103 protein-coding genes, 13 tRNA genes, 2 other RNA genes and 1 pseudogene (2 of these 119 only partly in view) are annotated in these 115343 nt (G+C 63.2%); 24 read left to right on the top strand and 95 right to left on the bottom strand.

Features of this window, described 5'->3' with window-relative positions; genetic code table 11:
- The 10 genes from ACCQ06_RS06030 to ACCQ06_RS05985 form a co-directional block, all read right to left on the bottom strand.
- On the bottom strand, positions 1–1498 hold the 5' portion of the coding sequence (locus ACCQ06_RS06030) for a peptidyl-prolyl cis-trans isomerase (RefSeq protein WP_316691204.1). The gene continues 473 nt to the left of window position 1, outside the view; only the first 1498 of its 1971 coding nucleotides appear in the window; its start codon is at positions 1496–1498; its stop codon lies beyond the left edge, outside the window.
- Positions 1499–1780: 282 nt separating this feature from the next.
- Positions 1781–1857: transfer RNA gene (locus ACCQ06_RS06025), tRNA-Asp, on the bottom strand.
- A gap of 92 nt (positions 1858–1949) precedes the next feature.
- Positions 1950–2026 (bottom strand) — tRNA-Asp (locus ACCQ06_RS06020).
- A 27-nt stretch (positions 2027–2053) separates the two neighbouring features.
- Positions 2054–2128: transfer RNA gene (locus ACCQ06_RS06015), tRNA-Val, on the bottom strand.
- Positions 2129–2139: 11 nt separating this feature from the next.
- Positions 2140–2412 carry a non-specific DNA-binding protein Hbs gene (gene hbs, locus ACCQ06_RS06010; RefSeq protein ID WP_002806049.1) on the bottom strand — a complete coding sequence of 91 codons (273 nt, stop codon included), beginning with the start codon at positions 2410–2412 and terminating at the stop codon, positions 2140–2142.
- Positions 2413–2626: 214 nt separating this feature from the next.
- Entirely contained in the window at positions 2627–5098 is a 2472-nt protein-coding gene (gene lon / locus ACCQ06_RS06005) for an endopeptidase La (RefSeq protein ID WP_104617027.1), read from the bottom strand.
- A 145-nt stretch (positions 5099–5243) separates the two neighbouring features.
- Positions 5244–6530, bottom strand: a complete 1287-nt coding sequence (clpX, locus tag ACCQ06_RS06000; protein WP_046963201.1) for an ATP-dependent Clp protease ATP-binding subunit ClpX — start codon at positions 6528–6530, stop codon at positions 5244–5246.
- A 125-nt stretch (positions 6531–6655) separates the two neighbouring features.
- The gene (gene clpP / locus ACCQ06_RS05995) at positions 6656–7282 is read right to left on the bottom strand and encodes an ATP-dependent Clp endopeptidase proteolytic subunit ClpP (protein ID WP_055845978.1); all 627 of its coding nucleotides are present in this window, start codon (positions 7280–7282) and stop codon (positions 6656–6658) included.
- A 93-nt stretch (positions 7283–7375) separates the two neighbouring features.
- The gene (gene tig, locus ACCQ06_RS05990; RefSeq protein ID WP_104617042.1) at positions 7376–8668 is read right to left on the bottom strand and encodes a trigger factor; all 1293 of its coding nucleotides are present in this window, start codon (positions 8666–8668) and stop codon (positions 7376–7378) included.
- Positions 8669–8871: 203 nt separating this feature from the next.
- A tRNA-Leu gene (locus tag ACCQ06_RS05985) sits at positions 8872–8956 on the bottom strand.
- A 268-nt stretch (positions 8957–9224) separates the two neighbouring features.
- On the opposite strand from ACCQ06_RS05985, the gene ACCQ06_RS05980 reads away from it, so the two are divergent.
- Positions 9225–10493, top strand: coding sequence for a two-component system sensor histidine kinase NtrB (locus ACCQ06_RS05980; protein ID WP_316691039.1), 1269 nt, complete (start codon positions 9225–9227; stop codon positions 10491–10493).
- Positions 10494–10749: 256 nt separating this feature from the next.
- Here ACCQ06_RS05980 and ACCQ06_RS05975 read toward each other — a convergent pair.
- Positions 10750–10826: non-coding RNA, sX9 sRNA (locus tag ACCQ06_RS05975), on the bottom strand.
- A gap of 549 nt (positions 10827–11375) precedes the next feature.
- On the opposite strand from ACCQ06_RS05975, the gene ACCQ06_RS05970 reads away from it, so the two are divergent.
- The gene (locus tag ACCQ06_RS05970) at positions 11376–12638 is read left to right on the top strand and encodes an alpha/beta hydrolase family protein (protein WP_316691037.1); all 1263 of its coding nucleotides are present in this window, start codon (positions 11376–11378) and stop codon (positions 12636–12638) included.
- 264 nt (positions 12639–12902) lie between these two features.
- On the opposite strand, the gene ACCQ06_RS05965 is transcribed toward ACCQ06_RS05970, so the two are convergent.
- From ACCQ06_RS05965 to ACCQ06_RS05950, 4 genes are all read right to left on the bottom strand, one after another.
- Positions 12903–12978 (bottom strand) — tRNA-Lys (locus ACCQ06_RS05965).
- Positions 12979–13062: 84 nt separating this feature from the next.
- Positions 13063–13139, bottom strand: a tRNA-His gene (locus ACCQ06_RS05960).
- Between the two features lie 32 nt (positions 13140–13171).
- Positions 13172–13248, bottom strand: a tRNA-Arg gene (locus ACCQ06_RS05955).
- A 42-nt stretch (positions 13249–13290) separates the two neighbouring features.
- Positions 13291–13367 (bottom strand) — tRNA-Pro (locus ACCQ06_RS05950).
- Positions 13368–13517: 150 nt separating this feature from the next.
- Here ACCQ06_RS05950 and ACCQ06_RS05945 point away from each other — a divergent pair.
- Positions 13518–14279, top strand: coding sequence for a Bax inhibitor-1/YccA family protein (locus ACCQ06_RS05945; protein WP_104617030.1), 762 nt, complete (start codon positions 13518–13520; stop codon positions 14277–14279).
- Between the two features lie 150 nt (positions 14280–14429).
- Here ACCQ06_RS05945 and ACCQ06_RS05940 read toward each other — a convergent pair whose 3' ends face one another.
- From ACCQ06_RS05940 to grxC, 3 genes are all read right to left on the bottom strand, one after another.
- Positions 14430–15437, bottom strand: coding sequence for an isocitrate dehydrogenase (locus ACCQ06_RS05940; RefSeq protein WP_316691033.1), 1008 nt, complete (start codon positions 15435–15437; stop codon positions 14430–14432).
- A 328-nt stretch (positions 15438–15765) separates the two neighbouring features.
- The gene (locus ACCQ06_RS05935) at positions 15766–16161 is read right to left on the bottom strand and encodes a carboxymuconolactone decarboxylase family protein (protein ID WP_011036180.1); all 396 of its coding nucleotides are present in this window, start codon (positions 16159–16161) and stop codon (positions 15766–15768) included.
- Positions 16158–16463 (bottom strand): glutaredoxin 3, encoded by a 306-nt coding sequence (gene grxC, locus ACCQ06_RS05930; protein ID WP_316691025.1) that lies wholly within the window; start codon positions 16461–16463, stop codon positions 16158–16160. Before grxC ends, ACCQ06_RS05935 begins: the two co-directional genes overlap by 4 nt.
- A 149-nt stretch (positions 16464–16612) precedes the next feature.
- On the opposite strand from grxC, the gene ACCQ06_RS05925 reads away from it, so the two are divergent.
- The 8 genes from ACCQ06_RS05925 to lpxH all read left to right on the top strand — a co-directional run bounded on the left by ACCQ06_RS05925 (position 16613) and on the right by lpxH (position 27180).
- On the top strand, positions 16613–18259 hold the full coding sequence (locus ACCQ06_RS05925; protein ID WP_228323995.1) for a M48 family metalloprotease: 1647 nt from the start codon (positions 16613–16615) through the stop codon (positions 18257–18259).
- Positions 18260–18434: 175 nt separating this feature from the next.
- Positions 18435–19124 carry a phosphate regulon transcriptional regulator PhoB gene (gene phoB, locus ACCQ06_RS05920; protein WP_002806631.1) on the top strand — a complete coding sequence of 230 codons (690 nt, stop codon included), beginning with the start codon at positions 18435–18437 and terminating at the stop codon, positions 19122–19124.
- 76 nt (positions 19125–19200) lie between these two features.
- Positions 19201–20529, top strand: coding sequence for a phosphate regulon sensor histidine kinase PhoR (gene phoR / locus ACCQ06_RS05915; RefSeq protein WP_170068713.1), 1329 nt, complete (start codon positions 19201–19203; stop codon positions 20527–20529).
- A 103-nt stretch (positions 20530–20632) separates the two neighbouring features.
- The gene (gene ppk1, locus ACCQ06_RS05910) at positions 20633–22735 is read left to right on the top strand and encodes a polyphosphate kinase 1 (protein ID WP_104617044.1); all 2103 of its coding nucleotides are present in this window, start codon (positions 20633–20635) and stop codon (positions 22733–22735) included.
- Positions 22736–22792: 57 nt separating this feature from the next.
- Complete coding sequence (gene ppx, locus ACCQ06_RS05905; protein WP_316691015.1) at positions 22793–24319, top strand: exopolyphosphatase; 1527 nt, start codon at positions 22793–22795, stop codon at positions 24317–24319.
- 263 nt (positions 24320–24582) lie between these two features.
- Positions 24583–25719: a glycosyltransferase family 4 protein gene (locus ACCQ06_RS05900; protein ID WP_104617035.1), complete on the top strand. Its 1137-nt coding sequence runs from the start codon at positions 24583–24585 to the stop codon at positions 25717–25719.
- Positions 25700–26242: a phosphatase PAP2 family protein gene (locus tag ACCQ06_RS05895; RefSeq protein WP_104617036.1), complete on the top strand. Its 543-nt coding sequence runs from the start codon at positions 25700–25702 to the stop codon at positions 26240–26242. The genes ACCQ06_RS05900 and ACCQ06_RS05895 overlap by 20 nt, the downstream gene beginning before the upstream one ends.
- 194 nt (positions 26243–26436) lie before the next feature.
- Positions 26437–27180: a UDP-2,3-diacylglucosamine diphosphatase gene (gene lpxH / locus ACCQ06_RS05890; protein WP_104617037.1), complete on the top strand. Its 744-nt coding sequence runs from the start codon at positions 26437–26439 to the stop codon at positions 27178–27180.
- A 422-nt stretch (positions 27181–27602) separates the two neighbouring features.
- Here lpxH and ACCQ06_RS05885 read toward each other — a convergent pair whose 3' ends face one another.
- The 12 genes from ACCQ06_RS05885 to ACCQ06_RS05830 all read right to left on the bottom strand — a co-directional run bounded on the left by ACCQ06_RS05885 (position 27603) and on the right by ACCQ06_RS05830 (position 41958).
- Entirely contained in the window at positions 27603–28022 is a 420-nt protein-coding gene (locus ACCQ06_RS05885; protein ID WP_228323999.1) for a hypothetical protein, read from the bottom strand.
- Between the two features lie 148 nt (positions 28023–28170).
- Positions 28171–29424, bottom strand: a complete 1254-nt coding sequence (locus ACCQ06_RS05880) for a zinc-dependent metalloprotease (protein WP_228324000.1) — start codon at positions 29422–29424, stop codon at positions 28171–28173.
- Positions 29425–30233: 809 nt separating this feature from the next.
- Positions 30234–31157 (bottom strand): IS110 family RNA-guided transposase, encoded by a 924-nt coding sequence (locus ACCQ06_RS05875; RefSeq protein WP_316691011.1) that lies wholly within the window; start codon positions 31155–31157, stop codon positions 30234–30236.
- A 528-nt stretch (positions 31158–31685) separates the two neighbouring features.
- Positions 31686–32492 carry a ferritin-like domain-containing protein gene (locus tag ACCQ06_RS05870; protein WP_104617652.1) on the bottom strand — a complete coding sequence of 269 codons (807 nt, stop codon included), beginning with the start codon at positions 32490–32492 and terminating at the stop codon, positions 31686–31688.
- On the bottom strand, positions 32489–33046 hold the full coding sequence (locus ACCQ06_RS05865) for a hypothetical protein (protein WP_323706992.1): 558 nt from the start codon (positions 33044–33046) through the stop codon (positions 32489–32491). The genes ACCQ06_RS05870 and ACCQ06_RS05865 overlap by 4 nt, the downstream gene beginning before the upstream one ends.
- Before the next feature lie 22 nt (positions 33047–33068).
- Entirely contained in the window at positions 33069–34535 is a 1467-nt protein-coding gene (gene purF, locus ACCQ06_RS05860) for an amidophosphoribosyltransferase (protein WP_055846019.1), read from the bottom strand.
- A gap of 30 nt (positions 34536–34565) precedes the next feature.
- Positions 34566–35321 carry a CvpA family protein gene (locus ACCQ06_RS05855; protein ID WP_316692505.1) on the bottom strand — a complete coding sequence of 252 codons (756 nt, stop codon included), beginning with the start codon at positions 35319–35321 and terminating at the stop codon, positions 34566–34568.
- Between the two features lie 226 nt (positions 35322–35547).
- The gene (locus ACCQ06_RS05850) at positions 35548–36612 is read right to left on the bottom strand and encodes an SPOR domain-containing protein (protein WP_316691006.1); all 1065 of its coding nucleotides are present in this window, start codon (positions 36610–36612) and stop codon (positions 35548–35550) included.
- 67 nt (positions 36613–36679) lie between these two features.
- Positions 36680–37879 carry a bifunctional tetrahydrofolate synthase/dihydrofolate synthase gene (folC, locus tag ACCQ06_RS05845; protein ID WP_372365765.1) on the bottom strand — a complete coding sequence of 400 codons (1200 nt, stop codon included), beginning with the start codon at positions 37877–37879 and terminating at the stop codon, positions 36680–36682.
- 229 nt (positions 37880–38108) lie between these two features.
- Complete coding sequence (locus tag ACCQ06_RS05840) at positions 38109–38657, bottom strand: hypothetical protein (protein WP_316692504.1); 549 nt, start codon at positions 38655–38657, stop codon at positions 38109–38111.
- 191 nt (positions 38658–38848) lie between these two features.
- On the bottom strand, positions 38849–39493 hold the full coding sequence (locus ACCQ06_RS05835; protein WP_005993981.1) for a histidine phosphatase family protein: 645 nt from the start codon (positions 39491–39493) through the stop codon (positions 38849–38851).
- A gap of 383 nt (positions 39494–39876) precedes the next feature.
- Positions 39877–41958: a phosphocholine-specific phospholipase C gene (locus ACCQ06_RS05830; protein ID WP_316691001.1), complete on the bottom strand. Its 2082-nt coding sequence runs from the start codon at positions 41956–41958 to the stop codon at positions 39877–39879.
- 104 nt (positions 41959–42062) lie between these two features.
- Here ACCQ06_RS05830 and ACCQ06_RS05825 point away from each other — a divergent pair, with 104 nt between their 5' ends.
- Both ACCQ06_RS05825 and tdh read left to right on the top strand, forming a co-directional pair.
- Positions 42063–44477 carry a TonB-dependent receptor gene (locus ACCQ06_RS05825; protein ID WP_316690999.1) on the top strand — a complete coding sequence of 805 codons (2415 nt, stop codon included), beginning with the start codon at positions 42063–42065 and terminating at the stop codon, positions 44475–44477.
- Between the two features lie 578 nt (positions 44478–45055).
- A complete protein-coding gene (tdh, locus tag ACCQ06_RS05820; RefSeq protein ID WP_193552432.1) occupies positions 45056–46090 on the top strand; it encodes an L-threonine 3-dehydrogenase in 1035 nt (344 codons plus the stop codon).
- Positions 46091–46227: 137 nt separating this feature from the next.
- Here the strand turns inward: tdh and ACCQ06_RS05815 are convergent, their stop codons facing one another.
- The 5 genes and pseudogenes from ACCQ06_RS05815 to ACCQ06_RS05795 all read right to left on the bottom strand — a co-directional run bounded on the left by ACCQ06_RS05815 (position 46228) and on the right by ACCQ06_RS05795 (position 51185).
- On the bottom strand, positions 46228–46947 hold the full coding sequence (locus tag ACCQ06_RS05815) for a TorF family putative porin (RefSeq protein WP_316690997.1): 720 nt from the start codon (positions 46945–46947) through the stop codon (positions 46228–46230).
- A gap of 292 nt (positions 46948–47239) precedes the next feature.
- Positions 47240–48271 carry a sulfate/molybdate ABC transporter ATP-binding protein gene (locus tag ACCQ06_RS05810; RefSeq protein WP_104616978.1) on the bottom strand — a complete coding sequence of 344 codons (1032 nt, stop codon included), beginning with the start codon at positions 48269–48271 and terminating at the stop codon, positions 47240–47242.
- Positions 48272–48278: 7 nt separating this feature from the next.
- A complete protein-coding gene (gene cysW, locus ACCQ06_RS05805; protein ID WP_104616971.1) occupies positions 48279–49232 on the bottom strand; it encodes a sulfate ABC transporter permease subunit CysW in 954 nt (317 codons plus the stop codon).
- Positions 49229–50086: a sulfate ABC transporter permease subunit CysT gene (gene cysT / locus ACCQ06_RS05800; RefSeq protein WP_316690992.1), complete on the bottom strand. Its 858-nt coding sequence runs from the start codon at positions 50084–50086 to the stop codon at positions 49229–49231. Before cysT ends, cysW begins: the two co-directional genes overlap by 4 nt.
- A 2-nt stretch (positions 50087–50088) precedes the next feature.
- Positions 50089–51185 (bottom strand): annotated as a pseudogene (locus tag ACCQ06_RS05795) (sulfate ABC transporter substrate-binding protein).
- 92 nt (positions 51186–51277) lie between these two features.
- Here ACCQ06_RS05795 and kbl point away from each other — a divergent pair.
- Entirely contained in the window at positions 51278–52486 is a 1209-nt protein-coding gene (gene kbl, locus ACCQ06_RS05790; RefSeq protein ID WP_228324010.1) for a glycine C-acetyltransferase, read from the top strand.
- 2 nt (positions 52487–52488) lie between these two features.
- Positions 52489–52893, top strand: a complete 405-nt coding sequence (locus tag ACCQ06_RS05785; protein ID WP_228324011.1) for an HNH endonuclease — start codon at positions 52489–52491, stop codon at positions 52891–52893.
- Here ACCQ06_RS05785 and ACCQ06_RS05780 read toward each other — a convergent pair.
- From ACCQ06_RS05780 to ACCQ06_RS05770, 3 genes are all read right to left on the bottom strand, one after another.
- Positions 52832–53692 carry a pseudouridine synthase gene (locus ACCQ06_RS05780; RefSeq protein WP_316690990.1) on the bottom strand — a complete coding sequence of 287 codons (861 nt, stop codon included), beginning with the start codon at positions 53690–53692 and terminating at the stop codon, positions 52832–52834. The genes ACCQ06_RS05785 and ACCQ06_RS05780 overlap by 62 nt on opposite strands.
- Positions 53693–53711: 19 nt before the next feature.
- Positions 53712–54224 carry a hypothetical protein gene (locus ACCQ06_RS05775; protein WP_316690988.1) on the bottom strand — a complete coding sequence of 171 codons (513 nt, stop codon included), beginning with the start codon at positions 54222–54224 and terminating at the stop codon, positions 53712–53714.
- A gap of 201 nt (positions 54225–54425) precedes the next feature.
- Positions 54426–55523 (bottom strand): OmpA family protein, encoded by a 1098-nt coding sequence (locus ACCQ06_RS05770; protein ID WP_055846063.1) that lies wholly within the window; start codon positions 55521–55523, stop codon positions 54426–54428.
- A 412-nt stretch (positions 55524–55935) separates the two neighbouring features.
- On the opposite strand from ACCQ06_RS05770, the gene ACCQ06_RS05765 reads away from it, so the two are divergent.
- The 3 genes from ACCQ06_RS05765 to ACCQ06_RS05755 all read left to right on the top strand — a co-directional run bounded on the left by ACCQ06_RS05765 (position 55936) and on the right by ACCQ06_RS05755 (position 60767).
- On the top strand, positions 55936–56958 hold the full coding sequence (locus tag ACCQ06_RS05765) for a zinc-binding alcohol dehydrogenase family protein (RefSeq protein ID WP_228324014.1): 1023 nt from the start codon (positions 55936–55938) through the stop codon (positions 56956–56958).
- A 271-nt stretch (positions 56959–57229) separates the two neighbouring features.
- Positions 57230–59269 carry an FAD-dependent oxidoreductase gene (locus tag ACCQ06_RS05760; RefSeq protein ID WP_316690984.1) on the top strand — a complete coding sequence of 680 codons (2040 nt, stop codon included), beginning with the start codon at positions 57230–57232 and terminating at the stop codon, positions 59267–59269.
- 238 nt (positions 59270–59507) lie between these two features.
- Positions 59508–60767 carry an MFS transporter gene (locus ACCQ06_RS05755; protein WP_316690982.1) on the top strand — a complete coding sequence of 420 codons (1260 nt, stop codon included), beginning with the start codon at positions 59508–59510 and terminating at the stop codon, positions 60765–60767.
- Between the two features lie 86 nt (positions 60768–60853).
- On the opposite strand, the gene ACCQ06_RS05750 is transcribed toward ACCQ06_RS05755, so the two are convergent.
- A non-coding RNA gene (locus ACCQ06_RS05750) (sX9 sRNA) lies at positions 60854–60929 on the bottom strand.
- A gap of 954 nt (positions 60930–61883) precedes the next feature.
- On the opposite strand from ACCQ06_RS05750, the gene ACCQ06_RS05745 reads away from it, so the two are divergent.
- Together ACCQ06_RS05745 and ACCQ06_RS05740 are read left to right on the top strand one after the other, a co-directional pair.
- On the top strand, positions 61884–62345 hold the full coding sequence (locus ACCQ06_RS05745) for a cell wall hydrolase (protein ID WP_055846073.1): 462 nt from the start codon (positions 61884–61886) through the stop codon (positions 62343–62345).
- A gap of 479 nt (positions 62346–62824) precedes the next feature.
- Positions 62825–63439, top strand: a complete 615-nt coding sequence (locus ACCQ06_RS05740; RefSeq protein ID WP_316690981.1) for a glutathione binding-like protein — start codon at positions 62825–62827, stop codon at positions 63437–63439.
- Between the two features lie 202 nt (positions 63440–63641).
- Here the strand turns inward: ACCQ06_RS05740 and ACCQ06_RS05735 are convergent, their stop codons facing one another.
- Positions 63642–64628 (bottom strand): malate dehydrogenase, encoded by a 987-nt coding sequence (locus ACCQ06_RS05735; protein WP_316690979.1) that lies wholly within the window; start codon positions 64626–64628, stop codon positions 63642–63644.
- 117 nt (positions 64629–64745) lie between these two features.
- The gene (locus ACCQ06_RS05730) at positions 64746–65240 is read right to left on the bottom strand and encodes a peptidylprolyl isomerase (protein WP_010368631.1); all 495 of its coding nucleotides are present in this window, start codon (positions 65238–65240) and stop codon (positions 64746–64748) included.
- A gap of 244 nt (positions 65241–65484) precedes the next feature.
- On the opposite strand from ACCQ06_RS05730, the gene typA reads away from it, so the two are divergent.
- The 3 genes from typA to ACCQ06_RS05715 all read left to right on the top strand — a co-directional run bounded on the left by typA (position 65485) and on the right by ACCQ06_RS05715 (position 69525).
- Entirely contained in the window at positions 65485–67314 is a 1830-nt protein-coding gene (typA, locus tag ACCQ06_RS05725) for a translational GTPase TypA (protein WP_104616960.1), read from the top strand.
- Positions 67315–67335: 21 nt separating this feature from the next.
- A complete protein-coding gene (locus ACCQ06_RS05720) occupies positions 67336–67806 on the top strand; it encodes a DUF2127 domain-containing protein (protein WP_104616959.1) in 471 nt (156 codons plus the stop codon).
- A 90-nt stretch (positions 67807–67896) separates the two neighbouring features.
- Positions 67897–69525, top strand: coding sequence for an amidase (locus ACCQ06_RS05715; protein WP_316690970.1), 1629 nt, complete (start codon positions 67897–67899; stop codon positions 69523–69525).
- 178 nt (positions 69526–69703) lie between these two features.
- Here the strand turns inward: ACCQ06_RS05715 and ACCQ06_RS05710 are convergent, their stop codons facing one another.
- Complete coding sequence (locus ACCQ06_RS05710) at positions 69704–70831, bottom strand: mechanosensitive ion channel family protein (protein WP_228324019.1); 1128 nt, start codon at positions 70829–70831, stop codon at positions 69704–69706.
- Positions 70832–70916: 85 nt separating this feature from the next.
- Positions 70917–72314 carry a class II 3-deoxy-7-phosphoheptulonate synthase gene (locus ACCQ06_RS05705; protein ID WP_316690968.1) on the bottom strand — a complete coding sequence of 466 codons (1398 nt, stop codon included), beginning with the start codon at positions 72312–72314 and terminating at the stop codon, positions 70917–70919.
- A gap of 246 nt (positions 72315–72560) precedes the next feature.
- Here ACCQ06_RS05705 and ACCQ06_RS05700 point away from each other — a divergent pair, with 246 nt between their 5' ends.
- On the top strand, positions 72561–74684 hold the full coding sequence (locus ACCQ06_RS05700) for a TonB-dependent receptor (protein ID WP_316690966.1): 2124 nt from the start codon (positions 72561–72563) through the stop codon (positions 74682–74684).
- Between the two features lie 443 nt (positions 74685–75127).
- Here the strand turns inward: ACCQ06_RS05700 and ACCQ06_RS05695 are convergent, their stop codons facing one another.
- From ACCQ06_RS05695 to lolB, 52 genes are all read right to left on the bottom strand, one after another.
- Positions 75128–75646: a disulfide bond formation protein B gene (locus ACCQ06_RS05695; RefSeq protein WP_228324022.1), complete on the bottom strand. Its 519-nt coding sequence runs from the start codon at positions 75644–75646 to the stop codon at positions 75128–75130.
- Between the two features lie 683 nt (positions 75647–76329).
- Entirely contained in the window at positions 76330–76713 is a 384-nt protein-coding gene (rplQ, locus tag ACCQ06_RS05690) for a 50S ribosomal protein L17 (protein ID WP_003486665.1), read from the bottom strand.
- A 180-nt stretch (positions 76714–76893) separates the two neighbouring features.
- The gene (locus ACCQ06_RS05685) at positions 76894–77892 is read right to left on the bottom strand and encodes a DNA-directed RNA polymerase subunit alpha (RefSeq protein ID WP_104616954.1); all 999 of its coding nucleotides are present in this window, start codon (positions 77890–77892) and stop codon (positions 76894–76896) included.
- A gap of 53 nt (positions 77893–77945) precedes the next feature.
- On the bottom strand, positions 77946–78572 hold the full coding sequence (rpsD, locus tag ACCQ06_RS05680; RefSeq protein ID WP_002811641.1) for a 30S ribosomal protein S4: 627 nt from the start codon (positions 78570–78572) through the stop codon (positions 77946–77948).
- 15 nt (positions 78573–78587) lie between these two features.
- Positions 78588–78980 (bottom strand): 30S ribosomal protein S11, encoded by a 393-nt coding sequence (gene rpsK / locus ACCQ06_RS05675; protein WP_003486671.1) that lies wholly within the window; start codon positions 78978–78980, stop codon positions 78588–78590.
- 10 nt (positions 78981–78990) lie between these two features.
- Positions 78991–79347 (bottom strand): 30S ribosomal protein S13, encoded by a 357-nt coding sequence (rpsM, locus tag ACCQ06_RS05670; protein ID WP_003486672.1) that lies wholly within the window; start codon positions 79345–79347, stop codon positions 78991–78993.
- 332 nt (positions 79348–79679) lie between these two features.
- The gene (gene secY, locus ACCQ06_RS05665; protein ID WP_039412801.1) at positions 79680–81047 is read right to left on the bottom strand and encodes a preprotein translocase subunit SecY; all 1368 of its coding nucleotides are present in this window, start codon (positions 81045–81047) and stop codon (positions 79680–79682) included.
- Positions 81048–81054: 7 nt separating this feature from the next.
- Positions 81055–81498, bottom strand: coding sequence for a 50S ribosomal protein L15 (gene rplO, locus ACCQ06_RS05660; protein ID WP_012439114.1), 444 nt, complete (start codon positions 81496–81498; stop codon positions 81055–81057).
- A 4-nt stretch (positions 81499–81502) separates the two neighbouring features.
- Positions 81503–81694 (bottom strand): 50S ribosomal protein L30, encoded by a 192-nt coding sequence (gene rpmD / locus ACCQ06_RS05655; RefSeq protein ID WP_006450646.1) that lies wholly within the window; start codon positions 81692–81694, stop codon positions 81503–81505.
- Positions 81687–82229 carry a 30S ribosomal protein S5 gene (rpsE, locus tag ACCQ06_RS05650; RefSeq protein WP_003486682.1) on the bottom strand — a complete coding sequence of 181 codons (543 nt, stop codon included), beginning with the start codon at positions 82227–82229 and terminating at the stop codon, positions 81687–81689. Before rpsE ends, rpmD begins: the two co-directional genes overlap by 8 nt.
- 158 nt (positions 82230–82387) lie before the next feature.
- On the bottom strand, positions 82388–82747 hold the full coding sequence (rplR, locus tag ACCQ06_RS05645) for a 50S ribosomal protein L18 (RefSeq protein WP_082473395.1): 360 nt from the start codon (positions 82745–82747) through the stop codon (positions 82388–82390).
- Positions 82748–82835: 88 nt separating this feature from the next.
- Complete coding sequence (rplF, locus tag ACCQ06_RS05640; protein ID WP_064634201.1) at positions 82836–83363, bottom strand: 50S ribosomal protein L6; 528 nt, start codon at positions 83361–83363, stop codon at positions 82836–82838.
- Between the two features lie 15 nt (positions 83364–83378).
- Complete coding sequence (gene rpsH / locus ACCQ06_RS05635) at positions 83379–83777, bottom strand: 30S ribosomal protein S8 (protein ID WP_010371096.1); 399 nt, start codon at positions 83775–83777, stop codon at positions 83379–83381.
- Between the two features lie 204 nt (positions 83778–83981).
- Positions 83982–84287 (bottom strand): 30S ribosomal protein S14, encoded by a 306-nt coding sequence (rpsN, locus tag ACCQ06_RS05630; RefSeq protein ID WP_005917137.1) that lies wholly within the window; start codon positions 84285–84287, stop codon positions 83982–83984.
- Positions 84288–84305: 18 nt separating this feature from the next.
- Positions 84306–84848: a 50S ribosomal protein L5 gene (gene rplE, locus ACCQ06_RS05625; RefSeq protein WP_010371090.1), complete on the bottom strand. Its 543-nt coding sequence runs from the start codon at positions 84846–84848 to the stop codon at positions 84306–84308.
- Positions 84849–84859: 11 nt separating this feature from the next.
- On the bottom strand, positions 84860–85177 hold the full coding sequence (gene rplX / locus ACCQ06_RS05620; RefSeq protein ID WP_006450639.1) for a 50S ribosomal protein L24: 318 nt from the start codon (positions 85175–85177) through the stop codon (positions 84860–84862).
- 15 nt (positions 85178–85192) lie between these two features.
- Positions 85193–85561: a 50S ribosomal protein L14 gene (gene rplN, locus ACCQ06_RS05615; RefSeq protein WP_003486699.1), complete on the bottom strand. Its 369-nt coding sequence runs from the start codon at positions 85559–85561 to the stop codon at positions 85193–85195.
- A 14-nt stretch (positions 85562–85575) separates the two neighbouring features.
- Positions 85576–85845, bottom strand: coding sequence for a 30S ribosomal protein S17 (gene rpsQ / locus ACCQ06_RS05610; RefSeq protein WP_005993374.1), 270 nt, complete (start codon positions 85843–85845; stop codon positions 85576–85578).
- Between the two features lie 11 nt (positions 85846–85856).
- Positions 85857–86042 carry a 50S ribosomal protein L29 gene (rpmC, locus tag ACCQ06_RS05605; RefSeq protein ID WP_055846121.1) on the bottom strand — a complete coding sequence of 62 codons (186 nt, stop codon included), beginning with the start codon at positions 86040–86042 and terminating at the stop codon, positions 85857–85859.
- A complete protein-coding gene (gene rplP / locus ACCQ06_RS05600; RefSeq protein ID WP_003486706.1) occupies positions 86042–86455 on the bottom strand; it encodes a 50S ribosomal protein L16 in 414 nt (137 codons plus the stop codon). Before rplP ends, rpmC begins: the two co-directional genes overlap by 1 nt.
- 5 nt (positions 86456–86460) lie before the next feature.
- Positions 86461–87195, bottom strand: coding sequence for a 30S ribosomal protein S3 (rpsC, locus tag ACCQ06_RS05595; RefSeq protein WP_104616952.1), 735 nt, complete (start codon positions 87193–87195; stop codon positions 86461–86463).
- Between the two features lie 17 nt (positions 87196–87212).
- Entirely contained in the window at positions 87213–87548 is a 336-nt protein-coding gene (rplV, locus tag ACCQ06_RS05590; protein ID WP_002811686.1) for a 50S ribosomal protein L22, read from the bottom strand.
- A 12-nt stretch (positions 87549–87560) separates the two neighbouring features.
- Positions 87561–87830, bottom strand: coding sequence for a 30S ribosomal protein S19 (rpsS, locus tag ACCQ06_RS05585; RefSeq protein WP_005993369.1), 270 nt, complete (start codon positions 87828–87830; stop codon positions 87561–87563).
- Positions 87831–87836: 6 nt separating this feature from the next.
- Positions 87837–88664, bottom strand: coding sequence for a 50S ribosomal protein L2 (rplB, locus tag ACCQ06_RS05580; RefSeq protein WP_316690877.1), 828 nt, complete (start codon positions 88662–88664; stop codon positions 87837–87839).
- Positions 88665–88674: 10 nt separating this feature from the next.
- Complete coding sequence (gene rplW, locus ACCQ06_RS05575) at positions 88675–88974, bottom strand: 50S ribosomal protein L23 (RefSeq protein ID WP_002811694.1); 300 nt, start codon at positions 88972–88974, stop codon at positions 88675–88677.
- Positions 88971–89576 carry a 50S ribosomal protein L4 gene (rplD, locus tag ACCQ06_RS05570; protein WP_055846344.1) on the bottom strand — a complete coding sequence of 202 codons (606 nt, stop codon included), beginning with the start codon at positions 89574–89576 and terminating at the stop codon, positions 88971–88973. Before rplD ends, rplW begins: the two co-directional genes overlap by 4 nt.
- A 12-nt stretch (positions 89577–89588) precedes the next feature.
- Positions 89589–90239, bottom strand: coding sequence for a 50S ribosomal protein L3 (gene rplC / locus ACCQ06_RS05565; protein WP_104616951.1), 651 nt, complete (start codon positions 90237–90239; stop codon positions 89589–89591).
- An 11-nt stretch (positions 90240–90250) separates the two neighbouring features.
- Complete coding sequence (gene rpsJ, locus ACCQ06_RS05560) at positions 90251–90562, bottom strand: 30S ribosomal protein S10 (protein WP_003486723.1); 312 nt, start codon at positions 90560–90562, stop codon at positions 90251–90253.
- Positions 90563–91023: 461 nt separating this feature from the next.
- Positions 91024–92214 carry an elongation factor Tu gene (gene tuf, locus ACCQ06_RS05555; RefSeq protein WP_104617719.1) on the bottom strand — a complete coding sequence of 397 codons (1191 nt, stop codon included), beginning with the start codon at positions 92212–92214 and terminating at the stop codon, positions 91024–91026.
- 46 nt (positions 92215–92260) lie between these two features.
- Positions 92261–94378 (bottom strand): elongation factor G, encoded by a 2118-nt coding sequence (gene fusA / locus ACCQ06_RS05550; protein ID WP_104617496.1) that lies wholly within the window; start codon positions 94376–94378, stop codon positions 92261–92263.
- Positions 94379–94515: 137 nt separating this feature from the next.
- Entirely contained in the window at positions 94516–94983 is a 468-nt protein-coding gene (gene rpsG, locus ACCQ06_RS05545) for a 30S ribosomal protein S7 (RefSeq protein WP_006450629.1), read from the bottom strand.
- Between the two features lie 12 nt (positions 94984–94995).
- Positions 94996–95370: a 30S ribosomal protein S12 gene (gene rpsL, locus ACCQ06_RS05540; protein ID WP_002811712.1), complete on the bottom strand. Its 375-nt coding sequence runs from the start codon at positions 95368–95370 to the stop codon at positions 94996–94998.
- 223 nt (positions 95371–95593) lie between these two features.
- Positions 95594–99811, bottom strand: coding sequence for a DNA-directed RNA polymerase subunit beta' (gene rpoC / locus ACCQ06_RS05535; RefSeq protein WP_104617497.1), 4218 nt, complete (start codon positions 99809–99811; stop codon positions 95594–95596).
- A gap of 100 nt (positions 99812–99911) precedes the next feature.
- On the bottom strand, positions 99912–104063 hold the full coding sequence (gene rpoB, locus ACCQ06_RS05530) for a DNA-directed RNA polymerase subunit beta (protein WP_104617498.1): 4152 nt from the start codon (positions 104061–104063) through the stop codon (positions 99912–99914).
- Between the two features lie 298 nt (positions 104064–104361).
- A complete protein-coding gene (rplL, locus tag ACCQ06_RS05525) occupies positions 104362–104727 on the bottom strand; it encodes a 50S ribosomal protein L7/L12 (RefSeq protein WP_228324024.1) in 366 nt (121 codons plus the stop codon).
- A gap of 55 nt (positions 104728–104782) precedes the next feature.
- Positions 104783–105316: a 50S ribosomal protein L10 gene (gene rplJ / locus ACCQ06_RS05520; RefSeq protein ID WP_055846625.1), complete on the bottom strand. Its 534-nt coding sequence runs from the start codon at positions 105314–105316 to the stop codon at positions 104783–104785.
- Between the two features lie 547 nt (positions 105317–105863).
- Positions 105864–106562, bottom strand: a complete 699-nt coding sequence (rplA, locus tag ACCQ06_RS05515; RefSeq protein ID WP_104617500.1) for a 50S ribosomal protein L1 — start codon at positions 106560–106562, stop codon at positions 105864–105866.
- A gap of 3 nt (positions 106563–106565) precedes the next feature.
- Complete coding sequence (rplK, locus tag ACCQ06_RS05510; protein ID WP_104617501.1) at positions 106566–106994, bottom strand: 50S ribosomal protein L11; 429 nt, start codon at positions 106992–106994, stop codon at positions 106566–106568.
- 197 nt (positions 106995–107191) lie between these two features.
- Positions 107192–107749 carry a transcription termination/antitermination protein NusG gene (gene nusG, locus ACCQ06_RS05505; RefSeq protein WP_005993332.1) on the bottom strand — a complete coding sequence of 186 codons (558 nt, stop codon included), beginning with the start codon at positions 107747–107749 and terminating at the stop codon, positions 107192–107194.
- 13 nt (positions 107750–107762) lie between these two features.
- On the bottom strand, positions 107763–108173 hold the full coding sequence (secE, locus tag ACCQ06_RS05500) for a preprotein translocase subunit SecE (RefSeq protein ID WP_228324025.1): 411 nt from the start codon (positions 108171–108173) through the stop codon (positions 107763–107765).
- A 49-nt stretch (positions 108174–108222) separates the two neighbouring features.
- A tRNA-Trp gene (locus ACCQ06_RS05495) sits at positions 108223–108298 on the bottom strand.
- A 108-nt stretch (positions 108299–108406) separates the two neighbouring features.
- Complete coding sequence (tuf, locus tag ACCQ06_RS05490; protein WP_104617719.1) at positions 108407–109597, bottom strand: elongation factor Tu; 1191 nt, start codon at positions 109595–109597, stop codon at positions 108407–108409.
- Between the two features lie 47 nt (positions 109598–109644).
- Positions 109645–109720 (bottom strand) — tRNA-Thr (locus ACCQ06_RS05485).
- A 33-nt stretch (positions 109721–109753) separates the two neighbouring features.
- Positions 109754–109827, bottom strand: a tRNA-Gly gene (locus ACCQ06_RS05480).
- Between the two features lie 29 nt (positions 109828–109856).
- Positions 109857–109942, bottom strand: a tRNA-Tyr gene (locus tag ACCQ06_RS05475).
- Positions 109943–110095: 153 nt separating this feature from the next.
- Positions 110096–111187, bottom strand: coding sequence for a redox-regulated ATPase YchF (gene ychF / locus ACCQ06_RS05470; protein WP_316690783.1), 1092 nt, complete (start codon positions 111185–111187; stop codon positions 110096–110098).
- A gap of 72 nt (positions 111188–111259) precedes the next feature.
- On the bottom strand, positions 111260–111844 hold the full coding sequence (pth, locus tag ACCQ06_RS05465) for an aminoacyl-tRNA hydrolase (protein ID WP_104614988.1): 585 nt from the start codon (positions 111842–111844) through the stop codon (positions 111260–111262).
- A 50-nt stretch (positions 111845–111894) separates the two neighbouring features.
- Positions 111895–112530 carry a 50S ribosomal protein L25/general stress protein Ctc gene (locus ACCQ06_RS05460; protein ID WP_104614987.1) on the bottom strand — a complete coding sequence of 212 codons (636 nt, stop codon included), beginning with the start codon at positions 112528–112530 and terminating at the stop codon, positions 111895–111897.
- Positions 112531–112639: 109 nt separating this feature from the next.
- Complete coding sequence (locus ACCQ06_RS05455) at positions 112640–113599, bottom strand: ribose-phosphate diphosphokinase (protein WP_055851346.1); 960 nt, start codon at positions 113597–113599, stop codon at positions 112640–112642.
- Positions 113600–113757: 158 nt separating this feature from the next.
- Positions 113758–113834, bottom strand: a tRNA-Gln gene (locus ACCQ06_RS05450).
- A gap of 3 nt (positions 113835–113837) precedes the next feature.
- Positions 113838–114722: a 4-(cytidine 5'-diphospho)-2-C-methyl-D-erythritol kinase gene (gene ispE, locus ACCQ06_RS05445; RefSeq protein WP_228324027.1), complete on the bottom strand. Its 885-nt coding sequence runs from the start codon at positions 114720–114722 to the stop codon at positions 113838–113840.
- Positions 114704–115343: the 3' portion of a lipoprotein insertase outer membrane protein LolB gene (lolB, locus tag ACCQ06_RS05440; RefSeq protein ID WP_228324028.1), read on the bottom strand. It continues 14 nt past the right edge of the window; 640 of the gene's 654 nt are visible here — the last part of the coding sequence; its start codon lies off the right edge, out of view; its stop codon occupies positions 114704–114706. Before lolB ends, ispE begins: the two co-directional genes overlap by 19 nt.

Genomic DNA, 115343 nt, shown 5'->3' with positions numbered 1-115343 from the left:
TGTGGTTGGTCACGCGCAACATCACGCTGTGGTTCGGTGCGATGGTGATCGGGTCGCTCACCGTGCCGTCCTGTACCAACGTTTCGGAGAACGCCGAACGCAGTACCGCCGGATTGGCGGCAATACCGCTGGCGTTGGTGCGCGAGAACGGGCCGAGGGTCTGCACCGGCAGACCGACCTGCTTGGCCGCCGGCTCCAGCGCAGTCGGATTCTTGTAGACCTGGTCCACCAGCTTGCCGCTGATATCGGCATACGCCTTGTCGGCATCGGCCTTGAGCTGCTCGGCGGCAAGCTGGTAACGCACCTGCTCGAACGACTTGCCCTGCCCGCCCTTGACCTCACGCAGCTGGATCACGTGATAGCCGAACTCGGTCTTGATCGGCCCGACCACATCGCCGGCCTTCATCGAAAACAGCGCGTCTTCGAACGGCTTGACCATGGTGCCCTTCTCGACCCAACCCAGATCGCCACCGGCATCCTTGGAGCCCGGATCCTGCGAATTGGCCTTAGCCAGCGCAGCGAAGTCGGCACCTGGCTGCTTGGCTTCGGCAGCAAGCTTGGCCGCCTTGGCTTCGGCGGCTTTCTGCGCAGCAGCATCGCTACCGGCGCTGATCAGGATGTGCGACGCCAATCGTTGATCCGGCTCGACAAAGCGCGCCTTCTCTTCTTCATAGCGCTTGCGCAACGTCGCCTCGTCAGCTGCCGTGGCCGGCGGCATCGTGGCGGCATTGAGCTCGACGTACTCGATGCTCACGGTCTCCGGCTGACGGAAATCCTGCGTATGCGCGTCATACCATTGCTTGATCTGCGCATCGCTGACCGGCGCGGTATCGGCGGCCGGCGGCGGCAACATTGCCAACTCCACGTCGCGCGTTTCGCCCATCAGCTTGAGCAGGCGCTCAAACTCGGACTTGGTTGCAAAACCCGATTCGGCCACAGCCTGCGGGATCACCGACTGCTGCAAGCTGTCGCGCACCAGCGCATCGAACTGCGCCGGCGTGCGCGGCGGTGTGCCCTGCGCCAATGCGGCGCGGTACTGGTCGGGGCTGAACTTGCCATCGACCTGGAACGCCTGAATATTGGTGATGTAATCGCGCACCGTGGCATCGCCGATCACGATACCGGCATCTTCGGCACCCAGGCGAACCACTTGCTCGTCCACCAGCTGGTCGAGCACCTGTAGCTTGTTTTCGCGGGATTCGAAGGTGCGCGGGTCGAAGTTCTCGCCCTGACGCTGGCGCTCCTGCATGCGCGCCTGTTCGAAGCGCGCGCGGAAATCCTGCGTGCTGATTTCGTGGTGCTGCCACAGCAGCGAGATCGGCCACCAGGTCGGCGCGGATTTCCACCACGTCGGCGGCGCCTGCACCTTGGCCACATTGTTGGCGCCAATGCCGCCCAGGTAGCTGTTGTCGATGACGAACAGGAACGGAATCATCAGCAACCCCAGGATGGCGGTAGCGATCCAGCCTGACGTCTTGTCGCGAAGTTTCTGCAGCATTGGCAAATCACGGCCTGTGGGCGAGCCGCGCAGTGTAACCCGCTTGACGCCACGCACCCAGCCCAACGCCCGTTAGCCTCGGGTCAAGATGCAGCAAAGCTGCGGCGCTGCATCGGCAAAGACGGCGAGCGCGCCGCAACTACAGTCGTTATCGCGCCGCGTTACCGCCGCACCCGAACTGTGCTCCCGCCACCAAAGGCCAACGCGCCGTCCAACCGCGGAACAAGGCTTGAACAGCCAATAAAAAAGCCCCCGGCACAAGGCCGAGGGCTTCGGTATAACTGGCGGAGCGGACGGGACTCGAACCCGCGACCTCCGGCGTGACAGGCCAGCATTCTAACCAGCTGAACTACCGCTCCGCTTTAAACTTGGACATCTACCCCACTGCATTCGCTTCGCAAATGTCGTGGAGAAAACGAAGCCCCCAATTGCTCAGGGGCTTCGGTGTAACTGGCGGAGCGGACGGGACTCGAACCCGCGACCTCCGGCGTGACAGGCCAGCATTCTAACCAGCTGAACTACCGCTCCGCGCTTAAAACTTTGCCTGGTGCTTAGTGGTGGGTGCTGAGGGTTTCGAACCCCCGACCCTCTCCGTGTAAGGGAGACGCTCTACCGCTGAGCTAAGCACCCTAGCGAGTCGACTAGTTTACTGCATCCTTCAGGGCTTTACCAGCCTTGAATGCAGGATTCTTCGAAGCAGCAATCTTGATGCTATCGCCGGTCTTCGGGTTGCGGCCGGTACGCTCAGCGCGCTCGCGGACCTGGAAGGTGCCGAAGCCAACGAGGGTGACAGCGTCGCCCTTCTTCAGCGCCTTGGTGATTTCGCTCACAACCGCGTCGACAGCACGGCCAGCTTCAGCCTTGGAGATGTCAGCGGCAGCGGCAACGCCATCGATCAATTCGGTTTTATTCATTCTTGAAACTCCCTTTGCGGCAGATGCCGCGGAATCGACAATCGGCGCTCTTGCCGTTAGCGAAGAACCCGACACAAGTGGTATCGCGTGACGCATCACATTTTGCCGCGCCCACGAGTCGTGCATTTATACCAGCGCCCCCAACGGCACGCAAGCCAAAACCCAATAACGACGCGGGTTTTGGCTTGTTTCGGGACGTCTTAGACAGCGCACGTTAGTGCTTGACGCGGGTACCCGGAGTAGTGCGCGACTTGCCGCGCACGGCAACGCGCGACGCGGTCTTGCGGGCTTTTTCCTTGCCTGCCTTCTTCGGTGCCAGCGGACGCTCCAGGGCGAGATCCAGCACTTCGTCGATCCACTTGACCGGCACGATCTTCAAGTCGCGCGTGACGTTGGCCGGGATGTCGGCCAAGTCCTTGCGGTTCTCGTCCGGGATCAGCACGGTGCGAATGCCGCCACGCAGTGCCGCCAGCAATTTCTCCTTCAAGCCACCGATTGCCGACACGCGACCACGTAGCGTGATTTCGCCGGTCATCGCCACATCGGCGCGGATCGGCACCTTGGTCAATACCGATACCAACGATGTCACCATCGCGATACCTGCACTTGGGCCGTCCTTCGGTGTGGCGCCATCGGGCACGTGCACATGCACGTCCTGTTTCTGCAGGAAATCCACATCGATGCCCAGACGCTCGGCGCGCGAACGCACCACCGACAGCGCCGCCGATGCAGACTCCTTCATGACGTTACCAAGCTGACCGGTCAGGATCAGATTGCCCTTGCCCGGCACCAACGTCGATTCGACCTGCAACAACTCGCCGCCGACTTCGGTCCACGCCAGACCGGTGACCAGACCGATTTCGTTTTCTTCTTCGGCGCGGCCGAAGTCGAAGCGACGCACGCCCAGGTACTTGTCGAGATTCTTCGACCCCACCGTCACCAACGCCTTCGGCTTGCCCTTCTTGGCAACAACTTTCTTCGCAACCGGCTGCGGGCCGGCGAGTGCGATTTCCTTGACCACCTTGCGGCAGATCTTGGCGATCTCGCGCTCCAGATTACGCACGCCCGATTCACGGGTGTAGTAGCGCACGACATCCTGGATCGCATCGCTGCCGATCTCGATCTCTTCCGGCTTCAGGCCATTGGCCTTGATCTGCTTGGGCACCAGGTAACGCATCGCGATGTTGAGTTTTTCATCCTCGGTATAGCCGGGGATGCGGATCACTTCCATGCGGTCCAGCAGCGGGCCGGGGATGTTGAGCGAGTTAGAGGTGGCGACGAACATCACCTCCGACAGATCCAGATCCACTTCCAGATAATGGTCGTTGAAGGAATTGTTCTGCTCGGGATCGAGCACCTCCAGCAATGCCGACGACGGGTCGCCGCGGAAGTCCATCGACATCTTGTCGATCTCGTCCAGCAGGAACAGCGGATTCTTGCTGCCGACCTTGTTGAGGTTCTGCACCAGGCGACCCGGCATTGAGCCGACATAGGTCCGGCGATGGCCACGGATCTCGGCTTCGTCGCGGATGCCGCCCAGGCTCATGCGCACGAACTTGCGGTTGGTCGCCTTGGCGATCGACTGCCCGAGCGAGGTCTTGCCCACGCCCGGCGGGCCGACCAGGCACAGGATCGGGCCCTTCATTTGCTTCACCCGCGACTGCACTGCCAAGTACTCAAGGATGCGCTCCTTGACCTTGTCCAGACCGTAGTGATCGGCGTCCAGCGTATCTTCGGCAACCTTCAGATCCTTGCGAACCTTGGTGCGCTTCTTCCACGGCACGCCCAGCAGCCAGTCCAGATAATTGCGCACCACCGCTGCCTCGGCGGACATCGGCGACATCTGCTTGAGCTTATTGAGCTCGGCCTTGGCCTTGGTCTCGACCGGCTTGGGCATGCCGGACTCGGCGATCTTGCGCGCAAGTTCTTCCAGCTCGCCCGGCGCGTCGTCCAGGTCGCCCAGCTCCTTCTGGATCGCCTTCATCTGTTCGTTGAGGTAGTACTCGCGCTGGCTCTTTTCCATCTGCGACTTCACGCGGCCGCGAATGCGCTTTTCCAGCTGCTGGACGTCGATTTCGCCATCCACCAGCCCAACCAGCAACTCCAGGCGCTCACCGATCTCGGTGATTTCCAGCAGGCGCTGCTTGTCGGCCAGGCGCACGCCGATGTGCGCGGCGATGGTGTCGGCCAGGCGGCCCGGCTCGTCGATGCCGGCCAGGGTCTGCAACAACTCCGGCGGCAACTTGCGGTTGGTTTTGACGTACTGCTCGAACAGGGACATCAACGAGCGCGCGATCGCTTCCACTTCGCGCGGCTCACGGCCATCGCTGGCTTCCACTTCGGTGCCCTGCCCCTGCAATGCGCCGTCCAGCTCGACGACCTTGTCGACGATGACCCGCGACAGGCCCTCGACCAGCACCTTGATGGTGCCATCGGGCAGTTTGAGCAGTTGCAGCACCTGGGCCAGGGTGCCGACGGTGTACAGATCGCCGGCGGCCGGGTCGTCGGTTTCGGCCGATTTTTGCGCCACCAGCAGGATGCGCTTGTCCGCATCCATGGCCTTTTCCAGCGCGCGCATCGACTTGTCACGGCCGACGAACAGCGGAATCACCATGTGCGGAAACACCACCACGTCGCGCAGCGGCAACACTGGCAGATCGAGAACTTCTGGTTGGGACTGGGCCATGGGGCGCTCCGCAGGAATCGGGGAAATTAGGGCCTAAAAAAAGCCGATGGCCCCGTTATGGGGCCATCGGCGAGGTGTTGCAAGTAGCAGTCCGAAACCCTTTATCCGCGAGCGAGGCCAAGGCCTGGCAACGCGGATACGGAGCTCAATCGCCGGACGCAGCCTTGGCCGGGGCCGGTTGCGCCTGGTAGATCAGATACGGCTCGGATTTGTGTTCGATCACCGACTCGTCCACCACCACCTTGCTCACATTTTCCTGCGAAGGCAGCTCGTACATCGTATCCAGCAGCACCGATTCGACGATAGTGCGCAGACCACGCGCGCCGGTCTTGCGCTTGAGCGCCTTCTTGGCGATTGCAGACAACGCGTCCGGGCGGAACTCCAGTTCCACGCCTTCCATGTCGAACAGCTTCTTGAACTGCTTGGTGATGGCGTTCTTGGGCTCGGTCAGGATCTTGATCAGCGCCGGCTCGTCCAGCTCCTCGAGCGTGGCGACCACCGGCAGGCGGCCGACGAATTCGGGGATCAGACCGAACTTGATCAGATCTTCCGGCTCGACCTCTGCCAGGATCTTGCCGACTTCCTGCTTACGCTCGCTGCTCTTGACCTTGGCACCGAAGCCAATGCCGCCAGCGTCGTTGGAGCGTGCCTGGATGACCTTGTCCAGACCGGCAAACGCGCCGCCACAGATGAACAGGATATTTTTGGTATCGACCTGCAGGAATTCCTGCTGCGGATGCTTGCGACCGCCCTGCGGCGGCACCGAGGCAACCGTGCCTTCGATCAGCTTCAGCAGCGCCTGCTGCACACCTTCGCCGGACACATCGCGGGTGATCGACGGGTTCTCGCTCTTGCGCGAGATCTTGTCGATTTCATCGATATAGACGATGCCCTGCTGTGCCTTTTCGACGTCGTAGTCGCACTTCTGCAGCAGCTTCTGGATGATGTTTTCCACGTCCTCGCCGACATAGCCGGCCTCGGTCAGCGTGGTGGCATCGGCGATCGTGAACGGCACATTGAGCAGGCGCGCCAGCGTTTCGGCCAGCAGCGTCTTGCCCGAACCGGTCGGACCGACCAGCAGGATGTTGGATTTCGCCAGTTCGACGTCGTCGTTCTTGCTGCGGCTCTCGATACGCTTGTAGTGGTTGTACACCGCCACGGCAAGCGTGCGCTTGGCGCGCAGCTGCCCGATCACGTACTGATCCAGCACCTCGAGGATCTCGCGCGGCTTGGGCAGACTGGAACGGGCCGACTGCGCCTTTTCTTCGAGCTCCTCACGAATGATGTCGTTGCACAGCTCAACGCATTCATCGCAGATGAATACGCTGGGACCGGCAATCAGCTTACGGACTTCATGCTGACTCTTACCGCAGAACGAGCAGTAGAGAATCTTGTTGCTGTCGCCGGAACGACCTTGGCGGTCTTCGCTCATGCTTCTGTTACCCAGTTACCCCACCCGATGCACGGGGGTTCGATTTCGAGAATAGCACAGGGTCGGAATGAGGTTCGCCCCACCCGACCCTGCCGGATTTTCCTGCAATTTCAGCGGCCTGGCGATCAAGACGGCTGGATCGACTCTTCCGGACGACGCTCCAGCACCTGATCCACCAGGCCATAGGCCTGTGCATCGACCGCGCTCTTGAAGTTGTCGCGTTCGGTGTCGCGCGCAATGGTCTCCAACGACTGTCCGGTGTGCTTGGCGAGGATCTCGTTCAAGCGCGAACGCAGGGTCAGGATCTCGCGCGCATGGATGTCGATATCGGTCGCCTGGCCCTGGAAGCCGCCCAGCGGCTGATGGATCATCACGCGCGAGTTCGGCAGCGCATAGCGCTTGCCGGCGGCACCCGAGGCCAGCAGCAGCGCACCCATCGAGGCGGCCTGGCCGACGCAGATGGTGGCAACGTCCGGCTTGATGTATTGCATGGTGTCGTAGATCGCCATACCGGCGGTGACCACGCCACCTGGCGAATTGATGTAGATGCTGATGTCCTTTTCCGGGTTATCCGCTTCCAGGAACAGCAGCTGGGCAACGATGACGTTGGCCATATGGTCGTCGATGGGACCGACCAGGAAGATCAGACGCTCCTTCAGCAGACGCGAGTAGATGTCGTACGCACGCTCGCCACGGCTGGTCTGCTCGACCACCATGGGCACCAGGTTCAGGGCTTTGGTCACAATGCTCATCAGTCTTCCCGTTGTGGCAGCGGCCTGTGCCGATGCCCGTGTTCGACGTCCGCGCCCTCGAGACTGCAGGGCGCGGTCCTTCTTGCTAACGCATCAGACGCGAATGGCGTCCTGGAACGACAGCGGCTGCTCGGTGTGCTGGGCGCGCTCGGCGATCCAGTCGATCACCTGCTCTTCCATCACACGGCTCTGCAGCCCCCCCATCAGTTGGGGGTCGTTGCGGTACATCTCAATGACCTGTTCCGGCTCTTCGTAGGTTGAGGCGATCAGACGCAGCGTTTCGCTGACGCGCTTGGATTCAAGACGCAGCTCGTTACGGCGGGCCACTTCGCCGACCAGCAGACCGACCAGCACGCGCTTGGCGGCAGCATCCATGAACCCCTGGTACGCATCGTCCGGCACCTGACCCGGATCGCGACCGCTGCGACGCACCTGCTCGACCTGCTGGGCCAGCATCGAACGGGCTTCGTTCTCGACCAGACGCGGCGGCATCTCGACGTGCGCGTAGGCGGCGATCAGCTGCTCGCCCACTTCGCGACGCAGACGGTTCATCAGCGCGCCCTTGAGCTCGCGCTCCAGGTTGGTGCGGATATCGGCGCGGAATTGCTCGGCATCGCCGCTCTTGACGCCGAAGCTTTTGATGAACTCCTTGTCCACCACCGGCAACACCGGCTCGGACACTTCGACTGCTTTGACGTGCACCTGCACGGTCTTGCCGGCCAGCTGCGGCACGCGCCATTCGGCCGGGAAATCGACGGTCAGGGTCTTGTCTTCGCCCTTGGCCAGGCCTTCCAGGCCTTTTTCGATCTGGTCGAACATCACGCCCGAACCCAGCACGCTGCTACCGGTCTCCACGCCTTCGGCGGGCAGACGCTCGTCGCCGGCCTGCGACCAGGTTTCCAGCGCCACCAGATCGCCGACCTGCGCACCGCGCTCGACCGGGTTCCAGGTACGGCGCTGCAGACGCAGGTTTTCGATCATCTGGTCGATGTCGGCATCGGTTACCTCGGCGGTGTGGCGCACTACCGACAGCTTGGCGACATCGATATCGCCGAAGTCCGGCACCACTTCGAAGGTGGCGACGAAGTCGAAATCGCTTTCGCCTTGATCGATGCGCGGGTTGCCGGCCAGACGCAGCGAGTGCTCGCGCACGGCCGAGTCGAAGGTTTCACGCAGCAGGCCTTCCATCGCCTCGGCACGCACCTGCTGACCGAAGCGCTGCTCGATGACCTTGGTCGGCACCTTGCCGGGACGAAAGCCCTTGATGCGCGTGGTCCGCGCCAGTTCGCGCAGGCGGCCACCGACGTGGGTCTCCAGACGCTCCTGCGGCAAGGTGAAGGTCAGGCGGCGTTCCAGATTGCCGGTGGATTCGATCGATGCTTGCATGTTGACTCCTGCCACCGACAGCACAAGCGTCGGCACGAGATGGAAGAGACGGGTTGACGGATGGCGAGAATGCCGCCGAGCCTTGTAGTTTCGCCGATAACGGCGGCGGCTGCCAGCGGAACGCGCACACCGGCGTCTGCAGTGGAAAAGACTGGTTTGCCGGAGGAGCTGCGGCGGCCGGAGCACTCACGGCCGCACTGCATTGGTGCGAAAGGGGGGACTCGAACCCCCACGCCTTGCGGCGTCAGAACCTAAATCTGGTGCGTCTACCAATTCCGCCACTTTCGCGATGTTGCAGGTGCGTGTGCATTGTTGCAGGGATGCCGGCAAAGAAAAAGCACTGCGAACGAGTGGCGAGGCGGTGCGGGTGTGAGGCAGGCAGGACACGGACACCTGCCGAGTCGCAGTTCTGCAGGCCAGTGCGAACCGACCTCAACTGAACGGTTTACGCTCCCAGCCTGATCCCAGCCCTAACCTGGTCGGCGTGGTTGCGCATGACTGCGTCAATATTTGCGAAAATTCCGTTAAACCAAAGCCGAGAGAGCGCCCCGTCGCAATGAGAGACCGATACCGTCAGATCGTGGCACTGTCGCGAGACTGCATCAAAGAGATCGACCTCGACGGACGGATCACGGAGGTCAATGCCAACGGACTCACCGTCCTGGGCGCCAGTGACCCCGGGCAGCTGATTTCTCGCCGCTGGCGCGAGTTCTGGCCGGCCGAAGCCGCCGAGTTGATCGATATGGCCCTGGCGGCATCGCTGGCAGGGGCGGTGCATGAGTTCGAGGCCAGCTGCGTCAACTTCGTTGGCGTGCGCCAGACCTGGCAGGTGGTCACCAGCCCGTTGTTCGACGAGGCCGGCAAGGTCGAGGCGATCCTGGCGGTCAGCAAGAACATTTCCGACCGCCGTGCGTTGGAGGCTGCCTTCCATACGTTGGATCGCACCTTGAAGGCGGAGCGCGAGTTCTCCACGGGCGCATTGATGCTGGCGCGCACGCGCGCGGATTCGCTGTCGACCGAGTTGCACAGCCTGCGCGATCTGCGCGAGCGCATCGAAGACGATCTGGACATTGCGCGCGCCGCCCAGGGCGCTGCCGAAAAGATCTCAGAGCAGGCACAGAAGGGCGAGGCGGTTGGACAACTACTGGCAGGTGTCGTGCACGATCTGAACAACGTGCTGCAGGCCGCTACCTCGGCGATCGACCTGGTGGTTCAACGTGGGAAAATCGACGCACAGGACACCAAACTGCTCGCCGTGGCCGATGCCGCGCTTCAACATGGCTCGGTCATGGCGCAGCGGCTGGTCGGATTTTCGCGCCAGTATCCGTATAGCCCCGAACCGGTTGATCTCGCCGCACTGGCCGACCAGCTCAACCCGTTGCTTGAGCAAGTCGTCGGCGCAGACCTGCGCTTGCACGTGAACACTGCTGCGGGCGGATGCTGCGCCATGGTCGACCGGCATACGGTGGAACGCGCGATCTTGAATCTGGTCATCAACGCGCGCGACGCCTGCGCAAGCGACGGTGTCATCCGCGTGGAGACCGGTCAAACGCAGGTCGCCAAGGCCGATGCAACGCTGACCAAACCCGCTGGCGAGTTCGCCACCATCGCGGTCGCCGATGACGGGCACGGCATGGACAGCCATGTGCAGTCGCGGCTATTCGAGGCGTACTTCACCACCAAGAGCGCAGACAAGGGAGCCGGCCTGGGCCTGGCCCAGGTGTATAGCGCGGTGCGCCAGGCAGGCGGCTTTATCGAGGTGACATCGGCACCAGGCAAGGGCGCGCGCTTCCTGCTTGCGTTTCCGCGCGTGGAACAGGCGTAACACTCGGCCGGCGACTGCAGAAGCGCGCAGCTGCACGCGCGTGGCGCAGGTAAATTGACGTGAATTAATTGCTGCGGCGATTGCGCGCGGCGCTGTAACTGCAGAATTCTTTTGCAACTACCTGCAATATATAGGTAACACCCTTGACTTAATCGAGTCGAAGGGCAGTTTCGAATATCTAAGGCAGCATTTGGTAACCCGCTGATCAAGTGATGCAGCCGCATCCATTCGGCATTCGATATTTCTTACTTAGAGCGGCTAACAAAACGTAGCGAGCAGTCGTCAGGTAGGTGTGGACGGCGCGCTCAGCACCGGAGTGTACGCGTGGACCACGCCGCACCGAGCACCGGCCGCGCCCGCCTGACGGTGAGCACATTCGGTTTGTTAGCTGCCCTTAATGCACATGCAGGTTCTCCCGGCATGGAGATGTCGCGCCACCGAGCGGGAATGCACAGCCCACTGTCTGCAGCGCCGCGATAGCGAGTTACCAGTAGGGAACCATGAGTTGCGCATCGCGCTGCCGACTTCAATCGTTCTGCGAATCTACTGCGTCAAATGCCTGGTAAATGCAGAGCGGCGAATAAGCGCCTCACGCAGCGCGCGTTCGCACTCGGAGTGCGGGCTTCGTTGTTGGGAAATCCTGGGCTATCCGATAAGCACATCATCTGGCGCTGCCAACTTGCAATCGCATTATCGGCATATCGCATACCCCCACTTTTTTAAAGCCTGCTGGTCGATACGCGCCTGATTGCACGTCGTTACCGGATAGAAGACCTGCACCACCAGCAAGGAATTGCTCCTGCGGCGGGAAGTCTTCGAATCCCCGGTCGCTCTCCACGCAAGCCGTACTTTTCGGGTCGCCACATGATGAGGCAGCACACCATGGTCCAGCAACGGATTCGCAATGCGTCACACCTGTTCACGGCTATTGGGACGGCGCTCGCCTTGCTGCCGATGATCGCAATGGCATCGCCTGCGCGCGGCACCCTGCTCAACAGTAACTTCCTGAGCAGCTACACCCGCTCGGCACTTGCCGCATTGCTGCCCGACGACAAGGCCAGCGACCTTCCGACATGCGATGTTCGCGTGGCCGAGTTCACCTACGCCACGATCGGTGTCCAAGGAGAGCCGACCACCGCGTCGGGCGTTCTGCTGGTGCCGGGCGGCACACGCTGCACAGGCCCCTACCCCTTACTGAGCTGGAACCAGGGCACCCAACCCAAACGTACCGCGGAACAGGCGAAGGACATCCGCGATGCAAAGGGCGACGACCCGCTTGTGACTCGACTGGCAGGCAAGGGCTATGTGGTGGTCAGCACCGATTACCTGGGACTGGGCAAGTCGCAGTATCCGTTCCATCCTTATCTGCACGCGGCCACCGAAGCCAGTGCGAGCATCGATGCGATGCGCGCCGCACGCCAGGTTCTGGCACGTTTGCACACGCCACTGTCGGGCAAGGTCATGCTGTCGGGATATTCGCAAGGCGGGCATGCGGCGATGGCGACCCAGCGCGAGATCGAGGCGCACGACTCCAAGGAATTCAATCTGGTGGCCAGCGCGCCGATCTCCGGGCCGTATGCGCTGAGTCAGACCTTCCTGGACAGCTGGAGCGGAACCAATGCGGTTGGCGAAAGCACGTTCGGCTTGGTGCTGGTCACTTACGCGCTGGTCGGCATGCAGCATGCGTATCACAACATCTATCTCGCGCCGTCGCAGGTCTTTCAGGACCCGTGGGCGGGCAAGGTCGAGGGATACTTTCCGGGTAAGGATGAGCTGACCGATCTTACGATCGGCGACGCACTGCCGGGCATCGACAAGATCGGCAGCTATTTCCAACCGAGTTTTTACAAGGATGTACCGCGCAATCCGAACAACCCGTTCCGCAAGGATTTGGTGCGCAACGATCTGCTGGACTGGACGCCACGCACACGCACGCTGCTGTGCGGCTCGTCCAATGACGCCACCGTTCCGCTGAAGAACGCCACTACCGCCATCGACAGCTTCAGGCGACACGGCAGTATGCAGGTCTCGGTGCTGGATCTGGGAAGCGGCAACCGCGACGACAACAGCGCTCTGGAGCACCTGATCATCAAGGAGAGCTGCATGATTGCCGTGCGCCAGCAGCTGCTGGACAAGCAGCGCTAAAGACGAGCGAGCGACGCATCGTAGCGCTGCGAGATAACGACACCGCAGGCGGCGCGCGGCGCACTGCCGCCGCCTGCGGTGTCGTCACCCGGCCTATCCGAAGTGACGAGGAACGAGCGAATCGATTCGCACGTCGACGTGGCAGCAGGCGTTGCGCTAACGGCGTAGGTGGCTGGGTAGCGATACAGGCAATGCAGTGCGCCTGGACCAGGCATCGGCACAAAGAAAAACAGCCACTCAACTTTCGCTGAGTGGCTGCCTGTCTGGTGGGCCGTCAAGGATTCGAACCTTGGACCTATTGATTAAGAGTCAACTGCTCTACCAACTGAGCTAACGGCCCTGAAACTTAGTCGCGCATCTTAAGCGCTTTTTTGCTTCGTTGCAACACCCCGCGATGCGTCGGGTCAAACTTTCCTGCAATCAGTGGGGTGGCTGAGGGGACTCGAACCCCCGACATCTGGAATCACAATCCAGTACTCTAACCAGCTGAGCTACAGCCACCACTGAAAACCTACTTCCTACCGTACCGCCGATGGCGCGCCCGACAGGACTCGAACCTGTAACCGCCGGCTTAGAAGGCCGGTGCTCTATCCGGTTGAGCTACGGGCGCCCGGACCGGACTTCGCATTCCCACGCCGTCAAGAGCTCGGAATGGTCGGGGTAGAGGGATTCGAACCCCCGACATCCTGCTCCCAAAGCAGGCGCGCTACCAGACTGCGCTATACCCCGGCGGGACCTTTCCATCCCGAAGGCTGGAAAGGTCGGCTATTTTGGGAACGATTGGCCTCGCTGTCAATCACCCTGTGTAAATCGGGCGATCCGGTATCCTCATCGCAACGCTCACCTGCACGGCGAGCACCACTTTCATGGAGAACACGCATGCGTAGCGGTAACCCGGCTCTTCGGGAATCCACGTTCCTCGACCTCGGCTCCGGCTCGGTGGTCACCCGCGACGGTCAGGCGATGACCCTCAACGGCACCGTCAACAAGACTGGCCTGCTGTTGCTGATGGCCGTCGCCACCGCGGCTTTCGCCTGGTCGCAATCGATCGGCGCCGATGGCGCACCGCTGCCGGCAGCGCGCCTGTACATGATCGCCGGTGCGATTGGCGGGCTGGTGTTTGCACTGGCGACCAGCTTCAAACCGACCTGGGCACCGGTCACCGCGCCGCTGTACGCGCTGGTGGAAGGCTTTTTCCTTGGGTCGATTTCGGCGGTGTACGAGGCACGTTTCAACGGCATCGTGTTCCAGGCGGTGCTGCTGACCTTCGGCACCATGTTCGCGCTGTTGTTCGCGTATCGCAGCGGCTTGATCAAGGCCACCGAGAACTTCAAGCTGGGTGTGGTCGCGGCCACCGGCGGCATCGCGCTGGTGTACCTGGCTACCATCGTGCTGGGCTTCTTCGGTGTGCGCATTCCCTTCATCCACGACTCGGGCCTGATCGGCATCGGCTTCAGTCTGTTCGTGGTGGTGGTGGCAGCGCTGAATCTGGTGCTGGACTTCGACTTCATCGAAAGCGGCGTCGAGCAGGGTGCACCCAAGCACATGGAGTGGTACGGCGCGTTCGGCCTGATGGTGACGCTGGTGTGGCTGTACATCGAGTTTTTGCGCTTGCTGTCGAAGCTGCAGTCGCGCAATTGAGCGGGGAATCGGGAATCGGGAATCGGGATTAGGGAATCGCAATAGCGATCCCTTGGCCTGATGGTTTGACACTGACGTTAAGCAATCCGCTTCCACCAAAAAGAAAGGGCGCCTAGGCGCCCTTTCTTTTTGTGCGATCTACCCGCGCGCTCAGAGGCGGCTGGCGATGGCCCTGGCGAAGCCCATGGTGTTGCCGGTGCCGCCCAGGTCGGGGGTCAGCGAGTCCTTGGCTTCCAGCGTGGCGACGATCGCTTCGCGCAGGCGCTCGGCGTTTTGCGGCTGTCCGATGTGGTCCAGCATCTGCGCGGCGCCCAGCAGCAGTGCGCATGGATTGGCCTTGCCCTGCCCTGCGATGTCCGGCGCCGAGCCATGCACGGCCTCGAAGATCGCCGCATCCAGACCGATGTTGGCGCCCGGGGCCAGGCCCAGGCCGCCGACCAGACCGGCGCACAGGTCGGAGATGATGTCGCCGAACAGGTTGGTGGTCACGATGATGTCGAACTGTTCCGGACGCATCACCAGCTGCATGCAGGTGTTGTCGACGATCATTTCCTGGAATTCGATTTCCGGGTACTGCGTGGCGACGTCACGGGCGACTTTCAGGAACAGGCCCGAGGTCGACTTGATGATGTTGGCCTTGTGCACCGCGGTGACCTTCTTGCGGCCGGTGGCGCGCGCCAGGTCGAAGGCGTAGCGCACGATGCGCTCGGAGCCCTTGCGGGTGACGCGGGCGCCGGAGAAGGCGGTCTCGCCATCCTCGGACACGGTCTGGCCTTCGCTCAGATACGCGCCCTCGGTGTTTTCGCGCACCGTGATCAGGTCAACGCCATCGGCGAAACGCGACTTGGTGTTGGGGAACGACTTGGCCGGACGCACGTTGGCGTACAGGTCGAACTTGCGACGCATGGCCACGTTGATCGAGCTGAAGCCCTCGCCGACCGGCGTGGTCAGCGGGCTTTTCAAAGCCACCTTGTTCTTGGTGATCGAGGCCAGGGTGGACTCGGGCAGCAGATCGCCGTGCTTTTCCAGCGCGACCAGGCCAGCGTCTGCGTACTCGTAGGTCAGGCCAGCTTGCAGCGCGTCGAGCACGAACAGCGTGGCATCCATGATCTCCGGGCCAATACCGTCGCCGCGGATGACCGTGATTGTCTGCGTCATAACGTTGGGGTTCCGAACTTGAAGGGGGGAGCGCCAGCCGTCAAACCCGGCAGAGCGGCGCAAGGAGGTTTCACAGGCAATTATGCCCGATGCCGCTGACCGCGCCCAAACCGACCATCGTCTAAGGGGCTGGCAACAGGGGCAGCGGCCGCAGCGCGCGTGGCCCGGACGGGCGTCGACCCGGTGCGTGTCCTCCCAACCCCTGCAGGCTCTCCACGACACCGCGCGCGGCAGCGCGAACCAGATCCCGTGCGCCGGATGGCGCCAGGCCCCCAAACGCAGTGCGCCGCCTCGATGGGCGGCGCACCGGAACCGCAGCGGCAGTGGATCAGCCGTGGCTGTGTTCGGCCGGCGCAGGCGCGCCGCCTTCGAGCTGGTCGAGGAAATCCACCGCGCGGCGCAGATGCGGGATCACGATGGAGCCACCGACCACCAGGCCGACCGAGAAGGTCTCGAAGAACTCTTCGCGGGTGACGCCGGCCTCTTTGCATTGCGCCACGTGGTAGCTGATGCAGTCGTCGCAACGCAGCACCATCGAGGCGACCAGGCCGAGCAGCTCCTTGGTTTTCACATCCAGCGCGCCGGCCTGGTAGGTCTGGGTATCCAGCGCGAAGAAGCGCCGCACGACCTGATTGGGCTCGGCCAGGATGCGCTGGTTCATGCGCTGGCGGAAGTCGGTGAACTCGCGCAGGCGATCGGCGCTGCCGTCGTCGGAACCACTCATGCCTGACCGCCTGCGGTGGCGAACAGCGGTTCGAGTTTGCCGGCGCGGTGCATGGCCATCATGTCGTCGTAGCCGCCCACGTGGACGTCCCCGACGAAGATCTGCGGCACGCTGGTGCGTCGCGCCAGGGCGACCATCTTGTCGCGCTCGACCGGGTCCAGGTCGATCCGCACCTCGGTCCAGGTCTGGCCCTTGCTCTTGAGGAAGTTCTTGGCCGCCACGCAGTACGGGCAGATGGCGGTGGAATACAGGGTGATCTGCGGGCCGGTGGCCGCGTCCTGCCCGGTGTGGTCTTGGCTCACAGGAAACTCCGTGGTGGGTCTGAGGTCTGACACATGGTAGCGGGCGACTGGAATTTCCATGTCGTCACCGCAACACTGTGGATTAATTGCCGATTCACACCGCTGCGCTGCGCTGCCCGCATGCTCCGCGCACCACCTGGGAGTTTCACTTGCGCCTGCTTCCGCTCGCCACCGCCCTCACCCTGGCCCTCGCCATGGGCGTGGCACCTGCCCAGGAAAGTCGCCTGCCCGATATCGGCTCGTCGGCGGGCGAGCTGCTGACCCCGGCCCGTCAGGCCGAATACGGCAAGATGATGCTCGCCGAGTTGCGCAACTACGACTATGTGCTGGACGACCCGCTGATCGGCGACTGGCTGCAGACCATGGGCACCCGCCTGGGTGCCAACAGCGACCAGCCGCAGCAGCCATTTACCTTTTTCATGCTGCGCGACCGCCAGATCAATGCGTTCGCCACGCTGGGCGGCTATATCGCGGTCAATGCCGGGCTGGTGCTGACCGCCGAGCGCGAGGACGAAGTGGCCGCAGTGCTGTCGCACGAAATCGCCCACGTCACCCAGCAGCACGTGTTGCGTGGGGTGGAACGGGCGCAGCGCGACCAGATTCCGATCCTGCTCGGCATGCTGGCGGCGGTGGTGGCGGCGCAGCAGGCCGGCGGCAATTCCAAGGGCGATGCCACCATGGCCACCATCACCAGTGCGATGGGGCTGATGCAGCAACGCCAGATCGACTACACCCGCTCCAACGAATCGGAGGCCGACCGGCTGGGCATTCGCACGCTGGTGCGCAGTGGCTACGACGTGGACGCGATGGCCGGCTTCTTCGAGCGCATGTCGGTGGCGATGCGCGCCAACGAGGGCGGCTACAGCGCGCCGGACTTCCTGCAGACCCACCCGGTCACCACCACCCGCATCAGCGAGGCCAAGGCGCGCGCCGAGCAGATGAAGAAGAACACCGTGGTGTTGACCACCTCGGTGCCGGGCGGAACGCGCCAGGAGCGCGTGGACCCGGCCGACCCGTCGTTGTCGGAACCGCTCAGCCGCAATGGCAATGCGCTGCTGCCGTATGCGCTGCGGCTGCCGGTGGATGCGTTGAGCCGTGGCGGCGATCAACAGGGCTTCGACTGGGCCAAGGAGCGTCTACGCGTGCTCAGCGCGAGCACGCCCGATGCGGCCATTCGCGAATACGAAAACCTGCGCCGCAGTGCCAAACAGGGCCTGACCGATGCGCAGCGTTATGGGCTGGCGCTGGCGCAACTGCGCAACAGCGGGAGCCGGCCGAGCGAGCCGGTGGCCCAGTTGGCCGGCCTGCTGGAGACGCATCCGGACAACCTATGGCTGGCGCTGGGCCTGAGCGAAGCGCAGGCGCGCGTGGGCCAGCGCGAGGCGGCCAACGCACGCTTCGATGCGCTGCTGAAGCGGCTGCCGAACAACCGTGCAGTGGCGCTGACCTATGCCGGCGCGCTCAACGAGCAAGCCAGCAAGGAATCCGGCCAGCGCGCGCGCCAGGTGCTGGAACCCCTGCTCTACCGCAACGGCGAAGACCCGTTGCTGCAACAGACCTACGCGCGCGCCTGCGAACTCGCTGGCGACCAGCTGCGTGCCAGCGAGGCCTATGCCGAATCGGCATCGCTGAACGGGCGCCCGGAGCAGGCCCTGATCCAGCTGGAAGCACTGAAAAAGAAAGATCTGGACTATGTGACACGAGCGCGCGTGGATGCGCGTATTGCCGCAATCACGCCGACGGTGCTGGAACTGCGTCGTCAAGGCATCCGCGACCCGGATCTGTCCACGCAGTGACGGCGAGTGCGCGGATGCGTCCGCGGCAGCATGTTGTGCCCGGCTTGAACGCTTGCAGCGGCTCAGTCCGCTTCGCAAAACGGAAGTCTGGCGTGGAGCAACCCGCACCATGTCACATTAGAGTCACAAAACCGTAGTCTACTGGCGATCACCAAAGCCAGACGGTAAGCCCCGCGTGCAAAAACGCATTCTGATCGTCGATGACGAACCCGCGATCCGCGACATGGTGGCGTTCGCGCTACGCAAAGGCGAGTTCGAGCCCATCCATGCCGGCGACGCGCGCGAGGCACAGACTGCCATTGCCGACCGCGTGCCCGACCTGATCCTGCTGGACTGGATGCTGCCGGGCACCAGCGGGCTGGATCTGGCGCGGCGCTGGCGCAAGGAACAGCTGACCCGGGAGATCCCGATCATCATGCTGACTGCGCGCGGCGAAGAGAACGACCGCGTCGGCGGGCTGGAAGCCGGCGTGGACGACTACGTGGTCAAGCCGTTCTCGGCACGCGAGCTGCTGGCGCGTATCCGAGCGGTGATGCGCCGCACCCGCGAAGACGACGAAGACGGCAGCGTGGCCGTGGGCCGGCTGCGCATCGATGGCGCGGCGCACCGCGTATTTGCCGGCGATGCGCCGGTGCCGATCGGCCCGACCGAATACCGCCTGCTGCACTTCTTCATGACCCATCCGGAGCGCGTGTATACGCGCACCCAGTTGCTGGACCATGTCTGGGGCGGCAGCGTGTATGTGGAAGAGCGCACCATCGATGTGCACATCCGACGCCTGCGCAAGACGCTGGAACCGTTTGGCCTGGAAAACATGGTGCAGACCGTGCGCGGCTCGGGCTATCGTTTTTCGTCGGCAACCTAAGTACGTGCCGCACCGCAACCCGGCCGCTGTCTGGCCGGGTCGCCTGCCTACCTGACGCTTCGTGGTAACGCCTTCCATGCCCCAACATATCCGTTCCGCCTGGCTCAAGACGCTCGGCACCCTTGCGCTGTTGTTGGGCGCTGCCGTCGTGGTGGGCGTGCTGATCGGGCATGTGTGGATGGCGCTGACACTCACCGCGCTGGGGGTGCTGGCCTGGCATTACTGGCGGCTGCGCCAGGTGCTGCGCCGCCTCACCGCACGCCAGCGTGCCGAGCCTGCCGCCGGTATCGGCGCCTGGAACGAACTGGACCGGCTGCTGTATCGCAGCCAGGCCGAAATGCGTGGGCGCAAACGCCGCTTGATCGACATGCTGCGCACCTACCGTGCCGCGGCGCAGGCGCTGCCGGATGCGGTGGTGGTGGTGGATCGCAACAGCCAGCGCGTGCAGTGGTTCAACAAGGCGGCCGGCGGGCTGCTGGGCTTGCATCATCCCGGCGACATGGGCGTGTCGGTGGTGGAGCGGCTGCAGCCGTTGCCGCTTGCGCACTGGCTGGCGGCCGGTCGCAACGCCGAGCCGATGCTGGATGCCGCCTCGCCGGTGGACCCGGACCTGCGATTGAATCTGCGCCTGATCCCCTACTCCGACGACTACTGGCTGCTGGTGGCGCGCGATGTCAGCAAGCTGCTGCGTCTGGAACAGGTGCGTCGCGATTTCGTAGCCAATGTGTCGCACGAGCTGCGCACGCCGTTGACGGTGGTGCACGGCTACCTGGACATGCTCGACCCGGAGGACTTCCCGGACTCCGGCCCGATGCTGGCCGAGATGCGCAAGCAGTCGCAGCGCATGGCGCAGCTGGTCGAAGACTTGCTGACCTTGTCGCGGCTGGAATCGCAGGAAGAACTCGGCGAAGAACACGTGGCGATGGCGCCGATGCTTTCGACACTACGCCGCGAAGCCGAGGCGCACAGCCAGGGCCGGCACACGGTGGACGTGATCGATGAGGCCGGTGTGGATCTGCTCGGTTCCAACAAGGAATTGCACAGCGCGTTTTCCAACCTTGTGACCAACGCGGTGCGCTATACGCCCGGCGGCGGCACTGTGACGATCCGCTTCATGCGCGAAGGCGATGGCGCGGCGTTGGCAGTGCGCGACACCGGCTATGGCATTCCGGCCTCGCATCTGCCGCGCATTACCGAGCGCTTCTACCGCGTGTCCAGCAGCCGCTCGCGCGAGAGCGGCGGCACCGGGCTGGGGCTGTCGATCGTCAAGCACATCCTGGGGCTGCACCAGGCACGGCTGGAGATCGAGAGCGAAGTGGGACGCGGCAGCGAATTCTCTTGCCATTTCGGTGCCGCACGCGTCGTGCAGCGCGAACAGTCCCTGCCACTGTCACGCTCGGCGTGATATGTAGGGAGTGCGCGTCGACGCGCGACGCGACGCGATGCACCTGCGCAACGCACGTTGCACGCGGTAACACGCACACCAACCCGTCTTGATGACCGACTCCATGGGCCACGCCAAACAACTGCACGACGTCACACCTTCCGAGGACATCGCCACCGATCCCTTGCGTGATCCGGCGCTGTACATCAACCGGGAACTGTCGCAACTGGACTTCAATTTCCGGGTGCTGGCGCAGGCGCTGGACGAACAGGTGCCGCTGCTGGAACGGCTGCGGTTCCTGTGCATTTCGTGCACCAACCTGGACGAATTCTTCGAGATCCGCGCCGCCACCGTGCGGCATGCGCAGGAGTTCGGCCTGCCGCCGGCGCCGGACGGATTGAGCCCCACGGCCATTCTCAACGCCGTGCACGACCGTGCGGCCAAGCTGGTCGAGCAGCAGTACCACGCGTGGAACGACGTGCTGCGCCCGGCGATGGAAGAGGCCGGCGTTGCCGTGCTCGGTCGCGCGACGTGGACCTCGCGCCAGAAGCGCTGGCTGCGCGCCTACTTCCGCAACGAGATCATGCCGGTGCTGTCGCCGTTGGGCCTGGACCCGGCGCATCCGTTCCCGAAGATTCTCAACAAGACCTTGAACATCGTGGTGGTGCTGGAAGGCCAGGACGCGTTCGGGCGCGCCGGTCATCTGGCCATCGTGCGTGCGCCGCGCTCGTTGCCGCGCATCATCCAGTTGCCGGCCAGCCTGTCGCCGGAGGGTGCGCAGAGCTTTGTGTTCCTGTCCTCGGTGTTGTCGGAGTTCGTGGACGAGTTGTTCCCGGGCATGCAGGTCAAGGGCTCCTACCAGTTCCGCGTCACCCGCAATTCCGAACTGGTGGTGGACGAAGAAGAAGTCGAAAACCTGGCACTGGCGCTGCGCGACGAGCTGGTCACGCGCGGCTACCGGCCGGCGGTGCGGCTGGAGATTGCGCACGATTGTCCGGCGCCGATCATGCGCACCTTGCTGCAGAACTTCGGCTTGAACGAGAACGCGGTGTATCGCATCGTCGGGCCGGTCAATCTGAGCCGCGTCACCCAGGTCTACGACCTGGTGCAGCGCCCGGAGCTCAAGTACCCCTCGTTCAACCCGCGCACTTTGCGCGACAGCGAGGGCATCTTCCAGATCGTCAGCAAGGGCGATGTGCTGCTGCATCATCCCTTCGATGCTTTCACTGCGGTGCTGGATGTGATTCGCCAGGCAGCGGTCGACCCGAACGTGCTGGCGATCAAGCAGACGCTGTATCGCACCGGCAAGGATTCGCTGATTGTCGATGCGCTGATTCTGGCCGCGCGCAACGGCAAGGACGTCACCGTGGTGGTGGAGCTGCGCGCGCGCTTCGACGAAGAGGCCAACCTGGGCCTGGCCGACAAGCTGCAGGAAGCCGGCGTGCAGGTGGTGTATGGCGTGGTCGGTTTCAAGACCCACGCCAAGATGCTGCTGATCGTGCGGCGCGAGGGACGCAAGCTCAAACGCTATGTGCATCTGGGCACCGGCAATTACCACAGCGGTACTGCGCGGCTGTATACCGACATCAGCCTGATCACCGCCGATGCGGAGATCGGCAACGACGTGCACATGCTGTTCCAGCAGTTGTCCGGGCTTGCCCCGCGCATGAAGCTGGAGCAGTTGCTGCAGTCGCCATTTACGCTGCATGCCGGTGTGCTGAAGCGGATCGAACGCGAGACCCGCCTGGCACGCAATGGTCGCCCCGGGCGCATCATCGCCAAGATGAATGCCCTCAACGAACCGCAGGTGGTACGTGCGCTGTATTCCGCCTCGCAAGCCGGCGTGCAGATCGACCTGATCGTGCGTGGCGCCTGCACGCTGCGCCCCGGGGTGCCGGGCGTGTCCGACAACATCCGCGTGCGTTCGATCGTGGGGCGGTTCCTGGAACATAGCCGCGTGTACTGGTTCGGCAACGATGGGGCGGCCGAGTTGTACTGCGCCAGCGCCGATTGGCTGGAACGCAACCTGTTGCGCCGTGTGGAAACCTGCTTCCCGATCCTGGACCCGGATCTGGCCAAGCGCGTCTATCGCGAAGTGCTGCAGAACTATCTGGACGACAACGTCAGTGCCTGGGAACTGGATGCCGAAGGCGTGTACAACAAGCGCACCCCCGGCCCTGGCGAACCGGCCCATTCGGCGCAGATGACCTTGCTCGATCGGATCTGAGAACGCCGCGGCCGTGGCCTCTCACGTGGCCGACCGCCCATCGGCTACCATGCGGCCATGCCAACACCCTCCCCCACGATTCCGCCCCTGCGCGATGGCGATTTTCTTGCCGCCATCGACCTAGGGTCCAACAGTTTCCACATGGTCATTGCGCGCTGCCTGATGGGTCAGCTGCGCGTGGTCGACCGCCTGCGCGAAACCGTGCGCATGGCCGACGGCCTGGATGGCAAGGGCGGTCTGTCCAACGAAGCGCGCCAACGTGCGCTCGAATGTCTGGCGCGCTTTGGCCAACGCATCCGTGAAGTGCCCTCGCTACGCGTGCGCGCACTGGCGACCAATACGGTGCGTCAGCTGCGCTCGCCGCAGGCCTTTTTGATGCCGGCCGAAACAGCGCTGGGGCATGCGATCGAAGTGGTCAGCGGACGCGAGGAAGCGCGCCTGATCTATCTGGGCGTGACCCATGCGCAACCGCCCAAGCCCGATCAACGCCGGCTGGTGATCGACATCGGCGGTGGCTCGACCGAATTCATCATCGGCCGCGGGTTTCAGACCCTGGAACGCGAAAGCCTGCAGGCCGGTTGCATTGCCAGCACGCGGCGATTTTTTCCAGGCGGCAAGTTGTCGAAGAAAAAATGGAAGGATGCGCTGACCGAGATCGGCGCCGAATTCCAGCAGTTTGCCGGCCAATACAAGGCGCTGGGCTGGCATGAGGCGATCGGTTCGTCCGGCACGCACAAGGCGATCGGCGAGATCTGCGCCGCGATGAAGCTCACCAAGGGTGCGATCACCGCGCAGGCGCTACCGGCGCTGCGCGATGAGCTGCTCAAGGCCAAGCGCATCGAAGACATCCAGTTGCCCGGCCTGGCGGCCGAGCGGCGGCCGATCATCGCCGGTGGAATCCTGGTACTCGAAGCGGCCTTCCAGGCCCTGGGGCTGGAGAAGCTGATGGTCAGCAAAGCGGCGATGCGCGAAGGCATCCTGTACGACATGCTCGGCCGCGGCGGCGAGAACGATCCGCGTGACAGCTCGGTGGCCTCGCTGGTGCAGCGTTACGGCATCGATGAGGTACAGGCGCAACGCGTGGAAGCCACCGCCTGCCGTCTGTTCGACCAGGTGTGCGAATCCTGGCAGCTGGATGGCGACGATGCGCAGGTGCTGCGGCGTGCCGCACGCCTGCACGAGCTGGGTCTGATCATCGCGCACAGCCAGTACCACGTGCACGGCAGCTACATCCTGGAACATTCGGATATCGCCGGTTTTTCGCGACAGGAACAACAGGTCCTGGCAGCGCTGGTGCGTACGCATCGGCGCAACGTGCCCAAGACCGCCTTCGACGCGCTACCGGACCGGCTGCTGCTGCCCACCCGCCGCAAGGCCGCGCTGCTGCGGTTGGCGGTGCTGCTGCACCGTGCGCACGAATCGGACCCGATCCCGACACTGGAACTCACCGCCGACGACACCCGGCTGTCGTTGATCCTGTCGCAAAGCTGGATCGATTCGCGCCCGCTGCTGCGCGCCGATCTGATCGGCGAAGTCGAAAGCATGGCCGGCCTGGGCATCGCGTTCAAACCGTTTGTGGCCTGAGGCCTGCGGCCTCAGGCGGGAATTGGGAATGGGGATTCGGGAATAGTCGACCACGGGGCTCTGAGAAGTTTCTGACTGGTGGCGATTGCGCTGACGAGTGCAGCACGCTGCCTTTGCGATTTGCGATTCCCCATTCCCCATTCCCCATTCCCCATTCCCCATTCCCCATTCCCCATTCCCGGCTCCACTGTCACTGCCACGTCTTGTCGGCGCAACATCAATGCCATCGCCCTGCCGGAAGCTAGCGAAAACGGGAGAGCGGCATGCGCTACGCGATCGTTACCGAAACCTATCCCCCAGAGGTCAACGGTGTTGCGCTGACCGTCCATGGCCTGGAAACCGGCCTGCGCGCACGTGGACATCAGGTCGACGTGGTGCGTCCACGTCAGAGCAGCGACACCGGCACATCCGATGCGTTGCTGGTGCGTGGCGCTGCGCTGCCACGCTACCCGGGGCTGAAATTCGGGCTTCCAGCGACCCAGCGGCTGATCCGTCATTGGCGAACGACGCAACCGGATGCGATCTACGTGGCCACGGAAGGCCCGCTGGGCTGGTCGGCGATGCGGGCGGCACGCAGGCTGGGCATTCCGGTCGCTTCCGGCTTCCACACGCGCTTCGACGAATACCTGCCGAACTACGGTGCCGCCTGGCTGCAAGGCACCGCGCTACGCTGGATGCGACGCTTTCATAATCAGGCCGACGCCACGCTGGTGCCGACGCGCGAGCTGCAACAGTTGCTGCGCGACGACGGCTTCGAACGTGTGCAGTTGCTGGCGCGCGCGGTGGACAGCCAGCAGTTCGATCCGGGCCGTCGCGATCATGCGCTGCGTGCCGAATGGGGTATCGAAGGCGACGGCTTTGCGGCGATCTATGTAGGACGGATCGCCAACGAAAAAAATCTGCCATTGGCGGTGCAGGCGTTTCGCAAGCTGCAGCAGATCCGCCCGAAAGCGCGCTTTGTGTGGGTCGGCGATGGCCCGGCGCGCGAGAAGATCGCGCACGAGAATCCCGATTTCATCTTCTGCGGTGTGCAGCGTGGCGATGCATTGGCGCGCCACTTCGCCAGCGGCGACCTCTTCCTGTTCCCCAGCCGCAGCGAGACCTTCGGCAACGTGACTCTGGAAGCGATGGCCAGCGGCGTGGCGACGGTCGCCTTCGACTATGGTGCCGCCCGCGAATATCTGCGCAACGACCGGACCGGCGCGGCGGTAGAGACCGATGCAGACTTCATCCAGGCCGCCGTCACGCTCACTCAGGACGACGCGCTGCGCCAACGCCTGGGTGCGGCAGCGGCGCAGGCGATGAAAAAACTGCATCCGGACAATGTGGTGTCCGACTTCGATGCCTTGTTGTTGGGCATCACTGCGGCACGGGGGCGTTATGTCGTCAACGCGGCTTGAGGTCTGGCGTGGCCACGAAGCGCGCTGGTGCCGGCGCGCCAACCATTGGTGCCGCCGCCACACGGTGCGCCGCACCTTCGCCACCATCAGCCGCCTGGGCGATGGAGTGTTCTGGTACAGCCTGATGGGCCTGCTGGTGCTGCTCGACGGCATGGACGGCGTTCGCGCCTCGGCGCACATGGCGGCCACCGGCGTGCTCGCCTTGACCCTGTACAAGGCGCTCAAGCGCTGGACCCGCCGCCCGCGCCCGTATGCGGCCGATGTGCGCATCCGCGCCTGGGTGGCACCGCTGGACGAGTTCAGTTTTCCCTCCGGCCACACCTTGCACGCAGTCTCCTTCAGCATCGTGGCGCTGGCGTATTACCCATGGCTCGCACCGTTGCTGGTGCCCTTTTCGGCATGCGTGGCGCTGTCGCGCGTGGTGCTTGGGCTGCATTACCCCAGCGATGTGCTGGCCGCCACGGCGATCGGGGTGGTGCTGGCGAGTCTGTCGTTGTGGGGGCTGCCGGCGCTGATTGGGTAGCGCTGTGTCGAGGCATTGCGCTGCGCGCGCTTGCGTGGCTTCGCCCCCGTCTCCTCATCGTGATTGCGCGGCACAGAACACTCCAGGCCGACTGGCCTGCACAGGCATGTACCGCTGCGATGCGGTGATCGCCCGCTTACGCCATCGCAGTTCCCGCGCCTCGCCATCCGGCGGTCCGGCCTTACAATGGCGCGATGACGACACTGTTCATTTCCGACCTGCATCTGGATCCGGCCCGGCCGGCGATCACCGCGCTGTTTCTGGAGTTCCTGCGGACGCAGGTGCCCGGTCGCGATGCGCTGTACATCCTTGGCGATCTGTTCGAGGCCTGGATCGGCGATGACACGCCGTCCACCGCAGCAGATGAGGTGGCGGTGGCCTTGCATGCGGTGGCCGATGCCGGCGTCCCGGTCTTTTTCATGCCGGGCAACCGCGATTTCCTGGTGGGCGATGCCTATGCGCAGCGCGCAGGCTTCCGCATCCTGCCCGACCCCACCGTGATCGATCTCTACGGCCATACGACGCTGCTGATGCACGGCGACCTGTTGTGCACCGACGACACCGCCTACCAGGCGTTTCGCGCGCAGACGCGCGACCCAGCGTTTCAGGCGCAGTTTCTGGCGCAGCCGCTGGCAGCACGCGTGGCGTTCGCGCAGCAGGCGCGTGCGGCCAGCCAGGCCCGCTACGCCGAACTCAAACAGGGCGACCAGGCGCAGCTCGAAACCGTCACCGACGTGTCGCCGGCCGAGGTGGAAGCGACCTTCGTGCGGTACGGGCTGGATCGCATGATCCACGGCCATACCCATCGCCCTGCAATCCACACCCTGCAAGCCGGTGGCAACACCTGCACGCGCATCGTGCTGGGCGACTGGTACGAGCAAGGTTCGGTGCTGCGTGTGGATGCCGATGGCGTTGTGTTGGAGCAGTTGCCGCTGTAGATCCGGCGCGCGCAGCTGCAACTACGTGCCGGGATTGCGCCGCGGTGAGTCCTGACACCGCCGGTTGTGCGCGCGGCGCCGCTGTTATCCGCATCGCAGGCCAATCGTGACTCATGCTTCGCAAGCACGACAGCGTGCCACCGGATACCGGCAAGGACGTTCGGTAAGGCCAGCCAATGAAGAGCGCGCTCAAAACGACGCAGCGCGCGCGTTCTGCATTTCAATCCCAGTGTCGCAACGAGTCCACCCGGCATCGGACATATCGATGAATCGCGCTGTTGAAGGGCCACACTTGGCGACACTCATCGACAACCGATGCCGCTAGCAATAGCGCGCTTTGGTGCGGAAATCCTCAATTCTCAGCGCTCGGCGGCAACCCAACGCGGGCGCGCACTCCTGCCTGGCCAAACCACTTCAACGCGTCACTGCATGCTGCGCGCACGCTCGGCGTAGTCGACGAAATCCGCATTGACCACGTCGTACCAGAACAGCGTGCCGTCGGCCTGGACGCGGAAGCGGTCGCGCACCGGGCTGGTCTGCGGGTCGCCTGGGCAGCCGTCGCCGTGGCGTTCGTGCACGGCAAATTCAAACACGTCCGGCGATGGCGGATCGGCCGGTTCGGCCATGATGCTGATGCAGTTATCCGAGTACACCTTGTCGCTCTGCAAGCGCGTTTCGAGTACCTGCAACGCACGCGCTTCGGCAGTGTTTTCGGCGGTCGGCGCTGGCGCCGCAACTGCGGGCTTGGGTGGAGTGGCGGCGGGCTCGGCAGGTTGCTGTTTGCATCCGGCAACTGCCAGCGCGGCCAGGCACAGCAGCGCATAACGCGAGGACATGGACATGAGTGCTCCGCTGACGGGACGTGGCCGGCAAGCGCCGACGGTGCGTCTAGTCTGCGCGATCACCGCGCTCGGGTGTAGCGCGATGGCCCGACACCTGCCGGTGCCGGGCCATCGCAATCACACAGGGAATCGGCGGAAACCGCAAAGATCAGCGGAAGCCGGCGATCGTGGCCTTGGTGTTGACCAGCACGCGCTGATTGTCGGCGGTGCTGGCATTGCCCATGGGCACGCCGTTGTAGCTGATGTTGGGGTTGGACCAGTAGTTCAGCCGCGGGCAGCTGCTGCTGCAGTCGTAAGCCATGATGGTGCGCCAGCTGTTGCCGTAGCGATAACCGTGGCCGTAGGCGTATGGCGAGGTGCTCGGGTCGTTGGTGGCATCGTGGCGGGCGCTCTGCAGATGGCCGATTTCATGCGCAAAGCTGTAGTAGCCGGTGGCGCAATCCCAGTACACCGATGCGAAGGCGCTGGCGGCCGTGGAGCCGATGCCCGACGCCAAGCCGCAGTAGCTGCTGTTGTCCAGCAAGATCACGCCTACATCGGCGGTGTAGGTGTTGCGGCTGGTGTGGATGCTGTCCATGTAACCATCGTTGGTCACGCGGAAGCGCTGCAGGTCGGTGGTGAAGTTGCCGGTTTCGGTGTAGCTGGTGGTCTCGTACCGCGCCAGCTGCAAGGTGATGCCGACATTGCTGTTGATGTAGCCCTGGTTGGCTTCGGCCACCGCCAGTTGCACCAGCGACTGCATGTTGCCGCCGTAAGCGGTTACCGCCTTGTTGGTGGCCACGACCAGCACGCGGATGGTGGCCGGGCTGCCGGATGAAGCCGCCGCCGCGGTCACGCGCCCATCGCCAGGCATGTCGAACTTGGGCAGCAGGCTGTATTCGGCCGGATGCTCCTGCGGCATGCGCTGCTCGTCGACCTGCACCAGTACATGGCGGCCATCGGCCAACGGACGCAGGCGATACAGCTTGCCGGCGTAGCGGATGGTGCCGGTGACGGTATCGCCGCTGCGCACCAGGATAGCCGAGTTCAATGGGTCCACGCCGGACAAGGTGCGTGCACGGGTGCCGGCGCGCGGGCCGAGGTTGCCGTACCACACGCTGTCGCCGCCTTCCAACGCATCCACCTTGGCCTGCGTGGCGGTGATGGTCTGGCCATCCAGCTGCAATTCCAGCAGTTTTTCGCCGGCGGTCACCGCGGCGGCATCGAGCTGCACCACCTGTGCGTTGGTGGTGGACGGGGCGCTCAACAGGCGTTGCAGCGAGGGTTCTGCGGTGGCGGTTGCCGCGGCGCTGCGGCTGAGCGCCGGGCCGGTTTGGTACAGGGGCTTGCCGGCGGCGGCGGCCGACCCGGCCAGGCACATGGCGATCAGACCCACCGTGGTGCACATCGACTTCGACTTCATCGTCTCTCTCTCCTAAGACATGGAAGCAACGGGTGCGAAACACCGGGCCCCTGTCCCCGGGACGCCATTAGGGCGCCCCGTAATGTACCGAATGCAAGTTGTTGCAAAAGAAAATTACATTTCTGTGATGCTTGCCGATGACTGGATGCGATTCCGGCGCGCATGCGCAACGACGTAGCGCACAGTTCCGGTCGCAAGGGGTGTCGGCGATGTGCGCGGTGTGCTGCATCGCGGCGGTGAGGGGCAGCTGGTTCACGCAGGTGCATCGACAGACCGAGAGTCGGTAGCACATCACTGCGTGTCGATCAGCCGGGTGTCGGTGTTGTTCGGCTGGGCCTACATCACGTGGGCATGCCGGGTGCCGGGTGCGCCTTCTGCAGCCATCTGTCTCTTGTTCGCGGCGTCTTGTCAGCCGCTCTAACAGCGAGGGAGCTCTCCGCTATTTTGGGAAGCTTGGGTGCTTTGACTGTGTCGATTGCGGAGCGCTTGATCTGCGCTTTATCTGCAGGTCCCTTGCCCGCCCACCATCGCGGGACGCGCCGTGAATCCATCCCTGGAGCTCTCCCGCTGTCTTGGGAAGCTTGGGTGCTTTGACTGTGTCGATTGCGGAGCGCTTGATCTGCGTTTTATCTGCAGGGCCCTTGCCCGCCCACCATCGCGGGACACGCCGCAAGTACGTCCGTGTAGCAACTGTGTTGGTCAGGACCTCAATCCGCGACCGTTGATCGGTTTCCTTCGGGCGTGTTCATCGGTAGGTGCCGGCCGCTGGCTGGCACGCTTTTGCGGTTACTCACGGCCGCCGAGAGCGCTCAGGCGGGGTGCATGGCGGCTCTTTGATCGCGCACGCGCGCATTGAGGATGACCAGCATCTTGCGCATCACCGCCACGAGGGCGACCTTGCCTTCCTTGCCGCGTGTGCGCAGCGATCTGTAAAAATCGCGCAGACCTGGCTCGTGCCGAGCCGAGGACATCGCCGCCATATACAGCGCCTGCCGGATATCGGCTCGGCCTCCGCCGATCCCCCGTTTACCACGCATCGCGCCGCTGTCACGCGAGAGCGGGGCAACGCCAACCAATCGGGAGATTTGCTTTCCGCTGAGCGTCCCAAGCTCCGGTAACCGGGACACCAGCACGGCCAGCAGCACCGGACCGACCCCTTTGAGCGTCTTCAACGCGGCCAGGTGCGGTTGCTCGATGAGCAGCGTCTTCAGCTGCCCGGCGATCAGGTTGTCTAGCCGCGCCACGCTGCGCACAAGCTGGTTCACGTTGCCCTGCAGGATCTTTCGTAGCGCTTTTTCCGCAACCTGCAGCAACTGCTGCCTTGCTGCTTTCAGCAGTTCGACCAGTTGCCGACGGGCACGTACATGCTCGCCCAGATCGCGCTGCCAGGGTTCCAGTGGAACATACCGATGGAGTTCCATCTTCTCGGCCATGCAGGCCAACATGGCCGCGTCCAGCCGGTCAGTCTTGGCCAGTCCCAAACCGTTGGCCAGGTTGCGTGCCCGTTGTGCATTGACGCGCGCTACCGGCAGTGCGGCGTGATGCAAGGCATCCAGCGCTGCCAGCTCGTAGCCCCCGGTCGCCTCCAGCACCACCTGCCGCACCGACAGCGTCTTCAGCCAATCGACACGCTTCCGATGACCGCCTGCGGTGTTGGTGAACTGACGGGTTTGGCCTCGAAAAACCGCAACGTCCAGAAAGTGTTTGCACACATCGATCCCGATTCCGCTCATGGGAAATCTCCGCTAGGCTAAAAATGTCGAGAGCTCCCTCGCTTGCCCAGTCTTATCGTTTCGAGTGTCAGCTCGGGCAACTGTTCGGGCGAATCAAGGGAGAATCCGGCGTGGGTACCAAACTACATGGCGATCGCTGAGATCCAGGCTCTGACGGCAGCCCACGCCGGCTCTCGACACCTAAACTGCCAGATTCCGAACAGATAAGGCTCTTACGCGGCATCCATGCCGCGTAAGGTCCCGCGACGGTGAGCGGACAAGGACCAGTCGTGATGGTCGGTGTGTCTGGTTTTCAATCGAGCAATCGAACAAGGCCCTGGTGCGGTGTCTTCAGCGCTTACGGGCTCCAGAGGCGGCAGCGATGGGATTCACGGCGCGTCTTCCGATTGGTGAGGGCATTGCGACATCGACCAGCGCAGCCTGCGAAGCTCCGATGACGCCAAGCGCACGTAACGCACCACTCTGCGGCCAGTGCCCGACCAGGCATGTGTGTGTTCCACTCCACAACAGCACGATCAACCCACTGACTCAGCCGGCCTGCTCCACCAGATCGGCCAGCTCGTCTTCGTCGAAACCGGCAAGCAGCCGCGCCTGCAGATTGAACGGGCCATGCAGGTAGCCGCCGGCGTATTCGCGCAGCAACGCCTTGAAGCGTGCCCGTGGTTCGATACCGGCCTGTGCGCAATACCATCGGTACCAACGCGAGCCGGCGGCCACGTGCGCCACTTCCTCGCGCAGGATGGTCTCCAGCACCTCGGCCGTGGCGGCATCACCGAGCGAGCGCAATTTGACGATCATCGCCGGTGTCACGTCCAGGCCGCGCGCTTCCAGCACTCGCGGCACCAGTGCCATGCGCGCCAGACCGTCATGCGCGGTTTTCTCGCACATTTCCCACAAGCCGTTGTGCGCGGCAAAGTCGCCGTAGTCGTGTCCATGCGCCTGCAGGCGCGCGCGCAGCAGCATGAAGTGGCGGGATTCGTCGTCGGCCACCGCCACCCAATCGGCATAGAACGCATCGGGCAGGCCGCGGAAGCGATAGACCGCATCCCAGGCCAGGTCGATCGCATTGAGTTCGATATGCGCAATCGCATGGATGAAGGCCGCGCGCCCTTCCACCGTCCCCAGTCCACGCCGCGGCAGCTCGCGCGGATGCACCAGCACCGGTGTGGCCGGCCGGCCGGGCATGCAGATCGGCGCAGGTGCTGGAGCGGCCGCATTCATCAGCAGCCCGCCATCGCGAAACGCGGCGGCGTACTGTTGCGTCAACGCGACTTTTTGCAGCGGATCGGCAGCATCCAGGCAGGCGCGTGCGGCGTCGAACAGATCGGTGATCACGGCGCCTGCCGCACCTGTTGCTGACCCAGTGCCGCGAGCGATGCGGCACGCACCCGCTCGCAGGCGTTTGCCTTGATCCGTAACTCGCAAGCGGTGCGTTTGGCACACACAAGCGCGAACAGTCGCGTGCGATCGGCCGGTGCAGGCGCTGGCACCGATGACGACAGCGCGCCCGGGCCGCCCGCGCCAATACCGATACCGGCACCGAGCAAGCGCGCCTGGTCGCTGCGGCAATCCACCGCGCACGTCCATTCCGCCAAATCCGCTGGCGCAGCGCCTGCGGCGGCTGCCTCGCGCAGGCGCACAACAACAAGTGACTCATCCACGCGCGTGGCGCCGGCAAGATCCAGCCGTTGCGCGCCGGCAGGCGTGGCGAATACGGGGGCCAGTGCGGCCTGTTGCTGCCAGTCCAATTGCATGTCCAGTGTGGTGCGCAGCGCAACAGGCACTTGCCCGTTGCGCAGGCGCGCATCGTCCACGGTGCGGATCGGTGCAGCGCCATCGGCAGCGCAGCTCGCCAGTAGCGTCGCCATCCCGGCCGCGACTACAGCCAATAGCGCGCTGCGCCGTGACAACTCAGGCGCGGCGACGCTTCTTGGCATCGTCCGAGCGCAGTTGCTGGATGCGTTCGAAATAGCCCGGTTCGATGCCGGTGATGTACTCGCCGTTGAAGCACGAGGAATCGAACTGCTTGATGTCCGGGTTGCCTTCGCGCACCGCCACTTCCAGATCTTCCAGGTCCTGGTAGATCAGCCAGTCGCAACCCAGGAATTCCTGGATTTCCAGCTCGCTGCGGCCATGCGCGATGAGTTCTTCGGCGGCCGGCATGTCGATGCCGTAGATGTTGGGATAGCGCACCGGCGGCGCGGCCGAGGCCAGATACACCTTGCGCGCGCCGGCATCGCGCGCCATCTGCACGATCTGCCGGCTGGTGGTGCCGCGCACGATGGAATCGTCCACCAGCAGCACCACGCGGTTGCGGAATTCCAGGTGGATCGGGTTGAGCTTGCGACGTACCGATTTCTGCCGTTCGCCCTGCCCCGGCATGATGAAGGTGCGGCCCACGTAGCGATTCTTGACGAAGCCTTCGCGATATTTCACGCCGAGCACGTTGGACATTTCCAGCGCCACATCGCGCGAGGTGTCCGGGATCGGAATGATGGTGTCGATGTCGTGATCCGGGCGCAGGCGCAGGATCTTTTCGCCCAGCTTCAGGCCCATGCGCATGCGCGCCTTGTGCACCGAGATGTTGTCGATCATCGAATCGGGACGCGCGAAGTACACGTACTCGAAGATGCACGGCGCATTGATGGTCGGGGCTGCGCAGACTTCCGAGAACAGCTCGCCGCGCGCAGTGATCACCATCGCCTCGCCGGGACGCACGTCGCGCACGCGCTGGTAGCCGAGAATATCCAGCGCCGCCGATTCGGAGGACACGATGTATTCGGTGCCTTCGGCGTGCTCGCGCTTGCCCAGCACCAGCGGACGGATGCCGTGCGGGTCGCGGAACGCCACCAGGCCCAGACCCAGCACCACGCTCACCACCGCATAGCCGCCCTTGCAACGACGGTGCACGCCGGCCACCGCGCGGATCGCCGCCTCGGGAGTGAGCATGCGCTGCGCGTCCAGCTCGTAGGCGAACACGTTCAGCAGCACTTCGCTGTCCGAATCGGTGTTGATGTTGCGGCGGTCGGCTTCGAACACCTGCTGGCGCAAGGCCTCGGTGTTGATCAGGTTGCCGTTGTGGGCCAGCGCGATGCCGTAGGGCGAATTGACGTAGAACGGCTGCGCCTCGTCCATGCCTTCCGAGCCTGCGGTCGGGTAGCGGCAATGCGCGATACCGACACGGCCTTCCAGCACCGCCATCTTCTTTTCGTCGAACACATCGCGCACCAGGCCATTGGCTTTTTGCACGCGTAAGCGCGTGCCGTCGGCGGTGGCGATGCCTGCGGCGTCCTGCCCACGATGCTGCAGGACGGTCAGGCCGTCATAAAGTTGCCCGGCGACGTTCTGGTTGCCGACAATACCGACGATGCCACACATGGTGCGCGTTCTCCGCTGCGGCTTGCGCCGTTACTGTGAAGGTGGCCGTGCCTGGCCTTGGGATTCGACCCGAGCCGGGTCGCTTTCTCCGCCGCGAACCTGCGCCGGATCGATATTGGCCGGCATCGCCTGCGCCGGATCGCGTCCGTCGCTGGCGGCGTTGCCGGGTTTGCCGGGTTTACCGAGCGCCCGCGACACGGTGTCGCTCAAGCCGGACCCGGACAGCATTTTGCCCAGGTCGGTATTATCGCCTGTCGAAGGCAACTTCCCCAACTCCGTGGGCAAGTTGCCGAGTTCCATGGATGGCATGTCCATCGATGGCATGCGCCAGGCCGGCAGTTGCGCTCGCATCCAGCCGGCGCCGGGCTGCAGGATCGGCAACAGCACCGATTGCCGCCACGCCGGCTCACGCGGCAACGGCGTAAACCCCATCAGCAGCACCAACACGCTGGCCAGAAACCCGCCACGCACCACGCCCAGACCGAACCCGAGCATGCGGTCGGTCCCGCCGAGCTTGACCGCATCCACGCCGGCGCGAATGACCATGCCGATCACCGCCACGCTGATCAGCACACCGACAAACACCATGGCATAGCCACCGAACGATTCAGTGGCCGACGGATGCTTGCCATCGGCCAGCCAGCGCGCCGCCGAGCCGCCAAACAAAAACGTGGCCCAGCCCGCCAGCAACCACGACAAGGTGCCGACCACGATCGCGACAAAGCCGCGTAGCAAGCCCAACAGCGCCGACACCAGAATGATGACGCCCAATACCATGTCGATCATTGGCGAGGTCTCCGCGCGGCGCATGCGCCGGTCCAACGTGGCTTGCTGGTCATTGCCTTCCCCTCCGTGGGCGTGAGGCTGTCGAAATTGCGGGTGTGGCCGAAAGACGCCAGCGCCGATCATCCGCCACTGCGACGCCTACAACATGTGGACGGGACGCGTGGCTCACACCGATTCGCACTGCTGTCGCGCTCGCTGCGTGGCGGCGCGACGCGTTGCGCTCATCTCAAGGATGCGGACGCACCATGCCGGAAATGCCGACCTTGGCCGCAACCTGTGCGCGCAACTGCTCGGCATCGCCACGATTGGCGACCGGGCCGACGCGCACGCGGTTAAGCGCGCCCTTGTCGGTACGGACCTGCTCGACAAAGGCGCTGAAGCCGGCAGCGCGCACGCGGTCGCGCAGGGCATTGGCGTCTTCGGCGCGGCCGAACGCGCCCAGCTGCACGGCAAACCCGACGCCACTCGCGGCAGGCGCCGCCGGCGCGGTGGGTGCGGCGGCAACGGGCTTCGCAGGCTCGGGCTTGGCCGGTTCTACCTTGGCGACTTCCGGCTTGGGCGGTGCCGGTTTGGGCGCTTCGGCCGGCTTGGGAGCAGCGGCGACCGGCTTGGCCGGCTCCGGCGGCAGGCTTTCGATCTTGGGCGCGGCAGGCGCGCTGGCAGCGGCCACGCTGCTGCTGGGTTTTGCGGCCGACGTGGGCGTTGGCGTCGCAACCGGCGCCGGTGCGGCGGCATTGGCGTCCAGCGTCACCACCTGCGCATTGACGTCGCCGCGCACCTTCACTGCCTGCAGCCTGGCCGACTCGGCCTGGGCCTGATCGGCATACGGGCCCACGCGCACGCGCCAGGCGGGGCGGCCATTGATCTGGGTCTTCTCGCTGAAGCCGGGCAGCTGCGCCTGCTTGAGCCGCGCGATCACCGCATCGGCGTCGGCGCTGGTGGCATACGCACCAAAATTCACTGCGTAGTTGCCGGCCGCCACGTCCGGCGCAGACGGCGCGCTGCTGGGGTTCGCCAGGTCGGCTGCGTCCGGGTTGTCTTGCACCGCCGCAGGAGCGCTGGGGGCACCAGCCATGCCCAGCGCACCACCCGCCGGCGCATTGCCAGGGGTGACCAGCGGCAATTCGCGGGTTTCGAACTCGCCATTGCCGGGCGCGGCAGGCGCCTCCAGCGGCACATCGGCGACGCCGCTGGACGGCGCAGGGCCCTTGACCAGCATCGGCAGGAAGATCACGGCAAGCGCCACCAGAACGATGGCGCCAATCAGTCGCTGTTTCAGAGCAGTGTCCACAGTAAAGAGAGCTACAGGCGTGGCGGGGTGCCGCGGCGATTATAAGGCCGGCGCCACCTCGCCGACCCTAGTGGGCTGAACGAAGTGCGTTCAGCGCGTCGGCAACGGTATGAAACGAGCCAAACACCAATACGCGGTCGCCCGGGTTGGCCATGGCGAGCACCGCATGCACGGCGCTGGCGACGGAGTCATGGCATGGCGCCTGCGCAGCACTCGTGCCTTGCAGGCGGTGCCGCAGAGCCTGTGCAGACTGGCCACGCGCACCCTGCAACCCGGCCAATGCCCACTGATCGACCTGCGCAGCCACCGCCTCCACCACCGCCGAGACGTCCTTGTCTGCCAGCGCCGCGTAGATCGCATGCGTGGCGCCAGCAATCGGCTGCGCGCCGAGCGCCTGCGCCAGCGCGCGCGCGGCCTGCGGGTTGTGCCCCACATCCAGCAACACTTCCACCCCGGCGACGTCGCTGCGCTGCAGGCGCCCCGCCACCTGGGCATCGGCGATGCCCCGCGCCCAGGCAGTCTGCGGCAGCTCCACCTGCAAGGCCTGCAGCGCGGCGATGGCGGCGGCGGCATTGGCCAGTTGCACGGGGGCCTGCAATGCCGGCATCGGCAGCTCCAGGTGCACCGCTACATCGCGCCAGCGCCAATGCTGTGCGTCGATCGGCTCGAAGAAATAATCGCTGCCGGCGCGGATCGCGTTGGCACCAAGTTGGTAGGCGCGACGCAGCACGCTGGAGGGCGGGTCGATCTCGCCCAGCACCACCGGCTTCCACGCGCGGATGATGCCCGCCTTCTCGGCGCCGATCGCCTCGCGGTCCTCGCCTAGCCAGTCGGTGTGGTCGATATCCACGGTGGTGATTACCGCCACATCCGAATCGATGAGGTTGACCGCATCCAGGCGCCCACCCAGGCCGATTTCCAGCACCGCCAGGTCAAGTTCGGACCGCTGAAACAGCCACAGCGCCGCCAACGTGCCGTATTCGAAATAGGTCAGCGGCGTCGTGCCACGCGCCGCCTCCACTGCCGCAAAGGCGGCGACCAATTGCGCATCGTCTGCTTCATGTCCCTCGATGCGCACACGCTCGTTGTAACGCAGCAGATGCGGCGACGTGTAAGCGCCCACCTTCCACCCAGCGGCGCGGCCGATCGCCTCGACAAAAGCCACCGTCGAGCCCTTGCCGTTGGTGCCGCCCACAACGATGACATGCTTGGCCGGCGCCTCGATCTGCAGCCGCGCAGCCACCTCGCGCACGCGCTCCAGCCCCATCGCAATGCTGCTGGGGTGTTGCTGCTCGATGTAGGCGAGCCAGTCGGTGAGTGTGGTGGGAGTGGTCACGGGGTTACCTGGAGTTTTGCAACCGCCATTATCGCGTTTTCACCATGCATCCAGAAAATCGGCTTGCTGTCCGATGCTCTGCGTAGCGTAGCTGAACTGATTTGACGGAACTGGCATGCGGCGGGCGCGGGCGTGACGAGAAAGCAAGCTTCCTTGCTGCTTATTGTGGTCCGTAGATTTTGCTGACACGTGAGCCTAAGAATGAGCGCTCGCCCTTCAATGTCACCGCAATCTGCTGATCAGGATAGCGCAGGTAAGATACTTCATTGATGCACAGATAGTTTGGAAATGCATGCTCCACTGGCCCACCCCGCAACTGATACTTACATCCCGCACTCGACTGGTAATACGTCTGCATGACATAGGCCTCTTCAAACTCACTACCAAAAGTCAACGTCAATAGCCAAGGCAAGGTTTTTGCCAGCAGCAACCAAAATAGAAATCCCATCATCACCGGCATTCCGAAGAACATGGCCACTTTGGTAACCCTCCCTTCGCCATCAAGCTCGAGCGACAAACCGAGACGACGGTTACGCCTGTGAAGCAGCATAGTCAGCAGGATCCCGACCACTAAGGCGGGCCACTTCCAATAACGCCCCTGTAGAAATTCGGCCGGGATGAATTCAGTGAACAGGCTCAGCAAAATGAGTCCCATCATCACGAATATGGAAGCCACTTTCAGTAACGCAAATAGCTTTGGCTTCGGCATCACCAAAAACCCTTCGGAGGCATTATCAAATAACCCGAACAAAACAGAACAATGAAGAGCTGGACTCGGCTCAACCAACATTCCACAGGCGATGCAAGCGGCAATACACCGGACCTAGACAAACCACGCATGCCTGGGCACCGAGAACGCCGCAACACGCTTTCATGAGGGCAACGCTGTCGCTGCTAAAGCTACAGCGCCCGATGCTTGGCTTCCCCAAAGAACGGGGTGTGGTGCGCGCAGTCGTTGAGGCGGACTACTTCCAGATGATCCACGTCGTCGCCTTCGAGCAGGTTGAGCGTGGTCGGAGCCTGGCGGAAGCTCCACAGCTTGGACAGCGGCAGGCCGAGGATCTTGCACAGGATCACGCGGTTGACCGCATCGTGCGCGACCACCAGCAAGGTGTCGTCGGCGCCCAGGCCATCGGCCGCGCGTGCCAGGCCGCGCCAGCTGCGGTCCAGCACCTGACGCAGCGATTCGCCGCCCGGCATCAGCACGGTGTCCGGCTCTTCGCGCCAGGCGCGCAGGCGCGCGGGGTCCTTGTCGTTGATCTCGCTGGCCAGCAGGCCTTCCCACTCGCCGTGAGCGATTTCCTGCAGGTCCGGATCGGTCTGCAGCAGGCTTTCGCGCGATGCGCCCAACGCAGCCTTGGCAGTGGCCTGCGCGCGCGACAGCGGCGAGGCGACCGCACGGGTGATCTGCAACGCCTGCAGCCGCTCGCCCAACGCACGCGCCTGGCCTTCGCCAACCGGCGACAGCGGAATATCGATCTGGCCCTGGTAACGGCCTTCGGCGTTCCACGGCGTCTCGCCGTGACGAGCAAGCAGGATGCGCATGCGCTGAGAGTTCCTTGGGGGAGGGGGCGGCACGCCGCGGCGAAACCGGACCGCATCATAACCGCTCCCCGCCCCTTCCCTCTGCGCTTCAGTGCACGCCCTGTTCCCTGCTGACCGCCGCGCGGCCGTTATGCACCCCTTTGAGCCTGTACACCCTGCACGGCTGCGGCTGTGCGCTTCCGATCCTCGGATCCTGGTGAACTTGTCGAGGCCGGCAGCGGTGCCGGTGCGTTCAACCTGGAGATCGGCCGCTGTGTGCCGGCGTCACGCGCGATGCAGCGAACAGCACTGCCACGCTGGGCCTGCAGCCCTTGCGCGCAGTACGCCACCCGATACGGCAGGGCGCTGTTGCGGGCCAATATCCGCCACTCTGCGAGGCGCACTCAGACGCGACCGAACACCGGATCGCTGTGGCTGGGCTTGCCGGTTTCCAGGTGACCGGCCAGACGCCGCCGGAACGCGCCGGCCGGTTGCTCCACGACCACGTCGTACCAGTGGTCGCTTGCGGCGAGCGGCAACTGCAGTGTCTGGCGCTGACCTGCAGAAAGTTGCAGCGCGCGCGGGCTCGGATCTGCGTAGTCCAGCGCACGCAGTTGCAGCGTACAAGGCTGTTGTCCGGCGTTACCGATCTCCAGCACCAGCGTGCCGCCGTCCTGGCGCGCTTCGAGCCAAGGTGCAGCAGCAGCTTGCGGTGTCGTAGCCAGATCGCCGGCAAATTCGCGCAGGAATCCGTTCGGCCCGTGCACGCGCAGCGCATATGCGCCGTCGTGCGCGGCACCCACCGGAACGTCATCGAGCCGGGTGCCAGGCAATACCGTGTAGTACCAGGGCCCGCCAGTAGGCGCGCTGGTGTAGACATTGAATGCCGCCGCAGCCGTCCCGGTGTTGACGAATTGCAACTGCAGCGCGCCATCGTGCTGCACGCGTGCGTGCACCTGCAAGGCATACGGCAAGGCGCGCGCCGGGCGTTGGCCGGGCTCTTGCCGTGGCATGACGGCGTTGGTCGGCGGCACCGGCAATGGTTTGTTGCGTAACGCCGCCGTACGTGCGCGGTAGTCGCCGATGGACGGCAATGCGCTCAGTGCCGAATCGTCCGGCTCGCGGAAATCGAACACACTGGTGAGATCGCCACTGACCGCCCGACGCCACGGGCTGATATTCGGCTCGGCCACACCGAAGCGACGTTCCAGCAACCGCAATACCGAGGTGTGATCGAACACCTGCGAATTGACCCAGCCGCCACGCGTCCATGGCGAAATCACCAGCATCGGCACGCGGATGCCCAGGCCTACCGGCACGCCGTTGTAGGCCTCGCCGCGTACATCGACATTGCTGCGGCCCATGCGCGCGTCCAGCGCCGGCAATGGCGCCGGCACATGATCGAAAAAACCGTCGTTCTCGTCGTAATTGATGATCAAGGCTGTTTTCGCCCAGACCTGCGGATTGGAGGTCAGCGCATCGATCAACCGCGCCACCAGCGATTCGCCGTAAGCCGGCGGCGCTTCGGGATGTTCGCAATATGCGGTGGGCGGAATGATCCACGACACCTGCGGCAAGCGATTGCCCTGCCCGTCGGCGGCGATGGCGGCAATCAGGTGGTCGGCCTGGGTGCTGGCTGCATTGTCTGCGGTGGATCCGGGCACACAGGCACGCGCGCGGCGATAACGTTCGTCAGCTGTGTCCAGTCCTCTGTAGTGCGCAAAATACGCCAACGAGTTGCAGCCGAAATTGTCGTATTCCTGATACACGCGCCAATCGATGCCGGCCGCCTGCAAGCGCTGCGCATAGGTGGTCCAGCCCATCGCCGCGTAACCGGGTTTGTCGCGCGCCATGTCGGCGGTCCAGTTGCCGTCATCGGCGTTGTCGGCCACCTGCGCGCGGGTATCGCCCACGCTCAGGCCGCTGGTGCCGGTGAACAGATACATGCGATTGGGATTGGTCGGCCCGTGCATCGAGCAGAAATAGCCATCGCAGATGGTGAACGCGTCGGCGAGTGCGTGGTAGTACGGAATGTCGTGACGTTGGAAGTAGCCCATCGTCAACTCGCCCTTGTAGGGCACCCACGCGTCGTATTCGGCCCAGCGCGCCGGGTCCTGCCCGTGGCCGGCTTTCCACGAATGATCCAGGCTTTTGATCAGCGGCGCGCTCGTGGTTTGCGCATCGAAGGCAAACGGCAGCAGCCGGCGCCCATCGGCTGCCGGCTGACTCCACACCGGGTGGCCATCGCGCAACTGCAACGCACGCGGATCGCCGAACCCGCGCACACCGCGCAGCGTGCCGAAGTAATGATCGAACGAGCGATTCTCCTGCATCAGGATCACCACATGTTCGATATCGCGCAGCGTGCCGGTCCGCGCATTGGCCGGCAGTGCCAGCGCGCGACCGATCGACGACGGCAATGCCCCGGCGGCGGTGAGCGCAGCAACGCGCTTGAGGAAATCGCGGCGCGAAGAAGATGACGTCATGACAAAAAACCCTGCAAAAGTCGGTGACGCGCAACGCACGCGGCGGCCGCACACGACACGTATAGCGGGCCTACGCGACAGTTTTGCGACAGCCACCGTCATCAATGTTTCATGAGCCATTGACACCCTGCGTCGCGAAACGCCGGTCTTGCACCGTGCGTCCGCCCTCAGCCGTGCTCGAACAGGACTCCCCCATGACTCCCGCCCGTCGTTTCCATGTCACGCCACTGGCACTCGCCCTCGCCGCGCTGCTTCCCGTTATTGCGCACGCCACCGATCCGATCGCTGCCAGCGTGGCGGACGCACCGGTCACGTCCGCCGATGCGGCCGGCAACGCGACTCAGCTGGATGCGATCAACGTGGTCTCGCAAGGCAGCACGCGGCAGGTGCAGCGCATCAGCCGGCAGGACATCGAGCAGCTGACACCGGGCAGCAGCGCCTTCAAGGCGGTGGAAAAACTGCCCGGCGTGCAGTTCCAGTCCGCCGATCCGTTCGGCACCTACGAGTGGTCCACGCAGGTCACCCTGCATGGCTTCGACCAGAGCCGCCTGGGCTACACGCTCGACGGCATTCCGCTGGGCAACATGAGCTACGGCGTCACCAACGGCCTGCACATCACCCGCGCCATCATTTCCGAAAACCTCGGTTCGGTAGAGATCGCACAAGGCGCCGGCGCACTCGGCACCGCGTCCAACACCAACCTCGGCGGCACCATGCAGTTCTACTCCGCCGACCCGCAGACCACGCCCGGCGCGCGGCTGGTGCAGACGGTGGGCAGCGATGCCACGCGACGCACCTTCGTGCGCGCCGACACCGGCGATCGCGATGGCTTGTCGGCGTACCTGTCCTACGCCAATGCCACCACCGACAAGTGGAAAGGCTTCGGCGATCAGCAATCCGAACAGGCCAACCTCAAGACCGTGTACCAATGGGGCGACGGCAATCGTCTGAGCCTGTTCCTGGATACCTCGCGGCGCAAGGAATACGACTACATGGATCTGTCGTTGACCAGCCAGCGCGCACTGGGCTGGGACTACGACTACCTGCAACCGGATTGGGCCACCGCGGTACAGATGGCACGCGCCTACCAAAGCACCGGCGCCACCAGCGGCGTGGCCAACGGTTACCCGCAATCGCTAGCCGGATTGCCCAGCGATTACAGCTGGCTCGATGCCAGTTACTACGCCGGCGGCGGCCTGCGCCGCGACAATCTTGCCGGCCTGTCGGGCACGTTCGTGTTCGGCGGTGTCACGTTGGATGCCACCGGCTACTACCACGCCAATCGCGGCGAAGGACAGTGGGTCACGCCGTATGTCGTCACCTCGGCGCAGATTCCGGTGTCGATGCGCACCACCGACTATGGCCTGGACCGTTTCGGCGGTACCAGCGCACTGAAGTGGTCGTGGGGCACTCACGATCTGGAAGCCGGCGTGTGGGCCGAGAATGCGCGCACCACGCAGGGCCGCAACTACTTCGCGCTCGGCAACGAGGGCTACACCTCGCTGTACAACGTGTACGAAGCGCAGACCCCGTTCCGCCGCGACTTTCTGCAGCGCTACACCACCCAGACCCGCATGCTCTACGTGCAGGACACCGTGCGTTTGCTCGATGACCGCCTGACGTTGAACTACGGCGCAAAGGCGCTCAACACCACCACGCGCGCGCAATCGCTGGTGCCCACCACATCACTGGCGCAAGGCCGCATTCGTGCCGAAGACAGCTTTCTGCCGCAAGTCGGCGTGAACTACAAACTCGACGAACGGCAGGACATCTACGCGTCCTACAGCAAAAACATCGCCGCCTTCGGGTTCACCCCGTTCGCCACCTCGCAGGCCGCGTTCGATCGCAGCCGCTCCACGCTGGAGCCGGAAGAGTCGCAAACCGTGCAGATGGGCTACCGCATGCAGGACGAGCAGTTCCAGCTCTCGGCCGATGCCTACTTCACCAAGTTCTCCAACCGCCTGCTGACCACCTCGCCGTGCACTGCGGTGCAGACCTGTGCATCGATCCTGAGCAATGTCGGCGCGGTGCATAGCGCCGGTGCGGATCTGGCGGTGATGTGGCGCCCGACTGACGGCCTGAGCTGGTTGAACTCGCTGTCGTGGAATCGCTCGCGCTATCAGGACAATTACCTCAACAACGGCGTGGTGGCGACCTCGGGCAAGGACGTGGTTGGCATCCCGGCGCTGATGTTCTCTTCCAGCGCCAGCTACCAGCTGGGCAACCTGCGCCTGGATCTGGACGGCAAGTATGTCGACAAGCGCTACATCACCTTTCTCAACGATTCGCAGGTGCCCTCGTACTGGCTGTTCAACGCCGGTGCGCGCTACGACTTCGGTCGCGTCGGCGGCGTGGCGGATATCGCGCTGGCGCTCAATATCACCAACCTCACCGACAAGCGCTACTTCGCCAGCACCGGCACCAACGGCTACGTCGCTTCCGATCCGGACGGCTACAACCAGACCATGGTGGTCGGCGCCCCGCGCCAGTACTTCATGAGTCTGGACGCGAAGTTCTGAGCAGCCCTGCAATCGCCGCTCTCCCGCTGGGGAAGCGGTTGACGGGCGCCAAGCGAGGGCGCATGGCAACGCGGTTGTGTGGCTGACTGCCTCGGTGCCTGAGGCGGCCCTCATCCGGCGCTGCGCGCCACCTTCTCCCGCACGCGGGAGAAGGCATGCGAACGATCGCCTGGCGTCTTGCGCAGATCCGCCGCTGCCCACCCCGACCCAATCCTTCTCGCCTTCTCGCCTTCTGGCCTGCGGGCCTTGTCGCCCTCTCGCCTTATCGCCTCCTGGCCCTCTCGCCTGCGGGCCTTCTGGCCTTGTCGACTTGTCGACGTATTCGTTTTCTCGTCGTGCTCTGCTTCTCTGGCATCCCCGCCCTTCCCCCGCCAGCGGGGGAAGGTGCCCGCAGGGCGGATGGGGGCAGCAGTGGTCAGCCAACCCACGCATGCGGCCCCCGCCCATCCAGCGCCGCCCTCGCCACCACTCACCCGAACGGCAGCCATCACTGCAGACCGGTTCTTGCACCGCCGCATGGCAGCCACCTCGCCCCGCATATAATCAGCAACTTACTTTTACTCAGCAGGCCCCGCCAGATGGCGCAGACGATGAAGGCGCTGGTCAAGCGCGAAGCGAACAAAGGCATCTGGATGGAGCAGGTTCCCGTGCCCACGCCTGGCCCCAACGAGGTGCTGATCAAGCTGGAAAAGACCGCCATTTGCGGCACCGATCTGCACATCTACCTGTGGGACGAATGGAGCCAGCGTACCATCACGCCTGGCCTGACCATCGGCCATGAATTTGTCGGCCGTGTGGCCGAGCTCGGTTCGGCGGTCACCGGTTACCAGGTCGGCCAGCGCGTCTCGGCCGAAGGCCACATCGTCTGCGGTCATTGCCGCAACTGCCGTGGTGGCCGCCCGCACCTGTGCCCCAACACGGTAGGCATCGGCGTCAACGTCAACGGCGCATTCGCCGAATACATGGTGATGCCGGCGTCCAACCTGTGGCCGATTCCGGACCAGATCCCCTCCGAGCTGGCCGCGTTCTTCGACCCGTACGGCAACGCCGCGCATTGCGCGCTGGAGTTCGATGTCATCGGCGAAGACGTGCTGATCACCGGCGCCGGCCCGATCGGCATCATTGCCGCCGGCATCTGCAAGCACATCGGTGCGCGCAACGTGGTGGTCACCGACGTCAACGATTTCCGCCTGAAGCTCGCCGCCGACATGGGCGCCACGCGCGTGGTCAACGTGTCCAACACCTCGTTGAAGGAGGTGATGAAGGACCTGCATATGGAAGGCTTCGACGTAGGCCTGGAAATGAGCGGCAACCCGCGCGCGTTCAACGACATGCTCGATTGCATGTACCACGGCGGCAAGATCGCCATGCTCGGCATCATGCCGCGCGGCGCCGGCTGCGACTGGGACAAGATCATCTTCAAGGGCCTCACCGTGCAAGGCATCTACGGCCGCAAGATGTACGAGACCTGGTACAAGATGACCCAGCTGGTGCTGTCGGGTTTCCCGCTGCAGAAAGTGCTGACGCACCAACTGCCGATCGACGACTTCCAGAAAGGCTTCGACCTGATGGAAGAAGGCAAGGCCGGCAAGGTCGTGTTGAGCTGGAACTGACCGAGCGGCAGTGAGCAACGCAAAAGGCGCCGCAAGGCGCCTTTTGCATGTTGCGTGTTCGGTGTCAGACAGTTGCATCACGCGTGGCAGTCGTCGCCCGCCACGCATGCACCAGCCACGCGTCTAACGCATCGCACTCACGGCCAGGTGACGGTGGCGGTCGCCACCAGATGGTTCTGCGAATTTTGCCGCCCGAAGCCGAATTCGGCCGCTTCGCTGGTGTCGTAATAGCCCACGGTCAGACCCAGCGGGCCGAAGGTCTTGCCCACGTTCACGCCGAAGTCGTTGTAGTCGTGGTCCACCTGGCTCAGCGCAGAGGTGTAAATGCTGTGCCCGGCATGCGCGCCAACGGTGAAGTCATGCGGCAACGCCCAGTTGGCATCCAGCGCGTAGTAATACCCATCGGTGTCGGTGCCATACAGATCGTTGGTGTAGGCAACGGTCAGGCTGTAGGTCTTCAGGAACGTGGTTTTGGTGATCAGCTCGGCGTAGTTGGAAGCGCCCGCGCCCAGGTACTGGTAGCGGTTCACCATCACATCGAGATTGAAATTGGTGCTCAGATCGGTGTTGTAGCCGACAAAACCGTCCACTTCCCAATCCGGATCGCCAGCGCCGAAATCGACATTGGAGGCCCAGGTGCCGACGTAGAACCCATACGGCAATTTGTAGGTCAGCCCGGCCTGAAACGCGGGTTCTTCGTTGGTCTGCGAGATACCGCGGAATAGGTAATCGCTGGTCACCGCAAAGGTGCCGCCGAGCGGCGAGGCGGGCGTTTCTTCGTCCTGTGCCTGTGCAAGCGGCACCGCACCCAACAGCAGCAACGACGACAGACAACAAGCGAGCGGGGAAGGCTTCATGGGCATCTCCTGAAACGATGGGCGGTCGGTTGGCGAGCGAAGACTGCACAGACTTCTTAGTCCAACTGTCATTGCAGCGCAACATATACGCCACGCTCGCTTGATCCAGCGCACATCCGCAGAGGCGATGCGCTGATCAGATCTCCGTCTCATCGACCGATTGCGCCGAATCTTGATGGCGGAGAGTGCGGAATGGGAAGTGAGGATTCGCACCAACCGTAGCAGGGCTCCTCTGGCGAATCGTCGGTAGCGATCGCTTACCCAGTCGCAGGGCGTCGCCCGCCTGTCTGCATCAGGCTGGAAACACGCCGTAGTGCCGTGCGGCCAGTCGCAGCTGCTGACCGGGCTCGAAGCTTCCTGCCGAGGCCGGTAGTTCCACTTCCACCTCGTTGCCGGCAGGCTGCAGCGTGGCGCGCAGACGCAGGCGCGCCCCACTACGCTGCGACCAGGCCACCGTGGCCGGCCAGCCGGCGTCGTCGGGCACCAGATCTTCCGGACGCACGTACACCTCGACCGGGCCGGCGGCCAGTGCGGCGTTAGCAGCCGGCAACGCGTGGCCTGCCACCTGGATCTGCCCTTGCGCCAGCACACCGGGAATGCGGTTCACCGCACCCACGAACGAATACACGAACGGCGAAGCCGGTTTGTCGTAGATCATCGCCGGGGTGTCGAGTTGCTCGATGCGGCCACGGTTGAGGATGGCGACACGGTCGGCCAGTTCCAGCGCTTCTTCCTGATCATGAGTCACGAACACCGTGGTCAGACCGGTCTGTTCGTGCAGCGCGCGCAGCCAGCGCCGCAGATCGCGGCGCACCTGCGCATCCAGCGCGCCGAACGGCTCGTCCAGCAGCAGCACGCGCGGCTCGATCGCCAACGCACGCGCCAGTGCCACCCGCTGCCGCTGCCCACCCGAGAGCTGGGTGGGATAGCGTTGCTCCAGGCCCTGCAATTGCACCAGCGCCAGCAGCTCTTCCACACGCGCACGGATACGCGCTTCGGCCCAGCGCTCGTTGCCGCGGCGCACCCGCAGCCCGAAAGCGATGTTCTCGAACACGTCCATATGCTTGAACAACGCATAGTGCTGAAACACGAAGCCGACCCGGCGCGACTGCACGCTCATGCGGGTAGCATCTTCGTCGCCGAACAGCACCTGCCCGCCATCGGCATGCTCCAGCCCGGCCATGATCCGCAGCAGCGTGGTCTTGCCCGAGCCCGAGGGGCCGAGCAAGGCGAGCAACTCGCCCTGACGCACATCCAGGGTGATGTCGTCCAAGGCGGTAAAGGTCTCGAACTGCTTGCGCAGGCGGTGGATGCGGATGCCCATGGTCACCTCAATGGCGGTGGTTGGCGGCCAGCGAATCGCCGTGCCGCCATTCCAGATACGTCTTCAGCGCCAGCGTCAGCAGCGCGGTCAAGGCCAGCAGCGACGCGCACGCGAACGCGGCGCTGTAGGCGTATTCGTTGTAAAGAATTTCCACATGCAGCGGCAGCGTATTGGTGCGCCCGCGAATATGCCCGGACACCACCGATACCGCGCCAAACTCGCCCATCGCGCGCGCCGCGCACAGCAACACGCCATACAACAGGCCCCAGCGGATATTGGGCAAGGTCACGCGCCAGAACATCTGCCAGCCATTCGCACCCAGACTCAGCGCGGCCAGTTCTTCGTCGCTGCCCTGCTGCTCCATCAGCGGCATCAACTCGCGCGCAATGAACGGGAAGGTGACAAAAGTCGTCGCCAGCACGATGCCCGGCAGCGCGAACACGATCCGCGGCAGCTGGATCACCAGCTCGCCCAAGGCCGGCAACTGCACCCGCCACCCTTCGTCGATCAACGGCCAGGCCCAACCGCTGCGGCCGAAGATCAGCACGAAGATCAAGCCCGCCACTACCGGCGAAACCGAGAACGGCAGGTCGATCAGACTGACCAGCAGGCGTTTGCCCCAGAACTGATGTTTGCTGATGGCCCACGCGGCGGCAACGCCGAAGATCAGGTTCAACGGCAACACGATCGCCGTCACCAGCAGCGTCAGCTTGATCGCCGACAACGCATCCGGGTCGACCACCGCGCGCAAAAACACTTCCCAGCCGCCGCGCAGCGCTTCGGCAAATACCAGCACCAGCGGCAGCAGCAAGAACGCCAGCAGAAAGACCAGCGCCCCCAGAATCATCAGCCACTGCACCCAGCGCGGCTCGTTGGTGGCCGAATCGGTGATGCGGCGTGCCTGCTCGGTCATCGCGCGGGTCTGCACTATGGAAGGCAGCGATGAAACAGCATCGCTCATGCGGACCTCCGTTGATAGCGCAACAGGCGTGCCTGCAGCGTGTTGACCAGCAGCAGCATCACGAACGACAGCAACAGCATTGCCGCTGCGATTGCGGTGGCACCGGCATAGTCGAATTCTTCCAGCCGGATGGTGATCAGCAGCGGCGCTATCTCGGTGGAATTAGGCAGGTTGCCGGCGATGAAGATCACCGAGCCGTACTCGCCCACCCCGCGCGCAAACGCCAGTGCGAACCCGGTCAGCACCGCCGGCCACAACCCCGGCAGCACCACCCGCCACACCGTCTGCCAGCGCGAGGCGCCCAACGTGGCGGCGGCCGCTTCCAGCTCACGCTCGCTTTCGGCCAGCACCGGCTGCACTACCCGCACCACGAACGGCAACCCGACGAACACCAGCGCCAGCACGATGCCCAGCTGGGTGTACGCAACCTTGATGCCGATCGCCTCCAGCCACCGCCCGACCCAGCCGTTGCCACCGTACAGCGCGGTCAAGGCAATGCCGGCCACGGCCGTCGGCAACGCAAACGGCAGGTCGATCACCGCATCGAACAAGCGCTTGCCCGGAAAGCTGTAACGCACGAACACCCACGCCACCCAGGTACCCATCACCGCATTGAATGCGCCCGCGACGAAGGCCGTGCCGAAGCTCACCCGCAACGCCGACAGCACGCGCGGCTCGCTCCATACCTTCCACAAGCCTTCCCAGCCCAGGCCGCTGGTCTTGATGAAGATCCCCAGCAGCGGGATCAGCACGATCAAGCCGAGCCAGGTCAGGGTGATGCCCAGACTCAGGCCCAGCCCCGGCATCACGCGTCGGCGCGATGGCGACGCTGGGCGTGCAACCGACGTCTGCATGCCTACTTCTTGGCCTGGATCTGGTCGAACAGGCCGCCATCGGCGAAGTGTTCCTGCTGCGCCTTATCCCAGGAGCCGAACGCCTGCTGGATGGTGACCAGCTTGATGTCCGGGAAGCGGGCCAGGTCCGCCGGGTCGGCGAATTCGGGGTGGCGCGGGCGATAGAAATGCTTGGCGGCCAGCTTCTGGCCTTCCGGCGCGTACAGATAACGCAGATAGGCCTCGGCCACATCGCGCGTGCCGTGCTTGTCCACGTTCTTGTCGACCAGCGCCACCGACGGCTCGGCCAGGATCGACAACTTCGGCACCACGATCTCGAACTTGTCCTTGCCCAACTCTTCGCGCGCCAGCAACGCCTCGTTTTCCCAGGCCAGCAGCACATCGCCGATGCCGCGCTGCACGAAGGTCGTGGTGGCGCCGCGTGCGCCGGTATCCAGCACCGGCACGTTGCGGAACAGCGCCTGCATATAGCGCAGGATGCGTTCGCGATCGCCCTTGAAGATGTGATCGGCGTAGGCCCAGGCGGCCAGATAGTTCCAGCGCGCGCCACCGGAGGTCTTGGGGTTGGGGGTCACCACCGCCACGCCAGAGCGCAGCAGATCCGGCCAATCGTGGATGTTCTTCGGGTTGCCCTTACGCACCAGGAACACGATCGTGGAGGTATACGGCGCGCTGTTGTCGGGCAGTCGCTTCTCCCAATCGGTATCGATCAACTTGGCCTTCTGCGCGATGGCATCCACGTCGTATGCCAGGGCCAGCGTGACCACGTCCGCCTCGATCCCGTCGATCACTGCGCGTGCCTGCTTGCCGGAGCCACCATGCGAGGTCTCCACGGTGACTGTGTCCTGCGGGTGTTGCTGCTTCCACTGCGCCGCAAACACCGTGTTGTAGTCGCGGTAAAACTCGCGCGTAGGGTCGTAGCTCACATTGAGCAGCCCGATGTCGCGCGCCCCCGCCGGTCCGGCCAGGGCCAGCAGGGTGCAAAGAAGGGAAGCAAGACGGATACGGGGGTGTGTCACAACGATCTCCTGGCCGGTGGGCGCAGCTGAACAGCAAGCATGCCATGCTGCGCAGCGGCACGCGGGCGGTGAAATGACATCAGTGCCGCCGCTTATGCCGATTTTGCATGACGTAGTGGTATGCCATTGTGATCGTTAACATTGCGCTTCTTTCTTTGCCACAGCGACCGCCATGACCCGTCCGCCTGCCGCGCTCACCGCCCACTACGCCGCCGAACTGGAGACGATCCAGTCCCAGGGCCTGTTCAAGTCCGAGCGCATCATCACCGGCCCGCAGTCGGCGCGGATCACGCTGGCCGACGGCCGCAGCGTGCTCAACTTCTGCGCCAACAACTACCTGGGCCTGGCCGACCACCCGGACATCATCCAGGCCGCCAAGGACGCACTGGACACGCACGGCTTCGGCATGGCATCGGTGCGTTTCATCTGCGGCACCCAGGATCTGCATAAGCAGCTCGAGCGCACCATCGCCGCGTTCTTCGGCACCGAAGACACCATTCTGTATGCGGCCTGTTTCGATGCCAACGGTGGCCTGTTCGAGCCGTTGCTCGGCGAGCACGATGCCATCATTTCCGACGCACTCAACCATGCCTCCATCATCGACGGCGTGCGCCTGTGCAAGGCCAAGCGCTTCCGCTACGCCAACTGCGACATGGCCGATCTGGAAGCGCAGCTGCAGGCCGCCGATGCGGCCGGCTGCAAGACAAAACTGATCACCAGCGACGGCGTGTTCTCGATGGACGGCTTCATCGCGCCGCTGGACGAGATCACTGCGCTGGCGCGCAAGTACAACGCGTTGGTGCACATCGACGAATGCCACGCCACCGGCTTTCTCGGTGCCACCGGGCGCGGCTCGGCCGAGGTCAAGGGCGTGCTGGACCAGATCGACATCTTCACCGGCACCCTGGGCAAGGCGATGGGCGGCGCGCTGGGTGGTTTCACTACCGCAAAGCGCGAGGTGATCGAACTGCTGCGCCAGCGCTCGCGCCCCTACCTGTTCTCCAATTCGTTGCCGCCGCACGTGGTAGCCGCCGGCATCAAGGCGTTCGACATGCTGGAAGCGGCCGGCGACCTGCGCACGCAACTGGTCGACAACACCCGCTATTTCCGCGAGCGCATGACCGCCGCCGGCTTCGACCTCAAGCCCGGCGTGCATCCGATTAGCCCGGTGATGCTCTACGACGCACCGTTGGCGCAAAAGTTCGCCGAGCGCCTGCTGGAAGAAGGCATCTACGCCATCGGCTTCTTCTTCCCAGTGGTGCCCAAGGGGCAGGCGCGTATCCGCACCCAGATCAGTGCCGCGCATACCCGCGAACATCTGGATCAGGCCATCGACGCCTTCATCAAGATCGGCCGCGAACTGGACGTGATTCAGGCCTGAGCATGCGCACGGTGCTGCGCCAACGGCTCCTGCTCGCGGCGCACACCGATGCCCAGGCGCAGCTGCTCGCCGGCAGTTGGGAAACCCGCTGCCTGCATTGCCGTCGCCGCCTGCAGATTCGTGTCGATGGCGAACCGCTGGGCCACACCACCCTCGAACACGTGGTCCCGCAGGCCTGGTTCGGACGCCGCGCGGCGGCAGCGCTGTGCGCGCTGGTTGGCGACGACCCCAACGACGCGCGCAATCTGGCGCTGGCCTGTGCCGGCTGCAATCACGCCAAAGGACGGCGCCACGATGCCAATGGCGCCGGCGATGCACGCGCCGTCGAGGTCGTCAGCGCGCTGCTCAGCGCGCGTCTGGCACGCTGGCGGGAGCCGACGTCAGCGCCTGGACTTCCTCCGCGCTGAGCATCCGCCAGGCGCCTTTGCCCAACGCGCCCATCGGCAGCGACCCGATCGCCACGCGCACCAGCCGCAGCACCCCGATCTCCACGGCCGCCAGCAACCGACGAATCTGCCGGTTGCGGCCTTCGTCCAGCACGATTTCCAGCCACGCATTGCGCTCGCCCTCACGCAGCAAACGCACCTGCTTGGCGCGCAGCAGCGCGCCATCACCGTCGGGGTCGGGATCGATCACTCCGGCCTGCAGCTGCGCCAGCTGCGCGGCGCCGGGCCGGCAGTCGACCTGCACGTGATAGGTCTTGTCGGGCCCGTTCGCCGGGTCGGTCACCGCCGCCGCCCATTGCGGGTCGTTGCTGAAAAGCAGCAAGCCCTCGCTGGCCTTGTCCAGGCGCCCCACCGGCGCAATCCACGGCAGGCCGGCGCCATCGAAACAGCGATACACCGTGTCCCTGCCCTGCTCGTCGCGCACCGTGGTGACCACGCCGCGCGGCTTGTTGAGCATCAGATAGACCCGCGCAGGCCCGGCCAACGGCTGGCCATTGACCGTGATCGCCTCGTGCTGGTCGGCACGGATCGGACATTCGGGGTCGCGGATCACCCGCGCATCCACGCTGACGCGCCCATCGGCGATCCAGCGTGCCGCTTCGGTGCGCGAACACACCCCTAGCTTGGATAACACCCGTGCCAGCCCATGCCGTGGCAGGGCGGTCACCGGCCCTGCCGCCGATGGACGCGAGACACGCGTTGGCGCCGCCGACCCACGGTTGCGATGCCGGGACGTGGCCGGCGGAGGTCGCCGGGGCATACCGTCCCGACCGCGCGGCTTACTTGTTTTCGACCGGCTTGGCGTCGGCCGCCGGTGCGGGCACCGCTGCCGCCGGCGCTGCGCCGGCAACCGGGCGCGCCTTGACCACACGCACGCCGCGCGCCTTCATCCAGGCATCGAACTCTTCGGCGGTCATGCGCTTGCCGTTCTGGCTCATGTCGAAGCGCCACGGCGTGTTGTCGAACGCGGTGGTGGCCTTGTAGGCCGCCGGATCGTTCGGATTGACGGTGCCGCCCGGCGGAATGACCTTGGCCAGATCCTGGCAACCTTCCACGCGCAGGCGCAGCAGCACGCGGTCCACCGACTGATCGCTGCTATACGGCTGTGCCAGCACGCCGGTGGGCATGCCCAGCTGCACGCTGCGGGTGTAGAACTCGGCGGCTGCCGGTGCGATGACGGTGGCGGGCAACGGCAGCGGCTGGGACACCGTGCTGCCGGCGCAGTTCGGAGCGGCGTAGGCGGCGGGAATCAAGGCGAGACAGAGCAATCCTGCCGAAGCGGTACGCAGCATCGTTGGTTCTTCCAATAAGAGTGTGGTGTCGACGCGGCGAGTGTAGGCAGCGATGAACGCTGTTTCAACCGGAACCGTGCCGGGATGGCAACACAGACAGCATTGCAGCCTGTGCGCGGAGGAATGTGGGGACGTTCGGAGCGCACATAGACAAAACCCGGCGCAAGGCCGGGTTTTGTATGGAACAAGCTAGCGGTCCGATTAGTTCTGGACGTTCAGCTCGGTACGACGGTTCTTCGCACGGCCTTCCGGATTGTCGGAACCATCCGGGTTGGCGTTCGGAGCAATCGGACGGCTCTCGCCGTAGCCGATCGGGCCGACCAGACGCGACGCATCGACGCCGTTCTTGGTCAGGTAGTCGTACACGGTGGTCGCACGACGCTCGGACAGCTTCTGGTTGTACGCGTCGGTACCCTTCGAGTCGGTGTGACCGGCAACCTCGACCTTCAGGTCGGGGTAACGCTTCAGGATCTCGGTCGCTTCGCTCAGGATCGACATTGCGTCAGGACGCAGGGTCGACTTGTTGAAGTCGAAGTTCACGCCCTTCAGGTCGATCGACACAGGCACCGGGCAACCGTCCGGACCGATGGTCTGGCCAGGCTGCGAAGCCGGGCACTTGTCGTCGCAGTTGTTGACGCCGTCACCGTCGTCATCCAGGTCTGCGCAGCTCGGAGCAACCGGAGCCGGAGCCGGCGGCGGCGCGGTCGACGGAGCCGGTCCCAACGGGATCACGACGCCGACCGAAGCCAGCACGTCGCCGAACCAGTCTTCCTGCGGAGCAGCAACGCTCTGGTCGTTGAAGTCGGCGCGGTAGGCCAGTTCAGCACGCACGGCGACGCGCTTGTCGAAGGTGGTCTGCAGACCGACACCAGCCTTGGCGGCAAAGTTGCCGTCCTTCTGCTGGCCCGGCGAAACCGGGTTCGGGGTTGCGTCGAACTCTTCTTCCGAACGCTGATAGCCCAGACCGAACAGCAGGTAGGGGTTCCAGCCGCGGCCTTCCTGGATGAAGTGGCGACGCAGGTCGAACGAGATGCCGTACTGGCTCCAGTTCTGATCCTGGTTGGCATCGAAGTTCGGGTTCTGATAGTTCAGTTCACCGTCGATCGACCAGTTCGGGCTGACAAACTTGCCCAGGCCCAGGGTGACGAACGGAGCATCATTGGTCAGACGATCGCTGTCCTGGAAGTTGAAGCCAGCGCTACCGGTCAGGTACCAACGGTCATCGAACTCCTGCGCGGAAGCAGCCTGGGCAACTGCCAGACCGCCGAGCAACGCGGCAGTGAGAATTTTCTTGTTCATTTATACAGCTCCTTCTTTGGGAGATAAACCGATAGAGGCGTGTTCTTGGTAAAGATGCTCATCACATCCAGAGCCATCGGGGCGCAGATTAAGCCGGCTTCAGTGAAGATCGCGTTAACGGTCATATAACATGTGAAAGCAATCACCATGGCGGCGCAGCCCATCCAATACTACGTATACAGTTTCATGAAGGAAAGGACGGGGCACCCACTTCCGCGTATCAGCGCATCTGAACGGTAGCCGACTTGAGCCGGTTGAAGACGGTTACAGGCATGCCGGTTCGCAGCGGTTCCGTCGGCATCGAAAACCACATTGGTGAACGCAACGCCCCGTCCGAGCTGAATTGCGGGGTCGGTGGTTGCAGCCGCCTCGCTTCACAACGCACCCTGAACTCCCCACCAGGAGCGCCCCGATGAAAGCCGTCGTCCTTACCCGTTATCTGCCGATCGACGATCCGGCATCGCTGCTTGACATCGACGCGCCCGCCCCGGCAGCGCCGTCGGGGTATGACTTATTGGTCCGCGTTGAAGCGATCTCGGTCAATCCGGTCGATACCAAAGTGCGCGCGCCCAAGCCGCAGCCCCTGGCCGAGCCAAAAATTCTGGGATACGACGCTGCGGGCGTGATCGAAGCGGTGGGCCCGGAGGTCACTGCGTTTGCCGTGGGCGACGAGGTGTACTACGCCGGCGACATCGGCCGGCCGGGCAGCAACGCGCAGTATCAACTGGTGGATGCGCGCATTGCCGGGTGCAAACCCACCTCGCTGAGTTTTGCCCAGGCGGCCGCATTGCCATTGACCACGCTGACCGCGTGGGAGCTGCTGTTTCAGCGCATGCCGTTCGCATTCGATGGCGCACGCAACCGCGGCCGGCATCTGTTGATTATCGGCGGCGCTGGCGGGGTGGGTTCGATCGCGATCCAGCTGGCGCGGCACGCCGGCTTCACGGTGATCGCCACCGCCTCGCGCCCGGAGAGCATCGAATGGGTGCGGCAGATGGGGGCGCAACATGTCATCGACCACCATCAACCGCTGCACCCGCAGTTGCAGGCGCTGGGTCTGCAACAGGTGGATGCAGCACTGAATCTGGCCGATACCGACCGCTACTGGCAGCAGCTGGGCGAGATCCTGGCGCCGCAGGGGCATGTGGGCCTGATTGTCGAGCCACGCGGCCCGCTGATGATTGGCGACCCCTACAAGTCCAAGTGCATCGGCATCCATTGGGAGCTGATGTTCGCACGGTCGCGCTACGCCACCGACGACATGGTGGAGCAGCACCGCATCCTCAACCGTGCCGCGAGCCTGATCGATGCTGGCGAGCTGCGCACGACGCATACCGAGACGCTGTCGCCAATCAATGCCGACAACCTGCGCGAAGCGCATCGGCGGCTGGAGGGCGGCAGCACCATCGGCAAGCTGGTACTGGCCGGGTGGTAGCCGCAGCGGCTGGCGCCGCCTGTTTGCACGGCAGTGAACTGCAGCCCGGAGGCGCCTGCGCCAGCTTTCGGGCTGCACGAACGCTGTGATCAAGCGCCGCCGCCGCATAGGCAGACGCTCGGTAAGGCAGGTCTTGGCATAGCGGACGGTGTGACGTCGGCCAACTAGCAGGTGCGTCGCGGCCGGCAGCGCCAAATCCGGCACCTTGGGACTTGCCGCCACGCGCGTTTGCCTGCATCGTGCGCACTCCGTACGCCAGCGTATCCATATCATGTCGCCCGCCACCGGCCCTTCCGCCGCCTCCTTCCCGTACCTATTCACGCCACTCGATCTGGGTTTCACCCAATTGCGCAATCGCGTCCTGATGGGCTCGATGCACACCGGGCTGGAAGATCGCGCGCGCGATTTCCCCAGGTTGGCCGCCTATTTCGCCGAACGGGCGGCGGGCGGCGTCGGCCTGATCGTCACCGGCGGCTTCTCGCCGAACGTGGTGGGTTGGCTCAAGCCGTTCGGCGGCAAGCTGTCGTGGCCTTGGGAAGTGCGCCCGCACCGCCAGGTCACCCGGGCGGTGCACGAACAAGGCGCCAAGATCTGCATGCAGTTGCTGCACGCCGGGCGCTATGCGTATCACCCGTTGTCGGTGGCGCCGTCCAAGCTGCAGGCACCGATCAACCCGTTCACCCCGCGCGCGTTGTCGGCAGCGGCGGTGGACCGGCAGATTGCCGCCTATGCGCGCGCCGCGCGGCTGGCGCGCGAGGCCGGCTACGACGGTGTCGAGGTGATGGGCTCGGAAGGCTATCTGATCAACGAGTTCACCGCCGCGCGGACCAACAAGCGCAGCGATGCCTGGGGCGGTGACGCAACCAAGCGCATGCGGTTTGCGGTGGAGATCGTGCGCCGCATCCGTGAAACCTGCGGGCCGGACTTCATCATCATCTACCGGCTGTCGCTGGTGGACCTGGTCGAAGACGGCAACCAGTGGCAGGAGATCGTGGCGCAGGCGCAGGCCATCGAAGCCGCCGGCGCGACCATCATCAACTCCGGCATCGGTTGGCATGAAGCGCGCGTACCGACCATCGCCACCTCGGTGCCACGCGCCGCATTCGCCGGCGTTACCGCCAAGCTCAAACCGCACCTGCGCATTCCGGTGGTGGCGAGCAACCGCATCAACATGCCGGAAGTGGCAGAACGCATTCTGTCCGACGGCGCAGCGGACATGGTGTCGCTGGCGCGCCCGCTGCTGGCCGACCCGCAGTGGACCAACAAGGCCCGCGCCGGGCAGTCGCATGCCATCAATACGTGTATCGCCTGCAACCAGGCCTGCCTGGATCACGTGTTCGAAAACAAACTGGCTACCTGCCTGGTCAACCCGCGCGCGGTGCACGAAACCGAGCTGATCTATACGCCCACGACGACACCCAAGCGCATTGCCGTGGTCGGCGCCGGACCGGCGGGGCTGGCGTGCGCGACGGTGGCGGCCGAGCGCGGCCATCGCGTCACCTTGTTCGATGCGGGCAGCGAGATTGGCGGGCAGTTCAATATAGCCAGGCGTATCCCCGGCAAGGAAGAATTCAACGAAACGCTGCGCTATTTCCGTCACCGGATCGAAGCCACCGGCGTCCAGTTGCGTCTGAACAGGCACGTGCAGGCAGCAGACCTCACGGACTTCGACGAGGTTGTGCTGGCGACCGGCATCGAGCCGCGCAAGGTCGACTTCCCCGGCGCCGACCACCCGATGGTGGTGAACTACCTGGATGTGGTGTTGGGTCGGCATGTGGCTGCCCCCAAGGTGGCGATCATCGGCGCGGGTGGCATCGGTTTCGATGTCGGCGAATTCCTGGTGCACGCCGGGGAGTCGTCAGCGCTGGATCCGCAGCGCTGGATGGCCGAATGGGGCGTGGACCCGACCTTCGAGGCGCGCGGCGCGCTGGCCAAACCGCAACCCGAGCCCCCTGCCCGTCAGGTCTGGCTGCTGCAGCGCAGCCCTGGGCGCCCGGGTGCCCGCCTGGGCAAGACCACCGGCTGGATCCACCGCGCAACGCTCAAGGCCAAGGGCGTCAAGATGCTCGGCGGCGTGGAGTATCTGGGCGTGGACGATGCCGGCCTGCGCATTCGCGTGGACGGCACCGAGCAATTGCTCGACGTGGGCACGGTGGTGATCTGTGCCGGTCAGGAACCGCGACGCGAGCTGCTGGCCGCGCTGCAGGCCAACGGCCAGCAACCGCATCTGATCGGCGGCGCGGACGTGGCCGCCGAACTGGACGCCAAGCGCGCGATCAACCAGGCCAGCCGGCTCGCTGCGAGGTTTTGATGCGTGCGCTCCACCAGATGAGGCGGTACCGCGCCATCCCGGAGCGATAGCGGTCGATGCGCAAGCCCCTCTCCGCTCGGGAGGGGCTTTGAAGCTGCGGCGCCACGGCTCCTAGCCTCGTCTGCGCCAGCGCTCTCATCACCATCTCGCGTGCGCCGTTCTTCGTTTTGTCTTGGGGCTACGGTATAAGCGGCGCATGCCGCCTTCTTCGACAAAGCGCCCGCCCCCTGGCCTGTCAATGGAAACCTTGCTGGCGTACACGGCTGCGCACTTCGGTAAAAGCCTGCTCTGGTACACCGGCGAGTTGTTGCTGATCTTCGCCCTGACCGAATACGTGGGACTGAGCGCAACCGCTGCCGGCGTGTCGGTTGCTGCCGGGCTGCTGGTCAGTGCCGCAATGGGGCTGTTCGCTGCGCGCCGCTGGCAGACGGGCGTCAGCCTGGCCTGGGCCGGACGCGCGCAATGGCGAGGCATGGCGCTGGCGGCGGTGACGATGTCCTTGCTGTTTGTGGTGCCGCTGTTACCACCACCTGCACGTCTGCCGTGCGTGCTGTTACTCAGCCTGCCGTTTCGTGCGGCCTACGCCATCGGCGATGTTGCGCAGAACACGTTGCTTGGACTTTGCCATTGGCCATGGCGTGGAGCACAAGGCGTGAGCGCACTGCGCTTGATCGGCAGCGGTCTGGCTGCCTTATCGATGAGCGCAGTGATCGGGCTGCTGCTCTCCAGGCCGCATGCGGGTGCCGCCACGGCAATGACGGTTGTTTGCATTGCGAGCTGTATCGCAGTGACCTCGTCCTGGTGGTTGCGTCTGACGCTGCAATCGCAGACGCAGGACGTCAACAGCATGCCTGCCGATCGATTTGTCGCATCCTCGCGTCATCATCAACTGTTGCCGCTGGTAGTGATTGCGCTGCTGTCGCTGACCTTGCCTACGTTTACCAAACTGGCACCGTATCTGGCGCAGACACTGGTTATTTCGCAACGTTGGGGTAGCGCGCTGCTGATCAGCTACGCCATGGGCTCGGTGGTCGTACAACCACTGGCAGCACGCCTGCACACCGGCGCGTTTCAGCGACTCGGATACAGCGGTGCAGTGCTGGTCGGCTGTGGGCTGCTGTTTGCGTTGCAGACAACGCGCGGCATCTGGCTGGATGCAGCGCTGGCACTTTGCGTGGGCATGGCGGCGGGCAGCGCCGGACAATGGGTGTGGGCGCGCCATGCCGAACTTTCCATACAGTACAGCCCCGCACAACAAGCTCGCCGCTTTGCCGTGCTGACAGCCGTGGCACAGGTTGCGCTTGCCCTGGGCAGCGCCGTGGTCGGCCTACTGCTGAGTCTGCACAACACGCACGGCGCAGCTCAAGCGCAGCTTGCATGGTCGATGGCAATCGGGCCTGTGGTCTGCGGCGCGGCGTGTCTGTGGCTGGCATGGAGCAACCGTGCATCGCTACTTGAGCGAACATTGGCTGCCGAAACGACACCACTCCAAACTTGACGGCATGTTTGGGGATGCACGCTATGTGGATCCTCGACGACAACGGCGCGAAGATTTTTCGCTTGATCCGCGCTGAAATATTTAACGGCCAACAAAGCGTAGCGAGTCATCGTCAGACAGGTATGGACGGCGCACGAGAAGCGGAGTTTGCGAGTGGCATAGGCCACAAGGTGGACAGGCCGCGCACGCCTGGCAGCTGTGAGGCTTTCAGTCGCCTTAGACGTCTTTAGCGGATTGGCCAACATGGCCGACACATGAAAAAACCTTTCACTGTACTTATCGAAGCCACTTGCTCATTCAATGCGCGTGGCCGCCCGACTCACTAAATGACGTTGACGCTGCGGTAGCAGACGGGTGTGTGATCGTAGATGGAGATTGGGCATCAACTGACGATGCGCATGACCCTGGCGCATGATCATCATGACAGCGCCACGCAGCTTGGTGATCTCGAATGTACGACTGGCGAGTGACGCCTGAGCGAATCACGCAACACAGTTGAGCAACCATGACTGCGAAAGCGTGGCCATCAGTTTCGTCGCGATACCGATGCAATAACGCAACGTTTGAAATCGCATGCAAAGTTGCTGTGCCCATTTGCAGACAACTACGTGCTAAATGATTCCGCAAGGTGTGCGATGCACGCACGCAGCGCGTCCAACTGACCACCATTTTTCCGTGCAACGACGCGTACATTCGACGCCTATCTTTTCGCAGCACCAGAGAACGCGTGCAGCCAGCGTGAAAGAAGAGTTCTTCAACGATCTAGTTTCGCCATGCACGCAATATCAGCGCCAAACACTGCGCGCGATCAACTGTCGCCGAGCGAATGCGACGCGCATGACATGGTGCGTTGCGTGATACGTCGCGGGCACAACGCAGGCACAGCCGATGTCGCGCCGCGTCAACCCCGCCCATTCAGCCAAGATTGTGTGATCGCCGCCTAACTTGCGCCAACTTTTTGACCCACCTCATTTGGTGGGCACCTTCGGTAGATCTCTCTTTCACCGAAGACCGGGCGGCCCGTGACAGGTCGCCTCCCCATGACGCCAAGCCTTTCGCACTGGTGCATCCACTTTGGAGGCTCTGCGGACCGGCCCATACGGAGCAAGGAGTTGTATGAAGATGATTTGGATATTCTGGCTCGCGCAATTGATGCCGCAGCCAGCTGCAGATTCGCTGTGTTTGAGTACGACCGTTTATCTGGAAGCACGCGACCAGACCTTGCGTGGCCAACAGGCTGTTGCGGAAGTTGCGTTGCGTCGGCTGGACAGCGGTTTGTGGGGCGACTCGATGTGTGAGGTGGTCACCGCACGCAAACAGTTTGCACCGACGATCGTGGCACCAGGCACGCAGTTGAAGAACGACGATGCCTGGAACAAGGCGTTGGGTGTTGCCCTCGCCGCAGAACGTAACTGGGCGTTGCCTGTGGGTCAGCGCAAGGAGATCGTACCTGGCGCGAGCCACTTTGCTGCCAGCGCGATTGCCAGCCCGAGTTGGCGCAATGCGTATCAGGTTGCAACCATCGGCGATCACACCTTCTACCGCGTACAGAAGCTGCGCCCGCGTACTGCGTCGTAACGGCACGATGGGCCGATAGCGCGCTGCAACGTGCCCGCACCGTTGCGATACCGAATTGGACCAACGACTCGCTGTTTTCGCGCTCGCCAGTTCGCAAGAGCCAGCGCGTGAGAGGCTCTGCGCATGATTGCTCGTGATGCATGCACTCGTGATGCGTGCAAGCGCATCATCTGCGCTGCCAATAAATCGGTATGCGTGATGATGCCGATGACATATAGCGTGTGTTACCCGTCTCACACGACTGGGCGGCCGGCGCCGGCGATGTGATCGGCCGCTTCGCGTAGCGAATGCTGATCGTCGAAGATCACCAGCCAGCGGCGCAACAGCGCAGAGCGCGGCACGCTAACGCAGCGCGCTGCACCTAGCGCTAGAGGCCGCGATACGCCCGCCTACGCATCACCGCACTGCGGCTCTGACGGCAGCACAGCTTGCCGCCTAACCCGGCTAAGCTTGCATCCCCTCTTCCTCACTGGACGCACATGAAGCTCTACACCAAGCCCGGCGCCTGTTCGCTTGCAGACCACATTGTGTTGCGCTGGTCCGGGCTTCCGTTCGACCTGGTCGTAGTCGACGCAACCACCATCAAGTCGCCCGAGTATCTGCAGCTCAATCCCGCTGGCGCAGTGCCGTTGCTGGTGGTCGATGATTGGGCATTGACCCAGAACGCGGCCATCCTGAATTACATCGCCGATGTTGCGCCGCTCAGCAGCCTGGGCGGTGACGGCAGTGCGCGTAGCCGCGCCGAAATCAATCGCTGGATCGCCTTTTCGAATGCCGATGTGCATCCGACCTTCAAGCCGATCTTCGGCAGCACCGCGTATCTGCAGGATGAGGCATTGATCACGCGCAGTCACGACGATGCACGCAGCAAGTTGCGCGCGCTCTACACGCGCGTCGATGCGCATCTGCAGGGCCGGCAGTGGCTGGCCGGCGACAGCCATACCGGCGCCGACGCCTATCTGTTCGTGACCTTACGGTGGGCCAACAAGGCAGGCGTGGACCTCAGCGGCCTGACCGCGCTGGATGCGTTCTTCAAGCGCATGCAGGCCGATGCCGATGTGCAGGCCGCGCTGAAGGCCGAAGGCCTGTCGTAACAGGCACCGCGGGGTGACGGGTGACGCCACGTCACACGGCAAGGCAAGGCAACCCATCGCAGTGCGTGCAGATCATCGCCTCGCGTCGTCCGCAGACCATCGCCGCAGATCGAGCTCCGCATGCAGGTCCAGCGCCTGCATGCGGACACAAAAAAACGCCGGGCAGTGCCCGGCGTTCTCGTAGCAACTACAGCTGCGAACCTCAGCCCAGCAGATGCGACACGCCGCTGCGCTCTTCTTCCAGCTCGGCCAGGGTCTTGTCGATGTACTTCTGGCTAAAGTCGTCGATCGGCAGATCCTTGACCAGGGTGTACTGACCGTTCTCGGTGATCACCGGGAAGCCGAAGATCACGCCTTCCGGAATGCCGTAGGAGCCGTCGGACGGCACGCCCATGGTGACCCACTTGCCGTTGCTGCCCAGCACCCAATCACGCACGTGATCGATGGCGGCATTGGCGGCCGATGCGGCAGACGACAGGCCGCGCGCTTCGATGATCGCCGCGCCGCGCTTGCCCACGGTCGGGATGAAGGTAGACGCGTTCCACTCCTGGTCGTTGATCGCATCATTGATGGATGCGCCATCGGAGGTGGCGAAACGGTAGTCCGGGTACATGGTCGGGCTGTGGTTGCCCCAGACCACCAGCTTCTCGATGCCGCCGACCGGCTTGCCGAGCTTGAGCGAGAGCTGGCTCAGGGCGCGGTTGTGGTCCAGACGCAGCATGGCGGTGAAGTTCTTCGGGTTCAGATCCGGCGCCGACTTCATCGCGATGTAGGCATTGGTGTTGGCTGGGTTACCGACCACCAGCACCTTGACGTCACGCTTGGCCACCTTGTTCAACGCCGCGCCCTGCGCGGTGAAGATCTTGGCGTTCTCCAGCAGCAGGTCCTTGCGCTCCATGCCCGGACCGCGCGGACGCGCACCGACCAGCAGGGCGACGTCGATGTCCTTGAACGCCACTTCGGCGTCGTCGGTACCGACCATGCCGGCCAGCAGCGGGAACGCGCAGTCTTCCAGCTCCATCATCACGCCCTTGAGCGCGGCCTGGGCCTTCTCGTTGGACAGTTCCAGCAATTGCAGGATCACCGGCTGATGCTTGCCCAGCATTTCGCCCGAGGCGATGCGGAACAGCAGGGCGTAGCCGATCTGGCCGGCAGCGCCGGTCACAGCAACACGAACAGGTGCTTTCATGGGGTATTTCCTCTGCTAAAAAGCGTTGGTGGGGTCGCGCGCTGGCGTGGCGCAAGGCCTGGCGGCGCGCGTTGACAAGCAAACGGCCGCACATGGCGGCCGTTCGATCAGGGTCAATCAGGCGGCGAGGATCTTATTCCACTCCGCAACGCGGTCGGCCTTGGCGGCCAGCACGGCGTCAGTGTCGCCTTCAATGGTGAGCGTGTTGATGGTGTCGCCCTGGGCAACGCTATCCACCACGTCCAGGCCCTGGGTGACCTTGCCGAACACGGTGTGCTTGCCGTCCAGCCACGGGGTGGCGGTGTGGGTGATGAAGAACTGGCTGCCATTGGTGTTCGGGCCGGCATTGGCCATGGACAGCACGCCGCGCTCGTGGCCGACGCCATTGTTGGCCTCGTCTTCGAAACGATAGCCCGGGCCGCCGCGGCCGGACCCTTCCGGGCAACCGCCCTGGATCATGAAGTCGGCGATGACGCGGTGGAAGCTCAGGCCGTTGTAGAAGCCGCGCTTGGCCAGATTGACGAAGTTGGCGACGGTCAGCGGTGCCTTCTCCGGATACAGCTCAACAACGATCGGGCCGCGGGACGTGTCGAAAGTGGCGATCAGGGACATGGAAATCCTTGCAGGTTCTGGGGTGATCAACAGCCCATTAGGATACACCCGGGCGCACAGACGACTGCGCAGGTACGACCATGGTCCAAGGCCGTCGTCGGGCCTGGATTCGAGCAGCCGTCACGCTGCCTGAATGGGCGATCTGAATCGACTTGCGTCAATCCGCAACGGCAACGCAACGAAACCGCTATAATGTTGGGCTTACCTCATCTCAAGACTGGCGCCAGACAGGGGCCCTTTCCGCATGTCCATTGAAAAACTCCGCAATATCGCCATCGTCGCCCACGTCGACCATGGCAAGACCACCCTCGTCGACTGCCTGCTGAAGCAGTCCGGCACCCTGTCCGAACGCACCGTCTTGGCTGAGCGTGTGATGGACAGCAACGATCAGGAAAAGGAACGTGGCATCACGATCCTGGCCAAAAACACGGCCATCACCTGGAACGGCAACCGCATCAATATCGTCGACACCCCCGGACACGCCGACTTCGGTGGCGAAGTCGAGCGCGTGCTGTCGATGGTGGACTCGGTGCTGATCCTGGTCGACGCGATGGACGGCCCGATGCCGCAGACGCGCTTCGTGACCCAGAAGGCCTTTGCGATGGGCTTCAAGCCGATCGTGGTGGTCAACAAGATCGACCGTCCCGGCGCACGCCCGGACTGGGTGATCGACCAGGTGTTCGACCTCTTCGACAAGCTCGGCGCAACCGACGAGCAGCTGGACTTCCCGATCGTCTACACCTCCGCGTTGAACGGCTACGCCAGCCTGGATTCGGACGTGCGCGACGGCGACATGACCCCGCTCTATGAAGCGATCATGCAGCACGTGTCGGCACCGGACGTCGACCCGGACGGCCCGTTCCAGATGCGCATCAGCCAGCTGGACTACAACAACTTCGTCGGCGTGATCGGCATCGGTCGCATCCAGCGCGGCGTGCTGAAGAAGAACATGCCGGTCAGCGTGATCGACCGCGAAGGCAAGAAGCGTCAGGGCAAGGTACTGCAGGTGCTGGGCTTCCTGGGCCTGGAGCGTATCGAGCAGGACACCGCCGAGGCCGGCGACATCGTCGCGATCTCCGGCGTGGCCGAGCTGACCATTTCCGACACCGTGTGTGCGCTCGATCACCCGGAAGCGCTGCCGGCGCTGACCGTGGATGAGCCCACCATCTCGATGACCTTCCAGGTCAACAACTCGCCGTTCGCCGGCAACAAGGACCTGTCCGGTGGCAAGTTCCTGACCAGCCGCCAGCTGCGCGACCGTCTGGACCGCGAGAAGGTGCACAACGTGGCACTGAAGGTCGAGGAAGGCTCCGACGCCGACAAGTTCCTGGTCTCCGGCCGTGGCGAACTGCATCTGTCGGTGCTGATCGAAAACATGCGTCGCGAAGGCTATGAGCTGGCCGTGTCGCGTCCGGAAGTCATCATCAAGGAAATCGACGGCAAGCAGATGGAGCCGATCGAACAGCTGGTGGTGGACATCGAAGAACAGCACCAGGGCGGCGTGATGGAAAAGCTGGGCAGCCGCAAGGGCCAGCTGAAGAACATGGAATCGGACGGCAAGGGCCGCGTGCGCCTGGATTACATGATCCCGGCGCGTGGTCTGATCGGCTTCCAGAACGAGTTCCGCACCCTGACCCAGGGTTCGGGCCTGCTGTTCCATGTGTTCGACCATTACGGCCCGAAGGAACAGGGCGCCATCGCCAAGCGCCAGAACGGCGTGATGATTGCCAATGCTGCCGGCGCCACTCCTGCCTATGCGCTGGGGCCGTTGGAAGAGCGTGGCCGCCTGTTCGCCGCCGAAGGCGACAATGTGTACGAAGGTCAGCTGGTCGGTATCCACTCCAAGGACAACGATCTGACCGTCAACGCGATCAAGACCAAGCCGCTGACCAACATGCGCGCCTCGGGCAAGGACGATGCCATCAAGCTGACCCCAGCGATCAAGTACACGCTGGAGCAGGCGCTGGACTTCATCGAGGACGACGAGCTGGTCGAAGTCACCCCGAAGGAAATCCGCCTGCGCAAGAAGGGCTTGACCGAAAGCGACCGTAAGCGCTCCGGCCGTTCCGGCTGAGTTGCTGACTAAGCCACAGTCGTGAGCAACAAGCCTTACAGCCCGGATCCGCGCGCGCACCCGGGCCTCCACGCGATCGCCTTGCTAGAGGCGGTCAAGGGTGGGCTTGCGCTGCTGGCGGCGACGGGCCTGGAAATTCTGGGCCCGCTCCCGCTGCAACATGCGGTCAGTACGCTGATCCGCCGTTTCAATCTGGATCCGGACCACGGCGCATTGCCGTCGTTACTCAAGACCATCAGCCCCGATGCGGTGCATCTGGCGGCCGCCGCCATGCTGGCCTACGGGCTGCTGCACGTGGTGGAAGCCTGGGGTCTGTGGCGTGCCAAGGCCTGGGCCTCGGTACTGGGCTGCCTGTCGGCGGCCATCTACCTGCCTTTCGATATCTACGCCATCATCCGTCATCCTGGCTGGACCGCCTGGGGCGTGCTGGCGATCAACCTGATCGTGGTCGGCGTGCTGGCACGCGATCTGGTCAAGCGCCGGCGTCGCTGACCCTGCCCGCCCGTCCATGGGCGCGCCAGCACGTTGTCACCCCGACGCAGCGACGTTAGCCTGCGGAAAGTCCCCCGCGGAAAACCGCCCATGCGCTCCACCACCTTGTGCTTTGCGCTGCTGCTGGCGTTGTGCAGCTATGCACATGCCGATGACCTGCAACATCCGGCCACAGGCAACGCCTCGGCGGCCAAACCGCTCGACCTGATCGATGCCGATGTCGCCGGCCTGCAAGCCCACATGGCCCGTGGCGAGACCACCAGCCTGGACCTGACGCGCGCCTATCTGCAGCGCATCGACACCATCGACCGCGCAGGTCCAACGCTCAACGCCGTGATCGAGCGCAATGCGCAGGCCGAGGCGGACGCCCGCACCCTGGACGCAGAACGCGCCGCCGGCCGCGTGCGCGGACCGCTGCACGGCATCCCGGTGCTGCTCAAGGACAACATCGACGCGCTGCCGATGGTCAACAGTGCCGGCTCGCTGGCGCTGGCCGAATTTCGCCCCGCCAACGATGCTTTCCTGGTGCAGCGCCTGCGCGCGGCCGGCGCGGTAATCCTGGGCAAAACGAATCTGAGCGAATGGGCCAACTTCCGTTCCACCCAGTCCAGCTCCGGCTGGAGCGCCCGCGGCGGGCTGACCCGCAATCCCTATGCGCTGGATCGCAACCCCTGCGGCTCCAGCGCCGGCACCGGCGCGGCGATTGCCGCCAGTCTGGCCACGGTGGGTATCGGCACCGAAACCGACGGCAGCATCACCTGTCCGGCTGCGGTCAATGGCCTGATCGGGCTCAAGCCCACCGTTGGTCTGGTCAGCCGTGACGGCATCATTCCGATCTCCGCCAGCCAGGACACCGCCGGCCCGATGACGCGCAGCGTTGCCGACGCCGCCACGTTGCTGCAGGCCATCGCCGCGCCCGATCCGCAGGACCCGGCGACGCGCACTGCGCCGTCTTCCACCCCGAACTATCTCGCCCACCTCAAGCCCGACGGCCTGCGCGGCGCGCGTCTGGGCCTGCTGCGCAATCCACTGCGCGAAGATCCCGCGATCACCGCCGCATTGGAGCGCGCCGTACAGACCTTGCGCGCGGCGGGTGCCACGGTGATCGAAACCCGCCTGCCCACCGATGGACAGTGGGATGCCGCTGAGCAGACGGTCCTGTTGGTCGAATTCAAGGCCGGCTTGAATGCCTATCTACGCAGCCACGCCGCACCGGTCAAAGATCTGGACGCGCTGGTTGCCTTCAATCGTGCCAATGCGCGGCGCGAAATGCCCTACTTCGGCCAGGAGTTGTTCGAGCAGGCGCAAGCTGCGCCCGGCCCGGAGGACCCGGGCTATCTGAGCGCGCGCGCCAACGCCAAGCAGCTCGCCGGCGAACAAGGTATCGACGCAGCACTGAAAGCCGACCGCCTGGACGCCCTGATCGTACCCACCACTGGCCCCGCCTGGGTCACCACGCTCGGCAAGGGCGATACCTTTCCCGGTGCCGGCTACGGCGCCGCGGCAGTGGCCGGGTATCCCAGCCTGAGCGTGCCGATGGGGCAGACCCAGGGTCTGCCGCTCGGATTGCTGTTCATGGGCACCGCGTGGAGCGAGCCGCGCCTGATCGAACTGGCCTACGCCTACGAGCAACGCAGCCACGCGCGGTTTGCGCCGGGCTACGCGCAGAGCGCACCGCCCGCGACATCGGGCGCATCGCAACCGAAGACGGCCGACTGACCGCACCGCCAAGCAGCACTGGGGCGGTGCAGGCATCGACGTGGTGAGACAGCATCACCCGAATGTCGCGCTGCTTACCGCCCAGCCAGCGCAGTACTGCCACGGTGTCGATGCGCCGCATCGCGAACCGGTTGGGCGCCAGCGCACGCACTGCGGCCAGGCGCGTCGACAGGCAACGCTAGATCGATGCCGCCGGCTCGCCGTCTTCCGCACCCGGCGAACGCACGCTCTCCGGCGAGATCGGCCCTGCAGCAAGCGATACCGGCTTTTCCTGCGCCGCAATTTCGGCACGGATCCTGGGCAGCGCGTACGCGTGCTCGCGGGTCAGAAAGTCGATCATCCGCTCGCGCACCACGCAGCGCAGGTCGAACGCATCGCCGGAATTGCGCGCGCTCACCAACAAACGGACCTGGATGGTGTTGTCGCTGGTATCGGTGATCTGGGTGACGCAGACGCGCCCATCCCACAGCGGCTCGCTGTGGCAGATACGCTCCAGTTCCGCGCGCACCGCCGCAATCGGGGTGCGGTAATCCAGCCACAAGAACGCGGTACCGAGCAGGTCTGCACTGGCCCGGGTCCAGTTCTGGAAGGGGTTTTCGATGAACCAGGTCAGCGGCACCACCATGCGCCGCTCGTCCCAGATACGCACCACCACATAAGAGCTGCCGATCTCTTCGATCCGGCCCCATTCGCCTTCCACGATCACCACATCGTCCAGACGAATCGGTTGGGTCAGCGCAATCTGCAGCCCCGCAATCAGGTTACCGAAGACAGGCTTTGCCGCAATACCGGCCACCAGCCCGATGATCCCTGCAGACGCCAATAGCGTCTTGCCGATCTGGCGCACCTGCTCGAAGCCGAGCAGCACCACCGAGATACCGAGCAGGATCACCGTGCCCATCACCACGCGACTCAAGACCCGTGTCTGGGTCTGGATACGCCGCGCGGTGAGATTGTCCGACACCTCGATCGGATTGCTGCGCAGGATCGCCATTTCGCCGGCAGCGACCGCACGCACCAACAACCAGGTGACGCAGCCGACGATGCCGACATGCAACAGGTGCTGCACCGCTGCCAGCGCCTTGCCGGACAGCGGCGTGGCCTCGGTGGCGATGCCCAGAAACAGCAGCGGCAGAATGAAGGCCGCCGGCAGCGTGACCACGCGGATGATGCGTGCGCGGCGATAATCGCGGCCCTGCATGCGGCGAAACAGCCACAGCATCAGCGACCAGGTGACGACGCCCGCCAGCAGCGCGGCGCCCAGCGGAATTGCGTATTCGCGGATGACGTTCCAATCGGCAGTCAAACCGTTCCTCCTGTGGGGGGCGAGAGGGATGGCTGCCAGAGCATGCCGCATGCGGCATGAGCATCACGTCATACGCACAGTGACTTCATGCGCCCAACGGCTGCGATGCCACCTGTTGCTGCTTGCGTACGATCGCCATCGCAATTTCCAGCGACTGCTCATAGTTCAAGCGCGGGTCCACGCTGGAGCGATACGCGCGCTCAAGATCGCGCTCGGTCAACTCGCGCGCGCCGCCCGTGCATTCGGTGACATCTTCGCCGGTGAGTTCCAGATGCACGCCACCCAGCCGCGTGCCGGCCGCCGCATGCAGATCGAACGAGGTTTCCACTTCACTGCGAATATTGTCGAAACGCCTTGTTTTGTAGCCGTTTCCGGTGCTTTCGGTGTTGCCATGCATCGCATCGCAGACCCACAGCACGCGTCGGCCATCGCGCTTGACCGCCTCCAGCAGCGGCGGCAATTTTTCGGCAATCTGCATGGCACCCATGCGATGGATGAAGCTCAAACGCCCGGGTTCGTCCTCCGGGTTGAGCACATCGATCAGGCGCAGCAATTGGTCCGGCTGCACCGACGGCCCCACCTTGATCGCAATCGGATTGCGCACGCCACGCAGATATTCCACATGCGCGCCATCCAGCGCCGCGGTACGCATGCCGATCCACGGGTAATGCGTGCTGAGGTTGAACCAGCCCCACTGCCGCGGCACCTGACGGGTCAGGCCTTCTTCGTAGGGCAGCAACAACGCTTCGTGCGAGGTGTAAAAGTCGATGCGATTGAGGTTGTACACCTCCGACCCGGACAGGGTTTCCATGAAGCGCACCGCATCGCCGATCGACGCCACCATCTTCTGGTAGTCCGCCGCCAGCGGCGAATAGCCCACCCAGTCCAGGTTCCAGTATTCGGGGTGGTGCAAGTCGGCGAAGCCGCCATCGATCAACGCGCGCACGAAGTTCATCGTCATCGCCGACCGCGAGTGCGCAGTGATCATGCGGCGCGGGTCGGGCACGCGTGCGGCCTCGGTGAAGGCCGGCGCATTGATCACATCGCCGCGGTAGCTGGGCAAGGTCACGCCGTCGCGCGTTTCGGTGTCGGCCGATCGTGGCTTGGCGTACTGCCCGGCAAAGCGCCCGACCCGCACCACCGGCAGGCGCAGGCCATGCACCAGCACCAGACTCATTTGCAGCAGCACTTTCAGCCGATTGGAGATCGTGCCCGATTCGCAATCGCTGAAATTCTCCGCGCAATCGCCACCCTGCAACAGGAAGCGCTTGCCTTCCTGCGCCTCTGCCAGCTGGCGCTTGAGCGCGAAGATCTCCCACGAGGTCACCAGCGGCGGCAACTGCCCCAACTCGCCCATGGCGCTCTGCAGTGCGGCTTGATCCGGGTATACCGGCAGCTGCAGCGCGGGTTTGCCACGCCAGCTGCCGGGCGCCCACGCCGAGGCAGCGGAATCGGAAACGGGAGAAGCGGCGGAAGGATTCATGGCAACAACACTCCTGGACAGCCTGCGATGGTGGCAGAGCCGGCGCGTCACGCAAAGCGCCGGTGCGCCTGATGCCCTTCTGGATGAAGCCATCGCTGGCGCGCAAACGCTTGCCGCGCAGATGCGCACGACTGAACGGCAAGCAAAGCCATACGCCCAGGCATGACTTTCGGCCTACGCTAGCGCCCGCTCGTAAGCGGAGTGTTACGAGGTAACACATCCTCCCTAGCCCGTCCTGCGACCGCCATGACTCCTCGCCTCCTCCCCGTTGCCATCGTTTCCATTCTCTTGTCTTCCTGTGCCGGCGCCGCACTGGCCGCAGATCCCGCCGCCGCGCAAACCACCGATCTGGACACCGTCAACGTGATCGCCAAGCTCGAAGCGGCGCGCAACGCCTTGTCTCCGGATATCGGCAGCAGCCAGTACGCCATCACTGCCGAAGACATCGACCGTCTTCCGCTCGGCGCCTCCACACCACTCAACCAGGTGCTGCTGCAGGCACCGGGCGTTGTGCAGGACTCGTACGGCGGCATCCATGTGCGCGGCGATCACGCCAACCTGCAATACCGCATCAACGGCATCATGCTGCCCGAATCCATCTCCGGCTTCGGCCAGAGCCTGGAGCCGCGCATCATCAAGAACCTCAAGCTGCTCGATGGCGCCTTGCCCGCGCAGTTCGGCGACCGCACCGCCGCAGTTGTGGACATCACCACCAAAAACGGCGCCGAGCTGGGCAATGGCGGCAGCGTCGGCATCACCGGCGGCTCGTACGACACGGTCAATCCAAACGCCTCGCTGTGGGGCAGCAGTGGGCGCTGGAGCTGGTTCGTGACCGGTGACTACGAACAGAACAGCCACGGGCTGGAAAACCCGGTCGACAGCCGCTCGCCCGAGCACGACAAGACCCATCAGGGCAAAGGCTTTGCCGATCTGAGCTATCTGATCAATGAGAACACGCGCCTCAGCCTGTTGGTCGGCTACACCAACAACCGCTTTCAAATCCCGAATAATCCCGGCCAGACCCCGGCGTTCGATTACCTGGGTACTACCGATTTCGACTCCTCGCGCCTGGACGAAAACCAGCGCGAAGCCACCCGTTTCGGCACCTTGGCACTGCAAGGCACGCTCGGCGACACCAGCTATCAGCTGTCGGCCGGCCAGCGCTATAGCAGCGTCGCGTTCTCGCCCGATGTGGCCGGCGATCTGATCTTCAACGGCATCGCCTCGCAGGTGGACCGCAGCAATCGCGCCAACACCGTGCAGGCGGATTTCTCCACACCCTGGGGCAGTGCACATACGCTGCGCTATGGCCTGTACGGCAACTTTGAACACGCCATCGCCAGCAACAATTCTTCTGTCTTCCCGGCCGATGCAGACGGCAACCAGAGCAGCAACGTGCCGGTGTTCATTCCCGATGGCAGCCGCTTCCACGCCAGCACTTACGCGATGTATCTGCAGGACGAATGGAAGATCGCCGACGACTGGACGGTCAACTACGGCGTGCGCGGCGACCGGTACAAGGCCTTCGGGGCAAGCGAGAGCCAGCTCAGTCCGCGTCTGGGTGTGGTCTGGACTGCAAGCCCCAGCACCACCGTGCACGCCGGCTACGCGCGCTACTTCACTCCGCCTGCCAGCGAGCTGATCTCCACCAGCGATATCGCGCTGTACGACGGCACCACCAACCAGCAATCCACCGGCGGCGGCCCGACTACGCCGCTGAGCGAACGCAGCGATTACTACGACCTCGGCATCTCGCAAGAAGTGAGCGATCACCTGACCCTGGGCCTGGACACTTACTACCGCAAAGCGGACCGGTTGCAGGACGAAGGCCAGTTCGGCGCCGCTTATGTCTATTCCACCTTCAATTATCGCAACGGCCGCATCCGCGGTGCCGAGTTCAGCGCCGACTACAGCAATGGCCCGGTGACCGCGTATTTCAACCTCGCCTACAGCAAGGCGATGGGCAAGCAAGTCATGACCAGCCTGTACAACTTCGACCCGGATGCCTTGGCGTACGCACAAAACAACTGGATCCATCTGGACCACGACCAGAAGCTGACCTCCTCCGGCGGCATCAATTACGCCATCAACGACAACAGCCGGATCGGGGCGAATTACCTCTATGGCAGCGGCCTGCGCACCGATACCGATACCGTGCCCAATGGCGGCGAGCTCCCGTCGTACTTCCAGTTGAATCTCAGCGCCGGGCACGATTTCGCGCTCACCGCGCACCCGCTGCACGCGCAGCTGGCCGTCCTCAACGTGCTCGATCGCAGCTACCAGCTGCGCGACGGCGGCGGCATCGGCGTATTCGCCCCGCAATGGGCACCACGCCGTGGTGTTTACCTGAGCCTGCAGCAGACATTCTGAGCGCGTTGCTAGAAACACCGGCAAGTGTGCGACGCGGCGGAAGGACCTGGTCGATTCCAGATCCTTCTGCTTTGCAGGTTCAACGAAATGGACAGACTGATTGGCATGCGCCAGACCTGATCGCAGACTCGCGCTGGTGATCGGTGTTCCGTCGCGCCTGGCCATCCATCAAGGCCGCGCCTGTTCAAGTAGCGCACATCGCGTACCGGTACCGTCACCGATGTCATCGGCGCGCTAAAGAAACGCGTTACTGGAACAGACAATCTGCTGCGATCTGTCCATGTAATGACGTTGAACCGGCCAACTCGAAGCGTGGACGCCAGCGGCAAGAGTACGCGGGCATTGGCTTGTACAAAGAATCCAAGCGCTCACAGACTTGGTTTCAAGTACCGACCTTGCCGCCCCGCAATCGGGACAGCGCTATCGGCCGCTATCAACGCATGTCAGTGATGCACTGACGTCCGACGCGCTTTGAAACCTGCGTATAGCGCCCACAAGGCCAACGCCACAAACCACACCATGCTCCACATCGGCATGCTCAGGCCCAGGAATCGCCAGTCGATATTGCCGCAATCCCCCGTGCCGGTCAGCACGGTGCGGAACACCTCGAACGGCCCCATCGTCTCGCTCAGAAAGCTCAGCGGAGGCCCGCACGACGACATCATGTCCTTGGGCCGGATCTGCACCCACACATGTCGCGCCGCGATGCCCATGCCCACGCCGGCAGCGATGAAACTCAGCACGCCATACACCTTGCGCCCACCGGCCGCGCGCGGCCCGTGCAGCGCACCCAGCAGGAAAAACACCGCCAGCGCCGCAAATGCGATCCGTTGAAAAATACACAGCGGGCAAGGCTCAAGGCCCAGGTGCAGTTGCACATAAATCGCGTAGGCCAGCAGTCCTGCGCAAGCAACAAACCCCAACAGAAACTGTGCCCGGAAACCCCAACGGAATGGATTCATCGTGACCGCTTGCCTAGGACCAAGGCGTCGATTATCAGCCATGACCGCCGCCGTGACCACGGATGCATGCGTCTGACGGAGCGCCTGCTGCGAAGCGCTGCTAGATCTGCGTGGTGCTGTCGGCTGCGGGCAGAGCACTCAAGCGCTCCTCAAGAATTGTGGAGGCATCCAGATCACTTGGCGTGGATGGTGATCCGGCTCGGGCACGAACGGTTGATGCGCCTTGATCGCCTCATCGCTCGACGCTTGCTGCGGGCAAGCTGCAGCCATTGCCACGCGAAACCCGCACAAACCCTCTATTTCTATGCTGTCCACTAGGCCGCTGGGAGTTCCACGGGTTCCGGGAACAAGAGACCGACCCGCGTCCCATCCAATGCGTTAGTGGCGCTCACTTGTTACCCGGCGCTTCTGATATGAGGTGCGTCGCTCAAATATCCCAACACCGCCTTCCCGTCCAACACACGCTCCGATGTTCCCGCACTCCAAACTCGCATTTGTGCCTTTAAACCAGGCGACAAGCGCTCGCGGATTCTTCAACTCACGCTGGCATTACCGCAGCGCCCCGCAATCCCACCAAACCAGCCATGCCCTCCCCCCGGCTGCGTCGATTGACAACCTAGACGCCCAATAAAAAAGCCCGGCGCAAGCCGGGCTTTTTCGAAAATCTTGACGAAGGGATCCGATTACTCGGCCACTTCTTCCGCCACGACCGGACGGTCGACCAGCTCGACATACGCCATCGGCGCATTGTCACCGGCACGGAATCCTGCCTTCAGGATGCGCAGGTAGCCGCCGGGACGGGTCGCGTAACGCGGGCCCAGTTCGACGAACAGCTTGCCCACGGCTTCCTTGTCGCGCAGGCGAGCGAACGCCAGACGACGGTTTGCAACGCCATCGACCTTGCCGATTGTGATCAGCGGCTCGGCGACGCGACGCAATTCCTTGGCCTTCGGCAAGGTGGTCTTGATCAGCTCGTGCTTGAACAGCGAAGCCGCCATGTTGCGGAACATGGCTTCGCGGTGCGCGCTGGTGCGGTTGAACTTACGACCGGATTTCTGGTGACGCATGAGTGTGATTTCCTAAGGAATGTTGAGACTACTGAGAGACGTTGTCGCCATCCTGGCGCTGTTGAATGGACTGCGGTTGGTCCGAACCGGCCGTCCTTCGACCGGGTGTCACCGCGGGCTTTGGCCCGTCGATGTGGAAAAACAAACACGGGCGCCCGAAGACGCCCATGCCTTGAAACATTAACCAAGCATGCCGTGCTGGGCGACACCGGCCGGCGGCCAGTTCTCCAGCTTCATGCCCAGTGCAAGGCCGCGCTGTGCCAGCACTTCCTTGATTTCGGTCAGCGACTTCTTGCCCAGATTCGGGGTCTTGAGCAGCTCCACTTCGGTCTTCTGGATCAGATCGCCGATGTAGTAGATGCTCTCGGCCTTGAGGCAGTTTGCCGAACGCACAGTCAGCTCAAGGTCGTCGATCGGGCGCAACAGCACCGGATCCACGCCGCTGGCAGCCGGCTTGGCCGCACCGCGATCGCGGTGGGTGAAATCGCCGAACACCGACAGCTGATCGCTGAGGATGTCGGCGGCGGTGCGCACGGCTTCCTCGGCATCGATCGTGCCGTTGGTTTCGATATCGATGACCAGCTTGTCGAGGTCGGTGCGCTGTTCGACACGTGCAGCTTCCACAGCGTAGGCAACGCGACGCACCGGCGAGAACGACGCATCCAGCATCAGACGACCGATGGTACGGGTCTCTTCGTCCGGACGACGACGCGCAGCAGCCGGCTGATAGCCGAACCCACGCTCAATCTTCAGACGCATGTTCAGTGCGGTGTCTTTGGTCAGGTGACAGATCACGTGCTCGCCGTTGATGATCTCAACGTTGTGATCGGTCCTGATGTCGGCCGCAGTGACCGTGCCCGGACCCTGCTTGGACAACGACAGCGTGGCGCTGTCGCCACTGTGCATACGAATCGCCACGTCTTTCAGGTTGAGCAGGACGTCAAGCACGTCTTCCTGCAAACCCTCGACCGTGGTGTACTCGTGCAGCACGCCGTCGATCTCGACCTCGGTGATCGCAAAACCGGGGATCGACGACAACAGCACACGACGCAAGGCATTGCCCAGCGTGTGCCCGTACCCGCGCTCCAAGGGCTCGATCACGACCTTGGCACGGTTGTCGGTAAGACGTTCGATCTGCGGACCACGGGGGCGCAGAACCTGGTTGGCGGTAACCGTCATGTTGCGGGGTCTCCTGCGAACCTCCGGCAGTGCCGGAGGTTCTCCAATGTGAATTACTTCGAATACAACTCGACGATCAGCGCTTCGTTGATATCCGAAGGCAGGTCAGCGCGATCCGGCACGGCCTTGAACACGCCGCTGAACTTCTTCGAATCGACTTCAACCCACGACGGCGTCATGTCGTGCTGCTCAGCCACGGTCAGGGCTTCCTGCACGCGGAGCTGCTTCTGTGCTTTTTCCGACAGCGTGATCGCATCGCCAGCCTTGATCTGGTACGAAGCCAGATTCACCGACTTGCCATTGACCAGCACGCCACGGTGCGACACCAGCTGGCGCGCGGCCGGACGGGTGACGGCAAAGCCCATGCGGTAGCAGACGTTGTCCAGACGGGTTTCCAACAACTGCAGCAGGTTCTCGCCGGTGTTGCCCTTCTTGGTCGAGGCCTTCTTGTAGTAGTTGCGGAACTGGCGTTCCAGCAAACCGTAGATGCGCTTGACCTTCTGCTTTTCACGCAGCTGGGTAGCGTAGTCGGAGAGCTTGCCCTTGCGAGCCGCGCCGTGTTGGCCGGGTTTCTGCTCAAGCTTGCACTTGGAGTCCAGCGCACGCGCCGGGCTCTTGAGGGAAAGGTCGGCGCCTTCGCGGCGCGCGAGCTTACAGGTAGGACCGATATAACGAGCCATTTCTTATCGCTCCCTTTAGACGCGACGCTTCTTCGGCGGACGGCACCCGTTGTGCGGGATTGGCGTCACGTCGATGATGTTGGTGATCTTGTAGCCCACGTTGTTCAACGAACGCACGGCCGACTCACGGCCCGGACCCGGACCCTTGATACGTACTTCCAGCGACTTCACGCCGTAGTCGAGCGCAGCGCGGCCAGCCTTTTCGGCGGCAACCTGAGCAGCGAACGGGGTCGACTTACGCGAACCACGGAACCCGGCGCCGCCGGACGTAGCCCACGACAAGGCGTTGCCCTGGCGATCGGTGATGGTGACGATGGTGTTGTTGAACGAAGCGTGGACGTGAGCGACGCCATCAGTGATGACGCGCTTGATCTTCTTCTTCGTTTTCTTTTCTGCTGGCTTTGCCATGATCTATCCCTTACTTCCTGATCGCCTTGCGCGGACCCTTACGGGTGCGGGCGTTGGTACGGGTGCGCTGACCACGCAGCGGGAGACCACGGCGATGACGCAGACCGCGATAGCAGCCAAGGTCCATCAGTCGCTTGATCGCGATACCGATTTCGCGGCGCAGGTCGCCTTCGACGACATACTTGCCGACTTCGGCGCGCAGGCGCTCGATTTCGGGTTCGGACAGATCACGAATCTTCGTGGTCGAGGTAACGCCTGCGGATTCGCAGAGCTTCTTCGAACGGGTACGGCCGATGCCGTAGATGCTTTGCAACCCGACCCAGACGTGCTTCTGGGCTGGCAGGTTGACGCCTGCAATACGCGCCATGACGCGATTCTCCAACTGAGTGATGGCCCGACAGCGCCCAGGCGCCATCCGGCAGGATGGATCAAAAGTGAACTCGGAATTATAGCAAGGCCTCGGATTACTTTGAAGCCCGTGGAACCAAGGGTTCCATGGACCCGGCGTGGGGAGTGTGCCCTCGCTCCGGCGCCGGACGGTGTTGATCCAGAAAACTTCTCCGAATCGCCTGTGCTACTCCCGCACAGGACCACCCCGTCACACCCGCGCGCGAGACGTCGCGCGAGCCGCCCTTCTGATCGGAAGATCGTGGCCCGGGAACCAGGCCGTCTTCACGTAATGAAGTTCTAGTGTACCACCTAACCGCGCGCCAAGCCGCCGCGCGAGCCGCCCTTCAGATTGGCCTTCTTCAGCAAGCTCTCATACTGATGCGACATCAAGTGCGCCTGGATCTGCGCAATGAAATCCATCACCACCACCACCGCGATCAACAGCGAGGTGCCACCGAAGTGGAACGACGTGCCCAGCTGCGTGCGCATGATCTCCGGAAGCAGGCAGACGATTACCAGGTACAACGAACCCGCCGCCGTCAGCCGCGTTAGCACGCCATCGACATAATCTGCCGTGGCCTTGCCCGGACGGATACCAGGAATCAGTGCGCCTGATTTCTTGAGGTTGTCGGCCGTTTCCTGCGAGTTGAACACCAGCGCCGTGTAGAAGAACGCGAAACCGATGATCAGCGCTGCGAACACCAACATGTGCACCGGCTCACCCGGCCCGAGCGCGTTGGCGATCTTCTGCAGCCACGAACCCACGCCGCTGCCCGATGCCGCCTGACCCGACCACATCGACAGCGTCGCCGGAAATGCCAGGATGCTCGACGCGAAGATCGGCGGAATCACGCCGGCCATATTGAGCTTCAACGGCAGGAACGAGGTCTGGTTCATGTACGCATTGCGACCGCCCTGACGGCGTGCGTAGTTGACCGTAATACGCCGTTGTCCACGCTCGACGAACACCACAAAAAGCGTAAATGCCAGAATGGTGATGACGATCAGTAGCAGCGAAATGAAGCTCAGATTGCCTTCGCGAAACGCCTCGACGGTCTGGATTGCTGCAGACGGCAGGCCAGCCACGATGCCGGCAAAGATGATCAGCGATACACCGTTACCGATGCCGCGCTCGGTGACCTGCTCGCCGACCCACATCAGGAAAATGGTACCGGCCGTCAATGCGATCACTGCGGTGAGCACGAAGCCCATGCCCGGCGCGTACACCACCGGAGCGCCGCCCGGCGCAGTCTGGTTCTGCAGCGCGAGCGCGATACTACCGCCCTGCACCACCGCCAGAAGCACCGCGCCAATGCGCGAATACTGGGTGATCTTGCGTCGGCCCGACTCGCCTTCCTTCTGCATCGCCTTGAGGGCGGGAAAGATGTGCGTGGCCAACTGGATCACGATCGATGCCGAGATGTACGGCATCACGTTCAACGCAAAAATACTGAAACGGTGCAGGGCGCCGCCCGAGAACATGTTGAACATGTCCACGATGCCGCCACCCTGCGCCTGCATCAACGAAAGCATGGCATCGGGATTCACGCCCGGCACCGGCACATAGCAGCCGATGCGATAGACGATCAATGCCCCGAGGACGAACAGCAGCCGCTGACGAAGTTCCGTGAACTTGCCGAGCCCGCCACCGAGGTTACCAATGCCAGCCTGCGCCATCTGCCGATTACTCCTCTACGCTGCCGCCGGCAGCTTCGATTGCTGCCTTGGCGCCTGCGGTCGCCGCAACGCCCTTCAGCACGAACTTCTTGCTCAGCTCGCCCTTCAGCACGATCTTCGCCTTCTTGGCGCGGCTCGGGACCAGATTGGCCGCACGCAGCGCTGCAAAGTCGATTTCACCTGCTTCCAGCTTATCCAGCTGGTAGGAAAGCACTTCTGCGCTGTCGCGTGCCATCTTGGACCGGAAACCGATCTTCGGCAGACGACGCTGCATCGGAGTCTGGCCGCCTTCGAAGCCAGCCTTGATCTTGCCGCCGCCCTTACGCGCGAACGAACCCTTGTGGCCACGACCACAGGTCTTGCCAAGGCCAGAACCGATGCCGCGGCCGACGCGCGTACGCTCGGTACGGGCGCCATCGGCGGGCTTGAGGTCATTGAGATGCATAGTCATGGAATTAGTCCTCAACCTTGACGAGGTAGTGAACCGTGTTGATCAGGCCGCGCACCTGCGGGCTGTCCTTGAGTTCACGCACATCGTTGATCTTATTCAGGCCCAACGCATGCACCGACAGGCGGTGACGCGACTGGGTACCACGCAGGCCGCGCACCAGGCGCACCTTCACAGTCTTGCCAGTGTCCTTAGCCATGATTGAGCTCCTCCACCTTCTTGCCGCGCTTGGCCGCAACACGGGCCGGCGACTGCACTTCCGACAGACCCTTCAGGGTTGCACGGACCAGGTTGATCGGATTACGCGAACCGACCGCCTTGGCCAGCACGTTCTTCACACCAACCGCTTCCAGCACAGCGCGCATGGCGCCGCCGGCGATGACACCGGTACCTTCGGAAGCCGGCTGCATGTAGACGCGTGCGGCACCATGACCGGACTTGACCGCGTGCCACAAGGTACCGTTATTCAGATCCACAGTCGCCAGATTCTTGCGCGCCTGCTCCATCGACTTCTGGATGGCGACCGGCACTTCACGCGCCTTGCCGTAACCGAAACCAACCTTGCCCAGACCATCGCCGACAACGGTCAGCGCGGTGAAGGTGAACTGGCGACCGCCCTTGACCGTCTTGCTGACGCGGTTAACCGCGACCAGCTTTTCGATCATGCCATCGTCGACTTTCTCTTCGCGGTTACGGTCGCGATCACGACCCCGCGGTGCACGTTCTTCTGCCATCTTGATTCCTTGATTGATTGAATATGTACGGCTCGAGGCCGCTTATGGTTGTGGAATGAAGCGGTGTCCCCGTTGCCGTTGCAAAAGAACGGGACGGTCCGGCATCTCCCTGCCGGCGGAAACGCGGACGCGGCCGATGGCCACATCCGCAGCAGTGCTTAGAACTGCAGGCCGCCTTCGCGAGCCGCATCGGCCAGCGCCTTGATGCGGCCGTGGTAACGGTAGCCCGAGCGGTCGAACGCGACCTTCTCGATACCGGCAGCCTTGGCGCGCTCGGCGATCAGCCTGCCAACCTTGACGGCTGCATCGCTGTTCTTGCCGTTCTTCAGGCCATCCTTGACGTCCGCCTGCAGGGTGTTCGCCGCAGCGATCACCTTGGAACCGTCGGCAGTGAACACCTGCGCATACAGATGCTGACCGGTACGCAGCACCGACAGACGGGCGACACCCAGTTCGCGGATATGCGAGCGGGTGGATTTGGCGCGACGCAGACGGGCAATGTTCTTGTTGATGCTCATGATATTTATCCTACGGAAGCTGAAGGAAAAGCGCGCTCCTGTTAAAAGTCCGCACATGGATGTGCGGGCTCTTGCGAGGGACCCGCCATTAAGCCTTCTTGGCTTCCTTGCGAATGATGACTTCACCGGCGTACTTCACACCCTTGCCCTTGTAGGGCTCCGGCGGACGGAAACCGCGAATCTTGGCGGCGACTTCGCCGACGCGCTGCTTGTCGGCGCCCTGGACCACGATTTCGGTCTGGGTCGGGGTCGACAGCGTGATGCCTTCCGGCGCCACGAACACCAGCGGATGCGAGAAACCGAGCGCCAGGCTCAGATCCTTGCCTTGCATGGCGGCACGGTAACCGACGCCGACCAGCTCGAGCTTGCGCTCGAAACCTTCGGACACGCCCTTGACCATATTGGCCAGGATGGCGCGCACGGTGCCGGTGATGGCGAGCTGCGACGGATCATTCGCCGACAGGGTTGCAACGTCGCCGTCGATGGCGATTTCCACGCCCACCGGCTTCGGCAGGGTCAACGTGCCCTTCGGGCCCTTGACGCTGACCAGCTCAGGCTGGACGTTGAGTTCAACACCCTTCGGAAGGGACACAGGCTTCTTGGCTACACGGGACATGTTCGATTCCTTCCCTTAGGCCACGAAGCACAGGACTTCACCACCAACGCCGGCTTCGCGAGCCTGCGCATCGGTCATGATGCCCTTCGACGTGGAGATAATGGCGATACCCAGGCCACCAAGGACCTTGGGCAGCTCGGTCTTGCCGCGGTACTGACGCAGACCCGAGCGCGAGAAACGCTTCAGGGTCTCGATGACCGGACGGCCTTCGAAATACTTCAGCACGATTTCCAGCTCCGACTTGTTGTTTTCGGTGGCCGTAACGCGCAGGTCGGTGATGTAACCCTCGTCCTTGAGGACTTGGGCGATCGCAACCTTGATCTTGGAGGACGGCAATTTCACCGTCTGCTTACCAACCGCGGCCGCATTCTTGATGCGAACCAGCAGGTCGGCGATGGGATCAGTCATGCTCATATGAGTACCTTTGAGTGCACCGATATCCGCTTTCGCGAAAATCTTGTGTTTTCCTGGGAACGGGCCAGGACCCTTGGCGCCATGCCAAGCCCCTACGGGCAAGACAGAAGCGGAAGTATACGACAAAAGAGCCCGACTTGCGTCGGACTCCGTTGTTGAACAGAACAATCCTGTTCAAACCGGCCGCGAACGGCCGGGATGCTGTTACCAGCTTGCCTTGCGCAGACCCGGAACGTCGCCGTTCATCGTGGCCTTGCGGAGCATGTTGCGACCCAGACCGAACTTGCGGTAAACACCGCGCGGACGACCGGACAGCTCGCAACGGTTACGGTGGCGGCTCGGCGACGAATCGCGCGGCAGCTTCTGCAACTTGGTCGAAGCATCGATCTTCTCTTCGTAGGACGCATCCTGACTGGAGAGAATCTTCTTCAGAGCATCACGCTTGCCTGCGAATTTCTTCGCCAGCTTTGCACGCTTGATGTCGCGGTGGATCATGGAGGTCTTTGCCATTTCGGATGTCCTCGACGGTCAGTTACGGAACGGGAACTTGAACGCTGCCAGCAGCGCCTTCGCTTCCGCATCCGTCTTGGCGGTGGTGGTGATGGCGATATCCATACCGCGAATCGCGTCGACGGCGTCGAAATCGATTTCCGGGAAGATGATCTGTTCCTTCACACCCATGTTGAAGTTGCCACGACCGTCGAAGGAACGACCGGACACACCACGGAAGTCGCGCACGCGCGGCAACGAGATGTTGATCAGGCGATCCAGGAATTCGTACATCTTGGCGCGACGCAGGGTGGTCTTGCAGCCGATCGGCCAACCGTCGCGAATCTTGAACGATGCGACCGAAACGCGCGACTTGGTGACCACCGGCTTTTGACCGGAGATCTTGGACATGTCGGCGACCGCATTCTCAAGAATCTTCTTGTTGGTAGCCGCTTCGCCCACGCCCATGTTGAGCGTGACCTTGACCAGCTTCGGCACTTCCATCGGATTGGTGTAGCCGAATTCCTTCATCAGGGCCGGCACCACATTTTCCTTGTAAAACTTTTCGAGACGAGTATTCATGATCTCATTCCTCAGGCGTCGAGCGCCTCACCGCTGGAGCGGAACACACGCAATTTGCGTCCATCCTCCAGCACCTTGAAGCCAACGCGCTCGCCCTTGCCCGTTGCCGGGTTGACGATATTGACGTTGGAGATATGGATCGACGCTTCACGCTCGACCACGCCGCCGGCGACACCCGCCTGCGGGTTCGGCTTGGTGTGGCGCTTGATGATGTTGGCGTTGGAAACGATCACGCGATCGCCGTCCACACGCACAACCTCACCCTGCTTGCCCTTGTCCTTGCCGGTGTTGATGACGACCTGGTCGCCCTTCTTGATACGGTTAGCCATGTGTATGTCCTCCGCTCACAGCACTTCGGGAGCGAGCGAGACGATCTTCATGAACTTCTCGGAACGCAGCTCGCGCGTCACCGGCCCGAAGATGCGGGTCCCGATCGGCTCCTGCTTATTGTTCAACAGCACAGCGGCATTGCCATCGAAGCGGATCAGCGAACCGTCGGGACGGCGCACACCCTTGCGGGTACGCACCACGACGGCGTCGTAGACTTCGCCTTTCTTGACCTTGCCACGCGGAATGGCGTCCTTGACGGTCACCTTGATGATGTCGCCAATGTGTGCGTAGCGGCGCTTCGAGCCGCCCAGCACCTTGATACACATCACTTCCTTGGCACCCGAATTATCGGCCACATCGAGGTAGCTCTGCATCTGGATCATGATTCAGATCTCCCTTAGCCGGCCGAACGGGTGACGATTTCGACCACCCGCCAGTTCTTGGTCTTGGACATTGGAGCAATCTCGGTCACACGCACGACGTCGCCTTCATTGCAGGCATTGTCGGCATCGTGTGCGTGCAGCTTGGTCGAGCGCTTGATGTACTTACCGTACAGAGCATGCTTGACCTGGCGCTCCACCAACACGGTGACCGTCTTGTCCATCTTGTTGCTGACGACACGGCCTTCGACCGTGCGCAGCGCTTGCTTTTCGTTGTTGTCGCTCATCGCGGCCGTCCTTACTTGGTGCTGCCGAGCAGGTGCTTAACGCGAGCAATCTCGCGGCGCACCCGGCGGGTATCGTGGGTCTTCGGCAGCTGGCCGGTGACCTGCTGCATACGGAGCGAGAACTGCTCCTTACGCAGATCGGTCAGGTGGGCCTTCAGTTCGTCAGCCGACTTCTCGCGGAGTTGTTTGATATCCATCAGCGCACCGTCCGGGTCACGAAAGTGGTCGTCACCGAGAGCTTGGCAGCGGCAAGGCGGAACGCCTCACGTGCGGTCTCTTCGGGAATACCCTCGATTTCATAGATCATGCGGCCCGGCTGAATCTGCGCGACCCAGTACTCCACGTTGCCCTTACCGGAGCCCATGCGGACCTCGATCGGCTTTTTGGTGATCGGCTTGTCGGGGAACACACGAATCCACATCTTGCCGCCCTTTTTGACGTGGCGGCTGATCGTGCGGCGTGCTGCTTCAATCTGGCGCGCGGTCAGCTGACCGTGCGCCGTGGCCTTGAGGCCGTATTCGCCGAAGCTGACGGCGTTTCCGCTCCATGCCAGACCGTCATTGCGGCCCTTGTGCATCTTGCGATATTTGGTTCGCTTGGGTTGCAACATTGCCGTTACCTCGCTTCACGAGCCGGGCGCGACGGGCGGTCACCACGATCGCCGCGATCGTTACGATCGTTGCGCGGGCTGTCGTCCTGCTTTTCCTGGCCAACCTGAGAGAAGTCGAAGACTTCGCCCTTATAGATCCAGACCTTGATGCCGATGATGCCGTACGTCGTGGACGCCTCGGCAAAACCGTAATCGATGTCGGCACGTAGCGTGTGCAGCGGCACGCGACCTTCGCGGTACCACTCCGAACGGGCGATTTCTGCACCGTTGAGGCGGCCAGCCACATTGACCTTGATGCCCAGGGCACTCAAGCGAATCGCGTTACCGACCGAGCGCTTCATTGCGCGGCGGAACATGATGCGACGCTCAAGCTGCTGCGCGATCGATTCAGCGACCAGCTGCGCATCCAGCTCCGGCTTGCGCACTTCGGTGACGTTGATGTGCGCCGGAACGCCCATCAGCTCGCTCACTTCCTTGCGCAGCTTTTCGATGTCCTCGCCACGCTTGCCGATCACCACGCCCGGACGGGCAGTATGAATCGTCACGCGGGCGGTTTTGGCAGGACGCTCGATCAAGATCTTGCTGACACCTGCCTGCGCGAGCTTCTTGCGCAGCATTTCACGCACTTTCAGGTCGGCTGCCAAATAGGCAGCGAAATCGCCCTTGTTTGCGTACCACTTGGAGTTCCAGTCTTTGGAGATACCAAGACGGATTCCAGTCGGATGAACTTTATGACCCATGGTCTTTTCCTTTCCGCTTACTTGGCGGCGCCAACAATCACAGTGATGTGACTGGTGCGCTTGAGGATGCGGGTACCGCGGCCTTTCGCCCGCGCCATGAAACGCTTCAGGGACGGACCTTCATCAACCATGATGGTCTTGACCTTCAGCTCGTCGACATCCGCGCCCTGATTGTTCTCGGCATTGGCAATAGCCGACTCCACAACCTTTTTGATCAGGTGCGCAGCCTTCTTGTCCGAGAACTTCAGCAGATTGACCGCACGCTCGGCGGACAAACCACGCACCTGGTCAGCGACCAGGCGGGCCTTCTGCGGGGAGATGCGCGCGGTGCGCAGGATTGCTTTCGCTTCCATCGTCATCTCTCCTTACCTGCTCGACTTCTTGTCGCCACCGTGACCCTTGAAGGTCCGGGTGACGGCAAATTCGCCGAGCTTGTGGCCGACCATATTCTCGTTGACGAGCACCGGAATGTGGTTCTTGCCGTTATGCACGGCGATGGTGATGCCTACCATTTCCGGCAGGATCATCGAACGGCGCGACCAGGTCTTGATCGGCTTCTTGCTACCCGCAGCGGACTCCACCTTCTTTGCAAGGTGGTGATCGACGAACGGGCCCTTCTTGAGTGAACGTGCCATGGTCGATTAGCCCCTACGATCGCGGACGATGAATTGCTGGGTGCGCTTGTTCTTGCGCGTCTTGTAACCCTTGGTCGGAACACCCCAGGGGGTGACCGGATGCGGATTACCCTGACCAGCCTTCGCTTCACCACCACCGTGCGGGTGATCGACCGGGTTCATGGCCGCACCGCGAACGGTCGGGCGAATACCGCGCCAACGCTTGGCGCCGGCCTTGCCCAACTTCTCGAGGTTGTGCTCGTCGTTGCCGACTTCGCCGATGGTGGCGCGGCATTCGACCGGCACCTTGCGCATTTCGCCCGAGCGCAGACGCAGCGTGGCATAGATGCCTTCGCGAGCGACCAGCTGGACGGCTGCACCGGCAGCACGTGCGATCTGAGCGCCCTTACCCGGCTTCAGCTCGATACCGTGCACCGTCGTACCGACCGGGATGTTACGCAGCGGCAGCGTGTTACCGGTCTTGATCGGTGCATTGGCACCGGCAACAACCTGGTCGCCAGCCTTCAGGCCCTTGGGGGCGATGATGTAGCGACGCTCGCCGTCGACGTAGCACAGCAGGGCGATATGAGCGGTACGGTTCGGATCGTATTCGATCCGCTCCACACGCGCCGGAATACCTTCCTTGTTGCGCTTGAAGTCGATGATGCGGTAGTGCTGCTTGTGGCCACCACCGACGTGACGCACGGTGATGCGGCCATGGTGGTTACGACCACCGGACTTGCTCTGCGAATCGAGCAGCGCCGCGTGCGGTGCGCCCTTGTGCAGATCGGGAGTAACCACGCGCACGGCGGAACGACGGCCGGGAGAGGTGGGTTTGAACTTCATCAATGGCATGGGATGGACCTCAGGCCTTGGCCGTTACGTCGATGGACTGACCATCAACCAGGCGGACGTACGCCTTGCGCCAATTGCCACGGCTGCCAGCACGGTTACGGAAGGACTTACTCTTGCCCTTGACGTTGACCACGTTGACTGCCTTGACCTTGACGTCGAACAGCTGCTCAACCGCGGCCTTTACATCGGCCTTGGTGGCTTCGTTCGAAACTTCGAAGACATACTGGTTGGAGATTTCCTGCAGGCGCGCGGTCTTTTCGGAGACTCGCGGAGCACGCAGCACGCTGAAGATTTTTTCGTTGCTGCTCATGCCAGCCACTCCTCGATCTTCTTGACCGCATCGGCGGTGATCACGACCGTATCGGCCCCGACCAAAGCGACCGGATCCAGACCCTGCACATCACGCACCTGCACATACGGCAGATTGCGAGCGGACAGATACAGGTGCTCGGAGGCTTCTTCGGTGACGATCAGCGGGCGCTTGCCCACATCCAGTCCCTTCAACTTCTCGATCAGACCCTGGGTCTTGGTGGTTTCGACGTCGAACGCATCGACGATCATCAGGCGACCCTGGCGATTAAGCTCAGAGAAGATCGCGCAGATGGCCGCACGGTACATCTTGCGGTTGACTTTCTGTTCGAAGCTACGCGGCTTGGCCGCGAAGGTCACGCCGCCGCCGACGAAGATCGGAGCCGTCAACGCGCCATGACGCGCACCGCCGCCCTTCTGCTTCTTCGACTTCTTGGTGGTGCCCGCAACTTCCGAACGCGTCTTCTGTGCCTTGGTACCAGCGCGACCGGCGTTGCGATAAGCGACGACGACCTGGTGAACCAGATCTTCGCTGAATTCGCGACCGAACACGGCATCGGAGACCGAGACCTTGTTGTTGCTACCCGTGATAACGAGTTCCATCGTCATCTCTCCTTATGCCTTGCTCGCCGGACGGACGATCACGTCGCCACCAGCTGCGCCAGGCACGGCGCCGCGGATAGCAATCAGACCACGCTCGACGTCGACCTTGACCACTTCCAGGTTCTGCGTGCTTTGCTGCACGGCGCCCATGTGGCCCGACATCTTCTTACCCGGGAAAACGCGACCCGGGGTCTGGCGCTGACCCAACGAACCCGGCGCGCGATGCGACAGCGAGTTACCGTGAGTTGCATCGCCCATACGGAAGTTGTAGCGCTTGATGGTGCCCTGGAAACCCTTACCCTTGGTGACGCCCTGGACGTCGACCTTTTGGCCGACCTCGAAGATGTCCGCCTTGATTTCGCCGCCGACGGCGAAATCGCCGAGCTGCGCATCTTCAACGCGGAATTCCCACAAGCCGCGACCCGCTTCGACCTTCGCCTTGGCGAAGTGACCGGAGGCCGGCTTGTTGACCAGTGCGGCGCGACGCGCGCCAACGGTAATCTGCACTGCGCTGTAGCCGTCGGTTTCAACGGTCTTGATCTGCGCGATGCGGTTCGGAGTTGCTTCGATCAGCGTAACCGGCACCGAGCGGCCATCTTCAGTGAAGACGCGGCTCATGCCAGCCTTGCGGCCCACGAAGCCCAACGAATATTTCTTCGTCATGGTCGTAGTCCTCAGGTCAACTTGATCTGTACGTCGACGCCAGCCGCGAGCTCGAGCTTCATCAGCGCGTCCACGGTCTTGTCGTTGGGGTCGACGATATCGAGCACACGCTTGTGCGTGCGGGTTTCGTATTGGTCACGCGCATCCTTGTCGGCATGCGGGGATACGAGGATGGTGTAACGTTCGATCTTGGTCGGCAACGGGATCGGGCCACGCACTTGCGCACCGGTCCGCTTAGCCGTTTCGACGATCTCGCTGGCCGAACGGTCGATCAAACGATGATCGAACGCCTTCAACCGAATCCGGATCTTTTGTTCCGACATGACGGAAGCTTCCTTCGTTAAAAGAGCGACGGGCAAGGCCTCTGGGATACCTGCCCCGGTATTCCTGCGTTGGTGAAATCGCCAGGCATCCTGCCGACGAGGGCTTTCCTCCGCCCAAAAACTGAGGCAGACCGGTAAACCGGCCTGCCCAGACGGAAAAGTATAATGCGCAGCTAGAGCACGGTCAACAACGACTGAGTTGTTGAGTACTCCATGCAACGCGACCTTCCCGGTCTGGCGAACACGAGCGGCGTCCTGCCGTTCTTTTCGCTGTGAACCCAGCGCCCTACCCAGGGACACCGAGCCGCGCATTATAGCGACGGATCTTTAGGGGTGCAAGCGTCTATCCAAAAGAATCCGGTATCCCATTCGCATTGCCTACCTTCAACCAAAAAAAGGGCCGGCTTGCGCCGACCCTCCGATTGCATCGGCGACCGAGGCCGCCGAACTGCAGGCATTGCTTACTTGATGACCTTGGCAACCACGCCGGCGCCGACGGTGCGGCCACCTTCGCGGATTGCGAAGCGCAGACCTTCGTCCATCGCGACCGGGTTGATCAGCGTCACAACCATCTTCACGTTGTCGCCCGGCATCACCATTTCCACGCCTTCCGGCAGCTGGCAGGCGCCAGTGATGTCGGTGGTACGGAAGTAGAACTGCGGACGGTAGCCCTTGAAGAACGGGGTATGACGACCACCTTCATCCTTGGACAGCACGTAAACTTCGGCTTCGAACTCGGTATGCGGCTTGATCGAACCCGGCTTGCACAGCACCTGGCCGCGCTCGACGTCGTCACGCTTGGTGCCGCGCAGCAGCAGACCGGCGTTGTCGCCTGCCTGACCCTGGTCCAGCAGCTTGCGGAACATCTCAACGCCGGTGACCGTGGTCTTCTGCGTATCGCGGATACCGACGATTTCGATTTCGTCGCCAACCTTGATGATGCCACGCTCGATACGACCGGTCACCACGGTGCCGCGGCCAGAGATCGAGAACACGTCTTCGACCGGCATCAGGAACGGGCGATCGACGTCGCGGGTCGGATCCGGAATGAAGCTGTCCAGCGCATCGACCAGCTTCAGGATCGCCGGCACGCCGATTTCGCTCTGATCACCGTCCAGCGCCAGACGCGCCGAACCGTGAATGATCGGGGTGTCGTCGCCCGGGAAGTCGTACTTGCTCAGCAGCTCGCGCACTTCCATTTCGACCAGCTCGAGCAGCTCGGCATCGTCGACCATGTCGGCCTTGTTCAGGAACACGACGATGTGCGGCACACCGACCTGACGCGAGAGCAGGATGTGCTCACGGGTCTGCGGCATCGGGCCGTCAGCGGCCGAACACACCAGGATCGCGCCGTCCATCTGCGCTGCACCGGTAATCATGTTCTTGACGTAGTCGGCGTGGCCGGGGCAGTCAACGTGGGCGTAGTGGCGGTTCGGGGATTCGTATTCGACGTGTGCGGTCGAAATCGTGATGCCGCGCGCCTTCTCTTCCGGTGCTGCGTCGATCGCGTCGTACGCCTTGAACTCGCCACCGAAACGCTCTGCACCGATCTTGGTCAGCGCAGCGGTCAACGTGGTCTTGCCATGGTCAACGTGACCGATGGTGCCGACATTGACGTGCAGCTTGGTGCGCTCGAATTTAGCTTTTGCCATGACTTACTACCTCTAATTAGAAAATTTTTGAAGCGGCTGAGCGAACTCAGCCCTTCTTGGTAACGGCGTCGGCGATGTTGGCCGGCGCCTCTTCGTAATGGTCGAATTCCATCGAGAACGTCGCACGCCCCTGGCTCATCGAGCGCAGCGAGGTCGCGTAGCCGAACATTTCACCCAGCGGAATCATCGCATTGATGATCTTGCCCGACGGACTGTCGTCCTGGCCCTGCAACACGCCGCGACGGCGGCTCACGTCGCCCATCACGTCGCCCAGGTAATCCTCCGGGCTGACGATCTCGACCTTCATGATCGGCTCGAGCAACACCGGGCTGGCTTTCGCAAAGCCCTGCTTGAACGCCATCGATGCGGCCAGCTTGAACGCCATTTCCGAGGAGTCGACGTCGTGGTACGAGCCGAACACCAGCTTGACCTTCACGCCTACCACCGGGAAGCCTGCGATCGGACCACTGGTGATCGTTTCGCGCAGGCCCTTTTCGACCGAGGGGATGAATTCCTTCGGAATGATGCCGCCGGTGATGTCGTTGATGAAGAGGAAATCGTCTTTGACGTTATCGCTCTTGCGATCTTCTTCGGTCATCGGCGACAGCTCGATCACGACGTGACCGTACTGCCCCTTACCACCGGACTGCTTGGCGTGCTTGTAGTCGGACTTGACGTCGGTCTTGCGGATCGTTTCGCGATACGCAACCTGCGGCTTGCCGACATTGGCCTCGACATTGAACTCGCGACGCATGCGGTCGACGATGATGTCCAGGTGCAACTCGCCCATGCCGGAGATGATGGTCTGGCCGGATTCTTCGTCGGTCTTGACGCGGAACGAGGGATCCTCCTGCGCCAGGCGACCCAGCGCCGTACCCATCTTTTCCTGGTCCGACTTGGTCTTGGGCTCCACCGCCATCGAGATCACCGGCTCCGGGAAAACCATGCGCTCCAGGGTGATGATCTTGTCCTGCGCACACAGCGTGTCGCCGGTGGTGACGTCCTTCAGACCCACGGCCGCGGCGATGTCACCAGCGCGCACTTCCTTGATCTCTTCGCGATTGTTGGAATGCATCTGCAGGATGCGGCCCACGCGCTCTTTCTTCGACTTGACCGGGTTATAGACCTGGTCGCCGGAATTCAGCGTGCCCGAGTAGACACGGAAGAACGTCAGCGAGCCTACGAACGGATCGGTCATGATCTTGAACGCCAACGCCGAGAACGGCGCGGTGTCGGTCGCAGGACGGCTGTCTTCCTTCTCGTCCTCGTCGATGCCGGCAACCGGCGGACGGTCGGCCGGCGACGGCAGCAGATGCACGACGCCGTCGAGCATGGCCTGCACACCCTTGTTCTTGAACGCCGAGCCGCAGAACACCGGCACGATCTCGACCTTCAGGGTGCGCTCGCGCAGACCCACCAGGATCTCTTCTTCGCTCAGGTCGCCTTCGTTGAGGTACTTGTCCATGAGTTCTTCGCTGGCTTCTGCAGCCGCTTCGACCATGAACGAACGCGCCTCGGTCGCAATCTCGACCAGGTCGGCCGGGATGTCGCCGTATTCGAAGGTGGTGCCCTGCGACGCGATATCCCAATGAATCGCCTTCATCTTCAACAGGTCGACCACGCCCTCGAAACCGTCTTCAGCGCCGATCGGCACCTGCATCGGCACGGCGTAGGCACCCAGACGGGCTCTCAGCTGTTCAACGACCTTGTCGAAGTTGGCACCGGTACGGTCCATCTTGTTGACGAAGGCCATGCGCGGCACGGAATACTTGTTGGCCTGGCGCCACACGGTCTCGGACTGCGGCTGCACGCCACCGACCGCACACAGCACGAACACCGCACCGTCGAGCACGCGCAAGGAGCGCTCCACTTCGATGGTGAAGTCGACGTGCCCGGGGGTATCGATGATGTTCAGGCGATGCTGCGGCATGGACTTATCCATGCCCGACCAGAACGCAGTGGTCGCAGCGGAGGTGATGGTGATACCACGCTCCTGCTCCTGCTCCATCCAGTCCATCACTGCAGCGCCGTCATGGACTTCGCCGATCTTGTGACTGACACCGGTGTAGAACAGGATGCGCTCGGAAGTGGTGGTCTTGCCGGCATCGATGTGGGCCATGATGCCGAAGTTGCGGTAACGCTCGATAGGGGTGGTGCGGGCCACGGGGAGCCTCTCAATTTCTTGGATTTCGGATGGCCGAACGCCGCCTTTCGGCGGCCTTCGGATTGAATGCGACGCGAGACGCGCCGCAAACAGCACTCATATGGTGCTGAAGGGCCCCGTTACCAAGGCCCCCGAGGTCACCAGCGGTAGTGTGCGAACGCCTTGTTCGCTTCCGCCATACGGTGAGTCTCTTCGCGCTTTTTGATCGCGCCGCCACGGCTTTCCGAGGCGTCCAACAGTTCTGCAGCCAGCTTGCGCGGCATGGTGTTCTCGCCACGCTTGCGCGCGGAATCGATCAACCAGCGCATTGCCAGCGCTGTACGACGTGAGGAGCGCACTTCGACGGGCACCTGATAGGTAGCACCACCGACGCGACGCGATTTAACTTCGACAGCCGGGGCCACGTTGTCCAGTGCTTTCTGCACCAGCTCGACGGCATTCGGATTCTTTTCGCCAATGACGTCCATCGCGCCATAGACAATTTTCTCAGCAACCGACTTCTTGCCACTTTGCATCACCATATTGATGAAGCGGGCAATGGTTTCGCTGCCATGCTTTGGATCAGGCAGGACGGTGCGCTGCGGAGTAGAACCTTTACGGGACATTGGAGTATTTCCTTAGCTCTTCGGGCGCTTGGCGCCGTACTTGGAACGACCTTGACGGCGCTTTGCGACGCCGGCGGCGTCCAGCGAACCACGGACGGTGTGATAACGCACACCGGGAAGATCCTTGACGCGACCACCACGAATCAGGACCACGGAGTGCTCCTGCAGGTTGTGGCCTTCACCACCGATGTAGCTGATGACCTCTTCCTGATTGGTCAGGCGCACTTTGGCAACCTTACGCAGGGCCGAGTTCGGCTTCTTCGGGGTAGTGGTGTAGACGCGTGTGCAGACGCCGCGGCGCTGCGGACACTTGTCCAGTGCCGGGGAGGCACTCTTGTAGGTGGTCGCTTGCCGAGGCTTGCGGACCAGCTGATTGATCGTCGTCATCAGTTGATTCTTCTGATTAGAGAGGCCGAGACGGCCTTGCACGAAAACGAAGGCAGGCCGAAAAACGGCCCGCCGAGACAGGGAAGTATAGCTGGCAGGACGAAACTCCGTCAACTTCACGGAAACCCAACCCTGCTGGCCCATCCAAAGGCCGGAAAACGGAGGGCTTCCTGCCCTCCTCTGGCTTGGCTGACGGCGATCTTGCGAACGCCGTCGCAAGCGCTTACTCCTCGTCCGCCCCAGCGTCCGCCACAGCTGCGACCGGTTCGGCAACTGCAGGCTTGCCCGACAGCGTTTCCATTTCCGAGTCGGTCAGACCCGACGACTTACGACGGCCGGCGTGATACGCCAGACCGGTACCGGCCGGGATCAGGCGACCCACGATCACATTTTCCTTCAGGCCGCGCAGGTTGTCGCGGGTACCGCGCACGGCAGCCTCGGTCAACACGCGCGTGGTCTCCTGGAACGAGGCCGCCGAGATGAACGACTCGGTGGCCAGCGAGGCCTTGGTGATACCCAGCAGCACCGGATCGTACTTGGCCGGCAGTTCGTTGCGCTTGACCAGGCGGACATTTTCCTCGATGACGCGCTGGCGCTCGACCTGCTCGCCATTGAGGAACTTACTGGTGCCCTGGTCGGTGATCTCGACCTTGCGCAGCATCTGGCGAGTGATCACCTCGATGTGCTTGTCGTTGATCTTCACGCCCTGCAGGCGATACACGTCCTGGATTTCCTTGACCAGATACGCGGCCAGCGGCTCGACACCCAACAGACGCAGGATGTCCTGCGGGCTCGGCTCGCCGTCCACCACAGTCTCGCCCTTGGTCACATGCTCGCCTTCGAACACGATGATCTGGCGGTACTTCGGGATCAGCTCTTCGTGTTCCGACCCATCGGTGTCCTTGATGATCAGACGCTGCTTGCCCTTGGTGTCCTTACCGAAGCTGATGATGCCCGAGCGCTCGGCCAGGATCGCCGGATCCTTCGGCTTGCGTGCTTCGAACAAGTCGGCAACGCGCGGCAGACCACCGGTGATGTCGCGGGTCTTGGACGCTTCCTGCGGGATCTTGGCGACCACGTCGCCCACGCCGACAGCGGCGCCGTCCTGCAGGTTGACGATGGAGCGCGGGGGCAACAGGTACTGCGCCGGCAGATCCGTATTGGGGATCGTCAGGTCGTTGCCCTTGCCATCGACGATGCGCACGATCGGGCGCAGTTCCTTGGCATGCGCACCGCGACGCTTCGGGTCGGTGATTTCGCGCGAGGCCAGGCCAGTCAGTTCGTCGGTCTTCTCGATGACGGTGACGCCGTCGACGAAGTCGATGAAGCGAATGAAACCGGCCACTTCCGACACGATCGGGTGGTTATGCGGATCCCAGTTGGCCACGCCCTGCCCGGCCTTGACCGCATCGCCGTCTTTGGCGGTGATGGTGGCGCCGTACGGCAGCTTGTAACGCTCGCGCTCGCGGCCGTGGCCATCGAGCACGGACAGTTCGCCAGAACGCGAGACCGCAACCAGTGCGCCGCTGGCATGCGCCACCGACTTGAGGTTGTTGAACTTCACCGAACCGGTGGTCTTGACGGTGATGTTGTCCACCGCAGCCGCACGCGATGCCGCACCACCGATGTGGAACGTACGCATGGTCAGCTGGGTACCCGGCTCACCGATCGACTGGGCGGCGATGACACCGACCGCTTCACCGATGTTGACCTGGTGACCACGTGCAAGATCGCGACCATAGCAACGTGCGCACACGCCGAACGACGATTCGCAGCTGATGGTCGAACGCACCTTCACCGACTGCACGCTGGCGTCTTCCAGCTTGGCAACCCAGGCTTCGTCGAGCAGCGTATTGCGGGTGACGATCGGCTCTTCGTCGTTGCCCGGCAGGTACACGTCCTCGGCCACGACACGGCCCAGCACGCGCTCCTTCAACGGCTCCACCACGTCGCCGCCTTCCACGATCGGGGTCATGATCAACCCTTCGGTGGTGCCGCAATCGACTTCGGTGATCACCACGTCCTGCGCGACGTCGACCAGACGACGGGTCAGGTAACCCGAGTTCGCGGTCTTCAACGCGGTATCGGCCAGACCCTTACGCGCACCGTGGGTGGAGTTGAAGTACTCCTGCACGTTCAAGCCTTCGCGGAAGTTGGCCTTGATGGGGGTCTCGATGATCGAGCCGTCCGGACGCGCCATCAGGCCGCGCATACCGGCCAGCTGACGGATCTGCGCCTGGCTACCACGCGCACCGGAGTCGGCCATGATGTAAAGCGAGTTCATCGACTTCTGGTCGATGGTTTCGCCCTTGGCATTTTCAACCTTCTCGGTACCGATGGTGTCCATCATCGCCTTGGCGATGCGCTCGCTGGTACGCGACCAGATGTCCACGACCTTGTTGTAACGCTCGCCGGCGGTGACCAGGCCCGACTGGTACTGCTCCTGGATTTCCAGCACTTCGGCTTCAGCCTCGGTGAGGATGCCCTTCTTCTCATCCGGGATCAGCATGTCGTCGATGCCGATCGACACGCCTGCGCGGGTGGCGTAGGCATAACCGGTGTACATCAGCTTGTCGGCGAACACGACGGTGTCCTTCAAGCCCAGCAGACGGTAGCTGGAGTTAATCAGACGCGAGATGTTCTTCTTGGTCATCTCGGTGTTGGCCAGCTGGAACGGCAGGCCTTCGGGCAGGATTTCGCTCAGCAGCGCACGACCGACCGTGGTGTCCACGATCGAGGTGCCGCTGGTGCGCTTGCCGTCGACGGCGTCGACGTCCACCTGAGTGATGCGGACCTTGACCTTGGCGTGCAGTTCCACCACGCGGTTGTCGTAGGCGCGCTTCACTTCGCTGGTGTTCGCAAACACCATGCCCTCGCCCTTCTTGTTCTCCAGGGCGCGGCTCATGTAGTACAGGCCCAACACCACGTCCTGCGACGGCACGATGATCGGCTCGCCGTTGGCCGGCGACAGGATGTTGTTGGTGGACATCATCAGCGCACGCGCTTCCAGCTGGGCTTCCAGCGAAAGCGGCACGTGGACAGCCATCTGGTCACCGTCGAAGTCGGCGTTGAAGGCGGTACATACCAGCGGATGCAGCTGGATGGCCTTGCCTTCGATCAACACCGGCTCGAACGCCTGGATGCCCAGACGGTGCAGGGTCGGCGCACGGTTCAGCAGCACCGGATGCTCGCGAATGACTTCTTCGAGGATGTCCCACACCTCGGCCTCTTCGCGCTCGACGAGCTTCTTGGCGGCCTTGATGGTGGTGGCCAGGCCGCGACGCTGCAGCTTGGCGAACACGAACGGCTTGAACAGCTCGAGCGCCATCTTCTTCGGCAGGCCGCACTGGTGCAGCTTGAGGTACGGACCGACGGTGATGACCGAACGACCGGAGTAATCCACACGCTTGCCGAGCAGGTTCTGACGGAACCGGCCCTGCTTGCCCTTGATCATGTCGGCCAGCGACTTCAGCGGACGCTTGTTGGTGCCGGTGATGGCACGGCCGCGACGGCCGTTGTCCAGCAACGCATCGACCGATTCCTGCAGCATGCGCTTTTCGTTGCGCACGATGATATCCGGAGCGTTGAGCTCCAGCAGGCGACGCAGACGGTTGTTGCGGTTGATCACGCGGCGGTACAGATCGTTCAGATCCGAGGTCGCGAAGCGGCCGCCATCCAGCGGCACCAGCGGACGCAGGTCCGGCGGCAGCACGGGAAGCACGGTCATGACCATCCACTCCGGACGGTTGCCCGATTCCAGGAAGGCTTCGATCAACTTGATGCGCTTGGTCAGACGCTTGAGCTTGGTTTCCGAACCGGTGCTGGCGATTTCTTCGCGCAGACGGGTCATTTCCGACTGCAGGTCGATGGTGCGCAGCAGCTCGTACACGGCCTCGGCGCCCATGGCGGCGTCGAAGTCGTCGTTGTACTCCTGGCGTGCGGTCAGATACTGCTCTTCGGTCAGCAGCTGGCGGCGCTCGAGCGGGGTCAGGCCCGGCTCGGTGACCACGTAGGCTTCGAAGTACAGCACGCGCTCGATGTCGCGCAGGGTCATGTCCAGCATCAAACCGATACGCGAGGGCAGCGACTTGAGGAACCAGATATGCGCGACCGGCGAGGCCAGGTCGATGTGACCCATGCGCTCGCGACGCACCTTGGCCAGGGTGACTTCGGTGCCGCACTTTTCGCAGACCACGCCACGGTGCTTCATGCGCTTGTACTTGCCGCACAGGCACTCGTAATCCTTGATCGGGCCAAAGATCGCGGCGCAGAACAGGCCGTCACGCTCCGGCTTGAAGGTGCGGTAGTTGATGGTTTCGGGCTTCTTCACTTCGCCGTAGGACCACGAACGGATCAGGTCAGGCGATGCCAGCGCGATCTTGATCGCGTCGAAATCCAGCGTCTGGCGCTGTTGATTGAAGAGGTTGAGCAGGTCTTTCATTGGATATCTCCGGGTCGGAGGAATTTCGTATCTGAGATGAAACCGAGGGCATTACGTTCCGGATCCAGGCACCGCATGACGGCGCCTGGATCCAGCTCGATCACTCTTCCAGTTCCATGTTGATCGCCAGCGAGCGGATTTCCTTCACCAACACGTTGAAGGACTCCGGCATGCCCGCGACCATCTCGTGCTCACCATCGACGATGTTCTTGTACATCTGGTTGCGGCCCTGCACGTCGTCGGACTTCACCGTCAGCATTTCCTGCAGGGTGTAGGCCGCGCCGTAGGCTTCCAGCGCCCAGACTTCCATTTCGCCGAAGCGCTGACCACCGAACTGCGCCTTGCCGCCCAGCGGCTGCTGGGTCACGAGCGAGTACGGGCCGGTCGAACGGGCATGCATCTTGTCGTCGACCAAGTGGTTCAACTTCAGGTAATGCATGTAACCGACCGTGGTCTTGCGATCGAACGCTTCGCCGGTGCGACCGTCGTACAGCTGGGTCTGACCGCTCTGCGGCAGTTCGGCCAGTTCCAGCATGCGCTTGATTTCCGCTTCGCTGGCACCGTCGAACACCGGGGTGGCCATCGGCACGCCGTCGATCAGGTTCTTGCCCAGGTTGAGCAGCTCCTCATCGCTGAACTGCGACAGATCCACACGCTGCGCATTGATCGCGCTGTCGTGGTTGTAGATGTCGTCCAGGAACTTGCGCAGCTCGCTGACCGCGGCCTGTGCTTCCAGCATGCGCTGGATCTTGCGACCCAAGCCCTTGGCGGCCCAGCCCAGATGCACTTCCAGAATCTGGCCGATGTTCATACGCGACGGCACGCCGAGCGGGTTCAGCACGATGTCCACCGGCTCGCCGGTCGCCATGTACGGCATGTCTTCGACAGGCACGACGTTGGAGACCACACCCTTGTTGCCGTGGCGGCCTGCCATCTTGTCGCCCGGCTGGATGCGACGCTTCACCGCCAGGAACACCTTGACCATCTTCAGCACGCCCGGTGCGAGGTCGTCGCCCTGGGTGATCTTGCCGCGCTTGTCGGCAAAGCGTGCTTCGAATTCCTTCTCGTGCGCCTGGATCTGCTTCTGCGCGCGTTCGATGGCGTCGGCAGCGTCTTCGTCCTTCATGCGCAGCTGGAACCAATCGGACTTCTTCAGCCCGTCAAGATACGCGTCGGTGACGTTGTCGCCCTTCTTCAGGTTCGGACCGCCATTGGCGACCTTGCCCACGATCTGCGAGCGCAGACGTGCGTAGATGGCCGCTTCCAGAATGCGGAACTGGTCGTCGAAGTCCTTCTTGACGCGCTTGATCTCGGATTCTTCGATCTGGCGCGCACGCTTGTCCTTCTCGATGCCGTCGCGGGTGAAGACCTGCACGTCGATGACGGTGCCGTCCATGCCCGGGGGCACGCGCAGCGAGCTGTCCTTCACGTCGGACGCCTTCTCACCGAAGATCGCACGCAGCAGCTTTTCTTCCGGGGTCAGCTGGCTTTCGCCCTTCGGCGTGACCTTGCCGACCATGATGTCGCCGGCGCGCACTTCCGCACCGATGTACACCACGCCGCTTTCGTCCAGACGGTTCAAGGCCTGCTCGGACACGTTCGGGATGTCGGCGGAAATTTCCTCCGGCCCCAGCTTGGTGTCGCGTGCAACGCAGGTCAGCTCTTCGATGTGGATCGTGGTGTAACGATCCTCTTCCACCACGCGCTCGGAGAGCAGGATGGAGTCTTCGAAGTTGTAGCCGTTCCACGGCATAAAGGCGATCAGCATGTTCTGACCCAGCGCCAGCTCACCGATGTCGGTGGACGGGCCGTCGGCCAGCACGTCGCCGCGCGCGATCACGTCGCCCACATTCACCAGCGGACGCTGGTTGATGCAGGTGTTCTGGTTGGAGCGGGTGTACTTGATCAGGTTGTAGATATCCACGCCGGCATCGGTGCCGCCGCCAATTTCTGCCTCGTTGACCTTGACCACGATGCGGGCCGCATCGATCTGCTCGATCACGCCACCACGCAGCGCGTTGACGGTCACGCCCGAGTCGCGCGCAACCGCACGCTCGATGCCGGTACCGACCAGCGGCTTCTGCGAACGCAACGTCGGCACGGCCTGGCGCTGCATGTTGGCGCCCATCAGTGCGCGGTTGGCGTCATCGTGTTCCAGGAAAGGCACCAGCGCCGCTGCGACCGACACTGTCTGCATCGGCGACACGTCCATGAAGTGGACTTCTGCCGGCGGCTTGAGCAGCGACTCGCCCTGGAACCGGCACGGCACGAACTGCTCGGTGAGCATGTTCTTGACGTCGGTCAGCGCGTTCGCCTGGGCGATCACGTACTCGTTTTCTTCGATCGCCGACAGGTATTCGACGTCGTCGGAGACCTTGCCGTCCAGCACCTTCCGGTACGGCGTCTCGAGGAAGCCGTACTGGTTGGTGCGGGCGAACACGGCCAGCGAGTTGATCAGGCCGATGTTCGGGCCTTCCGGCGTTTCGATGGTGCAGACGCGGCCGTAATGGGTCGGATGCACGTCGCGCACTTCGAAGCCTGCACGCTCGCGGGTCAGACCGCCCGGGCCCAGTGCGGACACGCGACGCTTGTGCGTCACTTCCGACAGCGGGTTGTTCTGGTCCATGAACTGCGACAGCTGCGAGGAACCGAAGAATTCCTTGATCGCGGCGGCCACCGGCTTGGCGTTGATCAGTTCCTGCGGGGTCAGACCTTCCGACTCCGCCATCGACAGACGCTCCTTGACCGCGCGCTCGACGCGGACCAGGCCCACGCGGAACACGTTCTCGGCCATTTCGCCGACCGAACGCACGCGACGGTTGCCCAGGTGATCGATGTCATCGACCACGCCGCGACCGTTGCGGATTTCGGTGAGCACCTTGATCACTTCCAGGATGTCGGAGGTGTCGGTGTGCTCGGCGACCAGACGCTTGGATTCTTCGTCGTTACGCTCGGCAAAGTACTTCTTGTCGTACAGCACCGACTCGCCCAGCACTTCCTTGCGGCCGACGCGACGGTTGAACTTCATGCGGCCGACCGTGGACAGGTCGTAGCGTTCGAAGGTGAAGAACAGGTTGTGGAACAGGTTCTGCGCGGCTTCCTTGGTCGGCGGCTCGCCCGGACGCATCATGCGGTAGATTTCGACCAGCGCTTCGAGCTGCGTCTTGGTCGGATCGATGCGCAAGGTGTTGGACAGGTACGGACCGCGATCAAGATCGTTCACCCACAGGGTGCCGACCGCGTCGACGCCGGCCTTGCGGAAGGCAGCCAACTGGTCTTCGCTGATCTCGTCGTTGGCATTGGCCAGCAGTTCGCCGGTCGAACCATCGACCACGTCGTGCGACAGGATGCGGCCGACCAGGTAGTCGTCCGGCACGGCCAGCGCAGCAACGCCGGCGGCTTCCAGCTGCTTGACGTGACGGGCGGTGATGCGCTTGCCCGCTTCCACGATGACCTTGTCGCCATCGGCCAGGTCGAAGTTCAGCGTTTCACCACGCAGACGCTCCGGCACCAGCTCCAGCTGCACGCCTTCGTCCGGATTGATATGGAACGTGTTGATCTCGAAGAACTCGGCCAACATCTCTTCGTTGTTGTAGCCAAGCGCGCGCAACAGGATCGACACCGGCAGCTTGCGGCGACGGTCGATACGGGTGAACAGCGCATCCTTCGGGTCGAACTCGAAGTCCAGCCAGGAACCGCGGTACGGAATGATGCGGGCGCTGTACAGCAGCTTGCCCGAGCTGTGCGTCTTGCCACGGTCGTGGTCGAAGAACACGCCAGGCGAGCGGTGCAGCTGCGACACGATCACGCGCTCGGTGCCGTTGACGATGAAGGTACCGTTGCCGGTCATCAGCGGGATTTCGCCGAGATAGACCTCCTGCTCCTTCACGTACTTGATGGCCTTGGTCGACGACTCGCGGTCGTAGATCACCAGACGCACGGTCACGCGCAGCGGCGCGCCATAGCTCATGCCGCGCTGACGGCATTCGCGCTCGTCAAACACCGGCTGACCCAGCTTGTAGCCCACGTACTCGAGCGCAGCATTGCCGCTGTAGCTGGAGATCGGGAACACCGACTTCAGAGCAGCATGCAGACCGAGGTCCTTGCGCTTGGTCGGCTCCACATCTTCCTGCAGGAATTCGCGATAGGAATCCACCTGGATGGCAAGCAGAAACGGCACTTCGAGAATCGAGCGCTGCTTACCGAAATCCTTGCGGATACGCTTTTTTTCGGTGAACGAATAAGACGTCATGAGGTCTTCACCCTAGGCTGCGGGGGCCGCGTCGCGGCGGCCCTGAAATAACAAAATTGTCAGTTGGAAGTCGCTGGTATTGCCGGCACCAGCACGCCTTCTCCTGCTACTTCCAACTACCAACTCGGTGAGGCCGGGAATCGGGAGCGGGGATTCGGGAATCGGAAAAGCGCAACCTTGCAGTTGCAGATCTCCAACTCCCATTCCCGACTCACGTCCGAAACGGCCAAAGGCCGGGGGCTTTAGGCCCCCAGCCTTCAGTGCATCACCGTAAAACGCTGGCGATGCAAGATGCTGCTTACTTGACTTCGACGGTCGCGCCGGCTTCGGTCAGTTCCTTCTTGATCTTCTCGGCTTCGTCCTTGGACGCGCCTTCCTTCAGGATGCCACCGGCTTCGGTCAGATCCTTGGCTTCCTTCAGACCCAGGCCGGTCACGGCACGGACGGCCTTGATGACGCCGACCTTGTTGGCGCCGCAGTTGACCAGCACCACGTTGAACTCGGTCTGCTCTTCGACCACAGCAGCCGGGCCAGCTGCAGCGGCAGCGACCGGAGCGGCGGCGGAGACGCCGAACTTGTCTTCGATGGCCTTGACCAGCTCCATCACTTCCATCAGGGACTTCTCGGCGATGGCGTCGACGATCTGTTCGTTGGTAAGGGACATTGTGATTACCTTTTAGAAATTAATTCTGGAATGGTTTCTAGCAGACGCTAGGACATCAAGCTTCGGCAGTCTCGGCGACCGGCTCGGCGGCTTCGTCGCCACCGCCCTGCTTGTCGCCAACGGCCTTGACGGCACGGGCGAACATGGCAGCCGGTTCGGACAGCACGCGGGCCAGCATGGCCAGAGCCTGGTCACGGGTCGGCAGCGAAGCCAACACGTCGACGTGGCTCGCCGGGAACAGTTCCCCGCCGATTGCCACAACCTTGGCCTGCAGCTTGTCGTTGCTCTTGGCGAATTCCTTGATCAGGCGACCGGCAGCGCCGGGCTCCTCCATCGAAAACGCATACACCAAAGGACCAACCAGCTTGTCAGACGCGACAGCAAATTCGGTACCTTCGACGGCACGCACGGCCAGGGTGTTCTTGACAACTTTCAAGAACACACCGGTTTCGCGGGCCTGCTTGCGCATCGCGGTCATCTGGGAGACCGTGGTGCCAGCGTATTCGGCGGCGATCAGGGAGTGGGCCTTGGCGGCGATGTCTGCCAGCTCGGCGACTACTTCTTGCTTCTGGGACAGATTGAGAGCCATTGCACTCCTCCGTTAAAGCTGAGATGTGAGATGAGCGGTTCGGGATTCGCCGAAAGCCATGCAGCAGCTCCTGCCAATCCCCAACGCCGAATCTCCAATCCCGGCTTCAAACTACTCCGCTCGCGGCTCCTGCCGGTTGCGGTCCAGGGCAGCTTCCGTCCTGGAAGCCGGGAACATCGACCGATGTTCCTTTGGTGGCCGTTCTAGACCTGGAGTGGACTCGATCCGGGATGTCCCAGACGCGCGTAAACCAGAAAACTCCAGAAGGGCGACACCATCTACGCCGGCCAGTTCGAAACGAACCAATTAAGCGATCCCGCTGCATCGACGGCGACTCCATGCCAGTGCGAGCATCCCTGCCCGTCGTCGATCTGCGCTGACCGCGCCTGCGGTCTTTGACGGCTACCGCCGGACACGCCGGCGATCGCCTTCAAAATGTCCGTTACCCTAAAGGAGGGAACGGACTTCCAGCACACGGTTACCCGGGCCGGAAAAACAATGCAGTACTGCACAAACACGTCAGGCGCATGACGCCCGACGCATTCGATTACTTCAGCGACAGGCTCGACTGATCAACCGTCACGCCCGGGCCCATCGTCGAGCTGACCGATACCTTCTGCAGGTAGGTGCCCTTCGAGGTGGCCGGCTTGGCCTTGACCAGATCCAGCAGCAGCGCCTGCAGGTTCGACTTCAGCGCTTCGTCGTCGAAGCTGGCCTTGCCGATGGTGCAGTGGATGATGCCGGCCTTGTCGGTGCGGTAACGCACCTGGCCCGACTTGGCGTTCTTGACCGCTTCGCCCGGATTCGCCGACACGGTGCCGACCTTCGGGTTCGGCATCAGGCCGCGCGGACCCAGCAGGGTGCCGAGCTTACCGACAACGCGCATCGCGTCCGGAGTCGCGATGACTACGTCGTAGCTCAGATCGCCGGCCTGCATCTTCTCGGCCAGGTCGTCCATGCCCACCGCTTCGGCGCCTGCAGCCAGGGCTTCGTCAGCCTTGGCGCCCGCCGGCGCAAACACTGCAACGCGCACGCTCTTGCCGGTACCGGCCGGCAGCACGGTCGAACCGCGCACCTGCTGGTCGGACTTCTTGGCGTCAACGCCCAGGCGCACGGCAACGTCGATGGATTCGACGAACTTGGCCTTGGTGGCGGTCTTCAGGATCTTGATTGCGTCTTCGAAGGCATAGTTCTTGCCCGGGACGACAGCGGCCGCAATGGCCTTAACGCGCTTATTCTGTGCCATATCTTAGCCCTCCACCGTCAAACCCATGCTGCGGGCAGTACCCGCAATCGTGCGAACTGCCGCTTCGAGCTCGGCTGCCGTCAGATCGGCTTCCTTGGTCTTGGCGATCTCTTCCAGCTGCTTGCGCGTCACCTTGCCAACCTTGTCGGTATTGGGACGCTTCGAACCGGAAGTAACACCTGCCACCTTCTTGAGCAACACGCTGGCGGGCGTGCTCTTGGTGACGAAAGTGAAGGTACGGTCGGAATACGCGGTGATGATCACTGGCGTCGGCAGACCCGGCTCCAGCTTGGAAGTCGCAGCGTTGAACGCTTTGCAGAATTCCATGATATTCAGACCGCGCTGACCCAGTGCAGGGCCGACCGGCGGTGCAGGATTGGCCTGACCGGCCTTAACCTGCAACTTGATGAAGGAAGTGATCTTCTTAGCCATTTCGATACTCTCCGGGTGCTAACGCCTGACAACAGGCTCCCCATCGGACCGGGAGAATCACGCGTCCCGGCGTCGCGCTGTGTACCACACGCAGATGGCTGCCATGCGGCAGCCATTATTTCCCGGCGGTCGCCAGGTCAGCGAGCCGCGCACTATAGCAGCATTTAAAGCAGGCGCCTAGCAGGCGCCCGCCCAGGTCAGCCCTTCTCGACCTGACCGAACTCGAGCTCGACCGGCGTGGAGCGGCCAAAGATGAGCACGGCGACACGCAACCGGCTCTTCTCGTAGTTGACTTCTTCGACAACGCCATTGAAGTCGTTGAACGGACCATCGGTGACACGCACCATCTGACCCGGCTCGAATAGCACCTTCGGACGCGGCTTTTCGACGCCATCCTGAACACGCTGCAGGATCGCATCGGCTTCTTCGTCGCGAATCGGCAATGGACGATCAGCCGTACCGCCGATGAAACCCATCACCTTGGAAGTCTCCTTCACCAAGTGCCAGCTTTCATTATCGATGCGTGGAATACCGGCTTCTTCGTGGGTCTCGATCTGCACCAGCACATAGCCGGGGAAGAACTTGCGCTCGGACCGACGCTTCTGGCCGGCGCGCATTTCGATGACTTCCTCGGTCGGCACCAGCACGTCACCGAAACGATCCTCCATCTCGGTGCGAACGATGCGATCGCGCAATGCCTGCGCAACCGATTTCTCAAAGCCTGAATAGGCGTGAACGACGTACCAACGCTTCACTGCTTGATTCTCCTCAACGAGCCAGGAACCACTGCGTGAGCTTCTGGATGACGAAGTCGAAGCCGCCCAACAGCAAACTCAGAATGATCACAACAACAATCACAACCCAGGTGGTGCGAATGGCTTCCTGACGCGTCGGCCAGACCACCTTACGCAACTCAAACCTGGATTCGGACATGAATTCGCGGGTTTCCCGGCCTTTGCCGGTTCCCAGAAAGACAAATGCACCTGCCACCAACCCGACGATGACAGCCAGCGCACGCAACTGCGGCGTCCAGGCTCCCAACTGCGTGGCCCGCTCCGGCGCAGAAAACCAGAACCACACAAATAACCCCGCAACCACCAGGATCGCGGAGACAGCGTATTTCACGATATCAGCGCTGGCAGCAGACGCGCTTTTGGAAGGCTCGATTTTGCTATTCATCCGGCTCTAGTTACCGATCTGACCCGAATCGCTGGGCCGGAAAGAGGAGTGGCACGCCAGGAGGGACTCGAACCCCCAACCTGCGGTTTTGGAGACCGCTGCTCTGCCAATTGAGCTACTGGCGTATGTACTCGTTTACCGCAAACCCTAAGACAACGAAGGCGGACCGCGGTTCAGCCGGCCCGCCATTCGCGCAAATTCGGCGACCGAGGCCGCCGAACTGCAGGCATTGCTTACTTGATGACCTTGGCAACCACGCCGGCGCCGACGGTGCGGCCACCTTCGCGGATTGCGAAGCGCAGACCTTCGTCCATCGCGACCGGGTTGATCAGCGTCACAACCATCTTCACGTTGTCGCCCGGCATCACCATTTCCACGCCTTCCGGCAGCTGGCAGGCGCCAGTGATGTCGGTGGTACGGAAGTAGAACTGCGGACGGTAGCCCTTGAAGAACGGGGTATGACGACCACCTTCATCCTTGGACAGCACGTAAACTTCGGCTTCGAACTCGGTATGCGGCTTGATCGAACCCGGCTTGCACAGCACCTGGCCGCGCTCGACGTCGTCACGCTTGGTGCCGCGCAGCAGCAGACCGGCGTTGTCGCCTGCCTGACCCTGGTCCAGCAGCTTGCGGAACATCTCAACGCCGGTGACCGTGGTCTTCTGCGTATCGCGGATACCGACGATTTCGATTTCGTCGCCAACCTTGATGATGCCACGCTCGATACGACCGGTCACCACGGTGCCGCGGCCAGAGATCGAGAACACGTCTTCGACCGGCATCAGGAACGGGCGATCGACGTCGCGGGTCGGATCCGGAATGAAGCTGTCCAGCGCATCGACCAGCTTCAGGATCGCCGGCACGCCGATTTCGCTCTGATCACCGTCCAGCGCCAGACGCGCCGAACCGTGAATGATCGGGGTGTCGTCGCCCGGGAAGTCGTACTTGCTCAGCAGCTCGCGCACTTCCATTTCGACCAGCTCGAGCAGCTCGGCATCGTCGACCATGTCGGCCTTGTTCAGGAACACGACGATGTGCGGCACACCGACCTGACGCGAGAGCAGGATGTGCTCACGGGTCTGCGGCATCGGGCCGTCAGCGGCCGAACACACCAGGATCGCGCCGTCCATCTGCGCTGCACCGGTAATCATGTTCTTGACGTAGTCGGCGTGGCCGGGGCAGTCAACGTGGGCGTAGTGGCGGTTCGGGGATTCGTATTCGACGTGTGCGGTCGAAATCGTGATGCCGCGCGCCTTCTCTTCCGGTGCTGCGTCGATCGCGTCGTACGCCTTGAACTCGCCACCGAAACGCTCTGCACCGATCTTGGTCAGCGCAGCGGTCAACGTGGTCTTGCCATGGTCAACGTGACCGATGGTGCCGACATTGACGTGCAGCTTGGTGCGCTCGAATTTAGCTTTTGCCATGGGTGCAAGTTCTCGGTAATCGTTTGGAGTTTAAGACGATTGAGTAATGGTGCTCACGAAAGGAATCGAACCTTCGACCTCCTCCTTACCAAGGAGGTGCTCTACCGACTGAGCTACGTGAGCGAGTTTTGCATTATGCCATGCATTTGCGTTCAATGGAGCGGGAGACGGGAATCGAACCCGCACCATCAGCTTGGAAGGCTGAGGTTCTACCGTTGAACTACTCCCGCGCCGGGAACTGCATGCCACAACATGAAACTGGTGGAGGGAGGTGGATTCGAACCACCGAAGGCGTAAGCCAGCAGATTTACAGTCTGCCCCCGTTGGCCGCTTGGGTATCCCTCCAGCTTTTACTACCGGACCGTAGCGCGGTTAGGCGATTCGGTTCGGGGTGAAGCAGCCCGTTATTTTGTTATGGGACACACCCGGTGTCAACAAAAATTTTGAACCCTTCGTCACTGCTGAATACGCGCGAAGCTCGGCGCCGCACGCACCGGATCAGACGTTGAAACGGAAGTGCAATACATCGCCTTCCTGGACCCGATATTCCTTGCCTTCCAGGCGCAGACGACCCGCGTCTCGCGCGCCAGCTTCGCCGCGATACTTGATGAAATCATCGAAGCCGATCGTCTCGGCGCGAATGAAGCCCTTCTCGAAATCGGTATGGATGACCGCCGCCGCCTGCGGTGCAGTGGAGCCGGCCCTGACCGTCCACGCGCGGACTTCCTTGACGCCTGCAGTGAAGTAGGTCTGCAGGCCGAGCAGCGTGTAAGCGGCGCGAATGACGCGATTCAGACCGGGCTCGCTCAAACCGAGATCGGCCAGAAAGGTGTCGCGATCTTCATCATCGAGCTGGGACAGCTCTTCTTCGATGGCGGCCGAGACCGGCACCACTTCTGCACCCTCGGTGGCGGCGTGCGCACGCACTGCGTCCAGGTGCGGGTTGTTTTCAAAGCCGTCTTCCAGCACGTTGGCGATGTAGAGCACCGGCTTGAGCGTCAGCAGGAACAGGTCGCGCACCAGCGCCTTCTCTTCCTCGTCCAGACCCGCTGCACGGCCGGATTTACCCTCGGCCAGCGCGGCCTGCAACTTGGCCAGCACCGGTTTGCGTGCGGCTGCGTCCTTGTCGCCGCCCTTGGCGCTGCGTTCGGCGCGGTTGAGCGCCTTTTCCACGCTGTCCAGGTCGGCCAACGCCAGCTCGGTATCGATGGTTTCGATATCGGCGATCGGGTCGACCTTGTTGTTGACGTGGATGACGTCATCGTTCTCGAAGCAACGCACCACGTGGGTGATCGCATCGACTTCGCGGATGTGCGCCAGGAACTTGTTACCCAGGCCTTCGCCGCTCGCCGCACCGGCAACCAGGCCGGCGATATCGACGAACTCGACCGCAGTGGGAATCAGCTTCTGCGGCTTGACGATCTCGGCCAGCTGGTTGAGGCGTGGGTCCGGCACCGGCACGATGCCGACGTTCGGCTCGATGGTGCAGAACGGAAAATTGGCCGCAGCGATGCCCGCCTTGGTCAGCGCATTGAACAGAGTCGACTTGCCGACATTGGGCAGGCCGACGATGCCGCATTTGATACCCATGGGTCACATCCGGGATTCGGGATTCGGGAGTGGAGATTCGTCGCCGCGCGGCTGCGAATCCCCACTCCCCAATCACGCGTCCCTGGCGGTATGCAGGCGCTTCATCGCTTCGTTGAAATTGCCGCCCATCGCCAGCGGCAGCACATCGATGGCCGCATCCACTGCAGTACCGATTGCCGCATCATCGTCGCGCCCTGCCCGCCCCAGCACCCACGGCACCACACGGTCCTTGTGACCAGGGTGACCGATACCGACGCGCAAGCGGTGAAATTTGCCGTGCCCGAGCAGGCGGATCGTGTCACGCAGGCCGTTCTGCCCACCGTGTCCACCGTCGAACTTGAGCCGTGCCGTGCCCGGCGCCAGATCCAGTTCGTCGTGTGCGACGAGCATCTGCTCCGGTTCGATCTTCCAGAACCGCAGGGCGGCGGTGATCGATTTGCCACTGAGATTCATGAAGGTGGCCGGCTTGAGCAGCCAGACCGGTTGCCCCGCGATATCGACCTTGGCCGTTTCGCCGAACAACTTGCTGTCCAGACCCCAGCGGGCGCCACTGCGCTCGATGAGGGCATCGACGAAACGAAACCCGGCGTTGTGCCGGGTTTGCGCGTGTTCCGGGCCCGGATTGCCGAGCCCGACGATCAGCCGAAGTGCAGACATGCCAGTCACCGCGGCCGATTCCCCGCAGATGCGAGGAACCGGCCAACGGATTACTTGGTTTCTGCGCCTTCGCTGCCTTCTTCACCGGCAGCGTCTTCTTCTTCGACACGCACGTGCTTGGCAGCAACCACGGCAACGTCATGTTCCTTGCCCAGCTTCAGCTCGGGGATTTCCACACCGGCCGGCAGCTTGATTTCGGACAAGTGGATCACGTTGCCCACTTCTAGCGCACCGAGGTCGACTTCGATGAACTCCGGCAGATCCTTCGGCAGGCAGACCACCTGGACTTCGTTGAGCTCGTGGGTCACGACCACTTCGCTCGACTTACCAGCCGGCGAAGTTGCTTCGTTGACGAAGTGCAACGGCACCGCGGCGCTGAGCTTCTCGTTGGCGCTGACGCGCTGGAAGTCGATGTGGATGATCAACTGCTTGAACGGATGGCGCTGCATGTCACGCAGCAGCACCTGCTGCACGTCGCCATTGAGGTTCAGGTCCAGGATCGACGAGTAGAACCACTCGTTCTGCTGGGCGAGCCAGATCTGCTCGTGGTTGAGCTGGATGCTGACCGGCTCGAGTTCGCCACCGTAGACGATGGCCGGAATGACGCCAGCGTGACGTAGGCGGCGGCTCGCACCCTTCCCCTCGTTCGCGCGGCGCTCGACCTTGATTTCGTGAGTCTTTGCCATGTTGTTTCACTACCTAGATTGGAATACCGCCTCGCGGCGATGAAGCGTCTCACCCGCGACCAGGAGAGACGTAGTACGGCACCCGGAGATCCGGGCGCCGAATGGGATATCAGTCGACGTAGAGCGAGCTGACCGATTCGCCGAAGGCGATGCGGCGGATGGTCTCTGCCAGCAGTTCGGCCACGCTCAGCTGACGAATCTTCGGGCAGGTACGCGCCGCTTCGTTCAACGGAATCGTGTCGGTGACCACAAGCTCGTCGAGCTGTGAGTTATTGATGTTGTCCACCGCCGGGCCGGACAGCACCGGATGAGTGATATAGGCCACCACCTTGAGCGCGCCGCGCTGCTTGAGCGCTGCGGCGGCCGCACACAAAGTGCCGGCGGTATCGACCAGATCGTCGACCAGCACGCAGGTCTTGCCCTGCACGTCGCCGATGATGTTCATCACGGTGGCGACATTGGCGCGCGGACGGCGCTTGTCGATGATGGCCAGATCGGCGTCGTCCAGGCGCTTGGCGACGGCGCGCGCGCGCACCACACCACCCACGTCGGGCGATACCACGATCAGGTTGTCGGTGCCGTAGGCGCGCCAGATGTCGGCCAGCAGCAGCGGCGAAGCGTAGACATTGTCGACCGGGACATCGAAGAAGCCCTGGATCTGGTCGGCATGCAGGTCGACCGTCAACACGCGGTCGGCCTCCATCGCGCAGATCATCTTGGCGGCGACCTTGGCGGTGATCGGCACGCGCGAGGAGCGCATGCGACGGTCCTGACGCGAATAGCCGAAATACGGGATCACCGCAGTCACCGAGGCGGCGCTGGCGCGCTTGAGCGCGTCGATCAGCACCAGCAGCTCCATCAGGTTTTCCGCGCTCGGCGCGCAGGTCGGCTGGATGACGAACACTTCCTGCCGGCGCACGCTCTCCTCGATCTCGACCTGCACTTCGCCATCGGAAAAGCGCGTGACCAGCGCTTTGCCCATGCGCACACCGAGCTCCTTGCAGATGCTCTGGGCAAGCGGCTTGTTGGCATTGCCGGAGAACACCAGCAGGTTACGTTGGTCTTGCATGGGATCTCTCGGGCGGCGGCGAAGAGCGGGCAGGCGATGGTGGAACGGGAGAGCCGACCTAATGCCGGGCTTTTCTTTGAACCCCCGCACATGGATGTGCGAGCTGTTGCAGAGGGACCTGCATGTACGACTTTTGCAGAGGGACCTGCATCAACAACTGGCAGGGGCGGTAGGATTCGAACCTACGAATGCCAGGATCAAAACCTGGTGCCTTGGGCCTCTTGGCGACGCCCCTGCATCAAAACGTTGTTGCATCCAGTGCGTCGAGCAATGGCGAGTGCGCTGCACCCTCCACCACCCACGCCCGCAGGCTGTCCGGCAACTGCGCCAAGGCCTGCTCTGCGGCAGCGCGCGTGGCGAATTCGACGAAACACCCACTTCCCGACCCGGTCAAACGTGGCGTGCCGATCTGGGATAGCGCCTGGAACACAGCCTCGACGGCGGGTTCGCGGCGCCGCAGGACCGGCTCGAACGCATTGTCGAGCAGAGAACCGGAAGCGAAGTCCGCTATTTTCACGGGAGCAGCATCCCGCGTCAATTCCTGTGATTGAAATAACGCCGGCGTGGGCACGTGAACGCCTGGATCGACCAGCACATACGCGGCCTGCGCAAGCGCAATCGGGGTGAGTTGCTCGCCCACGCCCTCGGCCCAGGCATTGTGTCCGCGGACGAAGACCGGCACGTCCGCACCCAGCTGCAGACCCAGCGCGGCCAATGCATCGACCGGCAAGCCCAAGCTCCACAAGGCGTTGAGCGCGACCAGCACAGTTGCCGCGTCCGACGAACCGCCGCCAAATCCGCCACCGGCGGGGATGCGCTTGTCGACGCGGATCTCCGCACCCGCCCGCGTGCCGGTGGACGATTGCAGCAGGCGCGCGGCGCGGATCACCAGGTCATCGTCTTCAGCGACGCCGGGCAAACTGTCGCCGATGCGCCGGATCAGGCCGTCACTGCGCAAACGAAGATGAATGGTGTCCCCCCAGTCCAGCAGCCGGAACACGGTCTGCAGCAGGTGGTAGCCGTCGGCACGGCGCCCGACGATCTGCAGAAACAGGTTCAGCTTGGCCGGCGCAGGCCACGCCGACCAGCCGTCCAGCGCTGCCATCAGGGCGATACCGTCCACTGATCCACCAGCAGACGGACCTTGGCGCTGCCGTTATGGGCTTCGATGCGTTGCGGCAGCGCGGGCTGGCCGTCGCCGGCCGGCGCCCAGGCGAGAAATTCGATGGTCCAGCCATCCTGTTGCACGGTGCGCGGGCGCCCGGCAGCGTCGAGATCGACGCGCTGCGTGCCGGCATCGGCAATGCGCAGCGCGCGCACCCAGTCCGGCATCTGATTGAACGGGATGGTCCAGCCGGTCGCTTCCAGCAAGACCTGCTCGGCATCTGGGCCGCTGCGCGGACCGCCGTCCAGCCCTTCGAGCCGACCGGCGCCGGTAGTGGTATCGCCGGTGAGCACCCAGCTCTGCCGGGTCACCGGGGCACTGAGCTGCACGCGGTACTGCGGGCCGTTCTGCTGCCAGTCGATGCGTCCGCTGCCGCCGTTACGGTCCTTGCTGATCGCTACCCGCCCCTGAAACGACCATTGCGGATGGGCCTGCAGCCAGGCCTGGCGCGCCGCTTCGGCAATACGTGCTTGATCCGACACGCGCTCGACCACCGCCGCGCCGCCGCCCTGCCCGCGCGGCACGCTGACGCATCCGGACAGGCCGACCAGCACCAGCCCGCTCAGGGCCAGCGCGCGT

This window comes from Xanthomonas sp. NCPPB 4467 (assembly GCF_041475665.2).
Classification (GTDB): Bacteria; Pseudomonadota; Gammaproteobacteria; order Xanthomonadales; family Xanthomonadaceae; genus Xanthomonas; species Xanthomonas dyei.
This window is presented reverse-complemented; position numbering and strand designations above follow the sequence as displayed.

Coding starts and splice junctions, on each gene's coding strand:
- rpsJ (WP_003486723.1), bottom strand. CDS start 90,562: ATGTCGGAACAAAAGATCCGGATTCGGTTGAAGGCGTTCGATCATCGT.
- ACCQ06_RS05760 (WP_316690984.1), top strand. CDS start 57,230: ATGTCGCCCGCCACCGGCCCTTCCGCCGCCTCCTTCCCGTACCTATTC.
- rplW (WP_002811694.1), bottom strand. CDS start 88,974: ATGAGCAGCAACGAAAAAATCTTCAGCGTGCTGCGTGCTCCGCGAGTC.
- ACCQ06_RS05700 (WP_316690966.1), top strand. CDS start 72,561: ATGACTCCTCGCCTCCTCCCCGTTGCCATCGTTTCCATTCTCTTGTCT.
- rplA (WP_104617500.1), bottom strand. CDS start 106,562: ATGGCACAGAATAAGCGCGTTAAGGCCATTGCGGCCGCTGTCGTCCCG.
- ACCQ06_RS05770 (WP_055846063.1), bottom strand. CDS start 55,523: ATGAACAAGAAAATTCTCACTGCCGCGTTGCTCGGCGGTCTGGCAGTT.
- rplX (WP_006450639.1), bottom strand. CDS start 85,177: ATGGCTAACCGTATCAAGAAGGGCGACCAGGTCGTCATCAACACCGGC.
- rplD (WP_055846344.1), bottom strand. CDS start 89,576: ATGGAACTCGTTATCACGGGTAGCAACAACAAGGTCTCGGTCTCCGAT.
- rpsG (WP_006450629.1), bottom strand. CDS start 94,983: ATGTCCCGTAAAGGTTCTACTCCGCAGCGCACCGTCCTGCCTGATCCA.
- rpsK (WP_003486671.1), bottom strand. CDS start 78,980: ATGGCAAAGCCAGCAGAAAAGAAAACGAAGAAGAAGATCAAGCGCGTC.
- tuf (WP_104617719.1), bottom strand. CDS start 109,597: ATGGCAAAAGCTAAATTCGAGCGCACCAAGCTGCACGTCAATGTCGGC.
- rplE (WP_010371090.1), bottom strand. CDS start 84,848: ATGAATACTCGTCTCGAAAAGTTTTACAAGGAAAATGTGGTGCCGGCC.
- ppx (WP_316691015.1), top strand. CDS start 22,793: ATGCCAACACCCTCCCCCACGATTCCGCCCCTGCGCGATGGCGATTTT.
- rpsD (WP_002811641.1), bottom strand. CDS start 78,572: ATGGCTCGTTATATCGGTCCTACCTGTAAGCTCGCGCGCCGCGAAGGC.
- ACCQ06_RS05745 (WP_055846073.1), top strand. CDS start 61,884: ATGAAGATGATTTGGATATTCTGGCTCGCGCAATTGATGCCGCAGCCA.
- tuf (WP_104617719.1), bottom strand. CDS start 92,214: ATGGCAAAAGCTAAATTCGAGCGCACCAAGCTGCACGTCAATGTCGGC.
- ACCQ06_RS05735 (WP_316690979.1), bottom strand. CDS start 64,628: ATGAAAGCACCTGTTCGTGTTGCTGTGACCGGCGCTGCCGGCCAGATC.
- ACCQ06_RS05980 (WP_316691039.1), top strand. CDS start 9,225: ATGAGAGACCGATACCGTCAGATCGTGGCACTGTCGCGAGACTGCATC.
- secE (WP_228324025.1), bottom strand. CDS start 108,173: ATGAATAGCAAAATCGAGCCTTCCAAAAGCGCGTCTGCTGCCAGCGCT.
- cysW (WP_104616971.1), bottom strand. CDS start 49,232: ATGAGCGATGCTGTTTCATCGCTGCCTTCCATAGTGCAGACCCGCGCG.
- ACCQ06_RS05775 (WP_316690988.1), bottom strand. CDS start 54,224: ATGCTGCGTACCGCTTCGGCAGGATTGCTCTGTCTCGCCTTGATTCCC.
- ACCQ06_RS05740 (WP_316690981.1), top strand. CDS start 62,825: ATGAAGCTCTACACCAAGCCCGGCGCCTGTTCGCTTGCAGACCACATT.
- rplJ (WP_055846625.1), bottom strand. CDS start 105,316: ATGGCTCTCAATCTGTCCCAGAAGCAAGAAGTAGTCGCCGAGCTGGCA.
- ACCQ06_RS05885 (WP_228323999.1), bottom strand. CDS start 28,022: ATGTCCATGTCCTCGCGTTATGCGCTGCTGTGCCTGGCCGCGCTGGCA.
- kbl (WP_228324010.1), top strand. CDS start 51,278: ATGACCCGTCCGCCTGCCGCGCTCACCGCCCACTACGCCGCCGAACTG.
- hbs (WP_002806049.1), bottom strand. CDS start 2,412: ATGAATAAAACCGAATTGATCGATGGCGTTGCCGCTGCCGCTGACATC.
- purF (WP_055846019.1), bottom strand. CDS start 34,535: ATGTGTGGCATCGTCGGTATTGTCGGCAACCAGAACGTCGCCGGGCAA.
- ACCQ06_RS05895 (WP_104617036.1), top strand. CDS start 25,700: ATGTCGTCAACGCGGCTTGAGGTCTGGCGTGGCCACGAAGCGCGCTGG.
- rpsC (WP_104616952.1), bottom strand. CDS start 87,195: ATGGGTCATAAAGTTCATCCGACTGGAATCCGTCTTGGTATCTCCAAA.
- ACCQ06_RS05730 (WP_010368631.1), bottom strand. CDS start 65,240: ATGTCCCTGATCGCCACTTTCGACACGTCCCGCGGCCCGATCGTTGTT.
- ACCQ06_RS05460 (WP_104614987.1), bottom strand. CDS start 112,530: ATGGCAAAGACTCACGAAATCAAGGTCGAGCGCCGCGCGAACGAGGGG.
- ACCQ06_RS05685 (WP_104616954.1), bottom strand. CDS start 77,892: ATGACGGTTACCGCCAACCAGGTTCTGCGCCCCCGTGGTCCGCAGATC.
- rplF (WP_064634201.1), bottom strand. CDS start 83,363: ATGTCCCGTGTAGCCAAGAAGCCTGTGTCCCTTCCGAAGGGTGTTGAA.
- ACCQ06_RS05755 (WP_316690982.1), top strand. CDS start 59,508: ATGGAAACCTTGCTGGCGTACACGGCTGCGCACTTCGGTAAAAGCCTG.
- ACCQ06_RS05705 (WP_316690968.1), bottom strand. CDS start 72,314: ATGAATCCTTCCGCCGCTTCTCCCGTTTCCGATTCCGCTGCCTCGGCG.
- ACCQ06_RS05970 (WP_316691037.1), top strand. CDS start 11,376: ATGGTCCAGCAACGGATTCGCAATGCGTCACACCTGTTCACGGCTATT.
- rpsQ (WP_005993374.1), bottom strand. CDS start 85,845: ATGAGCGACAACAACGAAAAGCAAGCGCTGCGCACGGTCGAAGGCCGT.
- ACCQ06_RS05900 (WP_104617035.1), top strand. CDS start 24,583: ATGCGCTACGCGATCGTTACCGAAACCTATCCCCCAGAGGTCAACGGT.
- ACCQ06_RS05810 (WP_104616978.1), bottom strand. CDS start 48,271: ATGGGCATCCGCATCCACCGCCTGCGCAAGCAGTTCGAGACCTTTACC.
- ACCQ06_RS05825 (WP_316690999.1), top strand. CDS start 42,063: ATGTTTCATGAGCCATTGACACCCTGCGTCGCGAAACGCCGGTCTTGC.
- rpsM (WP_003486672.1), bottom strand. CDS start 79,347: ATGGCGCGTATTGCAGGCGTCAACCTGCCAGCCCAGAAGCACGTCTGG.
- rplB (WP_316690877.1), bottom strand. CDS start 88,664: ATGCCATTGATGAAGTTCAAACCCACCTCTCCCGGCCGTCGTTCCGCC.
- ppk1 (WP_104617044.1), top strand. CDS start 20,633: ATGGGCCACGCCAAACAACTGCACGACGTCACACCTTCCGAGGACATC.
- rpmC (WP_055846121.1), bottom strand. CDS start 86,042: ATGGATATCAAACAACTCCGCGAGAAGTCGGCTGACGAACTGAAGGCC.
- ACCQ06_RS05940 (WP_316691033.1), bottom strand. CDS start 15,437: ATGACGCAGACAATCACGGTCATCCGCGGCGACGGTATTGGCCCGGAG.
- ACCQ06_RS05875 (WP_316691011.1), bottom strand. CDS start 31,157: ATGAGCGGAATCGGGATCGATGTGTGCAAACACTTTCTGGACGTTGCG.
- ACCQ06_RS05945 (WP_104617030.1), top strand. CDS start 13,518: ATGCGTAGCGGTAACCCGGCTCTTCGGGAATCCACGTTCCTCGACCTC.
- rpsL (WP_002811712.1), bottom strand. CDS start 95,370: ATGACGACGATCAATCAGCTGGTCCGCAAGCCTCGGCAAGCGACCACC.
- secY (WP_039412801.1), bottom strand. CDS start 81,047: ATGGCGCAGGCTGGCATTGGTAACCTCGGTGGCGGGCTCGGCAAGTTC.
- ACCQ06_RS05815 (WP_316690997.1), bottom strand. CDS start 46,947: ATGAAGCCTTCCCCGCTCGCTTGTTGTCTGTCGTCGTTGCTGCTGTTG.
- rpsE (WP_003486682.1), bottom strand. CDS start 82,229: ATGGCAGAAGAACGTGCACCGCGGGGTCGTGATCGCGACCGTAACCGC.
- pth (WP_104614988.1), bottom strand. CDS start 111,844: ATGTCTGCACTTCGGCTGATCGTCGGGCTCGGCAATCCGGGCCCGGAA.
- cysT (WP_316690992.1), bottom strand. CDS start 50,086: ATGCAGACGTCGGTTGCACGCCCAGCGTCGCCATCGCGCCGACGCGTG.
- ACCQ06_RS05855 (WP_316692505.1), bottom strand. CDS start 35,321: ATGATCGACATGGTATTGGGCGTCATCATTCTGGTGTCGGCGCTGTTG.
- lpxH (WP_104617037.1), top strand. CDS start 26,437: ATGACGACACTGTTCATTTCCGACCTGCATCTGGATCCGGCCCGGCCG.
- tdh (WP_193552432.1), top strand. CDS start 45,056: ATGGCGCAGACGATGAAGGCGCTGGTCAAGCGCGAAGCGAACAAAGGC.
- ACCQ06_RS05455 (WP_055851346.1), bottom strand. CDS start 113,599: ATGCAAGACCAACGTAACCTGCTGGTGTTCTCCGGCAATGCCAACAAG.
- clpX (WP_046963201.1), bottom strand. CDS start 6,530: ATGAGCGAAGACCGCCAAGGTCGTTCCGGCGACAGCAACAAGATTCTC.
- ACCQ06_RS05840 (WP_316692504.1), bottom strand. CDS start 38,657: ATGCCGAAGCCAAAGCTATTTGCGTTACTGAAAGTGGCTTCCATATTC.
- clpP (WP_055845978.1), bottom strand. CDS start 7,282: ATGAGCATTGTGACCAAAGCCCTGAACCTGGTGCCCATGGTGGTCGAG.
- phoR (WP_170068713.1), top strand. CDS start 19,201: ATGCCCCAACATATCCGTTCCGCCTGGCTCAAGACGCTCGGCACCCTT.
- ACCQ06_RS05715 (WP_316690970.1), top strand. CDS start 67,897: ATGCGCTCCACCACCTTGTGCTTTGCGCTGCTGCTGGCGTTGTGCAGC.
- rpmD (WP_006450646.1), bottom strand. CDS start 81,694: ATGGCTAAGGACACTGGCAAGACTGTGAAGGTGCGCCTGGTGCGCGGC.
- rpsS (WP_005993369.1), bottom strand. CDS start 87,830: ATGGCACGTTCACTCAAGAAGGGCCCGTTCGTCGATCACCACCTTGCA.
- rplQ (WP_003486665.1), bottom strand. CDS start 76,713: ATGCGTCACCAGAAATCCGGTCGTAAGTTCAACCGCACCAGCGCGCAC.
- rpsH (WP_010371096.1), bottom strand. CDS start 83,777: ATGAGCATGACTGATCCCATCGCCGACCTGCTGGTTCGCATCAAGAAT.
- rplV (WP_002811686.1), bottom strand. CDS start 87,548: ATGGAAGCGAAAGCAATCCTGCGCACCGCGCGCATCTCCCCGCAGAAG.
- ACCQ06_RS05835 (WP_005993981.1), bottom strand. CDS start 39,493: ATGCGCATCCTGCTTGCTCGTCACGGCGAGACGCCGTGGAACGCCGAA.
- tig (WP_104617042.1), bottom strand. CDS start 8,668: ATGCAAGCATCGATCGAATCCACCGGCAATCTGGAACGCCGCCTGACC.
- rpsN (WP_005917137.1), bottom strand. CDS start 84,287: ATGGCAAAGACCTCCATGATCCACCGCGACATCAAGCGTGCAAAGCTG.
- rplC (WP_104616951.1), bottom strand. CDS start 90,239: ATGACGAAGAAATATTCGTTGGGCTTCGTGGGCCGCAAGGCTGGCATG.
- rpoB (WP_104617498.1), bottom strand. CDS start 104,063: ATGACGTCTTATTCGTTCACCGAAAAAAAGCGTATCCGCAAGGATTTC.
- ACCQ06_RS05880 (WP_228324000.1), bottom strand. CDS start 29,424: ATGAAGTCGAAGTCGATGTGCACCACGGTGGGTCTGATCGCCATGTGC.
- ACCQ06_RS05695 (WP_228324022.1), bottom strand. CDS start 75,646: ATGAATCCATTCCGTTGGGGTTTCCGGGCACAGTTTCTGTTGGGGTTT.
- rplR (WP_082473395.1), bottom strand. CDS start 82,747: ATGAGCATCAACAAGAACATTGCCCGTCTGCGTCGCGCCAAATCCACC.
- folC (WP_372365765.1), bottom strand. CDS start 37,879: ATGGGGCTGGAGCGCGTGCGCGAGGTGGCTGCGCGGCTGCAGATCGAG.
- typA (WP_104616960.1), top strand. CDS start 65,485: ATGTCCATTGAAAAACTCCGCAATATCGCCATCGTCGCCCACGTCGAC.
- rplN (WP_003486699.1), bottom strand. CDS start 85,561: ATGATCCAGATGCAGAGCTACCTCGATGTGGCCGATAATTCGGGTGCC.
- rplL (WP_228324024.1), bottom strand. CDS start 104,727: ATGTCCCTTACCAACGAACAGATCGTCGACGCCATCGCCGAGAAGTCC.
- rplO (WP_012439114.1), bottom strand. CDS start 81,498: ATGACTATGCATCTCAATGACCTCAAGCCCGCCGATGGCGCCCGTACC.
- ACCQ06_RS05935 (WP_011036180.1), bottom strand. CDS start 16,161: ATGAGTGGTTCCGACGACGGCAGCGCCGATCGCCTGCGCGAGTTCACC.
- ACCQ06_RS05765 (WP_228324014.1), top strand. CDS start 55,936: ATGAAAGCCGTCGTCCTTACCCGTTATCTGCCGATCGACGATCCGGCA.
- ACCQ06_RS05830 (WP_316691001.1), bottom strand. CDS start 41,958: ATGACGTCATCTTCTTCGCGCCGCGATTTCCTCAAGCGCGTTGCTGCG.
- rpoC (WP_104617497.1), bottom strand. CDS start 99,811: ATGAAAGACCTGCTCAACCTCTTCAATCAACAGCGCCAGACGCTGGAT.
- rplK (WP_104617501.1), bottom strand. CDS start 106,994: ATGGCTAAGAAGATCACTTCCTTCATCAAGTTGCAGGTTAAGGCCGGT.
- ychF (WP_316690783.1), bottom strand. CDS start 111,187: ATGGGTATCAAATGCGGCATCGTCGGCCTGCCCAATGTCGGCAAGTCG.
- rplP (WP_003486706.1), bottom strand. CDS start 86,455: ATGTTGCAACCCAAGCGAACCAAATATCGCAAGATGCACAAGGGCCGC.
- lon (WP_104617027.1), bottom strand. CDS start 5,098: ATGGCCCAGTCCCAACCAGAAGTTCTCGATCTGCCAGTGTTGCCGCTG.
- ACCQ06_RS05785 (WP_228324011.1), top strand. CDS start 52,489: ATGCGCACGGTGCTGCGCCAACGGCTCCTGCTCGCGGCGCACACCGAT.
- ACCQ06_RS05780 (WP_316690990.1), bottom strand. CDS start 53,692: ATGCCCCGGCGACCTCCGCCGGCCACGTCCCGGCATCGCAACCGTGGG.